This window comes from Dankookia sp. P2 (genome assembly GCF_050632255.1).
Classification (GTDB): Bacteria; Pseudomonadota; Alphaproteobacteria; order Acetobacterales; family Acetobacteraceae; genus Paracraurococcus.
The window spans coordinates 5,182,260-5,289,505 of sequence record NZ_CP192581.1 but is presented as its reverse complement, the minus strand read 5'-3'; the positions used below and the strand labels follow the sequence as shown (position 1 = coordinate 5,289,505).

Genomic DNA, 107,246 nt, shown 5'->3' with positions numbered 1-107,246 from the left:
CTTGCCGTTGTGCCAGGTGACGCCGGCCGGCTGCGGCCCGACCTCGGCGGTCCAGAGCGGCTTGTAGGTCGCCAGGTCGATCGCCATGAGCTTCCGGACGCCCTGCAGCGTGACGAAGGCGATCCGGCTGTCGGGCGTATAGGCCAGGTGGCTCGGCTTGTCCGGCACCTTCAGCCGCGCCAGCAGGGTGCGGGTCGCGGCCTCGTAGATGTCGACCTGGTCGCGACGCAGGCTGGTGACCACCAGCAGCCGGCCGTCCGGGCTGAGCTCCATGTGGTAGGGGTTGCTGAACTTCTCTCGCCGGGTGACCTCGGCGGTGGCGGGGTCGATGAAGATCAGCTCGTTGCCACCGGCATCGCCGACCATCAGCTCGCCCCGCTCGGGCGTGAGGATGAGGTGGTGCGCCTCCCGCAGCACGGGAATGCGGCGCACTTCCTCCTTCGTCGTGCTCTCGAGCACGCTGATGGAGGCATCGGCGCTGTTCAGCACGTAGACGAGGTCCGCGCGAGCCGGGGCCGAAGCGAGTCCGGCCAGCCCGAGGAAAAGCGCGAGATGGGCGCGCCGCATGGTGGTGGAATCCCGAAACAGGGGCGGGAAAATTCCCCGCCCGGTGCGGAAAGGCAAGCGATGTTCCGCTTAACGCTTTGTGGTTGATCAGCCCTGCTCGGGTTCGAACCGCATCGCCACCCCGTTCATGCAGAAGCGCTGGCCGGTCGGCGGCGGCCCGTCCGGGAAGACATGGCCCAGGTGCCCGCCACACTGGGCGCAGTGCACCTCGGTCCGGGTCATGAAGAAGCTGCGGTCGGTGGTGGTGCCGACCCCGTCCTCCTTCGGCGCCCAGAAGCTCGGCCAGCCGGTGCCGCTCTCGAATTTCGTGCCAGCATCGAACAGCGGGTGCCCGCAGCCGGCGCATATGAAGGTGCCCGGCCGCTTCTCGGCATTCAGTGGGCTGGTGCCCGGCCGTTCGGTGCCGTGCTGGCGGAGCACGCGATAGGCCTCGGGCGGCAGCTCGCGCCGCCACTCGGTATCGGGCTTGTCGACCGCGTAGTGTTCGGCCGGGGCTTCCTTGCGGAACAGGGACATGCGGCGATCCTCGATCAGGCGGCGGGGCGCTTCAGCCGGTCGGCATAGAGCTTGCGGAATTTGGCGACTTTGGGGGCGATCACCACCTGGCAGTAGCCGCTCCAGGGCGTGCGGCTGAAATAGTCCTGGTGCTCCGGCTCGCCCGGCCAGTAGCGGTCGAAGGGCACTAGTTCGGTCAAGAGCGGCGCGCCCCAGATGCCGGCCTCGCGGATCTCGGACATCACCGCCTCGGCGGTGGATTTCTGCTCCGGCGAGTGGAACAGGATGACGGAGCGGTATTGCGGGCCGACATCGTTGCCTTGGCGGTCCTTGGTTGTCGGGTCGTGGATGGTGAAGAAGACCCGGAGCAGATCGGCATAGGAAATCTCCTTCGGGTCGAAGGTCACCTGCACCACCTCGGCATGGCCAGTCCGCTTGCCGCAGACCTGCTCGTAGGTCGGGTTGGCGACATGGCCGCCGGCATAGCCGGAATGCACCCGCGCCACGCCGCGCAGGTCGCGGAACACCGCGTCCAGGCACCAGAAGCAGCCGCCGCCCAAGGTGGCGACCTCCATCCCGGGCGCCGCGGCCTGGCTTTCCGTCCCGCTCATGTGTCTCTCCTTCGCTTTGCCCCAACATAGGGTGCCGCCGGCCCGCATGCAGCCGCCCGGGGGTGCAGCCGACATCGCAAAATGCGACATACCTTGGTACACAGCTTGCGGTAGAAGGTGCCGTGCGGTCGCCTACGACCGCAGGAGCCGCCCGCATGTCCGCCGCCATCAGCGTCGCCGTATTCGCCCGCAACGAAGCCGCCGGCCTGCAGCCTTGCCTGCAGGCACTCGCCCTGGCGCTCGACGGGCTGGAGGCCAGCATCACCGTGGTCCTGAACGACACCACGGATGACAGCGCCGCCGTGGTCGGCCGCTTCGCCGAGATCGAGCCCCTGTCCGGTGCGGCTGTTCGACATCCGCTTCGGCGACAAGTCGAATGCCTGGAACCAGTATGTCCACGCCCTGGCACCGGCGGCATCGATGCATGTCTTCGTCGATGGCTATGCCATGGTTACGCCCGGCGCCATCCGCGCCCTGGCCGGGGCGCTCGCGGACAACCCGCAGGCCCATGCGGCGGCGGCGCTGCCCTCTTCCGGCCGCAGCGCACCGGCCCAGCGTGCCGCCATGCGACGGTCGCCCTCCCTGCACGGTTCGCTGCACGCGCTGCGCGGCGGCTTCCTCGACCGCATCCGCGCCGCCGGCATCCGCCTGCCGGTCGGGCTCTATCGGGGTGACGGACTGGTCGGCAGCCTGGTGGTTCACGACCTGGATGCCCTGGCAGATCCCTGGGATACCAGCCGGATCGCCCTGGCCGAGGCCGCGACCTGGAAGGTCGCGCCGCTCTCTCTCCTACGGCCGCGCGACCTGCGCCGGCTCTGGAACCGGCGCGTCCAGCAGGCCCGCGGCAGCTTCGAGGACGCAGCGTTAAAGAGCTGGATTTATTCCGCGAATTTCACCGGACTGCCTTCCTTCGCCGATTGCATGCTGGCAGAGTGGCTGAAGGCAGATCCGGCGGCCCTGCGGGGCCGCACGCCATTCCCCCGATTGGCCCATGCACGTCTCGCAATCCCGCGCGCTCCTTCCGCGGACTTGCTGGAACCAACCGTGCTGCCGATCGGGCCCGAGCAGGCCCCGTCCGGGGCCTGGCGGCGGCGTGCAGAGGGGGCCTCGCCCCCTCTGCCCACCGGGAACCCCGCCTGATGCGGGTCCGGGTCCTCGACAGCCTGCGCGGCCTCGCTGCCTTCATGGTGGTGCTCTACCACGGCTGGCAGACCCTGCCGGCAGGGCCGCTGGCGGACGGCATCCGCCAGATGCTGCTCTTCACCCCGTTCAAGGCGGCGGTCGGCGCCCGGCCGGCGGTGATCCTGTTCTTCGTCCTTTCGGGCTATGTGCTCGCCCTGGCGCTCGCCCGCCGGCCGGGTCCGGGAATGGGCCCGGGCATGGAGATGGGCTGGGGCGGCTTCGTCCTGCGGCGGATCTGCCGGATCTGGCTGCCCTTCGCCGCCTCAATCCTGCTGTCGGCTGGGCTGTGGTGGGCGATGCGCCCTACCGCGCTGGACGGCGTGCATCCCTGGTTCAATGCCGACCCCTGGTCGGCCACACCGGACGCCGCGGCGCTCTGGCGCCACTCGGCCATGCTGGGCGACACCCATTCGGCGCATCTGAACGTGGTGATGTGGAGCCTCGACCTACGAGCTCCGCATCTCGTTGCTCTTCCCGCTGCTGCTGCTCGCGGTGCAGCGGCTGCCCTTGCGGGTCCTGGTGCCGGGCATGCTGGCCTTGCAGCTGGCGACCGATGCGACGATGCGCTGGCTCGGGCTGCCGCTGGCCCCCTTCTTCGGTGATGGCTGGGCCGGCGCCATCCTGACCACCCTGCATTTCGTCAACTGCTTCCTGGTCGGCGCCCTGCTGGCGCTCCGCGGGGAGGCGGTGCAGGCCCGGCTCGCGCGGCTGCCCGGCTGGGCCCTGGGGGCTCTGGGTCGCCGCGATCCTGCTGCTAGGCCCCTCGATCGACTATACCTGCACCCTGGGCGCGGCCCTGCTGATGGCCCTGGCCATCGGCTCCCCCCGTGCGCAGCGCGTGCTGGAGGTGCCGCCGCTGCTCTGGCTTGGCCGGGTCTCCTACAGCCTCTACCTGATCCATGTGCCGGTGCTGATGGTCGTGGTGCATGGCCTGCATGGCCTGCTGCCGCTGGAGGCGTTGCTGCTCCTCGCGCTACCCCTGTCCCTCTTCGCGGCCGAGGCGATGAACCGTTGGGTGGAGCAGCCCGCCATCGCGCTGGCCCGCCGGCTGCCGGGGACGGCGACTCGCGCGGCTCGGCCCGCACTCGGATGAGGCGCCCGGCCCACCGGCTTGCCGCCGCCCCACGGCCAGCCTACCCCAGCGCCATGGCCATGCCGCTCCGCCGTGCCTCGCTGCTGCTCTCGCTGCTCCCGCTCGCAGCCTGCGCGCCGGACCCGATCCGCTTCATCCCGCCGACCGACCGCACCCTGCTGGAGGCGCAGGCACGGCTGGGCGAGGGTGGCGCGGCGCGGCAGCCCGGCCGGATCACGGTGGCGGAACTGCTCGCCAAGGCCCGCGCCGAATCCCCAACGGCACCGGGGCCCGCCGCTCGAACCGGCCTCGTGCTGCGCTACGCCGCCACCCAGGTGCAACCGGACGACACCCAGCGCCGCGACGTCGAATCCTTCGCCGCGGCGGTGCGGGGCGCGCCGCTGGTCACGGTGGCCAGTCGGCCGGCCGGCTATGAAGGTGGCGAGATCCTCACTTATCGGTGAACGTCGGGCGCTGGCGGTCGCACGTCTGATCCGGCCGGAGGTGCCGAACGTGGAACTGCGCTTCGAGGCCGCGGTCCCGCAGGGGAAGTGCTGGTCCTAGTCGGCGGCCTGCCGCCGGGGACTGACGCCCGCCCGTAAGTTGATATCCCCTTTCACGCGAGATTCTGCGCTAAAGGGGGTCAAGCGCCAGCCGGAGCGCCTTCCCTTACTGGGAGGCGGTAGCCGGCCGGGGCGGAGCCATCGATGTCCGAGATTGCTGCCAACGCCCCCGCGATCGCACCCCCGGCTCCTCCGCCTATCGCGGAGGTGATCCATGCCGTGCTCGCTGCCGCCTGGCGCCGCCGCTACGTCATCCTGCTGCCCATCCTGGTTCTGCCGCCGGTCGGCTTCTTCCTCGGCAGCATGGCCCCGCGCAGCTACGAGACGCGGATGAGCGTGCTCATCCAGGATCCGGCCAAGTTCAATCCCTTCCTGGAAGACCTCTCGGTCAAGACCAACCTGAAGGAACGGATGGAGGGCCTGCGCGCCCTACTGATGAGCCGCCATGTCCTCGGCCAGGTGGCCGAGGACCTGCGGATGGTGCCGCCCGGGGCAACCGAGGCGCAGCAATCGGCGGCGGTGGCCAAGATTGGCGGCCGGCCTTTCCGTGACCCTGCTGGGGCAGGAGATGGTCGAGATGCGCTACCGCGCCCGCAGCCCGGAGGGCATGGACCGAACGCTCGGGCAGATCGGCACCCGCTTCATCGAGCGCGTGCGCGGGCCGGAAGACAGCAGCATGCGCGACAGCTTCCGCTTCCTTGAGGGCCAATGGGCCGAAAGTCAGGCCCAGTTACAGCAAAGCGAGCAGGCCCTGGCCGAGTTCAAGGCGCGGCATGCTGCCCAGCTCCCGGGATTGCGGACCGCAAACCTGCAGCGGATGGCGGCGCTGCGGGAACAGCTGGCCGACCGAGAGGTCAAACTGGCCGGGGCCGAGGGCGAAGTCGGCGCCATGAAGGAGCGGCTGGTGCAGACCAATCCGGTGCTCGGCCGGATGGAGCAGGACATCGTCGCCATCCTCGGCGAGTTGGCCCTGCTGCGCGCCCGCTACACCGATGAGCATTCCGCGGTGCAGGCCGCCGAGGGCCGGCTGAAGCGGCTCGAGAACGAGCGTCAGGCGCTGCTGAAGGCAGCCGAGCAGGCGCCGGCAGTCGACATGGACCGGCTGTGGAACCTGGCCGCCACGCTGCAGCCGAAGACCGAGGGAGCGCAGCCGCTGCTGATCTCGCAAATCGGCGCCATGGCCGCGGCGCGTGACCGGCTCGAGCAGCTTGCGCGGCGAGACGGCGAACATCCGCGCCAGCATCGCCGAGCTCGCCACACGCATTGCCGGCAGTGGCGAGGTGGAGCGCGAGCTGAAGGGCCTCGAGCGCGAGGCGACGGTGAAGGCCGAGCTGACCCAGCAGCTCCGCACACGGTTCGAGCGGGCCCGCGTTACCAGCGAGCTGGCGACGCAGCAGGCGCCTGAGCGCATCAAGATCATCGACCGCCCCTATCGCCCCTCGGCGCCGATGAAGCCGATGACGGTGATCTTTGCCGGCGCGGGCGCAGCTGCCGGGATCGGCCTAGGCATTGCCCTCGCCTTCCTGCTGGAACTGGTGGACGGCACCTTCCGCCGGGTCCGCGACGTGGAGAAGACCACCGGCGTGAAGGTGCTGGCGCGAATTCCCTCGGTCCGGCGCCCAGCGTGAGCACGACCACGGCCCTGCCGCTCGCGGCCGCGCCCGCGGCGACCGGCGCAGTCATCCATGTGGTGCAGCACCTCGCCCCGGGCGGGCTCGAGGTCATGGCGCTGGAACTGGCCCGGGCCCAGTCGGCCCGCCATCCGACCCTGGTGCTGAGCCTCGAGGGCACCGAGGCGGCGGCTATCGCCGGCTGGCCGCGGCTGGAGGAGCATCGTGGCCGGCTGGTCTTCGCGGCGAAGCGGCCTGGGCTCGATCCCGCCCTGCCCTTTCGCCTCGCCGCGCTGTTCCGCCGGCTGCGGCCGGCCGCCGTGCATACCCACCATGTCGGGCCGCTGCTCTATGCCGGGCCGGCCGCTCGGCTCGCAGGAATCAAGGCGCGGCTGCATACCGAGCACGACGCCTGGCACCTGGCCGACCCAAAGCGGGCCCGGCTGGTCCGCGCCCTGCTGGCGCTGGCGGCGCCGGTGCTGATCGCCGATGCGCCGCATGTCGCCGAGGCGGTGGAGGCAGCGATCGGCGCCCGGCCCCGGGTCGTGCTGAATGGCGTCGACACCGACCGCTTCCGGCCGGCCGATGCGCCGGCGAAGGCGTCGGCCCGCGCCGCGCTGGACCTGCCCGGCGACCGCGCGGTGATCGGCATCGCCGCGCGCCTGGAACGGGTGAAGGGCGTCGACCTGGCGATCGCCGCGATGGCGCGGCTGCCTGGCGACGCGGTCCTGGCCATCGCCGGCGCGGGCAGCGAGGCGGCGGCGCTGAAGGGCCAGTCGGTCGGCCTCGGCCTCGGCGACCGCATCCGCTTCCTCGGCCTGCTCGGCGACATGCCAGGCTTCTACGCGGCGCTCGACCTCTATTGCCTGCCCTCCCGCAACGAGGGACTGCCGCTCGCCCTGCTCGAGGCCCAGGCCTGCGGCCTGCCGGTGGTGGCGAGCGCGGTCGGCGGCGTGCCGGCGGCGGTCGACCCGGCCAGCGGCGCGCTGGTCCCGGCCGAGGATCCGGCGGCGCTGGCTGCGGCGCTCGGCACCGGGCTCGCCAGGCGGGATGGCGACCCGCGCCGCTTCGTACTGCAGCACGGCAGCTTGGCGGTCGCCGCGCGTGACTACCTCACACTGGCGGGCCTGAGCTGACCCTGATGCAGACCTTGCTCGCGGCGCTGACGCTCGCCGCCCTGGCGCTGGCCGCCTGGCACCACCTGGCCTGGCCGCTGCTGCTCTCCCGCATCGCGCGCCGCCCCGCCACCGTGCCGGCGCCGCTGCCGCAGGCGGCGCTGCCGCCGATCACCTTGGTCATGCCGGCCTATAACGAGGCCGCCTTCATCGCCCGCAAGCTGCGCAACCTGGCCGCACTCGATTACCCTCGCGACCGACTGCTGGTGATCCTGGCCTGTGACGGCTGCACCGACGGCACCGCGACGATCGCGGAGGCGACCCTGCGCGAGCCGGGTTGCGCCGGGCTGCGGGCGGAGGTGCGGGACCTGCGGCCGAACCGCGGCAAGCTCGGGGTGCTGAACGAGGCGATCGGCGCCCTGCCGCCGGGGATCGTCGCGCTGTCCGACATCTCCGCCATGCTACCGCCCGATGCACTGCGGCGGGCCGCGGCGCATTTCACCGACCCGCGGCTCGGCGCGGTCGGCGGAACCTATGTGCTGGAACGCGCGGGCTCGGCCGGGGAGGCCAAGTACTGGCAATACCAGGTGGCGGTGAAACGGGGCGAAGCAGCGCTCGGCGCGCCGCTCGGCCTGCACGGCGCCTTCTGGGCCTTCCGGCGGGAGGCCTGGTCGCCGCTGCCGCCGGACACCATCAACGACGACTTCCTCTGGCCAGCCCATATGGTCGAGCAGGGCTGGCGCATCGCCTATGACGAGACCATCCGGACGCGGGAGGCGGAGGTCGCCGATCCCGGGCTGGATGCGCGGCGGCGGCGGCGGATCGCGGCCGGCAATGCCCAGCAGCTCTGGCGCGCGCGCGGCCTGCTGCATCCGCGGCATGGCGGCATCGCGCTGGCCTTTGCGTCCGGCAAGGCCCTGCGTGTTGCTATGCCGTTCCTGCTGCTGCTGGCGGTGCTTGGCACCCTCGCGCTGGCACCCATCTCAAAATTCTTCCTTTTTCTCGCAATCTGCGAGGCAATCGGCCTCGGCCTAGCCCTGCTCGGCGCGCTGCTCGGGCCCCGCGCACCAAAGCCTTTGGCAATCCTCTATTATTTGGTCACTGGCCACCTGGCCAGTGCGATCGGCGTGGCACGCTACCTGCTCTTCCGTCCCCGAACGCCCTGGCGCCGGGCGGAGCATGCCGCGACGGCCTAGGGCGGAAACGCCCCTGCCAGCGGCGCTTCCGCCCGCCAGCCGCAGGGCTAGGACCGGAGCCGCCGCGATGACCGAAACCCTTCACCTGCCGCTGCATGTCGCCGCCGCCAAGCGGGTGTTCGACATCCTCGTTGCGCTCCTGGGGCTGCTGCTGACGTTGCCGCTCTGGCCGCTGATCGCCCTGGCGATCCGCCTCGACAGCCCCGGCCCGGTGCTCTACCGGCAGATGCGAATTGGCCGCATGCTGCCGGACCGCACCGAGGTCTTCATGATGATGAAGTTCCGCAGCATGCGGACGGATGCCGAGAAGGCGGGCGCGGTGTGGGCGCAGCGGCGCGATCCGCGGATCACCAGGGTCGGCCTTTTCCTCCGCAAGACCCGGCTGGACGAGCTGCCCCAGCTGGTCAACGTGCTGCGCGGCGACATGGCGATCATCGGCCCGCGGCCGGAGCGGCCGGGCTTCTACCAGAAACTCGAACGCTCGATCCCCTTCTTCGCCGACCGCACCGCCGGCATCCGCCCGGGCATCACTGGCTTGGCGCAGGTGAACCAGGGCTACGACACCTGCCTGGAGGATGTCCGCAACAAGGCCGCCTTCGACCATGCCTATGCCCTGGCGCTGCGCGACCTGCGCGCTTGGTTCCTGATGGATACATCGCTGGCGCTGCGGACCTTCACGGTCATGGTGACCGGCCGCGGGCAATAGCCTGGCGGTCGGGCCGCCGCCCGCCCACCGCGCATCCCGCAATCTCAATTACCGTCACCGTGCCGGGGCTGGGCCGGCGCGCCTTCCTAGCGGGCACGCCACCTCTCGGCTCACCGGTGCCGCCATCCCAGTTGCCGCCCCCAGGACGATCAGGCCGCCTCAGCCCGGACGGCCGGGCGACCAGGACAGACCTCGTTGAGCGACGAACCGTGGAACATCGCTGATAGACTTATTTTCCTTGCAATCTCGGTCTAAATGTAGGTAAATTATCCTCTTCAGGGCCGGGCGCGGCTGGCCCGTTGTTGAGGAGCGAGGCCATGCTGCCGCTGATTCCCTGATTTCCGTCGCCGGCAGCCTGGTACCAGAGCTGGTCGGCCTGCTTTGGCGGCCGCCGCGCCGGTGAGGTGGCCGCGAAGGTCGCCGGGGTGGTGCAGTCCGTCGCCGGCACCGGCAGCATCGAGGAGGCCGCCGAGGCGATCCGCGCGGACCCGGCCAAGGCCAGCGCGCTGACGCTCCGCCTGGAGACGATCCGCCAGGAATTCCTCGCCCTGCAGCAGCAGGACCGGCAGGCCGAGCGGCAGGCGCTGGTCGAAACGCTGCGGGCCGAGTTGGACGACCGCCGGCGGGCCAGCGAGGCGATGCTGGGCGCCCTCGGCCCCGCCGGTTGGGCTGCACGGACCGTGGCGCTGGGACCGGCCGCGGTTTCGGTGCTCGTCCTGTTCGGCTTCTTCGCCTTCACCGCCTGGCTGGTGCGCGACCCGCCGCAGGCGACCGACGGCACCGCGCTGACGGTGCTGAATGTCGTGGTCGGCTCCCTGGTCGCCGGCTTCACCGCGGTGGTGGATTTCTGGCTCGGCTCCAGCCAGGGGTCGCGCGACAAGGACCGCACCCTGATGGCGCTTCAGCAGGGCCAGGCGGCGGAGGGGGCGCGGCGGGGGCAGGCCGCGGCGCCCCTGCCCGATCCCACGCCACCGGTCGCTCTCCCCATGCCGAACCCGGTTCCGGGACAGCCCAGCCGCTTCGACCTCTGCGTGCAGGTGGTGCTGGCGAAGGAGGGTGGCTTCACCGACGACCCGGCCGATCCGGGCGGCGCCACGCAGATGGGCATCACCGCCCGGACGCTCGCGGCCTGGCGCGGCCGGCCGGTCACCGCCGAGGATGTCCGAAATCTGTCGCCCGAGGAAGCGAAGGAGATCTACCGGGCGCAGTACTGGAACCTGATGCGCTGCGAGGACCTGCCGCGCGGCGTCGACCTGGCGGTCTTCGACTTCGGCGTGAATGCCGGGCCGGGCACCGCGGTGAAGGCGTTGCAGCGCGCGATCGGCACTGTGCCGGACGGCGCAGTCGGGCCTTCACCCTGCGGGCGGCACAGACGGCGGATGCCCGGGCCCTGATCAGGACAATCTGCCAGGCGCGGCTGGAGATTCTACCGCGACCTCCCCGGCTTCGCCCGCTTCGGACAGGGCTGGGCCAGCCGCGTGGAGGATGTGCGGCGGCAGGCGCTGCTCATGGTGGCGGCGTGAGCCGCGGCTCAGCCGGCCGCCGGGTCCAGCCGGCGGCCGCCCTCGGCCGCGAAGACATGCAGCGCCTCGGCCGGCAGGGCAACGGGCAGCGCTCCGTCGCGCGGGCCGGCGCCGGCGTGCTTGACCACCAGCGCTTCCCCGTTCGGCAATCGGCCATGCAGCACGGTCTCCGACCCCAGCGGCTCGGCCAATTCCAGCGCCAGGGGAAGGCCCTGGGGGTCGAGGCCGACGTGTTCCGGCCGGATGCCGATTGTCAGCTTCAGCCCGTCCGGGCCGGGACGCGGGCCATCGGCGAAGCGGATCGCCGGCCCGGCATCCAGCGTCACGGTCCGGCCGCCCTCGGCCAATTGCCCGGACAGGAAGTTCATCGAGGGGCTGCCGATGAAGCCGGCCACATAGGTGTCGGCGGGGCGCTCGAAGATCTCCATCGGCGTCGCCACCTGCGCCGCATGGCCCTGGTGCATCACCACCAGCCGGTCGCCGAGGGTCATCGCCTCCACCTGGTCATGGGTGACGAAGAGCGAGGTGACGCCGAGCCGCTTCTGCAGCCGGCGGATCTCGGCCCGCATCTGGACGCGGAGCTTGGCGTCCAGATTGGAGAGCGGCTCGTCGAAGAGAAAGAGCTTCGGCTCGCGGATAATGGCGCGGCCCATGGCGACGCGCTGGCGCTGGCCGCCCGAGAGCTGGCGCGGCCGGCGGTCGAGCAAGGGGCCGATGCCGATGAGCTCGGCCGTCGCGGCGACGCGGCGGGCGATCTCGTCCCGCGGCAGGCCGCGGATCTTGAGGCCGTAGCCCATGTTCTGCGCGACCGTCATGTGCGGGTAGAGCGCGTAGTTCTGGAAGACCATGGCGATGTCGCGGTCGGCGGGCTCGAGGCCAGTGACCTCCCGCCCCTCGATCCGCACATGGCCGCTGGTCGCGGTCTCGAGCCCCGCGACGATCCGCAGCAGGGTCGACTTGCCGCAGCCGGAGGCGCCGACGATGACGATCATCTCGCCATCCGCCACATGCAGGTCGACGCCGTGCAGCACCTGCGTCGCGCCGAAGGATTTGCGGACGTCCATGAGGTCGAGCGTGGCCATTATTTCTCGGTATCCGTGAGGCCTTTGACGAACCAGCGCTGCATCAGCATCACCACCAGGACCGGCGGCAGCATCGCCAGCACGCAGGTCGCCATGACGATGTTCCACTCGGTATTGGACTCGGAGCCGATCATCTTGACCATGCCGATCACCACCGTCTCGACATCGGCCGAGGTGGCGACCAGCAGCGGCCAGAGGTACTGGTTCCAGCCGTAGACGAAGAGGATGACGAAGAGCGCCGCCATGTTGGTGCGCGACAGCGGCAGCACCACGTCCCAGAAGAACCGGAGGGGGCCGGCGCCGTCCATCTTGGCGGCTTCGACGAACTCGTCCGGGATGGTCAGGAAGAACTGGCGGAACAGCAGCGTCGCGGTGGCCGAGGCGATGACCGGGATGATCAGCCCGGCATAGGTGTTCACCAGGCCGAGGTCGGAGACCACCTTGAAGGTCGGGAAGATGCGAACCTCGACCGGGAGCATGAGGGTGATGAAGATCGCCCAGAAAAACAGCCGGCGGCCGGGAAAGCGGAAGAAGACCACCGCATAGGCCGAGAGGATCGAGATGGCGATCTTGCCGACCGCGATCGACAGCGCCATGACCATGCTGTTCCACAGCATCCAGCCGACGCCGACCCCGGTGCCGCCCTGGATCCAGGCGGCGCGGTAGTTCTCCAGCGCATGGCTGCCCGGCAGCAGCGGCACCTCGCCGCGCCCGATCGTGGCGGCGTCATGGGTCGAGCCCATCAGGACGATCCAGAGCGGCAGGGCAAACAGTATGACGCCGATCCCGAGGATCGCATGCGTCACCCAGGCACCGCCACGGCGCTCCATGGCCGGCGCCTCAGTAGTGGACACGGCGTTCGACATAGCGGAACTGGATGGCGGTCAGCAGGATGACGACGAGCATCAGCACGACGGACTGGGCTGAGGAGGAGCCGAGGTCGAGATTCACGCGGCCGTCGACATAGGCGCGGTAGATCAGCGTCTCCGTCGCCTTGGCCGGGCCGCCCTTGGTCAGCGCGTCGATGACACCGAAGGTGTCGAAGAAGGCGTAGACCAGGTTGACCACCAGCAGGAAGAAGGTGGTGGGCGAGAGCAGCGGGAAGATGATGGTCCAGAACCGCCGCGCCGCGCGTGCCCCGTCGATGGCGGCGGCTTCCAGCACCGCCTTCGGGATGGATTGCAGCCCGGCCAGGAAGAAGATGAAGTTGTAGGAGACCTGCTTCCAGGCGGAGGCGAGGATCACCACGAGCATCGCCTGGTTGCCGTTCAGCTTGTAGTCGAAGGGCAGGCCGGCGTCAGTTCAGCGCCCGGCCGATCAGCCCGATGCTGGGGTGGAACAGGAAGATCCACAGCACCGCGGCGATGGCCGGGGCGATGGCATAGGGCCAGATCAGCAGGGTGCGGTAGGCGCCGGCGCCCCTGATCTGCCGGTCCGCCAGCACCGCCAGCAGCAGCGCCACGGCTAGTGCGAGCACCGTGACACCGGCCGAGAAGACTGCGGTGTTGCGGATGGTGTAGAGGTAGAGCGGGTCGGCGAAGAGGTCGGTGAAGTTCTCGAACCCGACGAAAGTCGTGCGGATGCCGAAGGCATCCTGCCGCAGGAAGGCGAACCAGACCGCCTGCCCCGCCGGCCAGAAGAAGAAGACGAGCGTGATCGCCATCTGCGGCAGCAGCAGCAGATAGGGCAGCAGCTTCTGGTTAAAGACGACCTTCCGTTCCAAATCGCGCGCCTAAGCTGGAGGTGTCCAGAGGCCTTTCGGCCTTTGGCGGATGGGGTCCGGGGAAGGCAGAGCCTTCCCCGGGATCTCAGGCCTTGTTCGCCCGCTCGAAGTTCCGCAGCACGACATTGCCGCGCCGGTTCGCATTCTCCAGCGCCTGGGTGGCGTTCTGCTGGCCCTGCAGCGCCTTCTCCAGCTCCTCTTGGATGATGTTCCTGATCTCGACCATCCCGCCCAGCCGGAAGCCGGCGCTGTTCGGCGTCGGCTCGGCGCGGGAGAGCTGCAGGATGGCGGCGTCCGCCCCGGGGTTCTGCGCGTAGTAGCCCTCAGCTTTGGCCTTCTCGTAGGCCGCCAGGGTGATCGGCACGTAGCCGGTCGTCTTGTGCCACCAGAGGTCCTGGTCGACCTCGGAGATCGAGCGGAAGAACTCCGCCACTGCCTTGTACTCCGCCGGCGTCCGGGTCTTCGAGGTGAGCGTCCAGAGGCTGGCGCCGCCCAGCACGCCGTTCTTCGGCTGGGCGATCACGTCGTCATGGTAGGGCAGCGGGACGGAGGCCCATTTGAACTTGGCCTCCTTGCCGACGCGGGCTCGCAGCGAGGAGGACATGAAGCTGATGGCGGCCTCGCCCGAGACGAACAGCCCGTCCGCGGCATTGTCGCGGCCGCCGTAGCGGAACATGCCGTCCTTCTGCAGCGCCAGCAGGTACTCGACCTGCTTGACGAAGAGCGGGCTGGTCAGCCGCAGCTCGGCGCCGAGCCCCTCAAAACCGTTCGACAGGGTGGCGAAACGCACGTCGTGCATCGCCGCCATCTGCTCGAACATCACCCAGGTGGGCCAGGAGGTGGTGACGGCGACCGGCGCGGCGTTGGCCGCCTTGATCTTCTCCGCCGCGGCGCGGATCTGCTTCCAGGTCTTCGGCAGGTCGGTGGTCGAGAGCCCGGCCTTCTCGAAGGCGTCGAGGTTGATCCACATGATGGCGGAGGAGGAGTTGTGCGGCATCGAGATCAGCCGCCCCTGGGTGTCACTGTAGTAGCCGCGGACACCGGCCAGGTAACGCTTCGGGTCGAGCACGACGCCCGACTGGGCCAACAGCTCGTGCACCGGGCGGATCGCCGGGCCGGCCGACATCATGGTAGCGGTGCCGACCTCGAAGACCTGGACGATATGCGGCGGGTTGCCGGCCCGCCAGGCGGCGATCGCCCCGGTCATTGCATCGGTGTAGCTGCCCTTGAAGCTCGGCACGACCGTGACGCCGCCCTGGCTGTCGTTGAAGCGCTTGACCTGTTCGGCGACGGTCTCGCCGAGGACACCGGGCATAGCGTGCCAGAATTGGATCTCGGTCCGGGCCTGGGCGCGGCCGACCGAAGGCGTGGAGAGGCCGAGGGCAGCGGCCCCGGCCAGCAGGGAACGGCGATGCATGGCGTGATCTCCCCGATCATCGATTGATGCGGCGGCTGGTACCCGCCGGGCGTTGCGCTTCTGTGACAACCTGGCGTCAGATTGGTGAAGCGGCAGCCCCGCGGCAAGCGGCCGCGCCGAAATATCACCCCACCAGCTTCGCGTAGAGCTCCGGGTCGGTGGCCCCCTCGGTGCCGAAGAGCAGGATGCGGCTGCCCTCCTCCAGCCCCAGGGCATTGCGGCCGAAGGGGTCGCGGGCGGCCAGCAGCAGGGCGGCAAGGCCCGCGACGGCGCTTTCGCCGGCCACCACCTTCGGGGTGCGCTTGGCCAGCAGCTTCATGCAGTCTACCGCGCTGTCGTCCGGCACCGCCATCCAGGCGAAGCTGGCACGTTCCAATTCCTGCCAAGCCAGCAGGCTCGGCTCGCCGCAGGCCAGGCCGGCCATGATGGTGTCGAGCTCGCCCTCGATCGCGGTCGGCTGGCCGGCCTCGGCACTGGCCAGCAGGCAGGCGGCCTTCTCCGGTTCCACCACCAGCAGCTTCGGCGCGCTGGCGCCGTAGCGGGCGCGCATCTGAACCGAGACGGCGGCGGCAACGCCGCCCACCCCGCCCTGGATGAAGACATGGGTCGGCGGCTCCGGCAGCGACTCGGCCGCCTCGTCGGCCATCAGCCGGTAGCCCTGCATCACGTCGCGCGGCACCTCGGTATAGCCGGGATAGGAGGTATCGGAGACGACGAACCAGTTCTCGGCGCTGGCGGTCCGCTGCGCGACGCGCACGGCATCGTCATAGGTGCCGGGGACCACGCGGATCTCGGCGCCGTATCTTGCGATGGCATCGCGGCGACCCTGGCTGACGGTCTCGTGCACGAAGATGACGCAGCGGGCGCCGAAGCGCTGGGCGCCCCAGGCGACGCTGCGGCCATGGTTGCCGTCGGTGGCGCAGGTCACGGTGATGGCCTGGGTCGCCTCCCTTGTACTTGCCCTCGGCCAGTTCCTCGGCGCTCGCCGCATTGGCCGCGCCGCGGCGCGACAGCTCGGCCTGCAGCAGCTTCATCACCGCATAGGCCCCGCCCAGCGCCTTGAAGCTGCCGAGGCCGAAGCGCCCGCCCTCGTCCTTCCAATGGACCGTCGCCACCCGGGCGGCGGTCGCCACATCCGGCAGCGCCAGCAGCGGCGTCGGCGCATAGCCGGGCCAGGAGGCGATCTCCGCCTTGGCGCGGCGGAAGCCGCCATCCGGCAGGACGACCACGCCGGGGGTCCCGGCATGGCGGTTGAGCAGCAGGCGGTAGGAACGTCGGGGTATGGTCATGGCGGCGGACCATGGCCCGCTTGCGCCGATGCTGCCAAGGCGCGACATCAGGGCCGGGGCGCCGCGGCGCGAAAAAGGAGGACGCCATGCAGATCACGATCCTGGGCGGCGGGGGCTTCCTCGGCCGCAAGCTGGCGCATCGGCTGGCGACCGACGGCGCGCTCGGCGGCCAAGCCGTCACCGGCCTCACTCTCTTCGACCTGGTGGCGCCCGCCCCGGTCTCGGCCGCCTTTCCGGTCCGCTGCCTCGGCGGCAACATCGCCGATGCCGAGGCGGTGAAGGCCGCGATCCCCGCCGGCACCGACGTGGTGGTGCATCTGGCGGCCGTGGTCTCGGCCCAGGCGGAGGCGGATTTCGATCTCGGCCTGACGGTGAACCTGCACGGGACGCTGGCGGTGCTGCAGGCCTGCCGCGCCCTGGCGAAGCCGCCCCGGGTGGTCTTCACTTCCTCCGTCGCCAGCTTCAGCGGCGGGCAGGAGGCGCGGCTGGAGGACGATGCCCGCCAGCTGCCCGGCAACAGCTATGGCGCGGAGAAGGCGGCGGCCGAGCTTCTGCTGCAGGATGCCAGCCGCCGCGGCATGCTGGACGCGGTCAGCCTCCGCCTGCCGACCGTCATCATCCGGCCGGGACGGCCGAACAAGGCGGCGTCGAGCTTCGTCTCGGCCATCCTGCGGGAGCCGCTGCTGGGGCTCGAGACCGAGTTGCCGGTGCCGGAGGAATTCGCCCTCTGGATCTGTTCGCCCCGCCGCGCGGTCGACTGGTTCCTACACGCCATGGGGATGGACACTGGCCCGCTCGGCCTCGACCGCGGGATCAACCCGCCGGGCCGCAGCGCCACGGTGGGCAAGATGCTGAGCGCGCTGGAGGCGGTGGCGGGGCCCGAGGCGCGGGCCCGGGTCAAGCACGTGCCGGATGCGGCGATCGAGGCGATCGTCGGCACCTGGCCCGCCAGCTTCACCGCGGAGCGCGCCCGCCGGCTGCACGGCTTCTCCGAGCAGGAGAGCCTGGAGGAGATCGTCCAGGCCTTCATCGAGGACGACCTGGCCGCGACGCGGGCCGAGCGCGGCCTGTAATGCTGGAGATCGCCCGCTTCCTGCTGCCGGAGGCGCCGCAGCGCGTCGCGCCCTTCAGCCATGCGGTGCGGGCGGGCAATTTCCTCTTCGTCACCGGCCAGATGCCGACCCTGCCCGGCGGGGGATGCGGCTTATGGAGGGCGGGATCGAGCCGCAGACCCGGCAGGTGATCGAGAACCTGCGGACGGTGCTCGCCGGCAGCGGCGGGCAATGGGAGCGCACGGTCTTCGCCCGGGTCTACCTGACGGAGTTCGTCCGCGACTACCCCGCGATGAACGCGGTCTGGGAGGAAAGTTTCCCACCCGGCGGGCTGCCGGCGCGCACCTGCGTCGGCGTCACCGCGCTGGCGGTGGGCGCGTTGGTCGAGATCGACCTGGTGGTGGCGTTGTAGCGCCGGCCGTAGGCTCACCCCGCTACGCCGCGCGTGCCAGACCCACAAGAAGAGAAGAAGGGTGGGGCTTGGTGAGGGAATGCCTTTCCCTCCCCAACCTAAGCCGCCGCCCGCGGCCAGAACCACCAGGCCAGTCCCGCGGCCACCAGCAGCCAGACCAGAACGACGAAAGCCGCTCCCGCCCGGCTGCCCGGCCGCGCCTCGGCCGCCGCGGCGGTGGCGCGGAACTCCGCCAGCAGCGGCGCAGGGATGAGCCGGATCGCCAGCAGGATGGCCAGCGGCAGCAGGATCGCCTCGTCCAGCAGGCCGAGCACCGGGATGAAGTCCGGGATCAGGTCGATGGGTGAGAGGGCATAGGCGGCGATCAGCAGGGCCAGCAGCCGCGCCGCCCAGGGCGTGCGCGGGTCGCGCGCCGCCAGCCAGAGGGCATGGACATCGCGCCGGATGGCGCGCGCCCAGTCCTTCAGCCGGCGCAGCATGGCCTATCCCCGGCGCGCTTCCTGGTCACGCAGGAAGTCGATGAAGACCGCGGCCAGGCGCGGCGTCGCCGCCTCCCACCCGGCGAAGTCGACGTCGGCGTCCACCGGCGTGGTCAGCACCTCGCGGAACACGCTGTTCGGCATGCAGCGATGCGCCGATTGCGCTCCCTCCGCCGGGTGGACCCGGTCGTTGCCGGCGACCAGCACGGCGGGCACCGCGATACGACGCAGCGCCTCCGGTGCCAGGCCGGCGACGGGATGGCCGGAGCCCTGGTGGAAGCCGACCAGCCAGCGCCGCATCCGCGCCGCGAAGGCCTCAGCGCCCACGGCCTCCAGCCGCGCCCGGTTGGCCGGGTTCGCCTTGATCAGCGCGGCGAAATGCTCGGTCTCGCAGACCGCCTCGATACCGCCGCGCTCCACCGCGGCCAAGTATTGCTCATAGTAGTTGAAGGCGAGCCGCTTCGCCGCATAGGCACCGCCGGTGATGCGCCACAGCAGCAGGCCGCGCACCGCCGCCGGATGGTGCAGGGCGAGCAGCAGCGACAGCCGGGCGCCGGAAGAACAGCCGGCAACATAGGCCGGGCCGGTGCCGAGCGCCTGCAGCAAGGCCAGCAGGTCCTCCGCCTGCTCATGGCTTTCGGAGTCGCCGTCGAGGGCGATGTCGGAGCCGCCGGTATTGCGCCGGTCATAGACCAGGGCGCGGTAGCCGGCCTCAGCCAGCAGCAGGCCGAGCGCCCGGTCGGAGCCGAGGCCACGCCGGCCGCCGGGGAGATCGTGACCACCGGGCCGCTATCGCCCAGCATCTCGTAGACGAGGTTGACCCCGCGGACCTGCATGACGGGCATGGGTGGCTTCCTGTTCCGGACGTTTCGCCGGAAGACTAGGGCGGCGTCGCGCCGGGCGTCACCCCGCCTCGTCCTTTGCGCCGGCCGCCAGCATCGCCGCGCGGATCGGCGGCGGCACCGGCACCCGCGCGCCGGTCGCCTGGTCCACCGCCACCAGCACGGTGCGGCAGGAAAAGCAGAGGCCCTGCCGCCACACCGCGTATTCGTGCACGAAGCTGGTCCGCTTCACCGCGGCGAAGCGGAGCGTCACCATCGCCTCCTCCTCGAAGACCAGCGACTTCAGGTAGCGCGCCTCCAGCTGGGCCACGACCGGGCTGACCGAGCCAGGGGCAAAGGTGCCGCCCAGCGCCGACCAGCCGGGGCCGACACGCAAATCCTCGCAGAGGGTGAGGTAGGCGACGTTGTTCGCATGCCCGAGCGCGTCGCATTCCGACCAGCGGATGCGGTGCCGCCGCCCGACCGGCCAATCGCCCTCGATCCCGAATTCCGCCCGGTCTTCCGGTGTCATCGCCGCCTCATGCCCTTGCGCTTGAAGCAGGGGGTACCGCACCCTTCGGGAAAATCCCACAGCAGGGATAGCCGAGGGAGCTTCCAGCCAATGCCGACCCGACGCGGTGCGCTCGCCGCGCTGCCCGCCCTGCTCGCCGCACCTGCGGTGGCCCAGGCGCAATCCGCCGCCCCCTGGCCCACCGCCCGGCCGATCGAGGTCTTCGTCCCCTTCCCGGCCGGCGGCGGCGTGGACACGATGGTACGCGGCATCCTGGCGCAGGTGGCGCCGCGCCTGCCGGGCGCCCGCTTCGTCGTCACCAACCGCCCCGGCGCCGGCGGCCAGCTTGGGTTCGAGGCGAATTTCAACGCCGCCCCGGACGGCTATACCCTTGGCGCCGCCACCAACACGGCGATGATCGCCATCAGCGTCGAGCGCTCGCCCCGCTATCGGCCAGCCGAGTTCACCTACATCGCCAATGTGGTGGACGACCCGGCGGCCTTCTGGGTGCATCCCGACAGCCCATGGAAAGATCTGGCCGACCTCGCCGCCGCGGCCAGGGCGCAGCCGGAGAGCTTCGGCGTCGGCACCGCCGGGGTGGGGTCGGACGACCATATCCTGCAGCTCACCTTCGAGGAGGCGAGCGGCACCCGGCTGATCCACATCCCCTACAACGGCACCGCGCCGACGCTGCGCGACCTGCTCGGTGGCAGGTTGCCAATCGGCAGCTTCAACATGGGAGAGGGCCTCACCCTGCTGCGGGAGGGCAGGATCCGCTGCCTTGGCCAGGCCGGGCCGAAGCGGTGGGAGGCGGCGCCCGGGATTCCAACCTTCCGCGAACAGGGCTTCGACATCCTGGGCGGCAGCGCCCGTGGCATCGCCGGGCCACCCGGCATCCCGGCGCCGATCCGCGACGCGCTGCGCGAGGCCTTCCGGGACGCCCTCACGGATCCCGGCTTCGCCGCCGAGGCGGCCAGGCTGAACCTGCCGCTGCGGCCACTGATCGGCGAGGAGTACGCGGCCATGATGGCGGCCGACCTCGCCTTGTTGCAGCGGCTCTGGGTGCGTCGCCCCTGGAAGGACTGACGCACCCCCACAGCCGGGCAGCGGGTCGTGCCTGCCCGGAAAAGAAGCCCAGGAAGCGGCGCGAGCCTGGCCGCTGCGGACTGGCACGGCCTGCATCGGGGCCGGGTGGCTAGGCCAGGCCACAGCCAACGGGTGGGTCGATGCGGTTGCTGCCGGGGCGATCTGGGCACCGATTCTTGCCCGGACGGGCTCTTCCCGACGGATTGGGCGCGTGGGGACGCTGGCGGAAGCGGCTGCTTTGCAGCTTTCCGACGGAACCGTGTCTTGGGCGTCACACAAGATTTGGCCTCATGAGACGCGGTTCGCTACAGCCCTGCGTTGTACCGAGTACGTCACATATTGTATCCCATTTTCCTCGCGAGCACGTGAACGGCTGCTTGCCGACAGGACCAGGATCCGGTATACAACTTTTGGTTGAAATAACGGAAGGCCCTCAAGCGCGACAGTTAGGAGAAGGCAGTCACCCCGCCAAGTGTCGCGCAGCCACGGCATTGCTTCCCAAACCAGTAAGTTGAATTTACACTTCTCAGGTTCGCGAGCGGGACGGGAGCTATGTCTGTGGCAGTTCGGGACCACCGCGGCGCGCCGGCGCGCCGGTGGGAATCATCTCCTCCGGTACGGATCAGCGTCGCCTCGTGCCGGTTCAGCCGCGCACAATGGTGGAGCAAGCGGCCGAGGCAATTGTCGCCGGCGCAGCCCGCGGAATATTCCTGCCCGACGACCGGCTGGTCGAGGCCGAAATTGCCCGCGACCTCGGCATCAGCCGGGTCCCGGTGCGGGAGGCGCTTCGCCTGCTGGAAAGCCAGGGAATCGTGGTCAGCACGCCCTATAAGGGCATGCGGCTCATGCAGGTCAGCAACAAGGGCGTTGCCGCCCTGATGCGGGTCCGGCTGGCGCTCGAGACCCTGGCGGTGCGCGAGGCACTGGCCCAGCCCGGCGGGCCGGAGCGGTTCGACCGTCTGCGCCGCGCGGCCGACGCCTTCGCCGATGCGACGCGGGCAAGCGACCCAGCGCTGCACGTGCTGGCCGAGCAGGAATTCCACGGCGAGCTTTGCCGCTCTGCGGGCAATCCGCCGCTGCTGGCGCTGTGGCAGAGCCTGGCGCGGCAGCTCGCCGTTGTCTGGGGCCTCGCGCTGCAGTTGCGCGACAGTGCGCCGCAAAGCGATGAGCACTACAACCTGGTCGAGGCGCTCGAGAGCGGCGACGAGACCGGCGCGCTGGCCATGCTGGTCGCCCATATCGAGCAGCATGGCGAGCTCGACTTCGAGACCCTGGTCGCCGAGCGACGCAGCCAACCGGCCGGCTGACAGCGCGGCTCCAGTCGCCCGGCCGACCGAAGCGCGCATCGGCGGCCATACGGGACTTCCCCGGCACGGCGTCATCCAAGCCGGGGGCTTGCCGCCGCCCCGGCGCGGCGGGACCATACCGGCGAGACCCCTCGCCGGAGCCCGAGACATGCCGGATTTCCCCGCCCCGCACGTGACCCAGAATTGGCAGCTGCGGAAGCCCGCGGCGCGCGGCGGGGGCGGCATGGTCGTCTCCCAGGTCAAGGCGGCGGCCGAGGCCGGCGCCCTGATGCTGGAGGCCGGCGGCACCGCGGCGGATGCCGCGGTCGCCACCGCCTTCGCCCTCGCCGCGCTGGAGCCCTGGAATCCCGGCCTGGGCGGCATCGGCTTCGCGCAGGCGATGAAGCCTGGCATGACGCAGGCCGAGACCTTCGACTTCGGCCCCATCTCCCCGGCTGGGCTCGACCCCAGCGCCTATCCGCTGACCGGCGGCATGAAGCGCGACCTGTTTCCCTGGCCGGAGGTCGAGGGCGACCGCAACGTGCACGGCCCGCTCTCCTTCGTCGTACCCTCGGCGGTCGCTGGCTACGCCCTGCTGCACGAGACGCATGGCCGATTGCCGATCCGCGACGTGCTGGCCCCGGCGGTGGCGCTGGCCAGGCGCGGCCTGCCGCAGGACTGGTACACCACGCTGAAGGTCGCTTCCTCGGCGGCGGTGCTGCGCCTGTATCCGGAAAGCGCCCGGGTCTACCTGCCGAACGGCCTGCCGCCGGTGCCGCCCTACCAGGGCAGCCCCGGCTACTTCACCCTCGGCAACCTGCCCGCGACGCTCGAGCGGCTGCAGCAGGCCGGGCTCCGCGACCTCTATGAGGGCGAGATCGCGGCGCAGATCGCATCCGACGTGAAGGCGATCGGTGGCTTCCTCTCGGCCGCCGACCTCGCCGCCTGCCGCGCCCGCATCCTGCCCTCGGTCGCCGTGCCCTGGCGCGGGCGGAGCTGATGCTGGTCAACGGCCTGACCGCGGCGCCGACCCTGCGTCGCGTGCTGGACGGCATGGCCGATGCCGACTGGGCCGGGGCCGAGCCCTCGGCTGCCTGGTACGGCCGCCTCGCCCGCGCCATGCAGGATGCCTATGCCGAGCGGCTGGCCGGCCTTGGCGATGCCGAGCCCAAGGGCGCTGACAGCTGCACCACCCACATCACCGTCGCGGACAAGGACGGGATGATGGTGGCGATGACCACGACGCTGCTCTCCTCGATGGGCTCGCGCGTCATGCTGCCGGGCACCGGCATCATGATGAACAACGGCGTCATGTGGTTCGACCCCGTCCCCGGCACACCCAACGCCATCGGCCCGGGCAAGCGGGCGCTGAACAACATGTGCCCAGTGATCGCCGCCACTGGCGGCCAGCCGGAGATCGCGGTCGGCGCCTCGGGCGGCCGACGGATCATGGCCTCTGTCTTCCAGCTGCTCTCCTTCGTCGCCGATTTCGGCATGGAGGTGGAGTCCGCCGCGCACCACCCGCGGATCGACGTCTCCGGCCCGAGCGGCATCGGCGCCGACCGGCGGCTGCCGGAGGCCGTGCTTGCCGCGCTCCGCGCCGAGGGCGAGGTGGAACTCCTGGAGCACGGCGTCATGCCGATCAACTTCGCCTGCCCCAACCTGATCCGGCGCGGGCCGGAGGGCGTGGTCGGCATCAGCGACGCCGCCAGCCCCTGGAGCGCGGCGGTGGCTGCGGGCTGAGCCCGCCCGCCATGCCGTCCTGAATTGCGGCACACCCATTGCAACTCCGCCCGTAGCCAGGGCGGAACGCCGGCCTTTTGATTACCGCTGCGTAATCCGAAGGCAAGCCGCCCTGCCCCTTGCCGCAAAGGAGCGCAGAGCATGCAACGTCGCCACCTGCTGGGCCTCGCCGCCCTCGCTGTGCCCGCCGTAGTCCGGGCGCAGCCCGGGGCTTGGCCAAGCCGCGGCTCGATCCGCTTGGTCGCGCAATTTCCGCCAGGCGGGCTGGTCGACACAATCTCCCGCCTCATTGCCCCGCCGATGGCGGCCGCGCTGGGCCAGACCGTGCTGGTGGAGAACCGGGCCGGCGCCGGCGGCGTCATCGGCACCGACTTCGTTGCCAAGTCGCCGGCGGATGGCTACACCTTCCTGGTCAGCCATGCCTCGGTGCAGGTCTTCTCGACCGCGACGCTGCCGACCTTGCCCTTCGACCCCGTCGCCGACTTCACCCATCTGGGCATGCTGGTCGAGGCGCCGAACGTCCTCATCGTCAAGGCGAGCTCGCCCTACAGGACCTTGGCCGACTACCTGGCCGCGGCGAAGGCGACGCCGGTGCGCTACGGCTCCTCCGGCATCGGCTCGGCGCCGCACCTGCTCGGCGTGATGCTGGGCGCGGAGGCGCAGGCCCGCAACCTCGACCACGTGCCCTATCGCGGTAGCGCGCCGGCCATGCAGGACCTGATGGCCGGCACGATCGAGAGCATGATCGACCCGGTCACCACCAACGTGGCGATGCTGAAGGATGGCACGCTGCGCTGCCTCGGCATCTCCTCCCCGCAGCGTCTGCCGCAACTGCCGGAGGTGCCGACCTTCGCCGAGCAGGGCTTCGGCCGGCTGACCTCCAGCCAGTGGCTCGGCCTCTCGGCACCGAAGGGCCTGCCGGAGCCGATCGCCGAGAAGATGACGGCGCTGATCCCGACGCTGCTGGAGACGCCGGTGCTGAAGCAGCGCTGCGAGGAGCTGGCGACGCTGCCGCGCAAGCCGACGCCGCTCGGCGCCGACTTCGTCGCGGTGATGCGGGAGGACATCGGCATCTGGACCGGGATCGCCCGGCAGTTCAACATCGTGCAGAGCTGATCCCCCTGCGGCGGGGCTCACGCCTCCGCCGCGGCCTTCACGTGGCGCGCTACCTCCTCATGCGTGGCGAACCAGACATCGCCCTTGGCCTTCATGTGCTGGATCAGCCGGTCCAGCAGGGCGATGCGGCTGCGATGGCCGATGACATGCGGGTGCATGGTCAGCAGGAACATCCCGCCTTCGGCGTAGGCGCCATCGAACTCGGCGCGGAACACCTCCTCGACGCCCGAGGGCGGCGTGTAGGGCGCAGCGCGCTGAAGCGGACGAAGTTGAAATAGGGTGCGTCGTCGCGGATCCATTCGGGCGGCAGCTCGACAATCCCGGTCGGTTCGCCATGGTCGAGCAGCTCGTAAGGGTCGTCGTCCGCCATCAGGCTGCTGTCATAGAGCAGGCCGAGCTCGCGGATGATCGACATGGTGTCGATGGAGAAATCCCAGCTGGCTGTGCGGATGCCGACGGGGCGGCGGCCGGAAAGCTTCTCCAGCACGTCCGTGGCGCGGAAGGTCAGATCGCGCTCGACACCCGGCGGCAGGGCGGTATTCGCCTCGTGGATCCAGGAATGGATGCCGATCTCATGGCCTTCGTCGGCCACGGCGCGGATCTCCTCGGGGTGCAGCAGCGCCGAGACCGCGGGGTAGTGAAGCTGGCGCGCAGCCCGTGCTTCGCCAGCAGCGCGCGGATGCGCGGCACGCCGCGGCGGTTGCCGTACTGGCCCTGGCTGATCCGCATCGGGCTCATATCGGCGTCGCGCAGCGGAATCGTTTCATGGTCCGCGTCGAAGGAAAGCGTGACGCAGCAGCGCGCGCCCTGCCCGGCCAGGATTTCGGCGCCAGGCTGCGGCCGGCGCGGGCATTGCCGACAATGCGGCGCCATTCCGCTTCCGGCCACTCCCAGGGTTTGGGCGCTTCGCTGCTCATGCCTGATCTCCCGCTCCGCCGCATCCTGGCATGCCGATTGCTGCCCTGCACGGGGTTGTCCCGCACCGGGTCATCGCAGCAGGGGTCGTGCCATGGACATCGGCGTCTTCATCCCGATCAACAACAACGGCTGGATCATTTCCGCCACCTCCCCGCAGTACATGCCGAGCTTCGAGCTGAACAAGCAGGTGGTGCAGAAGGCCGAGGGCTACGGCTTCGACTTCGCGCTGTCGATGATCAAGCTGCACGGCTTCGGCGGGAAGACCGAGTTCTGGGACCATGGGCTGGAAAGCTTCACCCTGATGGCCGGCCTCGCCTCGATCACCAGCCGGATCAGGCTCTATGCCTCGACCGCCGTGCTGACCATCCCGCCGGCGATCGTCGCCCGCATGGCGGTGACGATCGACAGCATCTCCGGCGGCCGCTTCGGAGTGAACATCGTCTCCGGCTGGCACAAGGTGGAATACAGCCAGATGGGGCTGTGGCCGGGCGACGCGCATTTCGGCAAGCGCTACGAGTATAGCACCGAATATGTGCGGATCATGAAGGAGCTCTGGGAGACCGGCACCTCCGACCTGAAGGGCGAGTTCTTCCAGATGGACCAGTGCAGGCTCTCGCCGCGCCCGCAGGTGCCGATGAAGCTCGTCGCGGCCGGGCAATCGGACCGCGGGATGGAATTCGCCGCGACCTATTGCGACTTCAACTTCGCGCTCGGGGAAGGCGTGAACGAGCCGACCAAATGCGCCGGGGTGCCGCGGCGGATGATGGAGCATGCGGCGAAGACCGGCCGCGATGTCGGCTCCTACATCCTCTACACCATCATCGCCGAGGAGACCGACGAGGCGGCGCTGGCCAAGTGGGACCTGTACAACCGCGGCGCCGACCGGGAAGCGCTGCAGCACCTGCTGGGCCATGCCGCGGCCGACACCACGGCGCACGACACCTCGATGGCCGCGGCGATCAAGCGCGCGCCCTCGCCCATCAATTTCAACATGGGCACGCTGGTCGGCTCCTACGCGAATGTCGCGCGCATGCTGGACGAGGCGGCGGCGATGCCCGGGACCAAGGGGCTCATGCTGGTCTTCGACGACTTTCTCCAGGGCATGGACAAGTTCGGCCAGCACGTCCAGCCGCTGATGGCCTGCCGCAGCCACCTGAAGCTGGCGGCCTGAGGCGGCTATCGCGCGAAGGCGAACGCCGCCAGCGCGTGCGGGTCGAGGATCGCGATGCGGTTGTAGCCGAGCCGAACCCAGCCCGCCGCCTCGAACTGCGCCAGCGACCGGTTGACCCCATTGCGGGAGGCATTCGCCATGCGGGCGATCTCCGTCTGGGTCAGCCGGATGTCGCCGGTGACCTCCAACGTCTCCCCGTCCATCGCCCCGGTGACCCGCAGCAGGGTCGCGCCGATCCGCCGGTCCACCCGGCGGATCGTCAGATGCAGGACGTTCAGGATGGCGACGCGCATGCCGTTTAGCCCGATCAGGCCGATGCTGCGGGCGGCCTCGGGATCCGCGGCCATCATCTCCCGCGCCGCCTCGATCGGCAGGTGAAGCGCGGCCGAGGTCTCCATCGCCCGCACGGTCAGCAGCCGGGTGGCGCGACCGAGGGTCGGGCCGTCGCCGCACCAGAGTCCGGGATGCAGGATATGCGACAGCACCGGCCCGATCTCCGGCGTCATCGGATAGGTGCCGAAGGACCCGGCGACGACGCCGTAGATGCCGCCCGGGCCGTCGCCGGTGCGGAAGACATCCTCGCCCTTCCGGAAGGTGACCAGCTCCGCGCGGGCCAGCAGCGCGGCCTGGAACCTGGGCGACTGCATCGCCAGCCAGCCCTTCGACAGGGCGACCGCGTCGGCCTCTGCCCGGTCGATTGTACACTTTCGTACCATGCGGAGGACTTGTTCACCGGACAGGGGCGGTGACGCAAGGGCCGCGGTGGCGAACCCGCGGGCCGGCTTCGATAAGCCGCCGCCTCACGCCCCGGGTGTCTCCATCCAGAGCGGTCGAGACGGGCTAGGGCGGCCATCCCCTCGGGCGGGGCCGCCGCGGCGCGCAGCAGCGGCAGCACCTCCTTCCCGAAACGGGTAAGGGAACGCTCGACGGCCGCGCCGGGCAGGCCGGTGAAGCCCATGTAGAGACTGTAATGGGTCGGCCGCAGCAGCCGCATGTCGCCTGCCATTTGCTCGGCGATCTTGGCCGGGGCGCCGATCAGCCCGTGTTCCAGCAGCCACGGAACCGTCGGCTCGCCCGCGAAGGGGACGGGGCGGAGATGGACGCCGTCCCGCGCCGGCAGCGCGGCGCGCAGCGCCAGCGTGTTGCGGGCCAGGGCCAGCAGCCCCTCGGCCGCCTGGCGCGCCTCGGCGGCATCCTCGGTGACGAAGAGGTAGCGCTGGATGCCGAGCGGCAGCGGCTCCGCCCCGCCGACACCCTCCCAGGCCTCAAGGAGCGCCTGCCGCATCGGCAGCGCCTGGGCGCCGGTGCGGTAGCCCTGGCTGATCATCGGCGTGGCGCCGGCCTGCACGCCGCGCGCCAGCACGGCCGGGGTCGCGGTGGCGACGAACATCGGCGGCATCCGCCCAGAGAGGGTGCAGGCGGCAACTGGGGTGTCCTCGATCCGGTAGTGCTCGCCCAGGTGATTGACGCGGCCGGTGGTCAGCGCCTGCTCGACGATGTCCCAGCCCTCCAGCAGCCGTGCGTAGCGGCTTTCGAGCGGCACCTGCAGGCTGCGGAACTCATGCGGCTGGTGGCCCGGGCCGAAGCCCAGCAGCACCCGGCCACCGCTGATCTGGTCCAGCATCGCCACTTCCTGCGCCACCCGCAGCGGGTGGTGCAGCGGCAGCACCACGACGGCAGGGCCGAGCAGGATGCGGCTGGTCACCGCCGCGCAGTGCATGGCCATCATCAAGGGCGAGGCGCAGACCGAGGCATTGGAGAAGTGGTGCTCGGCGAACCAGGTCGCGTCGAAGCCCAAGCTCCTCCGCCAGCCGCACCTGACGGACGGTGTCCGCCAGCACCTGGGCGGGAGTCTCGCCCGGGTGGTTCATCGACATCAGGTTGAAATAGGCGAACTGCATCGAAAACCTGGCCTGTTGCACTGCGGCAAAGGCTGGCATCGCCCGCGGCAGGGCGCAAGCGCCCTGCCGCTTGACCTCACCGGTCGAGCACCGCGCGGTCATTCTTGGCGACCAGCGTGCGGAAATGCGGCTCCAGCGCCGCCTGAGAGACGCCCCATGCCTCGGCGAGATTGCACGACCAACCGCTGCTCGCCCTGCTCGGCCTCGCCGTCGCTCATCGCGCTGTCGATCATGTTGAGGATGATGCACAGCTTCTGGGCCGGTCGCAGCCGGGCGTTGCTGTCCGTCAGGAACTGGTACGGCTCGGTGGCGCGGACATAGCGCAGCGCGGCGTTCATCTGCTCGCGCGTCGCGCCGCGGCCTAGGACGGAGACGAGGTGGCCGATCTCCTCTTCGTCCATCTCCCCGTCCGCGCCCATGCAATAGATCAGCGAGACGACGAGGCAGGTCCGCGGATTGAGGTCGAGCGAGGCGGACTGCGACTTGAACATCCCGAACATGGTTGGCCCCTAGCGCGCGGCACCGGCCCATCCGGTGCCGCTCACGCTGGGGCCAAGTACGGATTACATGTATGTAATGCGAGGCCCGGCGGCGGTCACAGCCCCGCCCGGTCGAGCCGCAGGATCGCCCGCGCCATAGCCTGGGCGCGCGGCACCAGGCTGGCGACCTCGAGGTATTCCTCGGGGCTATGCGCCTTGCCGCCGACCGGGCCGACGGCGCAGATGGTGGGCGCGCCGACCGCCGCGGTGAAGCCGCTGTCGGCGCAGCCGCCGGAGAACTCGCCGGTGACCGTCAGGCCGCTTTCCTTCGCCGCGTCGACATACATGCCGAAGAGCTTGGCCGCCGCCGGCGTCTGGGTCAGTGGCAGGAATTCACCGCGGATGGTCAGCGTCGCCCTGGTGCCGGGTACATAGCTGCGGGCTATGATCTCGTGGATCCTGCCCATGACCTCGTCGCGGTCTGCGGGCTCGACATAGCGCAGGTCGATCTGGCCTTGCGCCCAGGGGGCGACGGTGTTGACGCTCTGCCCGCCGGAGACCAGCCCGACATTCAGGGTGATGCCGCGCTTGAGGTCGGTCAGCGCATGCAGCGCGGTTACCTTCGCCGCCAACTCGCCGATGGCGCTGATCCCGGCCTCGAAATTGCCGCCGGAATGGGCCGCCTTGCCCTCGATGTCGAAGACCGAGAAGACGCCGCCCTTGCGTCCCGTGACGACGCCGCCACTGGGCCGGCCGGGTTCCGGATTGAACACCACGCGGGCCTCGCGCGCCGTCGCCTCGATCACCTCACGTCCCTCCGGACTGCCGATCTCCTCGTCACCGGTGAACAGGCCGAGCAGCGGGCCGGGCGCGCCGCCAAACTTCTTGAAGGCGGCCAGGACGAACATGTTCATCACGAGGCCGGCCTTCATGTCGGCGACGCCGGGACCGGTGGCGATGCCGTTATCGACCCGGAAGGGGCGCCGGGTCGGCTCGCCCTTGGGGAAGACCGTGTCGCGGTGGCCCATCATGACGATGGACCGCTGCATGTTGCCGCTGTTGAGCGCCTCGCCGCCCTCGACCCGGGCCTTCAGGCAGTCGCCATGCTTCTCGCGCGGCACCACCTCGACCGGGATGCCCTGCTCGGCCATGAAGCGCTGGACGATGGCACCCACGGCATCGACGCCCGGCTTGTCGTAGCTGCCGCCATCGGTGTTCACCATGGCCTCGAGCACGCCAAGCATCGCCTCCTGCTGGGTGGCGAGCCAGGCGGTAATGGCGGATTCGGGGCTCTCGGCGGTCATGCTGCGCTCCGGTGGGATCGGGCGAAAAGCCTGGAACCGCGGGCCGGGGCTGGCAACCCCTACTCGATCCGGCCGATCCGCTGCACCGCCTTGACCAGCCGCGCGGTATCCTCGCGAAAGAAGGCCTCGAAGGCGGCGCCGTCGCGGTAGTCCAGCGCATTGCCGCCGGCCGCCAGCGCCCGCTGCACCTCCGGGTCGCGCGCTGCGGCCGCCATGGCTTGGCGCAGTGCTTCGCGCAGCGGGGCGGGCGTGGTCGCCGGGGCGAAGACCCCGGCCCAGATGTAGTATTCGATCCCCTCGAAGCCACGTTCCTGCAGCGTCGGCACCGTCTCGAAGCCCGGGATGCGCTTCGCCCCCCAGCTCGCCAGCACCCGCAGCGCCCCGGATTTCAGGTGCGGGGTGATCGGCCCCGGCCCGCTGGTCATCGCCTGCACTTGGTTCGAGAGCAGCGCGGTCAGCGCCGGCCCGCCGCCCTGGAACGGCACGTGCAGCAGGTCGAGCTTCGCCGCCGTGGTCAGCATGGCCATCGGCAGGTGCAGCGCGCCGTAATTGCCGGAGGAGGAATAGGAGATCGCCCCCGGCCGCGCCCGCGCATCGGCGACGAATTCCTCCAGCGTCCGCCAGGGCGCCGCCGCCGGCACCGCGAGAAAGGTCGGGTCGGCGGTGAAGAGCGCGATCGGCGCCAGCTGGTCGATCTCATAGGCCGGGGTGCGGCCGAAGAGCCGCGCCGCCTCCGGGATCACCGCGAGCGAGGAGAGACCCATCAGCAGCGCATAGCCATCCCCCGGCGCCCGGGCGATGGAGGCATAGCCGATCTCGCCCGAAGCGCCGGCGCGGTTCACCACCGGCACCGGCTGCTTCCACAGCCGCTCCAGCCCCGCCGCCACTGGCCGTGCCACCACATCGCCCTGCCCGCCGGGCGGGAAGGCAACGACCATGGTCACGGCATGGCCGGGGAATTCCTGTGCCCGCGCGGCAGGGGCGAGGCCGGTGGCCGCGAGGCCGGCGACGAGGGTGCGGCGGTGCATGACGATCCTCCCGTTTGGTCCCGCCTTCATCGCCGCAAGTCGCCGTCCTGGGAAGCGCCTGCCGCGTCAGGCCGGGCGGATCTCCACCTTGCGGAAGCGCACCACGCCGCGGTCGTTCGCCACGCCATTGGAGTCCTTCACGCCGTCGCCATGCTGAAGCGCGATCCGCCCCGAGGCATGCTTGCCGTTGCGGGCGCCGTTCACCGTCACCTGGCCGTTCAGCGCGACCGTGAAGCTGTCGCCCTTGGCTGTGATCTCGTAGAGGTTCCAGCGGCCGCCGGCCCGCGGCATCGGGTCCACCGCGGCAACGTCGACGATGGCGCCGGTACCGTATTTCGGGTCCGGCCGCTCGTCCCAGATATTGACCTCGTAGGCATTGGCCGCGGTGACGTTGGCCGGATCGGTGGCACGGATGTAGATGCCGCTGTTGGTGGCAGCGTCGACCCAGAACTCCACCCGCAGGGTGAAGTCGCCGAAGGCCTGCCGCGTCACCAGCATACCGTTGCCGCGGTCGGCGACGATCTCGCCCATCTCGACCCGCCAGTTGGCATTACCAATGCGGTCGAAACCGGCGAGGTCCTCGCCGCTGAAGAGTGCAGTCCAACTGCCGGATTGGGCGCGGGCCTGCGTGCCGGCGCCGAGGGCGGCGGCGCCGGCCAGGGCAAGGGCCAGGGTTCGTCTTTGCATGGGGTTTTCCTCCCGCTGCCGCCGGATCGTTGCCGGCGGCAGCGGGAGGGTAGTCGGAAAGGCGACCGGGTCCCAAGCCAGCAAGGAAGGCCCCCGGAAGCGTTACCCCACCGGGTTCTCCAGTACCCCGATCCCCGGCACCTCAACCCGCACTACGTCGCCCTTCTGCAAGAATTTCGGCGGGTTGAAGCCGATGCCCACCCCCACCGGCGTGCCTGTGGCGATCACGTCGCCCGGCTCCAGCGTGATGCCGGCGGAGATCGCCTCGATCAGCGTCGGGATGTCGAAGATCAGGTCGGCGACCGAGGCGTCCTGGCGCTTCTCGCCGTTCACATGGGTGATGACGCGCAGCGCCTTCGGGTCCGGCACCTCGTCCGCCGTCAGGATCGCCGGGCCCATCGGGCAGAAGCCGTCGATGCCCTTGCCGATCACCCATTGCCGGTGCTTGTGCTGCAGGGTGCGAGCGGTGACGTCGTTGACGATGGTGTAGCCGAAGACGTGCCGCAGTGCGTCGGCCGCCTTGATGCCGCGCCCGCCATGGCCGATGACCACGGCCAGTTCGCCCTCGTAGTCCGTGGAGTTGCTGCTATCCAGGTGGGCCGGGATGGTCTCCCCGGTCGGGATGATGGCGGTGGCGGGCTTGCTGAAAACCACCGGCGCTTCCGGCACCACCTCCTTGCTGCTGGCATCGAAGCCGGAGCCGGCGAACTCCTTCGCATGCTCATGGTAGTTCTTGCCGACGCAGAAGACGTTCTTCGGCGGCCGGGGGATCGGCGCGCAGAGCACGGCGCCCTCGGCGACCGGCGCCCGCGCCACCGCGTCCTTCGCATGCTGCAGCGCCGCCGCGCCGCCGGCGATGAAGGAGGGCATGTGGCCGCCGGCCAGGGCCGGGTCGGCCGCGGCCAGGTCGAGCACCGCGCCGTCCTCGCGCAGCGCGCCGATATGGGTCCCCAGCCTCTGGGGCTTCTTGAACGTCACCAGCCGCATGGGCCTCAGCCTCCCTGAATCGTCGCGGTGAAAAGCAGGTTCAGCCCGGCTGCGCCAGCGGCAGTTCCGCCGCCCGCTCGAGCGCCCGCGCCGCCCGGAAAATCAGGTCATCGCGGTAGAGCGCCGCGGCCAACGCACCGCCCGGGGCATGCCGTGCTCGTCGAGGCCGATCGGCATGCTGATCGCCGGCTGTCGCGTCAGGTTGAAGGCGAAGGTCCAGGGCGCCCAGTCGCGCCACAGCGCCTCGGTCGGGCGGATGGTCGGCTGGTCGGCGGCGAAGGCGGCGGTAGGCGTGCAGGCGGTCAGCACCAGGTCGTAGCGCTGGTGGAAGCGGGCCATGGCATGCGCCGCCTCGATCCTGAGCGCCTCGGCGCCGAGGAAGTCGGTCGCCAGCATGCCGCCCTCCCGCTCGGCAACCTCGGTCAGCCCGGCATCCAGCAGCGGGCGCTTCTCGGCCGGCGTCATCGCCACCTGCCGGGCCAGCGCCACGCCCCAGACCCGGCCGAAGATGGCGCGGGTGTCGGGCAGGTCCGGGCTGGCTTCCTCGACGATGGCGCCCTGTTCCTCCAGCAGCTTCGCCGCCCCCGCCAGCGCCGCCTCCCCGTCCGCGTCCAGCGGCGGCTCGAAGCCGAGGCGGCGGACCAGCGCCACCCGCATCCCGGCCACGCCGTCCTCGATCCCCCGCCGCCAGTCCTGCGCCTCGTCCGGCAGGCTGAAGGGGTCGCGCAAATCGTGCTGTGCCATCGCCGAGAACATCAGGGCGTTGTCCCGCACGGTGCGGGTCATCGGGCCGGCGCAGGCGACGCTGGCGAAGGCGCCGAGCGGCCATTGCGGCACCCGGCCGAAGCTGGGCTTCAATCCGACCAGCCCGCAGAAGGCCGCGGGGATGCGGACCGAGCCGCCGGCATCGGTGCCGATATGCAGCGGCCCGAAGCAGGCCGCCCCGGCCGCGCCGGCGCCGCTGCTGCTGCCGCCGACGGTGCGTTCGCGGTTCCAGGGATTGCGGGTGATGCCGTGCAGCGGGCAGTCGCCCGGCGACTTCCAGCCGAATTCCGTGGTGGTGGTCTTGCCGAGGATCACCGCCCCGGCCTGCTTGAGCCCCATGACCGCGGGCGCGTCCTCGGTCGCCGGCGTCGCATCCGTGGTCTTGCTGCCGCGCCGGGTCGGGAACCCCGCCAGGTTCAGCAGGTCCTTCACCGTCGCCGGCACGCCGTCCAGTGGGCCGATCGGCCGCCCAGCCATCCAGCGCGCCTCGCTCTCCCCCGCCTGGCGCAGCGCCTGTGGGTTCATGGCGGCGAAAGCATTGACCCAAGGGTTGTAGAGCGCGACCCGCTGCAGCACCGCCTGCAGCACCTCGACCGGCGAGAGCGCCCGGCGGGCATAGAGGCCGAGCAGGGTCTCGGCGGACATCAGGGCGGGGTCGGTCGGGGTCATCGCTTGTCCTGGGCCAGTCGGCGGCAATCTGCGCCCGGGCGGGGGCCGGCGGAAGCCCTCCGCCCGTCCTCCCCCTTTGCGCCGACCTGGGTTTCCGCCTAGGTACGCCCCAGCTTTCCCGGCTCAGCCGGGGCATCCAGCAGCGGAGACGGTCAGTGGCGGATACGGTCGAGATTGCGGGCCTGACGGTCGCGCGCAGCCTGAGCGCGTTCCTCGAGACGGAGGCCCTGCCGGGCACCGGGGTCACGCCGGAGCGCTTCTGGACCTCCTACGCCGCTATCCTGAAGGACCTCGCCCCGCGCAACGCGGCGCTGCTGGCCAAGCGCGACGCAATGCAGGCGAAGATCGATGCCTGGCACAAGGCGCATCCGGCCAAGCCGGTGGACCTCGGCGCCTACAAGGCCTTTTGCAGGAAATCGGGTACCTCGTCCCTCCCGGCCCCGATTTCGCCGTCGGCACCACCGGCATCGACCCGAGATCCGGCCAGATCGCCGGCCCGCAGCTGGTCGTCCCGGTGTCCAACGCCCGCTATGCGCTGAACGCGGCGAATGCCCGCTGGGGCAGCCTCTACGATGCGCTCTACGGCACCGACGCGATCCCCGACACCGACGGCGCCGCCCGAGGCAAGGGCTTCAACCCGGCCCGCGGCAAGAAGGTGATCGATTTCGCCCGCGGCGTGCTGGACAAGATGGCGCCGCTGGCCGGCGGCGCCTCGCACCGCGACGCCAAGGCCTATGCCATCACCGCCGGCGCGCTGGCGGTGACGCTGCAGGATGGCCGCAGCATCGGCCTGGCGCAGCCCGGCCAATGCGTCGGCTACCAGGGCGAGGCGGCGGCGCCGGACGCCATCCTCTTCGTCCATAACGGCCTGCATGCCGAGCTGCGGATCGACCGCGACCACCCGATCGGCCGCGACGACCCGGCCGGCATCGCCGACCTGGTGCTGGAGAGCGCCGTCACCACCATCGTCGACTTCGAGGACAGCGTCGCCGCGGTGGACGCCGCCGACAAGGTCGAGGTCTACCGCAACTGGCTCGGCCTGATGAACGGCACGCTGGAGGCGAGCTTCGAGAAGGGCGGCAAGACCCTGGTCCGCGCCCTGAACAAGGACCGTACATGGCTGAAGCCCTCGGGCGGCGCGGTGACCCTGCCGGGCCGGTCGCTGATGCTGGTCCGCAATGTCGGCCACCACATGATGACCGACGTGGTGACCGCGGGCGGGGCGGAGACGCCGGAGACCATCCTCGACGCCATGTGCAGCGTGGCGATCGCCCTGCACGACCTGCGCGGCAAGAAGCTGAACAGCCGCGCCGGCAGCGTCTACATCGTCAAGCCGAAGATGCATGGGCCGGAGGAAGTGGCCTGGGCGAACGAGCTCTTCGCCCGGGTCGAGGACGCCTTCGGCCTGCCGCGCGACACGCTGAAGATGGGCATCATGGACGAGGAGCGCCGCACCACGGTGAACCTCCGCGAATGCATCCGCGCCGCGCGTGACCGCGTGGTCTTCATCAATACCGGCTTCCTCGACCGCACCGGCGACGAGATTCATACCTCGATGGAAGCCGGGCCGGTGATCCGCAAGAACGACATGCGCGGCGCCGCCTGGATCAAGGCGTATGAGGACTGGAACGTCGATACCGGCCTGGCCTGCGGCCTGCGCGGCCGGGCGCAGATCGGCAAGGGCATGTGGGCGGCCCCGGACGAGATGGCGAAGATGCTGGAGCAGAAGGTCGGCCACCCGAAGGCCGGCGCCAACACCGCCTGGGTCCCCTCCCCCACCGCCGCCACGCTGCATGCGCTGCATTATCATGAGGTCGACGTGTCGGCGCGACAGGATGAGCTGGTCGCTGGCGGCCCGCGGGCGAAGCTCGACGACATCCTGACCATCCCGCTGGCCGCCGACACCAACTGGCCGGCCGACGCGGTGAAGGCGGAGCTCGACAACAACGCCCAGGGCATCCTCGGCTACGTGGTCCGCTGGGTCGACCAGGGCGTCGGCTGCTCCAAGGTGCCGGACCTGCACGATGTGGGACTGATGGAAGACCGCGCGACGTTGCGCATCTCGGCCCAGCACATCGCCAACTGGCTGCGCCACGGCATCGCCACCAAGCCGCAGGTCGAGGAGACGATGCGCCGCATGGCGGTCGTGGTCGACAAGCAGAATGCCGGCGATGCCGCCTACACGCCGATGGCGCCAGGGTTCGACGGCCCGGCCTTCAAGGCCGCCTGCGACCTGGTCTTCGAGGGTGCGACCCAGCCGAACGGCTATACCGAGTTCGTCCTGCACAAGCGCCGCCGCGAGGCCAAGGCGCGCGGCTGAGTCCCACGGCGGGGTGGCGCCGGGCCGCGCCACCCCTCACGTACAAGCGAAGCTTGCCGTAACCATTTCTATATTTTCCGGCTGATCTTAATCGTTCTAGGGTCGTATACGCGAGACGTGCCCGCAGCCCTGCCGGCCTGACGGTGTTTCGCGCCGGCTCGGGAACGCCTGGAATGGACTCTTTGGTTGCCGCCGGTGGCGGGGCACGCACTGGCGCGCTGTTCCGAACCCTGGCGGCTGTCCCGGCGGGCGGGCTCGTCGCCCTGGTCACCCTCACCTACACCATGTCCTACGCGGCGCTGGTCTTTTCGGGTGGCCTGGCGCCCGCCTATGGGATCGGGTTGGCAAGCATGCTGGTGGGCTGCGTTCTCGCCGGCGTGCTGACGGCGGCCTTCAGCTCGATCCCGTTCGCGGTCTCCGCGCCCGACAGCAATGTCGTCGCCATCCTCGCCGCCTCGCTCGCCCCGCTGGCATGGCAGGTTCGGAGCACCGCCGACCCCGGCGCCCTGGCCGCGACATCCCTGCTTTCGCTGGTCCTGGCGACGCTCACCGTCGGCTTGGTCATGGGCGGCCTCGGCCTTGCCCGGGCGGGGCGCCTGGTGCGCTTCCTGCCTTTCCCGGTCATCGCCGGCTTCCTCGGCGCCTCCGGCTGGTTTCTCCTTGCGGGTGGGACCGGCGTCGCGGCGGGCATGCCGGGCCTCGCCGCCCTGCTCGACCCGGACCGGCACAAGCCACTCGCGGCGGCGCTGGCCGGCGGCGCCGTGCTGCTCCTCGTCACCAGCCGGAAGCGCGGCGCCTTCTGCCTGCCATGGCTGATTCTCGGCGGCGTGCTGCTGCACCATGCCATCGCGGCCATGCTCGGGGCCGACTTGCCGGCGCAGGCCGCGGCGGGCTGGCTGCCCGCGGTGCCGGACCGCTTGGCACCACCCATGCCCTGGGATCCGGCGGTGCTCGCACTGGTCGACTGGGGCGCCATCAAGCGGCACCTGGCCGACCTGCCGATGGTCGTGCTGGTGGCGACCATCGGCCTGTTGATGAACATCAGCGGCGTCGAGGCGGCGACCGGGCGGGATGCCGAGATCGACCGGGAGCTGCGGGTGGCCGGCGGCGCGGCACTAGCAGCCGGCGCCGCCGGCGGGCTGTTCGGCCTGATCTCGCCCGGCCGCAGCCTGCTGCTCTGGCGTACCGGCAGCGGCGGACGGCTCGGGGCCGTGGCCGGCGCCCTGCTCGTCGGCCTGCTGCCACTGCTGATGCCGCAGGCCCTTGGGCTGGTGCCGCGCTGGGTACTCGGCGCCCTGCTCGTCTTCCTCGGCGTCGACCTCCTGCTGCGCTGGGTGATGCTGTCGCGCCACGATCTCTCCCTCGGCGAGTGGCTGCAGGTGCTGGCGGTCGCCGGCGTCACCGTCGGCTTTGGCTTCCTGGTCGGCCTCATCGCCGGGCTGCTGCTCGCCTGCGGGCATTTCATCGCGCTCTACGGCCACGCCTCCCCGATCCGGAACCGCTACGACGGCACGGTGGAGACCGGCCACCGCGCCCGGCCGGAGCAGGACCGCGCGGCGCTCGACGCGACGGGCGCGGCGCGACTGATCCTGCACCTGCAAGGCTTCCTGTTCTTCGGCACGGCCAACCGGCTCGTCGAGCTGGTGCGGGCCGAGCTGGCGGGGCCGGAGCGGCGCACCCATCTGCTGCTCGACTTCCGCGAAGTCATCGGCCTCGACAGCTCCGCCGCAATGGCCTTTACCCGGCTGCGGCAGATGGCTGCGGCGCGCGGCGTGGCGCTGGTGCTGACCGGCCTCTCGCCACGTGTCGCGGCCAGGCTCGGACCGCTGGCCACAGACCCGGCGATCCGCCGGCTGCCGACTCTGCAGGAAGGCATCGACTGGATGGAGGATGACGCGCTGGCTGGCCTGGCGCCCCGCCAGCCGCCGCCGGCTCTCCCGCAGCGCCTCGCCAAGCTGATGGGCGAGGCCACCGCGGCGCGCTTCCTCGCTGCCCTGCCGGAGCAGGCAGTTCCGGCGGGCACCACGCTGATGGTGCAGGACGAATGCTCCGACGACATGGTGCTGCTGGAGGATGGCGAGGTCACCATCCGCATCCGCTACCCCGACCGCGTCCTGCTGCTGCGGGTGCAGGGCCCCGGCGCCCTGATCGGCGAGATGGGCTTCCTGCTCGGCCTGCCCCGGACGGCGACGGTGACGACGGAGGTTCCCTGCCGCCTGCGCCGCCTGACCCGCGCCGACCTCGCGCGGCTGGAGCGGGAGCAGCCGGACCTTGCGATCCAGTTCCACCGGCTGATGGCGCATCTGCTGGCCGGCCGGATCCAGGACAAGGACCGCCTGATCGCCGGCCTGATGCGCGGCCTGAGCCAGCCGGCCTAGGCGCGGAAGGCCGCACGGCCGCCGTCAGGGCATCAAGGCGAAGACCCGCACCAGCACCGCCGGGCGCGGCGCCAGCGGGTGCAGCGTGCCGACGAAGGCCAGCCGGTTCAGCCAGGCATGCGGCCCCTCCGGCGCGGTGATCTCGAGCGTCGAGGGCGCGGTAGTCCGGCGCGCTCTTCCGCGGCGCGATGACGACGCGGTTGAGCACGGTGATGACGGCGCCGTCCGCAGCCTCGACCTCGTACAACGCTTCCAGTCGCTTCACCCCATCGCGCCGGATCAGTTGGCGGTCGGCGCCGCCCGGCAGCACCCGGCCGCGGATCCGCGGCCCGGCGAAATGCCCGCCAGTGATGGGGACGAGGCGGCGCTCACCGAGCGGACCCTCGCCCAGCAGCTGCGTCGGCGCGATCTCGACCAGCGCCTCCCAGACGAATTCCGCGGCCGGCGGGACGATGGGGATCTCGGTCATGCGGTGGCCTCCTGCGCAGGCGCGCCTCGCGCCGAGCGATCCAGCTGGTGCTGGCGAAGATGATGGCGCCGCCGAGCAGCGTCGCCGGACCGGGCACATCGCCCCAGATGGCGAAGCCGACGACCGAGGCCCAGAGCAGTTCCAGGAACTTCACCGGCTGCGTCGCCGAGAGGTCGGCCAGCGACATCGCCCGGGTCAGGCAGAAATGCCCGGCCGAGCCGATCACCCCGCTCAGCAGGAACAGCGCCCATTGCACCGGCGTCGGCCAGGTCCAGGCATAGAGCGCGAGCGGCATGCTGAACAGCATCACCGTGATCGCCTGCCAGACCACGATCACCTGCGGGCTGTCCCGCCGGGTGAGCGACTTGGTGATGAGGAAGGACGCGGCGAAGAGCGGCGAGGCCGCCAGCATGACGAAGCCATAGGGCCCGCCGCTGCCGGTCAGCCCCGGCGAGACCACCACCAGCACCCCGGCGAAGCCGACGAGGTGCTGCGATCCAGCGCGCCGCCACCATCCGCTCGCCGAGCAAGAGGATCGCGCCTAGCATGATGAAGAGCGGCGTGGTGAAGCCGAGCGCGGTCATCTCCGCCAGCGGCACCCGCGGCACGGCGACGAACCACAGCAGCAGCCCGGAGGTATGCACCGCGCCGCGCCAGAGCTGCCCCGAAATCCCCTTCGGCCGGTAGGCGGCGAGGCCGGCGCGCCAGATGAAGGGCAGCATCACCAGCGCGCCCGCGGCGCAGCGCAGGAACTGGGTGACGAAGGGGTCGAGTTGCTGCGCCAGGGTCCGCAGCAGCGCGTTCAGCCCGGTGAACAACAGGCCGGAGGCGAGCATCCACAGCATTGCCCGCGGGACATCGGCAGCGGGCGTCACGCCGAGAGGAAGTCCAGCGCCGCCAGCGCATGCACGCGTGCCACCTGGCGCAGCTCCTCGACCAGCACGTATTCGTCCGCTCCACCCATGTTATGCGGGGTCGGGCCATAGACCACGGTCGGCAGCCCGGCCATGCGGAACCAGCGGGCATCCGAGCCGCCGACCCGCATGTTGACGACGCAGGGCCGCCCAGCACCTCAGCAGCGGCGGCGGCGGTGCGACGGACGATCTCGTGCGAGGGGTCGGTGTGGTTTGGCTCGAAGCGGCGCAGCACCTGCCAGGTGACGCCCTCCCGCCCGCCGAGCGCCGAGGCCAGCGCCGCCTCGGCCATGGCGCAGGAGACGCCGACCGGCAGGCGGATATCGATCCCCGCGCGCGCCGTGGCGGGCACCAGGTTGGTCGAGGTGCCGCCCTCGATCCGGCCGATATTCACCGTGACGCTGCCGAGCACATCGGCCTCGCCGGCGCCGGCCAGCGCCTCGCTGACCGGCTTCGCCGCGGCGATCGCCGCCGTCACCGCGGGCGGCGCCTGCGGCACCAGCGCGCGCAGCCGCGCACCGCATCCAGCGCGGCGCAGAGCCTATCGAGCGCATTGACGCCAAGATGCACATGCGCGCCGTGGCTGGCGCGGCCCGTCGCCTCGACCTCGATCCAGAGGAAGCCCTTCTCGCCGAAGCGCAGCACGCGCGGGCTGCCGGCATCGCCGATGATGACTGCGTCGCCCACCGCATGCGGGATATTGTCCATCAGCCATTTGGTGCCGAGCACGCCCATCGACTCCTCGTCGCCGGCCAGCGTCAGCACCGCCTCGCCGCGCCAGAGCGCCGGGTGTTCCGCCAGCAGGGCCAGTGCGAGGATGGACGCCGCGATGCCGCCCTTCATGTCCGCCGTACCTCGGCCATAGAGCTTCGCCTCCCGCAGCAGCCCACCGAGCGGCGGCACGGTCCAGGGCAGCGACTCGTTCACCGGATAGGTGTCGAGATGGCCGTTGAAGACCACCCGGCGGCCGGGCGCATGGCCGCGCACCCGCGCCACCACATTGGTCACGGTGTCGGAGGTCGCATGCAGCCTGACCTCCGCGCCCGGCACCGCCGCGCGGATCAGAGCCGCCGCGGCCTCGGCGCAGGCGCATGTGTCGCCCGGCGGGTTGGGGGACGGGACGGCGACGAGCCTCTGGGTCAGGGCAACGACGCGGTCGGCCTCGGCGGCGGCGCGGGCGGCGAAATCGGTACGGGTCATGCCGGGCAGAATGCCCCAACACGACGTCGCCGTATGCCCTGCCGCGATGCCGCCGTCAGCCGAGCGTGGCGTCGATCTCGCGCGCGGCGCGCGCGCCGCTCTCCAGGCGCCGCCGACGGTGCCGGCGATGCGGGTATGGCAGGCCTCCCCGGCGAAGCGCAGCCTTCCTCGGCCAGTGTCGCGTCGCGCAGCGCGGCGCGGGCGCCGTAGCAGCCGACCCGGGCATGGCTGTAGGCGCCGAGGAAGTGCGGATCGGTCGCCCAGCCGGTCGCCACCGCGCCGGGAGCGAAGGTGCGCGAAATCTCGGCCGCGCCGAAGTAGCGGGCCAGTTCGGCCCGCGCGAAGGCCTCGACGGCGGCCGGGCCCTCCCGTGCCAGATCCCAGGCCGCCGCGCCGCCGATGAAACCCACAGCATGGTCGCGGCCCCAAGGCCAGAGCATCCAGGACATCGGGTGGTCGCTTTGGCCTTCCACCTGGCGCCCGAGCCGGGCGAAGGCACCCAGGCCCAGCCGCCCCTCCCCGCGGCCCGCAGCGCGACCGTGCTCAGCAGTCCCTGCGGAAGGCCGGCGATCGCCTCCTGGACTGGGTTCGGCAAGGCCGGTTCGAAGCGGATGCCCTGCGCCGCCAGCACGCCGGTCGAGACGGTGACGATCGCCGCCCGCGCGCGCAGCACGCCCCAGCGACCTTCCGCCGCCACCCCGGCACCGGTCCAGCGCAGCCGGGTTACCGGGGCACCGAGGGTTACCGGCAAGCCCTCGCCCAGGCGCGCGACCAGCGTGCCGAACCCCTCGGCGACCTGCAGGTTGGCGCCGTCAAGGCCGGTCGCAATGTAGTCGCGCAGGCTGAAATCCTCGGCCTCGACGCCGGAGATGATGCTGCTGAACCAGTGGGAGATGGTGGCGTCCCAGGGCCCGTCCCGGGGTACCGCCGCGGCCAGCGGGATGTCGGGACCGCCGGCCGCATCGCGCGCCTCGGCCGCGTCCTCCCAGGCTTCGCAGGCCGCATCATGCGCGGCGCGTTCGGCGGCGGTGGCCGGGCGGCCCTCGAACAGCAGGATGTCCCGCACCCGGCGCCGCTCGTCACGCAGGGTGAAGCCGAGATCGCGGGCGATCGGGGTCAGCGGGTTGCGCTCGGCGACATGGATCCAGGAGGCGCCGTGGTCGAAGGGCGCGCCGAGCGCGGCGCTCTCGGTGAAGGCGCGGCCGCCGATGCGAAGGCCGGCTTCCAGCAGCCGCACCGTCCGGCCGCGCGCCAGGAGATGCCGCGCCGCGGCGATTCCGGCGGCACCGGCGCCGACCACCAAGACATCGACCTCGGGACTCATGCCCGGGTGCGGAACCTCACGGCCTCGCCGGGGCCGGGCTCCGCCGCCAGGCGCCCCTGGCGTTCCAGCCGGCGCAGGTGCGCCAGGGTCTCGCCGACGGTGAAGCCCATCTGCGGCAGCTCCCCGGTCGCGCGCGGAAACAGGATCTGCGCCGCCTCGAAGGCGGTCAGCGGCTCGCGGCAGGCCTCGGCCAGCGTGTCCAGCCGCTCGGCATGGTGGCCGGCGAGCTGGTCCAGCCGGCGGTGCAGGGTCGAGAACGGCTCGCCATGCGAGGGCAGCACGAAGGTGTCCTCCGGCAGCGGCCGGAAGCGCTCGTTGCTGGCCAGGAAGTCGCCCAACGGGTCGGCCTCCGGCTCCCCCGGATGCAGGCCGATATAGGGCGAGATGCGCGGCAGGATCTGGTCGGCCGAGATCAGCACGCTGCGCTCGGCGCAATAGAGCGTCGCCATGTCTGGCGCATGCCCGGCGCCGGTGACGACGCGCCACTCGCTGCCGCCGATGGTCACGCCGCGGCCGTCCTTCAGCGCGTGGAAGCTGCGCGGCAGCTCGCCCACGGCCCGCTGGTACAGCGCGCCGCGGCCCTCTACGAAGGAGAGGTATTCGGGCGGGCATCCGGCCCTGGTGTAGTGCGCGACCTGCTGCGCCATCATGTGCGGCCCGCTGTCGTACCAGAGCGCCCGCGCCATCAGCCACTCGATCCGGGTCATCATCGGCAGGATGCCGAAGCGCTCGCAGAGCCAGCCGGTCAGGCCGATATGGTCCGGGTGGAAATGCGTCACCAGCAGCGCGGTCAGCGGCCGGCCGCCGAGCTGCGGCTGCGCCAGCACCTGCTCCCACAGCTCGCGGCTCGCGCGCCCGGCGACCGAGGTATCGACCGCCAGCCAGCCGCCATCGTGTTCGAGGAACCAGATGTTGACGTGGCTCGGGGGAAAGGGCAGCGGCATGCGGGCCCGCAGCAGGCCCGGCTGCAGCACCCGGACCTCCCCCGGCGCCGGCACGTCGGGGGCGAGATCACGGGGTGCGTCGGGCATTCCGGGGGGTCTCCGCCGCTGGCGATCGGGCCAGGCTCAAGCTTTTTGGGGGACCGTGGGGCACGGCCGACCGGAGGATAAGAGAGGCCTGGCGGAATTGTCGATCCGCCCTCACCGCTATCTATCCGGACACAAATTCGCCTCTCACGCGATTTCGAAGAGCGATCGTTCACCGTTGGGTCCAAGGTGCCGCGCGACAGCACCGGGCGCAGGGCCGGGTGCGACGGGAACAGGCGCCCCAGGTTGGGCTATTCCGAGACGATCCACCCCGTGCCGATACCGCTGGGGGCCAAGCCGGCGTCGCGTGCGGCTGCGCGGCACCGCCCGCTGCGGGCCTCCGGCCTGCTGTTCCTGGCGGCCATCCTGCTGCCGCTGGCGCTGCTGCCGCTCGGCCGGCTGGTGCCGACCCTCGGGGCGGAAGCGGGCGACCTCGCCCGGCAGGCCGCCATTGCCGCGGCCCAGGTGGCCAGCAGCCTCGGCCGGCAGGGCGATGCCTCCCACGAGGCCGCGGCCGACCCTGCGCTGCTCGTCACCGCCCTGACCGGCGCGCCGCCGCCAGGCGGGATCCGGTTGGCGATCCTGGGGCCGGATGGCCAGTTGCTGGCCAGCGCCTTCGGCGAGGCAAGCTCCGGCGCCACCCCTTCCTGACCGCAGAGCATGCGGTGGCCGGCTGGCCACTGCGGGTGCTGGCGATCCGCACCGCGCCGCCACCGCAGGACGGGCTGGTGCCGCTCGGCATCGCCATGCTGGCCATGTTGGCGCTCGCTTTCGTGGCGCATCGGCGGGAACGGCGCGCCCTGGCAGCCGCGGCAACGGAGGAACGGCGGGAGACCCTGCGAGCCGCCGCCCTGGCCGAGAGTGAGGCGCAGCTTCGCCTCGCCCTCGCCGCCGCAGAGCTCGGCTGCTGGAGCTGGGACGAGGCGGCGGACCGCGTCGCCTGGGACGCCCAGGCTGCGACGATCCTTGGCTGGTGCCCGTCCGGTCCCGTCGGCATGACGGCACTGCGCGACTGCTGTCGACCCGGCGGACCGGGCGCTGTTCGATGCGACGATCGCCCGGGCGCGGCGCAGCGGCGACCCGGCGCAATGCGCGGTCCGGCTGCGCCCCACGCCCGGCATGGCGCCGCGCTGGATCGAACTCCGCGCCCAGGCGACCGCCGGGCTCGGCTGCCCCACCTGGCACGGCGCTGCTCGCCGACGTCACCGAACGCCGTCTGGTGGAGGAGCAGCAGCAGCTGCTGCTGCGGGAAGTCGATCACCGCGCCAAGAACACCCTGGCCGTGGTTCAGGCACTGCTGCGGCTGACCCGCACGGAGGATGCCGGCAGCTTCCTGCCCCGGGTGGAGGCGCGCATCGCCGCCCTGGCGCGGGCCCATACACTGCTGGCCCAGGCACGCTGGCAGGGCGCCGGGCTGCGCCGCCTGGTAGAGTCCGAGCTTGGCCGCCATGTGGCGCCGAATACCGTGTTGCAGCTCACCGGCCCGCCGGTGATGCTGGCCGCGGTCGCCACCCAGCCGCTGGCCATGGTGCTGCATGAGCTGGCGAGCAACGCGGCGCGCTACGGCGCGCTGGCGCAACCCGGCGGAACATTGACGATCAGCTGGAGCGTGGCCCCGGCGGGCTGGCTGGAACTGGTCTGGGCGGAAAGCCTGGCCGCCGCACCGGCCGAAGCGCCGCCGCTACGCGGCATCGGATCCCGCATCCTGGAAGCGACTGTGCAGGACCAGCTGGGCGGGCCGCGTAGCGCGGGAATGGACGCCGGCCGGGGTGCGCTGCGCCATCCGCCTGCCGCCGAAGCTGCCTGCGCCCCGCTCCCGCCGAGGCGGCGGCCTGACCGGCGCCTCGGCGGGTCAGCCGTGCGCGTGCTGGAGCAGGGACTCGAGATACCGCCCATAGCCGCTGTTGCGCAGCGGTTTTGCCACGTCCAGCAGTTGGGCATCGGTGATGAAGCCCTTGCGCCAAGCCACCTCCTCGGGCGAGGCGACCTTCTGGCCGGTGCGCTTCTCGATCGCCCGGACGAATCTGCCGGCCTCCAGCATGCTGTCATGCGTACCGGTATCGAGCCAGGCATAGCCGCGGCCGAGGCGCGCGACACGTAGCGTGCCTTCCTCGAGATAAACCTTGTTAAGGTCGGTGATCTCGTACTCGCCGCGGGCCGAGGGCGCGAGGGCGCGGGCGATCTGCGGCGCGCGGCCGTCATAGAAGTAAAGGCCGGTCACCGCCCAGTCGGATTTCGGCTTGGCCGGCTTCTCCTCGAGCGAGAGGGCGCGGCCATCGGCGTCCGAATCCGCGACGCCGTAGCGTTCCGGATCGGCGACCGCGATAGGCGAAGACCGCCGCGCCCCTGTCCGCGACCGCATCGGCCATGCGATTGTCGAGCTCATGTCCGTGAAAGATGTTGTCGCCCAGCACCAGGGCGGAGGGACCGCCGGCGAGGAATTCCTCGGCCAGCACCAGCGCCATGGCGATGCCGTTGGGCTTCTCCTGGATCTGGTATTCGAGCTTGATGCCCCACTGACTGCCATCGCCGAGCAGGCGCTGGAACAGCGGCATGTCATGCGGCGTGGAGATCACCATGATCTCCCGGATCCCGGCCAGCATAAGCACCGACAGCGGATAATAGACCATCGGCTTGTCGTAGACCGGCAGCAGCTGCTTGGAGACTGCGAGCGTCGCCGGATAGAGCCGGGTGCCGCTGCCGCCGGCGAGGACGATGCCCTTCATGCTCCGGTATCCTTCATGAGTTGGTCGAGGCAGCGCTCCAGCCCCTCCCGCCAGTCGGCGGGCGGGATGCCGAGCACCGTCGCCGCGCGGCTGCAGTCGAGCCGCGAGATCAGCCGGCCGGCGGGCCGGGGTCGGGTAGTCTGCGGTCGTGATCGCGGTAAGCTTCGGCGCCCGCTGGCCGCGCCGGGCGGCGGCCTCGAAAATCGCCTGGGCAGATCCGTACCAGGTCGTATAGGGCGCGCCGGTCAGGTGGGTAACGCCGAAGGCCGGGTCGCCCGCCGGCGCCGCGGCGAGTCGAGGCAGCAGCGCGACGGCGGCATCGGCCAGGTCGGCGGCGAAGGTGGGCGCACCATGCTGGTCGGCGACCACGCGCATCTCCGGCCGTTCCTTGCCGAAGCGCAGCATGGTCTTGACGAAGTTGCCGCCGAAAGGCGAGCAGACCCAGGCGGTGCGGAGCGTGACAGAACGGGGCTGCGCGAGATGCAGCAGCAGCTCCCCGGCAAGCTTCGAGGCGCCATAGGCGCCGACCGGGTCCGGCGCGTCGGTCTCGGCATAGGGCGCGTCCTTGGCGCCGTCGAAGACATAGTCGGTGGAGTAGTGGACCACCGGGATGCCGGCGCGGGCCGCCGCCTCGCCCAGCAGGCGCGGGCCGGTGGCATTGACCGCGAAGGCCAGGGCGCGCTGCTCCTCGGCCTTGTCGACCGCGGTATAGGCGGCGCAATTCACCACCGCCTGCGGCTGGACGCGGTCGAAGGCAGCGGCGACCTGGGCGGCATCCGTCAGGTCAAATCCGGGCGGCTCCAGCGCCAGCGACTCGTGCCCCGCCGCGGCCAAGCGCGGCAGCAGCTCGGTGGCGATCTGGCCGGTTCGGCCTATGACGAGGACGCGCATCAACCGGCCTTCGCCGGCAGCAGCCCCAGCCGCTCGCCGGTGTACTTGCCCTCGCGCAGCGGCCGCCACCACCAGCCATTCGCCAAGTACCAGTCGATCGTACCGGCGATGCCGCTCTCGAAGCTCTCCTGCTGGCGCCAGCCGAGCTCGCGCTCGATCTTGCTGCAGTCGATGGCGTAGCGCTGGTCATGGCCGGGGCGGTCGGTGACGAAGCGGATCAACTCCCGACGCGGCCGCGCCGCCGGCCGGCGCTGATCCAGCACGTCGCAGATGGTCTCGACCACCGCCAGGTTGCGGCGTTCCGCCCGGCCTCCGATGCAGTAGGTTTCGCCGACCCGGCCGCGCTCGACCACTGTGATCAGAGCGCGGGCGTGGTCCTCCACATGCAGCCAGTCGCGGATGTTGCTGCCATCGCCATAGACCGGCAAGTCGCGGCCTTCGAGCGCGTTGAGGATGACCAGCGGGATCAGCTTTTCAGGGAAGTGATAGGGACCGTAATTGTTCGAGCAATTGGTGACCAGCACCGGCAACCCATAGGTCTCGTGCCAAGCGCGCACCAGATGGTCTGAGGACGCCTTGCTGGCCGAATAGGGCGAGCGCGGGTCGTAGGCCGTGGTCTCCGAAAACGCACCTATCGGACCGAGCGAGCCGAAGACCTCGTCGGTCGAGATGTGGTGGAAGCGGAAGGTCGCCTTGGCCGCGCCGTCGAGCGAGGCGTGGTAGGCCCGCGCCGCTTCCAGCATGCAGAAGGTGCCGTGGATATTGGTCTGGATGAAGTCGGCCGCGCCGGTGATGGAGCGGTCGACATGGCTCTCGGCCGCCAGGTGCATCACCGCGTCGGGGCCGAACTCCGCCATCGCCGCGCGCATCCGCGGCAGGTCGCAGATATCAGCCTCAAGGAACTGGAAGCCGTGCTTCCCTCGCAGTCGCAGATCGAGCGACGATCGCCGGCATAGGTGAGCTTGTCCACCACCAGCACGGTGGCGCCGCGCTGCTGCACGAGAAGCCGGGTGACGGCCGAGCCGATGAAGCCGGCGCCGCCGGTGACCAGGATACGCATGGTGCTGGGCCTCAGTCGAAAGCGGTCGGCAGGTCGCGCAGCCGCGGGGCACGCCGGTCCTTGTCGGACAACTGCACCATGGCGGCGTCGAAGGGCCAGGGCAGCGCAAGGTCGGGGTCGTCCCAGGCGATGCCGCGGTCGCAGTCCGGGGCATAGAGATCGGTCACCTTGTAGGCGACCTCGGTATCCGGGCCGAGGGTGCAGAACCCATGCGCAAAGCCGGCGGGAATATAGAGCTGCTGCGCATTCTCCGCCGTCAGCTCGACCGCGACATGCCTGCCGTAGCTGGGCGAGGAGCGGCGAATATCCACGGCGATGTCGAGGATGGCGCCACGCAGCACGCGGACCAGCTTGGCTTGGGCATGCGGTGGCAGTTGGAAATGCATGCCGCGGATGGTGCCTGGACGGGCGGAGAGCGAATGGTTGTCCTGCACAAAGACATCCGAGATGCCGAGCGCGGCGAAGTCGCGCGCGCTGTATGTCTCCAGGAAGAAGCCGCGATGGTCGCCGAAGCGTCGCGGCGTGATCAGGACCGGACCCGCCACCGCGAGGCGCGTCGCGGTGAATTGCCGGATGCAAGTTGGCCGGGCTGGCGCACACCTTCGCTCATGGCCATCTCAGTCATCTGTCGCGCGTGCACCCGTCAACCCCCGTGGAACTGGTTTCGACCGCAAACAGGCTTGATGTGTGGAGCCGCCAAGGGGTTTGCCCAGCTTTGGCTCGCTCTGTAATTGAACCCTGAGTGAAGTCAAATTCAAGGGGAGTTCAGTGGTAGGAGCACCCTTGCATCCTGGGAATGGCGGCTTCTGCTTAACTGCGTCTTAACCCCGTCGCGCAATCCTGTCGCTTCTGGCCCAGGATCGGGCCGTCGCCACGGGGAAAATCTCCATGCCGCTGAATTCCGTGAACACCAATGTCGGCGCCATGGTCGCGCTGCAGTCCCTCAACCGTACCGCAGACGAGCTCTCGGCAACCCAGAAGCGCATCTCCACCGGCTATCGCGTGGCGGATGCCAGGGATGACGGCGCCGCCTTCGCCGTGGCGGAACGCATCCGTGGCGACATGGCGGCGACCAACTCCGCCAACCAACAACTCGGCGGCGTGAAGGGCTTGCTCGAGGTCACCAACTCGGCGTTGCAGAACGTCTCCACCACCCTGCAGAAGTTGAAGGAGATCACCGTCAAACTCGCCGATGGCACCATCACCGCGGAGCAGCGCACCCAGTATCAGTCCCAGGCCAAGCAGCTGACCAACAACGTGCAGGCATTCATCCAAGACGCCAGCTACAACGGCCTCAATATCCTTGACGACGCGACCGCCACGGCGGTGAAAGTCATCACCAGCGGCAGCGGCACCTATTACAGCTTCAGCAGCTACTCGGCGCAGGCGCAGGTCTTCGATGCTATCTCCGGTGCGAACACCTGGACAGCGGGCGATGCCGCGGCGGCGCTGACCGCGACCGGCGCGATCGGCGCGGCGATCACCAACACCCTCACCCAGCTCAACAACTTCGGCTCCTACGCCAACTACATCGACAACCAAATCACCTACAACAAGTCGATCCTGGACGCGCAGGAAAGCGGCCTCGGCGCGCTGGTCGATACCGACATGGCAAAGGAAAGCGCGCGGCTGCAGGCGCTGCAGATTCGCCAGCAGCTCAGGCACCCAGGCGCTTGGCATTGCCAACCAGGCGCCGCAATCCCTGCTCAGCCTCTTCAAGGGCTGACCACGGCGCGGCGGCGCTCAGTCGCGGCGCAGACCGACCGGGCCAGACAACGGCGGCAGAGGCGTGCTGCTGCTGGGAGAGACCAAGCTCGGCGCCGGTGGCGGCAGGGCCAGAAGGCGGCTCGGCGGTACCGAGAGCGGCACACTGGCCGCCCCGGGCGCCACCGGGGCGGCCGGCGGGAAGGCGGAAACCGGCGGCAAGGCTGCCACAGGTGGCAGCGCCACCGGCGGCAAGGCGACCGGCGGCAAGGCGACCGGAGTGGTCTGGGCAGGCGCCGGCCGGGCCGGCGGATCGGCACGGCGGGCCGAGCCCTCGCCGCTCAGGACCGGCGCGTTCGCCGGCTCCAGCAGGATCATGGCGGACGCGTCGGGCGGCGCCGGCAGGGCCACCGCGCGGCCGGCAATTCCAGCGCCGTTCAGCACCGCGGCCGCTTCGGGCCGCACCAGCAGCGTCCGGGACGTGACCGGGGTCGGCGCGGCGATAGGCGTGGGCGTCCGTCCGGTGCAGCGAAACGCCAAGTGATAGTCATCCCGCCCCATCTGGGTGCCGAGGACCAGGGTCTGCCGGCCCTGCCCAGCGCAATGCGCCGCCGCATCCTGCAACCCGCGCTCGGTCGCGGCTGGCAGGCTCGGGCCGCTCACCGACAGGCTCAGCACGCCGTCCTTCCCCTCCATCACGCCGGTGGAGCGCGATCCGCACGCACCGGAGCGCCAGGGCGCCGACCATCATCCCAGCCGCCCAGCCCCGCATTCCCCGGCTACCCTTCCAACACCGCGCCGGGTGGCTCTATAGCGCAACCCACAGAAGAACGCGGGAGGAAGATCGGATGCATCGTCTCGGCCGCCGGGCGGCGCTGCTAGCCGCCCCTGCCCTGCTGACTGGTCGCGGCATCCAGGCGCAGGAGGTTTGGCCCAGCCGCCCGGTCACCCTGATCGTCCCCTGGGCCCCCGGTGGGTCGAACGACGTCGCCGCGCGGCTGCTGGCCCCGGCGCTGGAGGCACGCTTCGGCCAACCCTTCGTGGTGGAGATCGGCCCGGCGGCGGCGGCAGCCTCGGCATGGGGCAGGCGGTACGGGCCCGGCCGGATGGCCAGACGCTGCTCGTCTCCTCCGCCTCCAACCACGTCTTCCACCCGTTGATCGCCCCGGCCCTCGGCTATGACGTGCAGGACGCGCTGGTGCCGGTGTGCATGCTGGTCGACGTGCCGAACGTCATCGCCGTCTCCAACGCCTTCGGAGTGACGACGATGCAGGAACTGATCGCCAAGGCGCGCGCCGCCAAGGGCGGCATCAGCTTCGGCTCCTCCGGCGTCGGTTCCTCCAACCATCTCGCGGGGGAGCTGCTGCGGATGCGGACCGGGATCGAGCTGACCCATGTGCCCTATCGCGGCGGCGGCCAGGCGATCGCCGACCTGATCTCGGACACGGTGCCGATGGTGGTGCTCAACCTGCCGACCGTCTTCGGCCCCGCCTCGGCCGGCCAGGTCCGGATCATCGCGGTCGGCTCGGCCGAGCGTGTCCGCAGCCGACCGGAGATCCCGACCGTACAGGAACAGGGCGTGCCGGATTACGCCGTGGCGGTCCTGACCGGGCTTTTCGCGCCGAAGGGCACGCCGCCCGTGGTGATGGAGAAGCTGGCGCCGGCGCTGCGCGAGATCATGGAAGTGCCGGCGACGCGGCAGCGGCTGGCCGATATGGGCAGCGAGCCGATCTGGATAGACCCCGCCGAGACCGCTCGCTTCGTGCGCGCCGAATACGACCGCTGGGCCCCGGTGGTGAAGGCCGCCAACATCAAGCCTGAGTAGCCGCAGGACGCCCCACATGGGGCGTCCCCTTCGGGCTTCAGGCCGGGACGGGCGCCGCCAGGCCGCCGGCATTGGCCCTTCTGGTCGGCCACCGCGGTGGCGCCGGCCAGCTTGCCGAAGACCGAGCCGTTGATGAGGCCCGACCCGCCCGGGTAGTTGAAGTAGAAGACACCGCCTACCAGCTCTCCGGCCGCATAGAGCCCGGTGATCGGCTGCTGGTCGGCATCCAGCACGCGGGCCTCGGTGTCGATGCGCAGGCCGCCGAAGGTGAAGGTGATGCCGCACCCGACCTGGTAGGCCTCGAACGGCCCCTCGTCGATCGTGTTGGCCCAGTTGGACTTGTTGACCGCGAGGCTCCTCGGTGCAGCGCCCGTCCTTGATGTTCGGGTTGAACGGCACGTCCTGCTTCACCGCGGCGTTGTAGGCGCGGATCTCCTCCAGGAAGGCCTTGCCGTCGACGCCTTCCAGCTTGCCCGCCAGCTCCTCCAGCGTGTCGGCCCGCACCTTGGTCACCTGCTTGATGCGGTACTCGTCGCGCAGCTGCTTGGCGACCTTCTGGTCGAAGACCTGCCAGGCGAAATTGCCCGGCTGCTCCAGCACCACGCGGCCGTACTTGGCGTAGGTGTAGTTGCGGAAGTCGGCGCCCTCATCCAGGAACCGCTTGCCATGGGCGTTGATCAGCACGGACCAGGGATAGCTGTGCTTCTGGAAGGCGTCGCCCACCGCCAGGTCGCCGTATTCCGGCGCGTTGAAGTCCCACTGCACCGCATGGCAGCCGGAGTAATTGCCGAAGGGGAGGCGCCGATGTCGAGCGCCATCTTGATGCCGTCGCCGGTGTTGAAGCGGGTGCCGCGCACTTTGGCGCTTGCCAGCCCGGGCCGAGGTAGCGGGTGCGCATCTCGGCATCGCCCTGGAAGCCGCCGGCCGCCAGGATCACCGAGGGCGCCTTGATGTCGTAGATGCGGCCGGGCGACTTCACCTGTATGCCCTCGACCTTGAAGCCGTCATAGAGGATCTTCTGTGCCCGGGTGGCGTAGCGGATCTCGATGCCGCGCTTCTTCGCCGCCTCGGTCTCGGCCTGCACCAGGCCGGGGCCGCCGCCCCAGGCGCAGACGGTCAGGCCGCCCCAGAACTTGAAGCGGCCGTCGATCTTGAAGGCCTGCTGGCCCCAGATCGGGGCGACTTCACGCCCTTGCCCTGCAGCCACTTCATCGTCTCGAAGCTGCGGCGCACCAGGATCTCGCAGAGGTCGGGGTCGGTGCGGTTGCGGGTGACGCGGAACATGTCGTCGAAGAACTGGTCCTCGGTGTAGGTGCCGAAATCGGTGATGGCGATCTCGGCCTCCGTCAGGTCCGGCATGATCGCCTTCAGGTCCTCGACGCCACGATAGGCGAAGCGGATGTTGCCGGCGGTGAAGCGGGTGTTGCCGCCGCTCTCCTCCTCCGGCGCGCGCTCCAGCACGACCACCCTGGCACCCTGCTCCTGAGCCGAGAGTGCGGCGCAGAAGGCGGCATTCCCGCCGCCGACAACGATGACGTCGAATTCCTCGGTGGCCATGCGGTTGGGTCCTTCTTGGCGCTTCTCTGTGCGCCCATGTCTACAGCCCTTGTCGGCCAAGTCCAGACCACCTGTTCGACGCCGGGACATGCCAGCGGGCTGCAACCCATTGAGCTCGAAGGCAATCTGCTCCACGGTGCCGCCCCCCGCTTCGCAAGGATGGCGGGGCAGGCTAGCGTCGCCGCATGCGCAAGCTCCCGACCTGGCGATCCCTCCTCTATGTCCCGGCCACCCGCGAAAGCTTCGTGGCGAAGGCGCATACGCGCGGTGCGGATGCGATCATCCTCGATCTGGAGGATGCAGTCGCCCCGTCCGAAAAGCCGGCTGCCCGGGCCGCCCTGGCCCGGGCGGTGCCAATGGTCCGGCAATCCGGCGCTGAGGTCTGCGTCCGCATCAACCGGCCGGTCAGGATGGCGGTGCTCGACATCGACGCCGCGGTGGCCGCAGGTGCCGATATGCTGGTGCTCACCAAGCTGATGGGCCCCGACCATGTCCGGCTGCTGGCCGAGCTTACCGCGGAAGCGGAAGCGACGCATGGCGTGCCGATCGGCCGCACCCGCTTCATCGGCCTGGTCGAAACGGCGGCGGCCCTGACGGCGATGGAGGCGATCGCCCGGGCCGATGAGCGGCTCGTGGCACTGGGTGCGGGCGGGGAGGATCTGGCGACCGATCTCGGCATGGAACCGACGCCAGACGCGCTCTATGTCCCGAAGATGCTGGCGGTGGTGGCGGCCCGTGCCGCCGGTGTGCTGCCGCTCGGCTTCGTCGGCACGGTCGCCGGGATCTCCGACATGGAGGCCTACCGGGCGATGCTGCGGCGGTCGCGGGCGCTCGGCTTCGCCTGCGCCAGCTGCGTGCATCCCTCGCAGGTGCCGATCGTGAACGAGGAATACGGCGCCCGGCCCGAGGAGGTCACCCGCGCCCGCCGCATGGTCACAGCCTTCGAGGCGGCGCTCGCCGAGGGACTCGGCGCGGTAAGCTTCGAGGGCCAGATGATCGACGAGCCGGTCGTGGAACGGGCGCGCGGCGATTGCTCGCACGCGCCCGGTAATCAGGTCCTATCCGGCCAGACGTTAGCGGCGCGGATTGCCGGTCACGCCGCCAGTCGCGGTGCCTGGCGTGGTGCTGCCGGTGGCGCCCTTCGCCTCGTTCTCCGGATGCGCACCGCTGATATTCGTGCCAGCCACCTCATCCACCCCGCGCGACAGCTTGGTACCCGGCGGGTTGCCAGGCGTGCCGTCCGGCGCGCTGGTGCCAAGGCTGCTGGTGGTATGCGTCTCGTTCTGCGGCCGCGCCCCGCTCATGTTGGTGCCGAGCGCGTCATCCGCCGCGCGCGAGAGCTTGGTGCCCGGCGGATTGCCCGGCGTGCCGTCCGGCGCGCTGGTCGACCGCGTGGTGCTGCCAAGGCTGCCACCGGTGGCGCTGCGCGTCTCGTTCTCCGGATGCGCGCCGCTAATGTTGGTGCCGAGCACCTCGTCCGTGCCGCGCGACAGCATGGTGCCCGGCGGGTTGCCCGGCGTGCCGTCGGGCGGGCCGCCGACCAGCGAGGCATCGGTACGCGTGCCCATCCCGGTGCGGGTGCCCATCTGCCCCGCCGCGGTAGTGGTGCCAACGCCAGCCGCAGTGCCAAGGCCGCTGTTCGGGCTGGCCGCATCGTCGTAGCCAGTCCAGCCGCCGGCGCGGTAGTCGGCGCCCCGCGTCTCGGCGCTGGCCGCGTTGTGCCGCTGCATAATCGACTCAACCTCGGCCGCACGGCTTTCATCCGCGCGCACGGTTACCAGATTGCCGCCGCGGCGCGCGCCTTCGGCGTAGACATGACTCTCCTCTTCCGAGAGACCGGAGCCGGTCAGCGCGCCAAGCAGGCCGCCCGCCGCCGCGCCGACGCCGGCGCCGGTGACGGCCGCCACAAGCCAGCCGGCGGCAACGATCGGGCCAAGGCCCGGGATGGCGAGCGCGCCGAGGCCGGCGAGCAGGCCGGCGCCACCGCCCACGAGCGTGCCGAGCGTAGCCCCGGTGCCAGCGCCGCTGCTGGTCTCCTCGGTGGTGTCGCCGGTGGTCGTGGTGGTAGTGCCATCCTCGCCGCGATTTGCAATCAGGCTGATGTCGTCGCGTTGGAAACCTGCGGCCTCAAGGTCGCGCACGGCCGAGGACGCGTCCGCGTAACTGTCGAAGAGACGCGCGATGGTGCGAGTTGCCGATGGGAAAACTCCGTCTCTGTTGGTTCAGCGGCCGACGTTCGGGACGACGTTGCCCTGGAAGTCCAGAGCGACACTCACTTGCTGCCCGCCACGCTGCGCGTGGCCGCGCCAGATGCCTTTGTCATCCTTTTGCAGGTCGGAGACATTGGTGAAGCCGGGCAGCTTCGATGCGGGACTTCGCCTGGCCTTCGGTGAAGCTGTTGGCACCCGCTGCCGGCGTGGTCGCGGTACGTGTGCCGTCATCAACCCGCGCCGCAGCATTGCTGTCGCTGGTCCGGTTCGGCGTGGTGGCACCGCTGTGCGTGTCCGGCACGACCGGCACGGCGACGCCGGGCCGCGTGCTGTCGTTGGTCGCGGCCCCGGGCGCGGTGCGGCCAGGCGCGGTCGAGGACGGCGCGGTGGTTGAAGTCTGGGCGTAGGCCGGGACGGCCGCGACCGCACCCAGCAGCGCCAGGCGGAGGAACGTCTTGCGCATCGTTGTTTCCCGTGTGGTGGTCTTGCGAGCCTGCCGCTCGCTTGCCACACCCTAACGAGACTTCATCGAAAGCGTTCCGTCACAGCCGGTCCGTGCCGAAAGTGTCACAGCGCTGGATGTCGCCGCTTTCGAGGCCGGTGCGGAACCAGCGCACCCGCTGGGCCGAGCTGCCATGGGTGAAGCTCTCCGGCACCACATAGCCCTGAGCGCGGCGCTGCAGCCGGTCGTCGCCCACGGCGGCAGCGGCGCCGATGCCGGATTCGACGTCGCCGGGTTCAAGGATGCGGCGCATCTGCTCGGTGTGGTTGGCCCAAATGCCGGCGAAGCAATCGGCCTGCAACTCGATGCGGACCTGCAGCGCGTTCGACTCCGCCTCACCCATCCCGCGCCGCTCCCGGTCGATCTTGCCAAGGATGCCGAGCTGGTTCTGCACGTGGTGCCCGACCTCATGCGCGATGACATAGGCGCGGGCGAGCCTCGCCGGGCGCGCCCAGCTTGCGTTCCATGTCGCGGAAGAAGGCGGTGTCGAGATAGACCTTGCGGTCGTTCGGGCAGTAGAAGGGGCCGACCGCAGTCTGGGCGAAGCCGCAGGCGCTCTGCGTCCCGCCGCTGAACAGCACCAGATTGGGCGGCTGGTACTGGCGGTTGGCGCGACGGAAGATGTCGGACCAAGCATCCTCCGTGGTCGCCAGCACCTGGGCGACGAAGCGACGGGCGCCATCGTCCTGGGCGGCTGGCGGGGCGCCGTGGTTCTCGGTCACTTGGGTCTGCGGCGGGGCTTCTTCGCCGCCCCCAGGATGACCCGTGGGTCAACCCCGAAGAACAGCGCCAGCAGCACCAGCGCCACGGTGCCGAGGCCGCCGCCGGCGACGCCGATCGGGATGCCGCCGCCACCGAAGCCGCCCCCGCCACTGCGGCGATCCTCGACATTCTCGCTCTCGCGTTCACCGTCCAGGCGCATGGCCCACCCCTTCTGCGTTGCGCAAGGAAAACGTCGACGCGCTGGTGAGGTTCCAACCCCCAGCAACCCTGCTGCGGCGGCTCCGTTAGCCGGCAGTGCTCGCCAAAAGCGGAAAAGCCTATGCCGGGGGCACCGCCACGGCCGATGCACCGCAGGAAGGGGTGTATTCATGCCATCATCCAACAGGCGAAGGCTGCTCGGGACCGCCGCACTCGGGGCCGGTGGGCTGGTCTCCTTCGAGCGGATCGCTGAGGCGGCGCAGGAAGCCGCCGCCACCGACCATGGCAAGCCCGGCGAGGGTGGCTTCGGGCGGCAGTCGATCCAACTGCCATCGGGCGCCAAGGTCGCCTACCACGACCCGAAGGACGTGGCGGCGATGCCGGATTTCCGCTTCTCGCTCGACGGCAACATACCCAAGATCACCTCCGGCGGCTGGGCGAAGGAGGCGACGGTCCACCAGTTCCCCATCAGCAAGGGGATCGCCGGCGTCCACATGTTCCTCAACCCCGGGGCGTCGCGCGAAGTGCACTGGCACGCGATCGCCGCCGAATGGACTTTCGTCATCTCCGGCCGCTGCCAGACCGTGGTGCTGGAACCCTCGGGCGCCAGCGAGATCAACAACTACATGCCGGGCGACCTTTGGTACTTTCAGAAGGGGCACGGCCATTCGATCCAGACGATCGGCGACGAGCCCTGCCACTTCATCCTCTCCTTCGACAACGGCGCCTTCTCGGAACACGGCACCTTCAGCATCACCGACTGGATCGACGTGACGCCGAAGGACATGCTGGCCAAGGAATTCGGCGTGCCGAAGGACATCTTCGACGCCTTCCCGAAGGGCGAGGCCTATATCCAGGCCGGGCCGGTGGTGCCGATCTCCGACGCGATGGACGCGCCCTGGCCGCGGGAGTCCACACACAAGTTCCGCCTGCTGCAGGACCGCCGGGCGGTGCGGGATTTCGAGGGCGGGAAGTTCTACCTGGCGACCAACGAGGAATTCCCGGCGCAGAAGAGCATGTCGGGCGGGCTGATGATCATCAAGCCGGGCGAGATGCGGAAGCTGCACTGGAACGTCAATGCCAATGAGTGGCACTACTACCTGAAGGGCAAGGGCCAGGTGGCGATGTTCGGCTCCGGCGGCCGCGGCAAGGTCGCCGAGCTCAATCCGGGCGACGTCGCCTACATCCCGCAGGGCTTCGGCCATGCCATCCGCAACACCGGGACCGAGGATCTGGAGATGGTCCAGACCTGGGACAACCCGCTGTTCGAGGAGATCGACCTCGACAAGTGGATCGCTTCCAGCCCGCGCTACCTGCTGCAGAACAACTTTGCCGGCGCGTCGCCGGAGAACATCGCCAAGCTGAAGCAGGGCTGACGTGGACGGCGCGACTCAGGCACTGCCCGGGTCGCGCACAACGCCCGCCGCGCACAGGCGGGCGTATTCCGCCTCGCCCAGGACCGGCGCCAGGACCTGCGCATTGTGTTCGCCGATCCGCGGCGCCGGTCGTGCGAGGATGCCGGGCGTCTCCGACAGCCGCGGCACCATGCCGTGCATCGGCAGCCAGCCGCCCGGCATCTCCGCGTCCGGCACCTCGATCACTGCCTCGCGCTCGGCGACATAGCGGTCGTGCTCCAGCATCTGCGCATCCATGATCGGGCCGATGGTCACACCCGCCTTATCGAAATGTGCGAGCGTCTGCTCGAGCGTCAACGCGCGGATATAGTCGGCGATGATCGCGTCGAGTTCCTCGCCGTGGCGGACGCGGTCGGCATTGGTGCGGAAGCGGGGATCGGTGATCAGCTCCTCCCGCCCGATGCTGCGTAGCAGCTTTTCCGTCATCCCCTGGGTGCTGGCGGAGAGGCAGACCCAGCCGCCATCGCTGGTGCGGTAGGCATTGCGCGGCACTGCATTGGTGCTGCGGCTGCCTGTCCGCGGCTTGGACTGCCGCGTGAGCTGCCAACTGGCGTGCTGCGGTTCCATCATGACATGGATCGGGTCGAACAGCGTCAGGTCGATCACCTGCCCCTGCCGCGTCGCCTCGGCAAGGCGCAGCGCGATCATCGCGGTGGCGGCGCCGTACAGACCGGCATAGCCGTCCGCCATGTACATCGGCGGCAGCACCGGCTCGCGGTCGGCGAAGCCGTTCACCGCGGCAAAGCCCGAATAGCCCTCGACCAGCGTACCGAAGCCCGGCTTGTGTCGGTATGGCCCGTCCTGGCCCCAGCCGCTGACCCGGACAATGACGAGGGCCGGATTGATTGCCAGCAGCACCTCCGGCGAGAGGCCCATGATCTCGAGGATGCCGGGGCGGAAGCTCTCGACGAACATCGCCGCGCCCTCGACCAGGCGCTTCACCGCCGTGATCGCCTCTGGGTTCCTCAGGTCGAGGCAGACCGAGAGCTTGTTGCGGGACAGCGTCTTCCAGGTGGTGGAAATTCCCTTAACCCGCCAGGCGCGCAGCGTGTCGCCCTCGGGCGGCTCCACCTTCACCACCTCGGCGCCGTGGTCGGCCAGCACCTTGGTCAGGAGGTTGCCCGCGACCAGGCGAGAGAGGTCGACCACCCGCACGCCCTGCAGGGCACCGGTGGCGGCGGGGTCGAATTGGCGACGATGCGGCATGTTGGTCCCGTTCATTCGATCCGGATGTTCGCCGCTCTCCGCCACCTTGCGCCAGCGCTCCATGTCGGCGCGCAGCACTGCGGCGAATTGCGTCATAGGGGCCGGGCGACGGCACGGCGCCCTCGGCCTCGTAGATGCGGCGGAGCGAGGGCTCGGCCAGGGCCTCGGTGATGGCGGCGTGGATGGCGTGGCGGACCGGCGGCGGCAGGTTCTTCGGCGCCACCAAGCCCCACCAGATATCCGCCTCGTAGTCCACGCCCTGCTCCCGCACGGTGCGCGCGGCGGGAACCTCGGGCGGCAGCATGCCGCCCGGCGCGGCGGCGGCGATGACCCGGACACGGCCCTCGCGGATCGCCGCATTGGCGCTGGCGACGGTGGTGATGACCAGCTGGATGGTGCCGGAGATCAGGTCCGTCACCGCCTGGGCGGTGCCCTTGTAGGGCACGTGGGTCATGCGGATGCCGGCGGCCTGGCAAAAATACTCGCTGACCACATGGTTCAGCCCGCCGGTGCCGGAGGAGCCGTAATCCACCTCGCCCGGCCGCGCCTTCGCCCAGGCTACCAGCGACTGCACGTCGCGCGGCAGGAAGTCGGGGTTGGTGAGCAGGTAGTAGGGCGCGCGGGCCAGGATGGCGACGGCATCGAAGCTGCGCTCGGCGTCCCAGCTGGTCTTCTGCAGCACCGCCGAGGTGGCGAAGGAGGAGGAGGTGACCATCAGCGTATGGCCATCCGCCGGCGCCTGCGCCACCGCTGTCGCGCCAATCGAGCCGCTGGCGCCACCGCGGTTCTCGACCACGAAGGGCTGGCCGAAGCGGGATTGCAGGCGCTCAGCGAGCGGCCGCGCCATCACGTCGTTGGAGCCGCCCGGCGGGAAGGGCACGACGACGCGCACCGGGCGGCTGGGCCAGGTTCCTTGGGCGCGGGCCAGCGCGGGGGTGGCGAGCGTAGCGCCAAGCAGCAGGCGGCGGGCGATCATCGCGGTGCTTTCCTATTCAGCCGGCCGGATGTCCTGCGGTCGGCTGCGCTCGTCGGCGCGGCCGTCATGCCGCAAGCTCCGGCGCATGGCCCAGACATTGACCTGGAAATGGGTGGTGAGGATCGCGGCGTCATCCACCATGGCGACGCGCGTCGCTTCCTGCAGCATCCGCTCCCGCACCCCGGCATCGAGGATGTTCATCGCCGCCAGCACGCGCCTGTCGAATTCCGGGTTGGAGTAGCGGCTGCGGTTGACCGCGCCCATCCCGCTCGCCGGGTCCCAGGTGCCGAGGGTCGCGCGCAGCCCGGCCGAGGGCTCGCCGGAGGATGACCCCCAGGAGACCAGGAAGGCGGAGAATTCCTGCCGGCTGGCGCGCGAAATGAAGGATGCATAGGGCGCAGCCTCCACCGCCGTGCGCACGCCGGCGCGGGTCCACATCTGCGCGACCGCCTGCAAGATGCGTGCATCGTTGAGGTAGCGGTCGTTCGAGCCGTGCAGGGTCAGGCGGAAGCCCTGGGGATAGCCGGCCTCGGCCAGCAGCCGGCGCGCGGCATCCGTGTCGATCTCCGGCACGGGGATCGTTGGATCGTAGCCATAGGCGCCGGGAGGCATGAACTGGCCGGTCGGCACGGCGACGCCTTCCATCACCCGGTCCACGATTGCCCGGCGGTCGAGCGCGAGCGACAGCGCCCGGCGCACGCGCACATCCTTCAGCGGGTTGCGCGGCAAAGGCTTGCCGTCATTGTCGGTGGCGAAGGGCGTCGGCCCATCCCGCAGGTGATCGAAGGCGAGATAGAGGTGCCGGAGGCTCGGCTTCTCCGAGACGGCAAGGCGCTGGTCCTTCCGCATTCGGGCGATATCGCTGGTCGGCACCTGGTCGATGAACGCGACGTCGCCCGAGAGCAAAGCGGCAACCCGGGCGCTGTCGTTCGGAATAAGGCGGTAGGTGACCCGCTGCCAGGGCAGTGCGCCGCCCCACCAGTCATCGTTGCGAGCCAGATCCATCCGGTCGCCGCTGCGCCAGGATTGCAGCCGCCAGGGACCGGTGCCGATGGCGAGCTCGCCGGAATTGAAACCCTCGGTCGTCGCATCGCGATGGATGCCGTGATGCAGGATGGCGACCTGCGAGATGTCGTTCGGCAGCACTGGGGAGGCGCTGCCGGTGCGCAGACGGAAGCGTCGGTCGTCGAGGATCTCGACCGCCCGGACCTGGCGGGTGAAGACGGTGAAGGCGCCGGGACTATTGGCGACGCGCGGCACCCGGGCCAGGGTGAAGGCGATGTCTTCCGCGGTGAGCGGCGCGCCGTTCTGGAAACGCACGCCCTCCCGCAGGGTAAATTCCCCAGCCGTCACCATCCGCCGCCGGCTCCCAGCGTTCCGCCAGGCCCGCCTGCAGCCGCGAGATCCCCATCCTGCTGCAGCAGCGTGTCGAACAGCATGGAAGCGACGGCGTTGTTCGGCCCGATATTGTGGAAATGCGGGTCGATGGAGGTGACCGGCGCGCCGACCGCCATGGTCAGGGTCTGCGCCGCGGCCGGCAGAGCCAACAGCGCGCCGAACAGTCCGAGGCGAAGGCTCACGCCGGCTCCGCCACCACCGGGTTGCGCAGGATGCCGATGCCGCTGATCTCGACCTCGACCACGTCGCCCGGCACCAGCCAAGGCGGTGGCTTGCGGGCATGGGCAACGCCTTCCGGCGTGCCGGTGGCGATGACGTCGCCGGGCGCCAGCGGGGTGAAGGCGGAAATATACTCGATCAGCTGCGGCACCGAGAGGATCATGTCGCTGGTCTTGGCATGCTGCCGGCGTTCGCCGTTCACCCGGGTTTCCAACGTCAGCGCCGCCGGATTGGGAAGCTCGTCGGCGGTGACCAGCCATGGGCCGAGCGGGCCGGTGCCGGGGAAGTTCTTCCCCGCGGTGACCGAGTGCTTCTGGTAGTCCCGCAGGCTGCCGTCGTTGAAGATGGTGTAGGCGGCGACGTGGTCGAGCGCATGCGCCGCCGGGATCCGGCGGCCCGGCTTGCCGATGACCACGGCCAGCTCGCCCTCATAGTCGAAATGCGTGGAGTTGACGGGGCGCCAGAGCGGCGCGCCATGCGCGATGATGGTATCGGCAAGGCGGGCGAAGATGCGCGGGTTCTCCGGCACCTCCCGCCCCGCGCTCTCGGCCACATGGGCACGGTAGTTCAGCCCGACGCAGAGCACCTTTCGCAGCGGCGAGGGCACCGCGGGCAGCAGCGTGACATCGGTCAGGGCGAAGTCGGACGCCGCTGCGGCATGGCACGCAAAAGCCGGCAGCGCGCCGGCGGCAAGTGCGGCGGAGATGTCCGCATGCGGCGTGCGGCGGCCGAGATCGACGATGCCATCCGCCGTAACGGAGACCGAAGGAAGGACCGGCTTGCGTGGTGTAGCTGGCGATGCGCATCGGTCAGGCCGCCTCCAGCCATTGCTGCCGGAAGCCCGGGTCGAAGACCGTCTCCGCCATGACCTGGCAGCGCAGCATCAGCCTCTCCTCGCTCGGACCATAGTCCGGGATGGCGTTGTGCAGGGTGCCGAGATGGTCCCAGATCAGCACGTCGCCGACCGTCCAGCGATGCGCGTACTGGTACTTCGGCTGAAGCTGATGGGCGAAGAGGAAGTCGAGCATCTCCCGGCTCTCGGCCTCGGGCAGTTCCAGGATCCGCTCGGCATAGCCGGGGTTGCAGTAAAGCACCCTGCGGCCGGTGATCGGATGGATCATGAAGACGGGATGCACCGCGGGTGGCCGCTTGGCACGCTGCTCCGGCGTCAACGGCGCGCGGGCGCTGCCGGGCCGGGTGCGCATGTTCTCCCAGAAGACGTTGAAGTCGTGCCGCGCGGTCATCCCGGCCAGCCGCGCCTTGACCTCGGCGGGCAGGTCCTCATAGGCCGCATGCATGTTGGCAAACAGCGTATCGCCCAACGGCTTGCCATCGCGCTGCGGCACCTTCACTGCGTAGAGCACGTTCACGAAGCCCTTGGTCGCCGTGTAGGACATATCGGTGTGCCAGTCCTGCCCGGCGTCTGCGATGCCGATCGGCTCGCCGTTCTCGACCACGTTGGAGAGGATGCCGACCTCCGGTACATCCCGATGGTGGAACTTCCCCGTCACCGAGCCCTGGATGCTGCCGAAGCGCCGCGAGAAGTCGCGCAGGTCGCCCGCCTCGATGCGTTGGCCGGGGATCCGCAGCACGCCGTGCTCGCCGAGCGCCCGCAGGATGGTTGCGAAATCGGCATCCGCCAGCGGCCGGGCCAGATTCAGCCCGTGCAGGGTGGCACCCAGCACCGCGCCGGTGGGTTCGATGGAGAGCATGAATGGTTCCTCCGTTGCCCCGATCCTCGCACCCCTGCCCGACGCGTCAACGGCCCATAATGAGGTCCGGCAGCCAGAGCGAGATCCCGGGCACGAAGGTGATCAGCAGCAGCACCGCGCACATGGCGCCGAGGAAGGGCAGGATCTCGACCGAGTAGACCTCCATCGGCACCCGCAGCACGGCGCAGGAGATGAACATCATCTGCCCGACCGGCGGGGTGATGCCGGCGATGGTCAAGTTGGTGACCAGGACAATGCCGAACTGCACCGGGTCGATGCCGGATTTCAGGATCACCGGCACGAAGATCGGCGTCAGGATGATCAGCGCCGCCGTCCCCTCGACCGCCGTGCCGAGCACGATCAGCAGCACGTTGATTAGCAGCAGCAGCATCTGCGGGTCGCGGGTCAGACCCACCATCCAGGCCGCCATGGCCGGCGGCAGCCGCTCCCAGGCCAGGTAGAAGCCGAAGGCGGAGGCGGCGCAGATCAGCAGCATGACGGAGGAGGTGTCGAGCACCGTCTCCCGCAGCACCCCCGGCACCTTGGCCCAGTTGAGCTCGCGATAGACGAAGGCGCCGATGACGATGGTGACGAGGACGGTGATAGCGCCGGCCTCAGTCGTGGTGAAGATGCCGTAGCGCAAGCCGACGATGATAAAGACCGGGATCAGCAGCGCCCAGATGGCATCCTTCGCCGCAATGCCGACTTCCCGCCAGCCCGCGAAATGCGGCCGTGCCGGCGCATAGCCACGGCGTCGCGCAATGACCCAGGTGGTGAGGAACAATGAGCCGGCCAGCAGCAACCCCGGCACGACCCCGGCCAGGAAGAGCCGGCCGACCGAGACATCCGCGAGGTAGCCATAGATGATCAGCCCGATTCCCGGCGGGATCAGCGCGGTGATTATGGCGGCCGAGGAGGTGATGGCCGCGGCGAAGGCGGCGGAATAGCCGCGCTTCACCATCTCCGGCCCGAACAGCTTCGACAGCATCGCCGCATCGGCCGAGGAGGAGGCGGTCAGCCCGCCGAGCAGCGTCGCCAGCACCGTGCAGGCCTGCGCCAGCGCGCCGGTCAGGGTGCCCGACCAGCGCATCCGCCAGGTGCAGCAGCCGCCGGGTGATGCCGGCGGCGTTCATCAGGCTGCCCGCCAGGACGAAGAAGGGCACCGCCAGCAGCGGGTAGCTCTCGGTCGCCGAGACCATCTTCTGGAAGAAGATGTCGACCGGCAGCCCGTCCGTCAGGAAGAAGAAGGACAGCGCGGAGATGGCGATGGCGAAGGCCACCGGCACGTTCAGCGCAAACAGCAGCGCCAGCAGGATGGACGGCAGGGCGACGGTCATGCCGTCACGCGCTCCGGCGCGTGCCCGTTCATGCCATGGCCCTTTCCGGCAGCACGACCGGGCGGCGCATGTTCGCCAGGTGCCGCGCCAGCATCATCGCGGTCGCCAGGGTGATCGGGCCATAGACCACTGTCATCGGCAGCCGCAGCACCGCGGTCGGGTTCTCCCAGGCGCTGATCGAGAACTCGATCCCCATCCAGCAGAAATAGCCGAGGAAGCCGGCGACCAGCAGATCGACGCCCAGCCGCACCAGCCGTTGCGGCGCGGCCGGCAGGCGCTGCACCAGCATGTCGATCGACGGATGCGCATTGTGGCGGAAGCAGGCGGAGGCGCCGAAGAAGGTCAGCCAGGCGAAGGCGATCGCCGCCACCTCGCTGGCCCAGACCGCGGGCTGGGCGGTGACGTAGCGCGTCACGCACGCCCCAGCCGACCGAGCCCACCGTGACCAGCAAAGCGAGGACCGCGATCGCCTCGTCCGCCCGGTCGAGGATACGCCTCACGCCAGGATCTTCCGCACCGTCTCGTGCAGGCCGGGCGTCCATTTCGGGAAGGCCTTGTAGGTGGCGGCCGAGGCCTCGCGGAAGGCCGAGATATCGAGGTCGGAGACGATCTCGACGCCGGCACCCTTGAAGCGGTCGACGAAGCCGGCCTCCTGCTCCTTGGTCAGCCGGGTCATCTCGTGCTGCGCGCGGGCGCCTTCCTCCAGCAGCACGGCGCGGACATCGGCCGGCAGGCGGTTGAAGTAGCCGGCATTGATCGGCCAGCCCAGCAGCGCCTGGAAATGCCCCGTCGTGGAGATGGTCTTCCGCACCTCCTGCAGCCGCGCGCCCCAGAGGCTGCCATAAGGTGCCTCGGCCGCCTGCACCACGTTCTGCTGCAAGGCGTTGTAGATCTCGGACCACTGCACCGTGGTCGGCCGGGCGCCGAGGCTGCGGAAGGTCTCGATCCACATCTGGTTCGGCGGCACCCGCACCGTCATGCCGGCCATGTCGGCGGGGCGGCGGATCGGCTTCTCCGCGATCATGTGCCGGGCGCCGAAATAGGCGCCCATCATGATCATCCGGAACCCGGCCTTCTGCAGCGCCGCATCGACGCTACGGTACCAGTCGCTGTCGAGCAGCCGGCCGAACTGGTCGTAATTGTCGACCAAGTAGGGCCCGTTGAGGATGCCGACATCCGGCACGAAGTCGCTGAGATAGCCGGGGTCCGTGATGTTCATCACATTGGCGCCCTGGCGGATCATCTCGTTCACGTCGCGCCCGCTGCCGAGTTGCTCGCCGGGGAAGAGCTCGATCAGCACGCGGTTGCTGGTGCGGCTGGCGACGTTCTTGGCGAAGAACTCGGCCGCCTGGTGCGCCGGCTCGACGGTCGAGAGGCTATGGGCGAAGCGGATGCGGATGGTGGACTGCGCCTGCGCCAGGGCAGGCGCGGCGAGCGACGCGGCGAGTACCGCGCGGCGTGTGATGATCATTGGTGCCTCCCCGTGGTCGCGCGCTACATCGCCTTGATCGTCGCCCCGAGCTGTCCGTCCTTCGCCGCGCCGGCGTAGAGGATGGAAAGCTGCCGATCCATGATCACCTTGTGCCGCGCCAGGGCATGCGGGTGCAGGTCCTCCTCCGGCGCGGTCTCGTGCTCGAAATGGCCGAAGCTGTCGTGGCCGCGCACCAGCAGCGCGCTGTCCTGCGGGCCGCCCGCCTGGCGGACATGGGTCGGGATGTAGCGGATGGCGAAGCCGATGCGCGGCCAGTCGGCGTTGTTCGGCTCGCTCCCATGCACGATCAGCACGTGGTGCAGGCTCATCTCGCCAGGCTGCAGGGTGATGTCGACGGCATCCTTCTCGTCCACCTGCACGGCCACCTCCTGCCCGCGCGACAGCAGGTTGTCCTTGGCGAAGGTGTCGGTATGCGGGACTTTGTCCCGGTGCGTGCCCGGCACCACCCGCATGTTGCCGCTCTCGGGCAGGCTCGGGGTAAAGGCGATCCAGGCTGTGACGACATCCGGGGAAGACAGGCCCCAATAGGTTCCGTCCTGGTGCCAGGGAGACATAGGCGGTGTCGTGCGCGCCCTTCATGAAGAACTGGCTGGACCAGCAAAGCAGGTTGGGGCCGAGCACGCTCTCGACCGCATCCAGCACCTTCGGGTGCTTCACCACCTCGCAAACCCAGGGAAAAAGGAGATGCGGCTTCTGATTCATCCGCCCGGCTAGCTTGCCGCCGAGCTTCGCCTCCGTAGCCTGCAGCTTCGAAAGCAGGCCGACCGCCTCCTCGGGCGCGTAGGCGCGGATGGGGAAATGGTAGCCGAGCCGGTTGTAGTCGGCGACCGCGGCCTCGGAGAGGGAAGCGGGCATGGGATTTCCTCCGCGCCCCGTTCCGGGGCTTGCGGGGAAGGCGAGCATGGCGGTGATATGTCTGTCAACGCCGCGGCGCGCCGCGGGACCGGAGGATCATTCATGGACACGCTTCTGCCCCTCGCCGCCCGTGCCGGCGCGCTGCTGAAGGCGCGGGGGAGACCATTGCGATCGGGGAAAGCGCGACCGGCGGCCTGATCTCCGCGGCGCTGCTCGCGGTGCCCGGCGCTTCCGCCTATTTCCTCGGCGGCGGGGTGGTCTACACTCGCGCCGCACGCAGCACGCTGCTGGGCGTCCCGGTCGCGGCGCTGAAGGCGGCGGCGCCGGCCTCCGAGGAGATGGCGGCGCTGCTCGCGCAGGCCGCGCAGGAACGCCTCGGCGCCACCTGGGGCCTAGGCGAGGCCGGCGCGGCGGGGCCGACCGGCAACAGCTACGGCCATGCTGCGGGGCATGGCGTCCTTGCCGTCGCCGGGCCGGCGAGCCGGTCCCTCACGATCGAGACTGGCGACAGCGACCGGGTGGCGAACATGCGCGTCTTCAGCGCCCGGCTACTGACCCTGCTGGTCGAATGCCTCGAGGCGGCGCCTCAGAAATAGCCGAGGCCCATGATGCCGTCGGGGCCCAGGTCCTCGCCGGCCAGCTTGCGCCCGATCAGGTCGCGCAGCGTCTCCGAGGCGCCGCCGCCGAGCGAGCCGTAGCGCGCACCCCGGTAAAGGCGCGAGACCGGGTATTCGTCGGTGAAGCCGAAGCCGCCATGCAGCTGCACCGCCTCGTTGGTCACCCGGATCGCCATCTCGTTGCAGAAGACCTTGGCGGTGGCCGCCAGGAACGGGTCGGGGAACGGGTCCGCGGTCCAGCAGGCGCGGTACAGCAGGCCGCGCGCCGCCTCGATGTCCTTGTACATGTCGGCCAGCTTCCAGCGCACGCCCTGGAAGTCGGCGATCGGCTTGCCGAAGACCGGCCGGTCGCGGACGTAGCGCGTCGTCTCGTCGAAGGCGCCCTCGGCGAGGCCGAGGCTGATCGAGGGTTGAGGCAGCGCTGGGTGTTGAAGGCGGTCAGCAGCCGCTTGAAGCCGTCCTCGCGCAGGACGAGGTTCTCCAGCGGCACTTCCATGTCGTTGAACTGCACCTCGTGCAGATTCTCGCCGCCCATGGTGTGGTAGGTGCCCGTCACCGCCAGCCCCGGCGTGCCGCGCTCCACCAGCACGCAGCCGATACCCTCGCGGCCCGGGCGGCCGTCGATGCGGGTGAAGACGACGAACATCCCCGCCTCCTCCGCCCGGCTGATCAGCGTCTTGGTACCGTTGACGATGACACGGTCGTTCTTCACCACCGCATTGGTGCGGTAATTCGCCACATCGGTGCCGGCATGCGGCTCGGTCATGCAGATCGACAGGATGCAGTCGCCGCTGACCACCGCGGGCAGGATGCGGGCGCGGATGCTCTCCGGCGCATATTTGGCGATGACGCGGGTCTGCACCCCCGCCTCGCCCAGCACCGCCATCGCCGTCGGGTAGCAGACCTTGGCGATCTCCTCGAGGACCAGCGCCGTCTCGAAGACCGGCAGGCCCAGGCCGCCATATTCCTCCGGCACCGTCATCCCGAGCACGCCGAGCCCCGCCAAGTCGCGGACATTCTCCCAGGGGAAGCTGCCATCCATCCAGCGCAGCGCCCGCTGGCGGAAGCTGGTCTGCGCCATCTCCCGCACCGGCGCGATCAGCGCGCGCTGCTCCTCGGTCAGCCGGAACTCCATGGTCTCAGCCCCTGAACTGCGCGCCGCCATCCACATCGAGCGTGGTGCCCGATAGATACCCGCCGCGCGGGCTGGCGCAGAACACCGCGAGATCGGCGATCTCCTCCGGCTTGCCGGCGCGGCCGAGCGGCAGGCCCGCCAGCATCTCCTCCCAGCGGCTCTCGTCGCCGAACTTGGTCTTCGCGCGGCTCTTCGAAAGGGTGATGATCCGGTCCGTCATGGTGGCGCCGGGGGCGATGCCGACCACGCGGACATTGTGGTCCGGCGATTTGCCGCCCACCGCCGCGGTGAAGGCGATGAGCGAGGCATTGCCGGCGGCGCCGCAGACATAGTCGGCGCGTGGGCCACGCCCGGCCATGCCGATGATGTTGACGATGACGCCGTCGCGCTTCGCCTCCATTCCCGGCAGGTAGAGCTGGGTCAGGTGGATGTAGCCGAAGACCTTCAGCGCCCAGGCTTGCTGCCAGCGCGCGAGATCGATGTCGTGCACTGTGCCGCCTGGAATGGCGCCGGCATTGTTCACCAGCACGTCGATCCCGGGATGCGCCGCATGCAGCGCGACGCGTGCGGCGCTATCGCCGAGGTCGCCGGCGAAGACCGCGACCTGGACATTGTGCCGGCCGCGGATGGCCGCCGCTGCCGCTTCCAGCGCCGATTGGTCGCGCGAGGCCAGGATCACGTCGCAGCCCTCCGCCGCGAAGGCCTGGGCGCAGGAGAGGCCGATCCCTTTCGAGCCGCCGGTGACCAGCACGCGCTTGCCGCGGAGTTCCATGTCCATGGTCGTATCCCCCTGCTTGCGGACGCGCTCGGGCCATGCGAACCGCTGCGGCTCACCATGCAGGCTGCGTCTTCCGCATGACTATCGCCGCCGTCACCGGCCGTCGCAAGGCCGTGGCCGGCGCGCTCGGCCTGCTGGCCGGCTGCGCGCTGCCCCGCCCGCGCCCTGCGCCGCGCCGCCGGAAGGCGCGGCGGCCTGGGTGGTCGACCAGGGCTGGCATACCGAGATCGCGCTGCGCGCCGCGACGCTGCCGCCCCCCTCGCCCGGCTGCGCGCGCCCTTTCCTGGCGCCGCGACGCTCGCCTTCGGCTTCGGCAAGCGCAGCTATGTGCTGGCCGAGGCGGGGGCGATGGCGGAGCTGCTGCTGGGTCCGCTGCCCGGCCCCGGTGTCATCCAGGTGAAGGGCCTGCGCGTTGCGCCGGCAGAGGCCTGGCCCGGCCGCGCCATCACGCTGCCGCTGACGGGGACGGGGCTGGCCATGCTGGCCAGCTATCTGTGGGACAGTATCGCGCCGCGAGGCCGAGGGGCTGTCCGTGCAGGGCAGCCTCTTCCTCGCGGCCAGCCGCGACTACGATCTGGGCTTCACCTGCAACACGTGGACGGCGGCGGCACTGCAGCGCGCCGGCCTGCCTGTCGATCCCGCCGGGGTCGTGCTGGCCCGCAGCATCCTGGCACAGCTCCGCCCATTTGGCTGCCTGGCCTAGCCGCTGAAGCGGCTTGCGTTGGGAATCGAACGCCGCTGCCCTCTAACTCACTGTAGTCCAGGGTAGATTCTGGCGTCCAAGCCTGCACACCCTCACGCCGTCTGCTCTAGCGGCAGGGCGGCGCATAGCCACCCGGGCAGACCACGTTGCTGCCCTGCGGCACCACAATCACCTGGCGCGGTTCCGGGCTGCTGAAGGTCGGGCTGCAGCCCGCCAGCAGGCCGAAGAGACTGGCAGCGAACGCGATCCTGGCCATGGGCACCTTCCCTTTGCGCGATTGATTGCCGAGGGTGGGAAGGATCGGCGGTTGCCGCAACGCCGCACGCCGCCGTCTCGCGCGCCGTTGATGCCGCGCACGGATCGGTGCGCGGCGGCGACGGCTTACAGGCGCGGCGCGATGCCGGAAACGCCGGTCGCCTGTTCCAGCTGGGCCAGCGCCAGCAGATAGGCGTAGCGTGCCTGGTTGGCCTGGATCCGCGTCGCGTTCAGCGTGCGCAGCGCATCCAGCACGTCGATCAGCGACCGGCCACCGGCGAGATAGGCCTGCTCCGTGCTGCGATAGGCTTCCTCCGCCCGGTTCAGCGCCCCGCCGGTAAAGAGCGTCACCAGCGCCCGCGCCTGCTCGTAGGTCGCCCAGGCGGCGGCGAAGTCGGCCCTGGCCTGCAGCATCGCGGCGCGCGCCTGTGCCTCGGCCTGACCGGCCTGGGCATTGGCGACGCCGACATTCCCCTCGACGATTCGCCGGGTAAAGATCGGCACCGAGAGCTGGATGCCGAAGCTGTTCACCGCATTGAGCTGATCGGTCGAATTCGGCAGGTCCTGCGACAGCCGCGACCTTGCCCAGCTGCCGTTCACCGTCACGTCGCGCGAGCGTCCCGCCTCGGCCAGCAGTCGGTTGGAATTCGCCGCGGCATATTGCCGCTGCGCCGCGACCACGTCGGCGCGGCTCTCGATTCCCTTCGCCAGCTCGTCCCGGCCGATGCCGAGCGTCGGCACCTGGTCGAATCGCCCGCGGACGTCGAAGGCGACCGGCGACAGGATGGTCCGCACGCTGGTCGGCGCGCTGGCTGGGCCGGACGGCGCCGCGGCGCGCTGGCTGGGCGGCACCGCGCCCAGCGCCCCGGGCACGGCGGGCGTGATGCCGAGCGCACCGATCTGCCCCGCCCCCGCCTGGAAGGTGGCCGGGTCGGCCGAAAGCAGCGCCGCCACCGCGGCGACGCCGGCGGCATAGGCCTGGGCATTGGTGGTCACGTCGGGCTCGAACTGCAGCCGGCTGGCCTGGAATCGCAGCAGGTCGCCTTCCGGGATGGCGCCGTCGCGCAGCTGCCGGCGCAGCAGCGTCTCGGTCCGGTCGAGGCTCATCCGGTTGCCAAGCGCGACCTCGAGATTAGCGCGGGCCAACAGCGCGCCGAGGAAGGACTGCCGCAGGGTGAAGAGCTGGATGCGGACCGCGTCCAGCACCTGCGCCTCGGCCGCGCCGATCTGGTCCTCGGCGACCCGGGTGCGCAGGGTTCGCTTGTTGCCGCGCTCGATCAGCACCTGCAATCCGGCGACGATGTTGTTGCTCGGGCTGAGGAAGCGCGCGCCCTTGATGGCGCCGGCCTGGGTCTCGTTGAACTGGGCGAAGCTGTTGCCGACGGTGACTTGCGGCGGAGGCAGGGAGGAGGCAACGAGCCGGTTGGCCCGCGCAGCATCCACCCCGCGTCGGGCGGCGATGACCGCCAGGTTGCGGTCGATCAGCAGCTGCTCGGCCTCGGCCAGGGTCAGCGGCTCGGCGCCCTTGCCGAGCGGCAGCGGCAAGGTGCCGGGCGCCGCGGGTGCCGTCTGGGCGAATGCCGGCGGCGCGAGCAGCGCCAGGCCCAGCAGGGCGGCCCGCAGCCTCATGCCCGCGAGCCCAGCGCCCGAACAGCGGCGCTTTCCTGCCGCAGGTGGCGCGGCTTGCCGAAGAGATCGATCATGACGGGGAAGACCACGAGGATGAACAGCGGGACGAGGCCGATGCCCCCGACGACGACGAGGGCGAGCGGCTTCTGCACATCGGCGCCGATGCCGGTGGCCAGCGCCATGGGCAGCAGGCCGGTGAAGCTGGCGAAGCAGGTCATGAAAACCGGCCGCATGCGGTCGGTGCCGGCCTGGTCCAGCGCGGTGCGCCAGGGCATGCCTTCGAGCCGCAGGTGGTTGAAGTGGGAGAGCATGATGATGCCCTCCATCACCGTGATGCCGAACAGCGCCAGGAAACCGATGGCGGCGGGGACGGAGAAGTTGAGCCCGGCCACCGCCAGCGCGGCGATGCCGCCGGTCAGCGACAGCGGCACGATGCCGAAGACCAGCAGCGTCTCCCGCAGCGTGTTGAACTGGACGTAGAGCAGAACGAGGATGAGGGCGAGCGCCGCGGGCACCACCACCATCAGCCGGCCCAGCGCCTCCTGCAGGTTGCGGAACTCGCCGAGCCAGTCGAGCCGGTAGCCCGGCGGCAGCTCGACCCGCTGCGCCACCAGCTCCTGCGCCTCGGCCACCGTGCTGGCGGGGTCGCGGCCGCGGACCGAGAAGCGGATCGGCACGTATCGGCTGGCATCCTCCCGGTAGATATAGGAGACGCCGGAGACCAGCCGGATATCCGCCACATCGGCCAGCGTCGCCGCCCGGTCGCCGCCCACCGGCACCCGGCCGATCGCCTCCATGCTGTCGCGGTAGGGCGCGGCGAGCCGGACGATCAGCGGGAAGTTGCGGTCGCCGCCCGGCTCGTAGAGCCGCCCGGCCTCGCTGCCGCCGATCGCCGCCTGCACCACCTCGTTGATGTCGCCGACCGAGAGGCCGAAGCGCGCGGCGCGGGCCCGGTCGATCTGCACCGCGACGGTCGGCTGGCCGAGCGAGCGGAAGACCGCGAGGTCGGCCACGCCCTCGACCTCCGCCATGACCTTGCGGATCTCCTCCGCCTTGCGGGCGATGATGTCGAGCTCCGGTCCGTAGACCTTGATCGCATTGGCACCCTTCACGCCGGAGGCAGCCTCCTGGACGTTGTCGCTGATCGCCTGGGCATAGCTGAACTCGATGCCGACGAACTCGTGGCTCAGCCGCTCCTGCATGGCATGCACCAGCCCGTCGCGGTTCCTCGCCGTGGTCCACTGGTCAGGCGGCTTCAGCGGGAGGAAGAACTCGGCGTTGAAGAAGCCGGCGCTGTCGGTGCCGTCATCCGGCCGGCCCTGCTGACTGGTGGCGGTGATGACTTCGGGAAATCCCATCAGCACGCCGCGGATACGGTTCACCGTGCCATTGCCCTCCTCCAGGCTGATGGTGCCCGGCATGGTAGCGCGGACCCAGAGATTGCCTTCTTCGAGAGTTGGCAGGAATTCGGCGCCGAGCGAAGAGAGCAGCAGCAGCGCCAGGCCGAGACAGCCCCGCCGCGAGGCCGACGCAAAGCAGCCGGGCTCGCATCGCCAGGCCATAGAGCCGCCGGTGCGCCCAGCGCAGGGCGCGGACCACATGGGTGTCCTGCTCCCGGCTGTTCTCGCTCAGCATGGCCGCGGCGAGCGCCGGGGTGATGGTGAAGGTCGCCAGCAGCGCGCCGATGATGGCGTAAGCATAAGTCTTCGACATCGGGCCGAAGATGCGCCCCTCGATCCCGCCGAGGGTGAAGAGCGGGATGAAGGCGGCGATGATGATCAACGCCGAGAAGAAGATCGCCTTGTCCACCTCCCCGGCTGCACGCAACACGGTCAGCGACAGGCCGGAGAGCTCCTTCGACCCGGCCGGGGGCACGTAGCGGTGCGCCGCCTGCCGGGCGAGGCCGAGATGGCGGTAGATGTTCTCCACCATGATGACGGTCGCATCGACCAGCAGGCCGAAGTCGAGCGCGCCGAGTGAGAGCAGGTTGGCGCTCTCGCCCCGGCTGAGCATCAGGAGGATGGCGAAGAGGAAGGCGAAGGGGATGGTCGCCGCCACCACCAGGGCGCCGCGGAAGTCGCCGAGGAAGAGGTACTGGATGACGAGGATGAGGATCACGCCCTCGATGATGTTGTGCACCACCGTCCGGGTGGTGATCTTCACCAGATCCTCCCGGTCGTAGAGCGGGTGGATCTTCACTCCGGGCGGCAGCACGCCGCCGGCATTGATCCGCGCCACCTCGGCCTGCACGCCGCGGATGGTCGGCAGGGTCTGCTCGCCGCGCCGCATCAGCACGGTCGCCAGCACCACGTCGTCGTCCTGCTCGTGGCCGGCGATGCCGAGCCGCGGGGTATTGCCGATCTCGACCGTGGCGAGGTCCGACAGCAGCACCGGATTGCCGCCCTCGGCCGAGATCACCACGCCGCGGATGTCGTCGAGGTTGCGGATCAGGCCGATGCCCTGCACCACCGCGGCCTGCGGCCCGATCCGGATGGTGCCGGCGCCGACCGTCGCATTGCCGGCCCGCACCGCCTGGATCACCTGCGGCAGGGTCAGGCCGTGCGCCGCCAGTCGCGGCAGGTCGATGACGATGTTGTAGCTTTTGGTCAGCCCGCCGAAGGAGGTGACGTCGATCACGCCCGGCACCCGCTTGAAGCGGCGGTCAAGCACCCAGTCCTGCAGCGTCTTGAGGTCGGCCAGCGAATAGCCAGGCGGGCCGACCAGGCGATATCGCATGATCTCGCCAATTGGGCTGAGCGGCGAGATCTGTGGCTGGGCACCCTCCGGAAGCCCGTCCAGCTGGCCGAGCCGGTTCAGCACCTGCTGCAGCGCCTGGTCGTAGGTATAGTTGAAGTTGAACTGCACCCGGACGTCGGACAGGCCGAAGAGACTGGTCGAGCGCACCGAGGTCAGGTTCGGCAGCCCCGCCATCGCTACCTCGACCGGAATGGTGACGTAGCGCTCGATCTCCTCGGCAGACTGGCCGGGATTCTGGGTGATGATGACGACCTGCGGCGGCACCGGGTCCGGATAGGCCTCAATGTTCAGCTTGGTGAAGCCGACCAGGCCGATGACGATGAAGGTGAAGAACAGCAGGATCACCAGCGGCCGGCGCTGCAGCGAGAAGGCGACAATCTGGCGCATGGCGGGTGTCCCGGCAGGGTTCGGAGCGGCTTTCTGCCGCCCGCGTCACGTCATTGGCTGGGCGCGGGGCCGCCCCGGCCCGCGGGCCGGGGCGGGACGCCGGGTCAGTCGATCCGGGCGGCGCGGTCGATGAACAGGGCGCCGCCGGTGACCACGTGCTCACCCGGCTGCAGCCCATCCAACACCTCGACCATGTCGCCGCTGCGGATGCCGGTCTTCACCTTGCGCAGGATGAAGCGGTTGCCGTCGAGCGCGACCCAGACGCTGGCCTCGGCGCCGCGGTAGATCAGCGCGTTCACCGGCACCGCCACCGCCCGCTGCTCCTCGCCGACCGAGATGCGGAAGGTGGCGAACATCTCCGGCTTCAGCAGGCGCTCGGGATCCAGTACCTCGGCCCGCACCGTCATGCGGCGCGTAGTGGGGTCCAGCCCAGCGCTGGTCGCGGTAATGCGCGCGTCGAATTCACGGTCCGGCAGGGCCCCGACCGCGACCTTCACCGGCTGCCCCACCTTGATCAGCGGCGCGTCGAGCTCACGCACCGCGGCGACCAGCCACATGGTGGACAGGTCGGCGATGGTGAATACCGGGTCCGAAGCGCCGGTCGAGAGCCACTGGCCGGGGCCGACCCGGCGCTGGGTGACCGTGCCGCCGATCGGCGCCGGGACCGTCACCACGGCGTCGACCATCCGGCTCTGCTCGATCTTGGCGATCTGCTCCATGCTGCGGCCGAGCACGCGCAGCTTGTCGCGGGCGGCGGAAAGCGTCGCCTCGGCGCTGCGCAGGTCTGCGGCGGCGCCGGTGGTGGCGACGCGGGCCTGCTCGACATCGCGCTGGGAGGCGGCGCGGGCGGAGAAGAGGCTGGCCTGGCGGGCTTCCTCCCGCTTCGACTGGTCCAGCGTGGCGCGCGCCTTGTTGGCGGCATCTGCGGCCGAGAGCAGGTCGTTGGCGGCGCCGGCGAGATCGGTGGTCTCGATCTCCAGCAGCGGGTCGCCGGCCTTAACCGTGTCCCCCATGCGGGCGAGCACGCGGACCACGCGGCCATTATAGGGTGAGAAGACCGGGGTCGCGCGGTCGTCGTTGTAGGCGATGCGGCCTTCCGCCACCCGCTCGGCGCGGAAGTCGCGCAGCGCCATCGGCTCGATCCGCAACGCCCGCATCTCGTTGTCGGACAGGCGGAACTCGCCCTGCGACATCGGCTCGGTCACGCTGGCGGCCGGGGAGGTCGGCACCACGCGCGGCTGGTGGGTGTAGAAATAGCCAGCGGCACCGCCGCCCGCGACCAGCAGCAGCAGGGCGGGGATCCAGAGCCGCCGGCGCCGCGGCGCCGCCTCGGCCTGCGGCGGCTCGGCCGCCGGCTCGGCGCCGGGAGCACTCCCTGGGATCGGCTGGACCGGCGGCACGGTGATGGTCTGGGCGCCTGGCCGCACGGCGGTCTCCTCCGGCACGGAATGCGGCTGGTGGATCATGTTCATCGGTTGTCAGGACCCGCCGCTCGCCGCATTGCCGTGTGCTCCCCGCACATTCCCGTTCAAGCCCCAGGATATCGGGGACGGTCCGGGGCAGTCTCCTACCTCGGGCCATACCACATTGCATCAGGGCGTATTACCCAGAGATTGGGCGAAACCTGAACGCTAGGAAAGTCCGTTCACTGTCACGCGTCTCATGCTGCGGCACAGCATGCGCGGAACGCAACGCCCGAAAGCCGCGTCCCGCGCCTTTTTGCTAGATCATCAGCTCGATAAGGAAGGGCCCCGGCCGCGCGAAGGACTGCGCCATCAGGTCACCGAGCTGGTCCAGCGTGCTGGCCTGCGCCGCCTCGACCCCCATCGAGTTGGCCAGCTGAACCCAGCCGATATCGGGGTTGCCGAGGTCGAGCATGTCCATCGCCGTCCGCCCCGGATTGGCGCCGACATTCTGGTACTCGCCGATCAGGATCTGGTACTTGCGGTTGGACAGCAGCACGGTGGTCACCGGCAGCTTCTCCCGCGCCTGGGTCCAGAGCGCCTGCGGCGTGTACATCGCGCTGCCATCGGCCTGGAGGGCGATGACCCGCCGGCCGCCGGCGCCGATCGCCGCGCCCACCGCAACCGGTGGGCCATAGCCGATGGCACCGCCGCAATTTTGCAGCCAGTCATGCGCCGGGGCGGCATGGGTCTCGGGGAAGAAGCCGCGGCCATAGGTCACAGACTCATCCACGATGACCGAATCCTCGGGCATCAGCGCCGCCACGGTGCGGGCCAGGCCCTCGGGGCTTAGGCCGCCGCGCGGCGCCTGCGGCCGCGGGCCCGGGTTCGGCATCGCCGCCTTGGGCGCGCCGAGCGCATCGGCCAGCGCCCGCAGCGCACCCTCGGCATCCTGGTCGAGGCGGGTCAGCAGGTGCAGTTCGCATTCCGGCGGCCAGAAGCGGCTGGGCTTGCCGGGATAGCCGAAGAAGCCGATTGGCTCCTTCGCATTGACCAGCACCAGGTGCTCGACGCCCTTCAGGGCCGCGACCGCCTGCTCGTTCACGTAAGGCACCCGGTCCAGCATCAGCCGGCCCTGGCCGCGCTGGATGCGGGCATTCGAGCCCCTCGGCCAGCAGCCGGCAGCCAGTGGCGGCGGCGATCCGGTTGGCCTGGATCTGGGCGCCTTCCCGCAGCGCCAAGCCGCCGAGCAGCAGCAGCACGTTCTTCTTGCTGCGCAGCACCCGCGCCGCCTGCTCCACTTGGTGCGGGTCGGCCTGCGGCACCGCGGGGACGGTCAGCGGCGCGCCGACCACCCCGCCCTCGTTCCAAGAGGAATCGGAGGGCAGGATTAGGGTTGCCACCTGGCCGGGCGAGGTGCGGGCGGCCTGCACCGCCATGGCCGCATCGGCGCCGACATCCTCGGCGCGGGAGGAGGTGCGGACGAAGGCCGAGACGCCCCGCGCCCAGCCCTCGGCATCCGCGGTCAGCGGCGCGTCGAAGGGCCGGTGGTAGACCGCCTGGTCGCCGACCACGTTGACGATGCCGCTGCGCGCCCGCCGCGCGTCGTGCAGGCCGGCCAGGCCATTGGCCAGGCCCGGGCCGCAATGCAGCAGGGTGGCGGCCGGCTTGTCGGCCATGCGCCAGTAGCCGTCGGCGGCGCCGGTGACGATGTTCTCCTGCAGGCCGAGGACGCAGCGCATGCCCGGGACGCGGTCCAGCGCGGCGACGAAATGCATCTCGCTGGTGCCGGGATTGGCGAAGCAGACATCGACGCCGCTCCCCAGCAGCGTCTTGACCAGGCTTTCGGCTCCGTTCACGGCAATTTCCTTCCCTCGCGGTGTCGCCGGCCAGGGTGCGCGGGCACGCGGCGGGCCGCAAGGTGCCCCGGCCCCGCCATGGAGTGACAGGCGCTACGATAGGGCCGTAGCGTAACATATGATCTGCACCCTGCTCCTCGGCTTCGCTGCCGGATTCGTCGCGGTCCTGGTCTTCCACCAGGGTACCGCCTTCCTGCTGTATCACCTCGGGAACGACATCCCGGCGGTGGTCGGCATCTTCGGAAAGACCTCGGCGCCTTTCGCCATGGCGCCGACCAAGCCGCTCGGCGTGCCGGTTGTCCTCTCCCAGGCCTTCTGGGGCGGCGTCTGGGGCATGGTGCTGACGCTGATCCTGGTGACGCTGCGGCCACCGGCCATCCTGTTCTCGACCGTCTTCGGCGCGCTGGCGCTGACGGCGGTGGCGGTGACGCTGGTGCCCTACCTCAAGGGCCTGCCGACCTGGAGCGGGGCGATCCCCTGGCGCGGCCTGCTCTACAACGGCGCCTGGGGCTTCGGCGTCGCACTGGTGCTGCTCAGGCCGCTCGGGCTGCGCCGGTAGCTGGCGCTTGCGCTGGCGGCTCAGCATGCCACCTTCCCCGGGGAGCAAGGCTTTCCGGGGGAGTCCAAGCAGATGACCAGGCACCGCTTTACCGTCTCGCGCCGCGCGGCGCTGGGCCTGCTCGGCGCCGGGGCGCCGCTCCTGGCCACCGCTCCCTCCCCCGCCCGGGCCCAGCCGAAACTCGACAAGGTCAGCTTCGTCACTAACTGGCGCGCCCAGGCGGAGCATGGCGGCTTCTACCAGGCCCAGGCCGCCGGGCTCTATCGCGCGGCCGGGCTCGAGGTCGAGCTCCGCACAGGCGGGCCGCAGATCAACCCGGCCCAGCTCCTGCTCGGCGGCCGGGTGGACATGGCGATGGGCAACGGCCTGGCCGCACTGAACTTCGTGCGGGCGAACATCCCGTTCCTCTGCATCGGCGCCATCTTCCAGAAGGACATGCAGGTGCTGATCGCCCATCCGAACACCGGCTTCACCGGGTTCGAGGCGCTGCGCGGCCGCACCATCCTGGTCGGCGCCGAGGCGCGGGTGACTTGGTGGCCCTTCCTGGTGAAGAAGTACGGGCTGAAGGAGGACCAGCTCCGCCCCTATACCTTCAACCTGCAGCCTTTCCTGGCGGACAAGCAGGTGATCCAGCAGGGCTATCTCGGCTCTGAGCCCTTCACCATCCGCCAGGCCGGCGTCGTGCCGGACATGCTGCTGCTGCACGATGCCGGCTTCGAGAATTACGGCACCACGATCAATATCGGTGCGAAGACCCTGGCCGAGCGGCGCGAGGTGATCCAGCGCTTCGTCGATGCCAGCATGGCCGGCTGGGACCAGTACCTGAAGGGCCCGGCGGGAGGCTTCGACACGGCTGCGGCCAATGCACTGATCAAGGCGCACAACCCGGAGATGGGCGACGACCTGATCGCCTTCGGCACCCGCATGATGAACGAGGCGGGGATCGTCCGGTCGGGCGATGCCGCGACGCTGGGAATCGGCGCCATGAACGACGCGCGCTGGCAGCGCTTCCATGCGGCGATGGCCGATGTCGGCGTGCTGCCGTCGGCGCTCGACTTGAAAAGGGCCTTCGACCTTTCGCTGGTCAACAAGGGAATCGGCAAGGCCTGAGCCGCACGACGTCAATCCGCTCAACCGGGCTCAACCCGGTTGAGGCCATTGTGGCCCTTTCGACCCGAGGCCGGTGGCACGAGCCGCGGTGCGGCGACACGCCCTCCTGCAATTCAGCATTTTGAGTCTTCAAGTCGATTTCCGGCTCCACCCGCCGGGCGCTGAATGCGCTCCAGCCCACCGGCTTCCTGATTTTATTCCTATGGCCAGGCCACGCCCGAGATTCAACCGCCTCCGACCCGCGGCCCTTCGGTCGAAGAGCCCGTCGCGCCGGACCGACCACGCCGCGAAGCCTACTTACCTCCTTGAAATCTCAGCCTTATGGCTCGGCCCGCAACGAACGGCCCGGTTCCCCACCCGTTAGCCCGCGACCTGCCGAAGCCTTTCGGCAGCCCTGGACATTAAATGCGGAGATTGCCTATGCCCCGTACCATCACCGCCTATTTCGATGACGTGCAGACCGCTGAGCGCGCCGCCCATGACCTGGCCCGCCATGTCCCGGGCGTGCGCGGGGAAGTCTTCCACGCCCGCAGCGACAACACCCGCCTCTCCAGCCTCTCCCTGCCCACCGAGGATACCGAAGTGCTGACCGAGGGCTTCCGCCGCGGCGGCGGCGTGGTGCATGCCGAGGTGCCGGATGGCCGCTTCGAGGAGGTGGCCCAGGCGCTGGAGGCCAGCGGAGCCGTCGACCTCGACGAGCGCGAGGCGGCCTGGCGCAAGGAGGGCTGGAGCGGCGCGACCACCCCGGTCGCCACCACTGGCGCGACCAAGGGGACCTCCACCGGCGCCATCGCCGGCCAGGGCCGCGTCCAGCAAGCTGGGCGAGGCGACTGACGAGGCCAGCATCCCGGTCATCGAGGAGCGGCTCCGTGTCGGCAAGCGGGAGACCGGCCATGGCCGCGTCCGCATCCGCAGCTACGTGGTCGAGACCCCGGTGCAGGAGCAGGTGACCCTGCGCCAGGAACATGTGCAGGTCGAGCGCCGCCCGGTCGACCGTCCGCTGACCGGCGCCGAGGCTGCCTTCGGCGAGCGCACGATCGAGGCGACCGAGCGCTCCGAGGAGGCCGTGGTCGCCAAGGAGGCGCGGGTGAAGGAGGAAGTGAGCCTGCGGAAGACCGCGGAGGACCGCACCGAGACCGTCCGCGACACCGTCCGCCGCACCGAGGTCGAGGTGGAGGACGACCGCAAGGCGGGCGCCGCCCGGACCGCCACCCCGGCCGGCAAGGAACGTGCCCGCGACATCTGAGGCGGAAGGCCGGGGGACAGTATTCTCCCGTTGGAGGCGACGCGTCCAATTCCTCATTGATTTCCGGAAGTTGGCCCCTCCCTCGCCCGGCGGGTGTCGACTTACATGAGGGAAGTAGGGGCTTGGGGAGGGAGCACCTGCTTCCCTCCCCACGCTTTGCCTTCCGGCCGCGCCGCTGCAACCATGCCGCAGCGCCGGCGCTAGCTTTGGACCCCGCGGCGCAACCGCGCGCCGCCGGAGGTCCGGAGGGCGGCGCATGCGGACGCAGCGGCTGACGATCCTGATCATGATCGGCATGGTGCTCAGGAATCGCGGTAGGCCATTTCTGCCACATTCTCTGGCCAAACCCGGATACGGCGAAGGCGATCGCCGGCTATATCTCTCTCATCACCGACATCTTCCTGCGGCTCATCAAGATGATCATCGCGCCGCTGGTCTTCTCGACGCTGGTCGTCGGCGTCGCCCATATGGGCGACACCAGGGCGGTCGGGCGGATCGGCGCCAAGGCGATGCTCTGGTTCGTCTCCGCCTCCGTCGTCTCGCTGCTGCTGGGCATGGTGCTGGTGAACATCCTGCAGCCAGGGGCGCGGCTCGACATGCCGCTGCCCGACGCGGCGGCGGCCAGCGGGGTCGGGACTTCCTCGCTCTCGCTGAAGGACTTCGTCGCCCACCTGGTGCCGCGCTCGATCTTCGAGGCGATGGCGACCAACGAGATCCTGCAGATCGTCGTCTTCTCCATCTTCTTCGGCGTCGCCTGCGCCGCGCTGGGGGAGAAGGCGAGGACGGTGGTCGCCTGGTGCGAGGAAATCAGCCACGTCATCCTCAAGGTGACCGGCTACATCATGCTGCTGGCGCCGCTCGCGGTCTTCGCCTCGATGGCGGCGATCATCACGACGCAGGGTCTCGGCATCCTGGTCACCTACGGAGTCTTCGTCGCCGGATCCTACCTCGGCCTGGCGATCCTCTGGTGCCTGCTGGCCCTGGTCGGCTTCCTGATTTTCGGCCGCCGGGTCTTCGAGCTGATCAGCCTGATCCGCCAGCCCTTCCTGCTCGCCTTCAGCACCCGCGAGTTCCGAGGCCGCCTACCCCCAGCTGATGGAACAACTTGTCCGCTTTCCGGTGTCGCGGAAGGTAATCAGCTTCGTCCTGCCGCTGGGCTACAGCTTCAACCTCGACGGCTCGATGATGTACTGCACCTTCGCCACGATCTTCATCGCCCAGGCCTACAACATCGAGCTCTCGATGGGGCAGCAGATCACCATGCTTCTGCTGCTGATGCTGACCAGCAAGGGGATGGCCGGGGTGCCGCGGGCCTCGCTGGTCGTGATCGCGGCGACGCTCACGACCTTCAACATCCCGGAAGCCGGGCTGCTGCTGATCATCGGCATCGACCAGTTCCTCGACATGGGGCGCTCGGCAACCAACGTCATCGGCAATTCCCTGGCGACCGCAGTGGTCGGCAAGTGGGAGGGCGAGATGGCGCCGGAGCCGGAGGATCTCGCCGACGCCGCCAGTGACCAGGAGAGTTTCGTGGCGACGGGTCGGGTCGCCTGACCGGGCTGACCTTGCTCGTTACATGACCAGTCGCTCATATTCACTGGCTGTTAGTGGTGCGGCTGTTACATCGGGGTAGCGGTATGAAGGACCCCCTCGATGTTCGGCAGCTTCAAGCGCGACACCAGCATGACACCAAAGCTTGCTGCCCTGGACACGGTGCGAGCCCGGATCATGATCGCTGACGACGATCTCACCATCACCTACATGAACCCGGCCGTCGTCGAGCTCATGCGGGAGGTCGAGGCCGACCTGCGCAAGGAGCTGCCGCGCTTCAGCCCTCGCCACCCTGGTCGGCAGCAACATCGACGTCTTCCACAAGAACCCGACTCACCAGCGGAAGATGCTGGCCGGGCTGGAAAAGCCGCATGCCGCGACCATCCAGGTCGGGCCGCACACCTTCGACCTGGTGGTCAACCCGCTGCGCCAGGACGGCAAGCGGCTCGGCTATGTCGTGGAATGGGCCGATGCGAAGGAGCGGCTGCTCAACCCTCGACTATGCCGCGCAGATGAAGGCGGTCGACCGGGCCCAGGCCTCCATCGCCTTCAGTCCCGACGGTACCGTGCTGCACGCCAACGAGAATTTCCTCAAGGCCATGGGCTATACCTTGGCCGAGATACGTGGCCAGAAGCACGCCATCTTTGTCGAGCCGCACCAGCGCGACAGCCCCGAATACCAGGGATTCTGGGCGGCGCTCCGGCGGGGCGAGGCGCAGGCGGGCCAGTTCCGCCGCATCGGCAAGGATGGCCGCACGGTCTGGATCGAGGGTTCCTACAGCCCCATCCTCGATGTCCATGGCAAGGTCGCCAAGGTGGTGAAGTTCGCCAACGACGTCACCGCCCAGATCGCCCTCCTCGGCGACCTCAAGAAGCTCATCGACATCAATTTCGGCGAGATCGACGGCGCTATCGGCCTCTCGGCGCGGGAAGCCGGCTCGGCCACCCAGGCCGCCGAGGAAACCTCGAGCAACGTGCAGATGGTCGCCGCCAGCGCCGAGGAACTGGCCGCCTCGATCGCCGAGATCGCCCACAACATGGCGAAGTCGCGCACCGCGACCGAGGATGCCTTCGCCCAGGCCAATGCGGGTGGCGAAAGCACCGGGCAACTCACCCACGCGGCCCAGTCGATGAACGGCGTGGTCGGGCTGATCCAGGGAATCGCCGGGCAGATCAACCTGCTGGCGCTCAACGCGACGATCGAGGCGGCGCGGGCCGGCGATGCCGGCAAGGGCTTCGCGGTGGTGGCGTCCGAGGTGAAGAACCTGGCCAACCAGGCGGCCAAGGCGACCGAGCAGATCTCGCGCGAGATCGAGGGCATCCAGGCGACCTCCACCGCGGTGGCGGCGGCGCTCGCCGCGATCCGCGGCGCGGTCGAGGCGGTGCGGGAGCATGTGGCCGTGACCGCCGCGGCGGTCGAGGAGCAGAGCGCGGTGACCCGCAGCATGTCGGCCAACATGCAGACCGCAGCCAATGCGGTGCAGACCGTCTCGGGCAGCATCACCGAGATCGCCTCGGCGGTGAACCAGGTCGCCGGCGCGGTGACCAAGACCAAGGAAGCTGCTGCCGTGCTCGTGCACTGATGCCGGGCGGGCGGGCGGCCCGCCCGACGAAGCAGGGGCGGCCCCACGGCCCCCTTCTCGCCGAGGCGGCCCGCCTGTCCGGGGCGGGCGCCTGCCGCGAGGTCCGGCGAGCGGCCTCAGCCGCGGTCGAGGTAGCTCCGCAGCGCCCGGCCGCGCTGGCCGTTCTGCAGCTTCTTCAGCGCCTTGGCCTCGATCTGCCGGATGCGCTCCCGCGTCACGTTGAAGGTCTTGCCGACCTCCTCCAGCGTGTGGTCGCGCTCCATGCCGATGCCGAAGCGCATCCTGAGGATCCGCTCCTCGCGCGGCGTCAGGTCGGACAGCACCCGCGCCGCGGCTTCCTGAGGCCCGACCGCGCCACCGCCTCGAAGGGGTGGACGGCGTTGCGGTCCTCGATCAGGTCGCCCAGGCGCCCGTCGTCCTCCTCGCCGATCGGCGTGTCGAGGCTCACGGGCTCGCGGACGATGCCCTGCACCGACTTCACCTTCTCGGTCGGCACGCCGAGCCGCTGCGCCAGCTCCTCGGCGGTCGGCTCGCGCCCGGTGCGGTGCGCCAGGATGCGGCCGAGCCGGGCGATCTTCGAGGCCGTCTCCGCCATGTGGACCGGCACGCGGATGGTCCGCGCCTGGTCGGCGATGGCGCGCGTCATCGCCTGCCGCACCCACCAGGTGGCATAGGTGCTGAACTTGAAGCCCTTGCGCCAGTCGAACTTCTCGACCGCCCGCATCAGGCCGATATTGCCTTCCTGGATCAGGTCGCCCAGCAGGAGGCCGCGGTTGCGGTACTTGCGGGCGATATGGACCACGAGGCGCAGGTTGGCCCGCGTCAGCTCCTCCTTCGCGCGGCGCATGTCGCGCTCGCCGCGGCTCATCTCCGCATGCAGGCGGCGCAGATCGGCCGCAGCGACGCCGGCCTCGGCCTCGACCGAGCCGACCTCGGCGCGGATCTCGCGCAGCTCGGCCCCGGCAGCCTTCACCTTGGTCGCCAGCTTGGCGGTACCCGGCTCGCCGGCATCCCAAAGCTTCAGGAAGTCGTCGCGGCTGACCTTGGCCGCCATCGCCAGCCGCAGCGCGCGACCGTCGAGCGTGGTCAGCCGGCGATGCGCCGCGCGCACCGCCTCGATCAGCGTCTCGATCCGGTCGGCGCGCAGCCGCAGCGCCGCGACCAGGGCAGCCGTCTCCGTCGCCGGCGCGGCCGCGTCGCCCGAGAGGGCAGCGTCGAAGGCGACCAGGATCTCGGGCCGCAACCGCTGGTCGAGCGTGCCTTCCGTGGCCTCGCTCTCCTCGCCCTCCGCCGGCGCCTCGGCGGCGGCGGCCATGGCCTCGAGCTCCACCAGGTCGCGCAGCGGCAGCTGCCCGGCGGCGACCGCGTCGCGCCAAGCGCCGAGCTGGGCGCGGGTCGCCGGGCAGGCGCCGAGCGCCCCCAGCATCGCCTCGCGACCGGCCTCGATCCGCTGGGCCAGCGCCACTTCCTGCTCGCGGGTCAGCAGCTCCGTGCGCGAGGCCTCGCGCAGGAACATGCGGACGGGGTCATCGGTGCGGCCGAGCGAGGCCTCGTCGTGATTGCCGGCGGCCGGGGTGGCGGCGTCGGCCTCGGCAGCCGGGGCGGCCTCGCCGTCCTCGGCATCCTCTTCCGCCAGCTCATCGGGCGCGTCCTCGCCATCCTCGGCGGTCTCGCCCTCCTCCCAGGCCGGGAGGTCCTCACCCGGAACGCGGGCCACCAATTCCTCGAAGGCCGGCGCGCCATGGGGGCGCGAGACGCGCATCTCGGTCTCGCTCTCGTCCAGCATCGTCTCGGTGACAAACCCGTCCATCACTCGATCCACTCCTGCGCGGGCGCGGGGCCCGTTGCAATTCGGCCGGCGCCGGGGCGGCTTCTCCGCAAACGGCGAAACACCCGTTGGGCCACAAGGGCGGCACGGGCGGGGCATCGGCCGAGGGGAAAAGCGCGCTGCCAAGCGGCGCACGAGGGATGTGGTGATAAACGCATGCGTTAACCAGCCCTGCTGCGCAATTGGCAGGGCTGGGTTGCGCAGGCGGCATGATGCCGGGCGTTCTGGGTCCATAGGCACCACCGAAAGCGCCGGTCAAGCTGGAATCTGCCTCTTGTTTCGGTGACATTTACAGGTCTTTCAACCCGCCCGGCCGGACCTTGTGTGCGCTTGCAGGCTTCCCGCAACATCAGCCCCGCAGGAGGACGAAGCCGATGCACCGCCGATCCCTGCTCGCCCTGCCATCGGGGCTGGCGGCCCTGCGGCCCGCCGCCGCCCGTGCGGCCGAGGCGCCGGAGGCGGCGCTGCGCCGCTACCGCACCCTGCCGGGGACCGGCAGCTACATGATCCGGCTCGGCGCCGACGGCGCGGCCGGGCGCCTCGCCCATCTGCCGAACCGGCAGCTCTTCATCGCCAGCGCCTACAAGACCTTCGTGCTCGGCCAGTACCTCCGGGACCTCGAGGCCCGGCGGCTGGACCTGGAGGCGCAGCTAGCCGTCGACGACGCAAGCCGGAGCTTCGGCAGCCCGGTGCTGCTGAACCTCACCGGCAGCACCACCGCCCGGTCGGTGCTGGAGGCGATGATCGCCCACAGCGACAATACCGCGACCGACATCGCCACGAGGCAGGTCGGCCCCGACCGGATCCGTGCCCTGGTGGCCAAGGCCGGGCTGACCCAGGTGCGGATCCCGGACTCCACCCGGATCTTCGCCTCATACCTGTTCGGGGCACCGGCCGGGGTCGATCTCGGCTGGGCCGGGCTGCAGAAGCTCGACCGCTGGCCGCCCGAGGGCTTCCGCGCCCCGCTTAACGAAGTCCAGACCATGGCCGGCAGCGCCCGCGACCTCGCCGCCTGGTACGAGCAGGCACTGCGCGGCGCCGTCTTCCAGCGGCCGGAGACGCTGCGGGAGTTCAAGCGGATCCAGGCCATGGCGGTGCAGATCGCCCGCGTCGCCCCGCTCGATACCCCGGTCTATGCCAAGGGCGGGGAGGTGTCCGACTTCCAGGGCTTCTGCGCCAAAAGCTTCGCCGGGCAGATGGTCGTCGGCGGCCGGATGCCCGTGACCTTCGCCTTCCTGCTCAACTGGGATAGCGCGGAGGGCGGCTTCGCCGAGGTGCAGGAAGCCTATTTCGACGCGATCCGCGATGTCCTCGCGGCCCTGGCCGAGACAGCCTAGCCGCTGCCGCTGGCATCGGCCACCAGATGCAGCAGGGCGCGCACGCCCTGCACCAGCCCGATGTCGTCCACCCGGAAGCGGGGCGAGTGGTTGGTCGGCGCGGTGCGCGGGTCGATCCCCGGCGCGGTCGCCCCGACATTGAAGAAGAGGCCCGGCGCCGCCTGCGAGAAATAGGAGAAATCCTCGCCGGCCATGCTGCGCTGGGTCGGCCGCAGCCCGGCCTCGCCCGCCACCCGGGCGAGGCTCGGCGCCATGCGCTCGGCTAAAACGGGGTCGTTGACGGTGACGGGATAGCCGTTCGGCTGCCAGGTCACCTCGGCGCTGCCGTCCATGCCCTTCGCCACGCTCTCGGCCAATTCCGTTACCCGGCGCTGCATGAAGCCGCGGCGCTGCTCGTCATAGGTGCGCAGCGTGCCGGTCAGCACGGCCCGGTCCGGGATGATGTTGTTGCGGGTGCCGCCCTGGAAGGTGCCGACGGTCAGCACCGAGGGATCGCCGACATCGACCTGCCGGCTCTGGATGGTCTGCAGCGCCGAGACGATCTGCGCGCCGATGACGATCGGATCGACGCCCGCCCAGGGCCGCGCGCCATGCGTCTGCCGGCCGTTCACCACGATGCGGAACTCGTCGGCGCTGGCCTGGGACGGCCCGGCGCGGAAGCCGAGCACCCCGGCCGGCAGGCCGCTGGTCATGTGCAGTCCGAAGACCAGGTCGGGTTTCGGGTCGGCGAAGGCGCCCTCGGCCAGCATCCGCTTGGCGCCGCCGATCTCGCCCTTCGGCAGGTTCTCCTCGGCCGGCTGGAAGACGAACAGGACATTGCCCCGCAGGCTGGCGCGATGCGCGGCCAGCGCCTCGGCCGTCGCCATCAGGATGGCGGTGTGGCAGTCATGGCCGCAGGCATGCATCACCGGCACCTCAATGCCGTCCCAGATGGCCTTCGCGCGCGAGGCATAGGGCAGGTCCACTTCCTCGGCCACCGGCAGCGCGTCCATGTCGGCGCGCAGCGCGATGGTCGGGCCGGGGCCGGCGCCGCCGCGCAGCACCGCGACCACGCCGGTCACGGCGACCCTCTCCCGCACCTCGAGCCCCAGCGCCTTCAGATGCGCGGCGACGAGGCTGGCGGTGCGGGTTTCTTGGTTGCCGAGCTCCGGGTGCTGGTGGATGTCGCGCCGCCAGGCGACCAGGCGCGGCTCGATTGCGCGGGCGGCGGCATCGAGGCTGGCATGGATCGGCCGCGCAGCACCGGGGGTGACGGCGACGGCCGGGCCGGCCGGCATCAGCGGCAGGGCGGCGCAGACGCAGAGCCCCGCCAGGACGCGGCGGCGTGTCGGGCTGACCGGCTCGGCGACGAGGCGGCGGGTGGAAACCGGGGAGAACAGGGCCATGGCGACGCTCCGCGTGCTTGCGGCGATCCTGCGCCCCGGACGGGGCAGGGGCAATTCCCGGCCCGGGCGGCGTCCGCGCTAGCGCGGCGGCAGCCGCAGCACCATTCCCGGCTGCAACGCAGAGGCATCCGTCAGTACCGCGGCGTTGCTCTCCAGCACCCAGCCGGCTGCGGCCGTGTCGTGGTAGTGCCGCGCCGCGATCGCCTCCAGCGTCTCGCCCGGCTGTACCAGGTGCAGGATGCTGCCGCCCGGGCCGAAGCCGGTGTCGCCGGCATCGGGGTTGGCGCGATGTACCGTGCCGCCGGCGGCCTCGGTGCTGGCGTTGCCCGCGGGCAGTCGGGCGAAGGCGCCCAGCGTATCCAGCAGCCCGGTCGCGCGGTTGACAGTCAGCCGGTCGTCGACCCTTGCGATGCCCTGCAGGTTGCCGACCACCAGGAGCACGCGCTCCCGGGTCGCCTCGTCCGGCACCTGGCCTTCCAGCGTCGCGGCGTCATCATGCCGGGTGACCATCACGCCCTGCCGCGTCAGGCCAAGCTCGGCGAGCCGGTCGTTGATGGCAGCCGCGGTCGGCGCTCCGCCGTCAAGGGCCAGGCCGGCCTCGGCGGGGAAGCGGTAGGTGGTCATGGCTGGTCTCCCTGTTCCGTGCCGGGAAAACGCCAACGCCGGCGCGCGGGTTGCGCCGCACTCCATGCCGCACCACCCTTTCCGCCATGCAAGAGACGCCCCTGCTGGTCCAACCAGACCCCGCCGATCCGCGGCTGACGCGGCGCGTCACCGGCATCGACCAGACCGGCGCGCCGATCGAGGCGAGCGTGACGGTCGAGCGACCGCTGACGCTCTACCTGAACGGCCAGGAGATCGTCACCATGATGACGATCCTCGACCGGCCGGAGGACCTGGCGCTCGGCTACCTGCTGAACCAGGGCATGCTGCGGCGGGACGATAAGGTGACTGGCGTCGAGTACGACGACGACCTCCAGGTCGTGGTGGTGCGGACCGAGCGCCGCACCGACTACGAGGCCAAGCTGAAGAAGAAGACGCTGACCAGCGGCTGCGCCCAGGGCACCGCCTTCGGCGACCTGCTGGAGGACTTCTCGAAGGCACGGCTGCCGGCGGCCGGCGAGATCCGCACCTCGGACCTCTACCGGATGCTGCACCGGATCAACACGCTGCCGACGCTATACCTTGAAGCCGGCGCCATCCATGGCTGCGCGCTGTGCGAGGCGGACCGGCCGCTGGTCTACATGGAGGATGTCGGCCGGCACAATGCGGTCGACAAGATCGCCGGCTGGATGTTCCGCAATGCCTGCAACCCGGCGGATAAGGTCTTCTACACAACCGGCCGGCTGACCTCGGAGATGGTGATCAAGACGGTGCGGATGGGCATCCCCATCCTGGTCTCACGCAGCGGCTTCACCGCATGGGGTGTGGAACTGGCGCAGGAGGTCGGGCTGACCCTGATCGGCCGCTGCAAGGGCAAGCGCTTCACCGCGCTGGCCGGGACCGAGCGGATCGTCTTCGACGCCGACCTCAATTACATCGAGGAGGAGAGCGCCCGGCACTGGCGGAAGAACAGCCGTGAGGCGCTCGGTGCCCCGATCGGATCGCAGAGCGCCGAAGGGCGCGGCGCGTGAATCCGATCGGCATTCGCGACTCGGTGCTGGCCGTCCTCCTGGCGGGCGGTCTCGCCCGGCGGATGGGCGGCGGCGACAAGCCATTGCGGCTGCTGGCCGGGCGGCCGCTGCTGGACCACGTGCTGGACCGTGTCGCGCCGCAGGTCGCCGGCATCATCCTCAACGCCAATGGCGATCCGGCGCGCTTCGCCGCCTATGGCTTGCCGGTGGTGCCGGACCCGCTGCCCGATTTCCCCGGGCCGCTGGCCGGGGTGCTGGCCGGGCTCGACTGGGCGGCGGAGCATCGGCCCGACATTCCCACCTTGCTCTCCGTCCCTGGCGACGGGCCCTTCCTGCCGGCCGACTTGGTGGCGCGGCTGGAGGCGGCGCGGGCGGCAGCCGGCGTGCCGTTGGCCTGCGCGGCGTCCGGCGGCTGGACGCATCCGCCGATCGCGCTCTGGCCCGTGACGCTGCGGGGCGAACTCCGCGTCGCGCTGCTGGCCGGCGAGAAGAAGATCGACCGCTGGACCGCCCGCTTCGGCTGCGCCAGCGCCGAATGGCCGACCGACCCGGTCGATCCCTTCTTCAACGCCAATGCGCCGGAGGATCTGGCCGCGGCCGAACGCCTCTTGCAAGCGGGTTGAGGGCGACCCATACGCAAGCGGCTGATGAAAGGGAAACCGCCGCCGTGAAGGCCATCCTCGCCGGCATCCTCGCCGCCCTCGCCATCGCGGTCTGTGCCGCGGTGGTGCTGGATGCCGAGTTCCAGAAGAGCGCCGCCGACCGCTTCCAGACCGAGGGCGTGCGGCTCTAGGCAAGGCTGGCGAGGGAAGAAGGGGGTCTCCTCCCCAAGGCCCCTCCCCTCCCGTTTGTAGGTCGGCGCGCGCCACGCGTCGGCTGCCGACCCACGGGGACCCACAGAGATCGATGAGCGACTGTCTGGCTGGTCAAGCGGTGCCGGCGCTGGCCGGTCGGGCGTCGCCTGCCTTGGCATTGAGCCGGACGAGCCGCTTGCGGGCGAGTGCGACGCGCATGAGCTTTCTTGGCTTTCCGGCGCTCGACAAGCTTTGGCAGGCGGCGAAGTCGGGATCGTAGCGGCGCACTACCTCGGAGCGCCTCTGATGCCGCGGAAGGCGGCATCGAGCCTGGCCCAGAGCGGGTCGACGCCGATCGCCTGGGCGATCAGCGCCTCGAGCTGGCGCTGCTGGCTGGCGACGAGGGCCAGGAGCGGCGCAAGGCTGGCGGTCGCGTCGGGCGCGGTGACCAGGCGGCGCTGGCTGGCCTGCCGGGTCCGCCAGGCGGTGAGCCAGCGGAGACGGAGCGCCAGGACGGTGCGCCGGGCCTGGTGGCGGAGGCGGGTGGGGTTGGCCTGATCCGCTTGATCTCGGCATACCCGGCGATGATGCCGCAATCGACGTGGCCGGTGTCCTCCGTTACGACCAGGCCGACCTGGTGGGCCTGGCAGAAGCCAACGCGATCATCGAAGCCTTCGGTGGACAGCGCGAAGCGGCGATGCTGGCCATCGCGGCCGATGCGGGCGTCGAGGGCGGGGGCGCTGACGTCCACTCCGCAGAGGACGGCTGTCGGAGTAACCTGCCTCGCCGATGCGACGGGCGATCGGGCGGCTGTCCGGTCGTACGTAACGCAGCGAGGGCGGGTCCCAAGGCTCATCCGCGATTGCAGCCCGAGGAAGATTGGGCGCCTGTCATCGCGCGCCGGGTTGGGTGACCACCGGATCCGGCGCACCCCAGTTGCACCATGCCGCCGGGACAGACGACCTGATACAGGGGGTTGGACGGACGCGTCCAACGGGAGAATACCTTCTCCCCCGGCGTTCCTACGGGATTGCCCGCCTGCGCATCCGCGCGCAGCGTGGCGACCGATGCTCCGACTCCTCCGCCGCCATTCCAGCCTCCTCATCATCCTCTCGATCGGCCTCGTCTCCGGCAGCCTGGTCTGGGTGCTGCACGGGCCGGAGGCCTTCCGCCGTGCCCTTGGCGTCGCCTGGGGCGTCTTCCTGACCGTGCTGCCGGCGCTGCTGGCCGGGCTGCTGCTCGCCGGCAGCCTGAAGCAGCTGATCCCGCCGGGCGCGCTGGCGAAGTGGATGGGCGCCGAATCCGGCACCCGCGGTCTGCTGGTGGCGACGCTGTGCGGCATGGCCATGCCGGGAGGGCCGATGGCGGCCTTCCCGCTGGTGCTGGTCCTTGCTCAGGCCGGTGCCGACCGCGGCGCGCTGATCGCCTTCATCGTCGCCTGGGCGCTGAACGGCTTCCAGCGCGTGCTGGTCTGGGAGGTGCCGCTGCTCGGCGCCGATTTCGCCCTCCTCCGCTTCCTCTGCGGTCTGCCGCTCTCGGTCATCGCCGGCGCCGTCGCGCGGCGCCTGCCGATCGCCTGGGTGCCGCCCGGCAGCGCCGCCGGGGGCCGCGCATGAGCCTTGGCCAGGCGATCCTGATGGTCCTCGCGCTCGGCGCCTTCGGTCTGGCGCTGCGGCGCGGGGTGCCGACGGCGCAAAGGGCGCTGCGCGAGACCGGACAGACCATCCTCCGCGTGCTGCCACTGCTGGTCGCGGCGCTGCCGATGGCGGCCTTCCTGGCGAAGCTGATCCCGGCCGACCTCGCCGCCGGCTGGCTCGGCCCCGAAAGCGGCCTCGCGGGAATCGCCATCGCGTCCCTCGCGGGCGGGTTCATCCCGGGCGGGCCCTTCGTCTCCTTCCCGCTGGTGCTCACCTTTATTAAGGCCGGCGCGGGCGGACCGCAGATGGTGGCGCTGATCACGGGATGGGCGATCCTCGGCTTCCACCGGGTGATCGCGTGGGAATGGCCGGTTCTCGGCGGGCGCTTCATCCTGATCCGACTACTGGCATCCGGCCTGCTGCCGATCCTGGCCGGGGTGCTGGCCCAATGGCTGCTGCCCCTCTTCCCGCATGCCCTCGTCAGGCCTTGATCGGCTGGCATCCTCCGGCCGCTTCCGGCATGGTCCGCGCCACATGGATGGAACAACCCTGACCGCCGATTGGGACGCGCTGCTCGCTGCGCGCGACGCGCCCGGGCGCCTACCGGCCGGGCCGCTCGGCGCACTGTTCGGCCCGCTGCTGGCGACGCCGCGCGCGGCGGATGGCTGCCTGGTAGTAGGCCGGCTAGCGCAGACCCTGGACGGGCGTATCGCCACCCTCTCGGGCTCCTCACAATGGATCGGCGGCAAGGGCGACCTGCTGCACACCCACCGGCTGCGCGCGCTGTGCCATGCGGTCATCGTTGGCGCCGGTACCGTGCGCAGCGACGACCCGCGGCTGACCACGCGCGACTGCCCCGGGCCGCATCCGGTCCGCGTGGTGCTCGATACCGACCGCAGGCTTGGCCCCGGTTACGGCGTCTTCCGCGTTGGCCCGCCGACGCTGCTCCTGTGTGCCGAGGACGCGCCCGGGCCCGACCGGCTCGGCATCGCCGAGGTGCTGCGGCTACCGCGCGACCCGCTGGTCGGCGGGCTGGCGGTCCCGGCGATCCTCGCGGCGCTGGCGACACGCGGGCTGACGCGGATCTTCGTCGAGGGCGGCGGCGTCACCGTCAGCCGCTTCCTCGCCGCAGGCTGCCTCGACCGGCTGCATGTCACGGTGGCGCCGGTGCTGCTCGGCTCCGGCATCCCCGCCTTCACCCTGCCGGAGGCGGCGCGGATCGCCGACGGGCTGCGCTTCGCCTGGACGGTACATAGCCTCGACCCCGACGTGCTGTTCGACATCGCGCTCGGCCGCACGCGGCCAGGGGTGTGCGGGTGAAGGCCCGCGCGCTCTGGACCGTCGCGCCGGGCGTCGCCGAGTTGCGCGATGAGGTGCTGCCGCAGCGCGGCCCAGACCAGGCGCTGGTCCGCACCCGCGCCTCCGCCCTCTCGCGCGGCACCGAGCGCCTGGTGCTCGAAGGCCGCGTGCCGCCGAGCCAGTACGACGCCATGCGCGCGCCGCTGATGGCGGGCGCCTTCCCCTTCCCGGTGAAATACGGCTATTGCGCGACGGGCGTGGTGGAGGCTGGGCCCGCGGCATTGCAGGGCCGCCGCGTCTTCGTCCTGCATCCGCACCAGGACCTATTCCTGGCGCCGGCCGCGATGTGCGTGCCCGTCCCCGACGCCGTGCCCGACCACCGCGCGGTGCTGGCGGCGAATATGGAGACCGCGCTCAACATACTCTGGGATGCGCGGCCCCTGGCCGGCGAGCGTTGCCTGGTCATCGGCGCCGGCGTCGTCGGCCTGCTGGCGGCGGCGCTGCTGGCGCGCATCCCCGGCATCCTGCCCACGGTCGTCGACCTCGACCCATCCCGCGCCGCGCTGGCCGAGGCTCTCGGCGCCCGCTTCGCCCTGCCCGCCGGGGCACCAGCCGAGCAGGAGCTGATCATCCATGCCAGCGCCAGCGCCGCCGGCCTGCAACTGGCGCTCGACTGCGCGGCCTTCGAGGCGCGCATCGTCGAGGCCAGCTGGCATGGCGACCGCATGGTGCCGCTGCCGCTGGGCGAGGCCTTCCATGCCCGGCGGCTTTCCATCCTCTCGACCCAGGTCGGCGCGGTGGCGCCGGCGATGCGCGGAAGGCGCACCCATGCCGAGCGCATGGCGCTGGCGCTCGCGCTGCTGGCCGATCCGCGCTTCGACGCGCTCTCTGCCCCGGTCGCCGGCTTCGCCGAGCGCTGCCGGCCGCGCTGCCCGCGCTGCTGGCATCGGGCGCCGCCGCGCCCCTTGCCCCGTCGTCACCTATCCATAAGAGAGTAGCGCGATGTACTCGCTGACCGTCTGCGACCACATCATGGTGGCCCACAGCTTCCGCGGCGCCGAATTCGGCCCGGCCCAGCGCCTGCACGGCGCCACCTTCGCGGTGGAGGCGGAGTTCCGCGCGCCGAAGCTCGACCACCTGCACCTGCTGGTCGATATCGGCCTGGCCAAGGTCGAGCTGCGCAAGGCGCTCGACGGGCTGGACTACCGCAACCTGGATGGGGAGCCGGCCTTCGCCGGGCTGAACACCACCACGGGATTCCTCTGCGCGCATATCCATGGCTTGCTGGTGGCGGCGCTGAAGGCGGGGAAGCTCGGTGCACAGAGCGGCAACGTGACCTCCCTCAAGGTGCTGCTGCGCGAGAGCCCGAATGCCTGGGCCGCCTACGAGGGAGATATCGCTTGAAGCTGGCGCTGCTCGTCCCCGGTCCCTTCGGCACCATCTCCGGCGGCTATATCTACGACCGGCGGATCGTGGAGGGCCTCCGCGGCCTCGGCCACGACGTCCGGGTGGTGGAACTCGCCGGCCGCCACCCGCTGCCCGACGCGACGGCGGAGGAGGCGGCCCGCGCCGCGCTGGCCGCGCTGCCCGATGACGTATTGCCGGTCATCGACGGCCTCGGCCTGCCCGCCTTCGCCCCGCTGGCGGAGGACCTGGTCCGCCGCCGCGCCGTCGGCCTGATCCACCACCCGACCGCGCTCGAGCACGGCGCGCCGGCAGAGGACCGTGCGGCGCTGCGCAGCATCGAGCGCGACCTCTTCCCCCGGCTCGCCCGGCTGGTCGCCACCTCGCCGCATACCGCCGGGCGGCTCACCGCCGACTTCGCCGTGCCTGCCGAGCGGATCGGCATCGTCGAGCCGGGCACCGACCCGGCGCCGCGCGCCGAGGGCTCCGGCGGCCCTGGGGTCGTCATACTCGCGGTCGGCACTCTGGTGCCGCGCAAGGGCCATGACGTGCTGCTGCGGACGCTGGCTGGCTTGCCCGACCTCGACTGGAAGCTGATCATCGCCGGCGGCGCGCGGGATACCGTGCATGCGCATGGGCTGCGCGCCCTGGCCGAGGAGCTGACGATCGGCCAGCGCGTCCGCTTCGCCGGGGAGCTTTCCGCCGAGGCGCTGGAGGCCGAGTACCGCCGCGCCGACATCTTCGCCCTCGCCACCTGGTGGGAGGGCTACGGGATGGCCGCGGCCGAGGCCATGGCGCGCGGCCTGCCGCTGGCCATCACCGCCGGCGGCGCCATCGCCGACCTCGTGCCGATGGAGGCCGGCGCCGTCTCGCCGCCCGGCGACACCGTCTCGCTCACCAAGGCGCTGCGGCGGATGATCGTCGATACTGAAATGCTGCGCGAGATGGCCGAGGCCTCCTGGGCCGCCGGCCAGGCGCTGCCGCGCTGGTCGGATCGCGCCAGCGCCTTCGCCGCCGAGCTGGAGCGCGCATGAGCGAGGCGTTCGACCTCGCATGGCTCGACCTGCGCGAGCCCTTCGACGCCTTTGCGCGGTCCGAGTCCCTGGCCGCCGCGCTGCTCGCCCGGCTGCCGGCGCGGCCGCGGCTGATCGACCTCGGCGCCGGCACCGGCAGCCTGCTGCGCTGGCTGGCACCGCGCATCGGCCGCGCCCAGGCCTGGACGCTGGTGGACAGCAGCGCCGAGATGGCCGAGGCCGCCTTCGACACCATCGCCGACCGCGCCGAGCTGATGGGCTTCCCGGTCACCGCGCCGAACAAGCGCACCCTGCTGGTGCACGCCCCGGGCGGCGCCTGGCGGATCGAGGGGCTGGTCGCCGACCTGGCCGAGAGCCCCGCCAACCTGCCGCTGCACCAGGCCGATGCGGTGGTCAGCTCGGCGCTCTGCGACCTCGTCTCGCGCGGCTGGCTCGAGCGCATGGCGGCAGCGCTTCGCATCCCCTTCTATGCCGCGCTCTGCGTCGACGGGCGGGAAGGCTTCGCCCCGCCGCATCCGGCCGATGCTCGCGTCGCCGCCGGCTTCCGCCGCGATCAGGCGCGCGACAAGGGCTTCGGCGGCCGGGCGCTAGGGCCGCGCGCGCCGGCGGTGATCGCCGAGGTCTTCGCCGCCCAAGGCTTCACCGTGGAAGCCGCGCCGAGCGACTGGGCGGTCCGCGCCCGTGGGCCCGTGGCGCACCCAACGCTGCGTGACAGCGCCGGGCGCTTCCTGACCGAGCTCGTACTGGGCCATGCCGAGGCCGCCGGGCGACAGGATCGCCGCGGCGACGCGCGGATCGAGGCCTGGATGGACGCGCGACTCGACCAGGTCGCGGCCAGGCGGCTGGCGGCCTGGATCGGCCACCGCGACGTTCTGGCCCTGCCGCCGCGACGCTGAGTGGGGCGGAACACCCGCCCGCCTCCGCACGTTTCCCCCGCTCATAACCCAGGGGAGGATCGCATGGCCGACAAGCCGCAATCGACGAAGCTCAACCCGGGCGACGTCGCCCCGCCCGGCACCCCAGCCACCGGCGAGGGCCCCTGCCCCGACTGCCAGGGCAAGGGCCAGATCAATGGCCAGCGCTGCCGCACCTGCGACGGCAGCGGCATCGTCATCCAGGGGTGGCAGGCGGCTGAATCGCATTATGCTGGTCGGATGGATCTGCCACCCGGAGTGACGCTCAGCGTCGGGGACAAGCCGGCCGAGGCCGATATTGAGGCCCTGGCCGACGGGCTCGAGACCTTCAACGAGGCCGCTTGGCCCGGGCACCAGCCCTGGGAGGAATTCGCCCTTTTCCTGCGCGACGCGGAAGGGCGGATCCTCGGCGGGTTGGTCGGGCAGGTCTATGCCGGCTGGCTCTTCATCCGCTTCCTGTCGCTGCCTCAGGCGCTGCGCCGGCACCGCCTGGGGGCCGGTCTGATGACCGCAGCGGAGGACCGGGCCCGCACGCGCGGCTGCCACTCGGCCTATGTCGACACCTTCGACTTCCAGGCACCCGACTTCTACCGGAAGCAGGGCTATGCCGAGTTCGCCCGCCTGCCCTACCCGCCGAAGGGCGAGCGGATCTCGGCTGCGCAAGCGGCTCACGGGGACGGCGCCGTGACCAAGGGCCCGATCGCGTTGCGGGCTGCCGATGTACCGCCGCGGGCGCGCGCCACCAGCTACCCGGCCGACCTGGCCGCCAAGATCGCCGGGCGGGAGAAGCGGGTGCTGGGCGACCTGTTCGGCCTGGCGAATTTCGGCGTGAATCTGACACGTCTCGCACCCGGCGCCGCGTCCTCCCTGCACCATGCGCATGCGAAGCAGGACGAATTCGTCTACATCCTTGAGGGCACGCCGACGCTGGTCGTCGGCACCGAGGCGCGGCTGCTCTCGCCCGGCGATTGCGCCGGCTTCGCCGCCGGCGGCGCGCCGCACCACCTGGTCAACCGCGGCGACGGCGACGTCGTCTATCTCGAGGTCGGCGATCGCGCGCCAGGCGACAGCGCCACCTATCCGGAGGACGACTTGGTCGCCACGGCCGATCCCGCCGGGGGCTGGCGCTACACCCGGAAGGACGGCACGCCGCTGTAGAGCAGATGGCGTGAGAGCGTGAACGCTTGAATCTGCCCTGAACGCAAGCCAGTGGGGCCGCCGTTTGCGCTGGCGCTGTCGCCGTGCCGATACTTCCTTTCACGCTTGCGGGAGGGAATGCGATGGGAGGCGGCGCGACGCCGAGCCTGGTGCAGGTCTGGGGCTTCTTCTTCCTGCTGCTGGGCCCGATCAAGATCCTTGGCCCCTTTCACCGCATGACCGCGGACGCCGAGCCGGCGCTGCGCCGCAAGCTGGCGGTCCGCGGCGCACTCTTCGCCACCTGCATCGTCCTGCTGGCCGGCACCCTCGGGGTGCAGGCGTTGCGCAACTACGCCGTGCCGCCGCCGGTGCTGGCCTTGACTGGCGGGCTGGTGCTGTTCCTTGTCGCGCTGCAGGGCCTGCTGGAATCCTTCAACCCCCGCCCGCGCGTCGCCGCCGAGCCGCCCAGCCTGCAAGCCGCGGCCATGCCGCTGGCCTACCCGATCATCGTCACGCCATCCGGCATTGCCGCCGTCATCATCTACATGACCCTGGCTCCGGGCTGGCCCGACAAGGGCGCGATCGTCGGCCTGCTGCTGGCGATCATGCTAATGAATCTCATAGCAATGCTCTTCGCCTCCGCCGTGCTGCGCTGGCTCGGCATGCCGCTGCTGGTGCTGGGGACGGTGCTCGGCGTGGTGCAGGCGGCGCTCGGGCTGAACATCATGCTGAATGCGCTGCGCATCCTCGGGGTGATCGCCGCGGCGCCGGGCGCGGGGTAGAAGGGGCCACCGCCCTTTGGGAGAGACGACCATGCCCCTGCTCGGCTGCATCGCCGACGACTTCACCGGCGCCACCGACCTGGCCAATACCCTGGTCAAGGGCGGCATGACCGCGGTGCAGGTGATCGGCGTCCCAACCGGTCCCTTGCCGGAGGCGGATGCCGTCATCGTCGCGCTGAAATCCCGCACCGCTCCGGTGGCCGAGGCCGTGGCCGAGAGCCTGGCCGCCTGCGAGGCGCTGCTGGCGGCAGGCGCGCGGCAGATCTTCTTCAAGTACTGCTCGACCTTCGACAGCACGGACGAGGGCAATATCGGCCCGGTGGCCGATGCGCTGGTCAAGCGCCTGGATTGCGGCTTCGCCCTGGCCAACCCCGCCTTCCCCACCAATGGCCGCACCGTCTACCAGGGACACCTCTTCGTCGGCGACAAGCTGCTGAACGAGAGCGGGATGGAGAACCACCCGTTGACCCCGATGCGGGACGCCAACTTGGTGCGCGTGCTCGGCCGGCAGACCACCGGGACGGTGAAGCTGGTGCCCTATTCGGTGATCGAGCAGGGCGCGACGGTGATCCGCCACACCATGACCGGGCTGAAGGAAAGCGGCTGGCGCTACGCCATCGTCGATGCGGTCACCGACGCGCATCTGGTGGCGATCGGCGAGGCCGCTGCCGACCACGCGCTGATCACCGGCGGGTCGGGCATCGCCATGGGCCTGCCGGCCAATTTCCGTGCCAAGGGCCTGCTGCCGGACCGGGGCGAGGCTGCCGCCGCGCTGCCGCCGATGCAGGGCCATGCGGCCGTTGTGGCGGGCTCCTGCTCGCGCGCCACGCTCGGGCAGATCGGCTATGCACGGGACCATGCGCATACGCTCCAGCTCGACGTGCTGGCGACGCCGGATGCCGCGGCGCTGAGCGCCCAGGCGCTCGACTGGGTGCAGGGCAAGCTCGGCGACCACCCCGTGGTGATCGCAGCGTCCGCCCCGCCTGAGAAGGTGGCGGCGCTGCAGGCGAAGCTCGGCCGCGACGCCGCCGGCGCGCTGGTCGAGCACGCGGTGGCCAGCATCGCCGAGGGGCTGGTCGGCGCGCGGCGTGCGGCGGCTGGTCGTGGCGGGCGGCGAGACCTCGGGCGCGGTGGTCTCGCGGCTCGGCGTCTCAGCGCTGCGCATCGGGCCGGAGATCGACCCGGGCGTGCCCTGGACCCATGCGGAACCGGTTGGCCTCCACTTGGCGCTGAAGTCGGGAGAATTTCGGCGCGCGGGATTTCTTCCTCAAGGCATTCGGGGTGTGAGAGATGGCGGAGAGAGGATGCCGTTGATCGCCTTCGCTTCCCGCCAAGCACCCCCACACACCGCTTTCAGTGAGAATGGCGCCGTGGCGCGGCGCTGGAGGAGACCATCCGCATGAGCATCCCGGACCGCACCGCCCCCTCAGCCCACCCGATCGACCCGCTGCTCGCCCGCCGCTGGAGCCCGCGCAGCTACCGCCGCCGCCCCTGCCCCCGGGCGCGCTCGAGAGCCTGCTGGAAGCCGCGCGCTGGGCCGCCAGCAGCAACAACCTGCAGCCCTGGCATTTGATTGTCGCCCGGCGCGACGCCGAGCCGGAGGCCTTCGAGCGGCTGGTGGGCGCTGCTGTCCCCGAACAACCAGAGCTGGGCGCGCAATGCCGCGGTGCTGATGCTGTCCGTCGCCCGCAGCCACAACCCGGCGAACGGCAACCCGATCCGCCATGCTTGGCACGACACCGGCGCGGCGATGGCGCAGCTGGCGCTGCAGGCGCGGCGTCCATGGGGCTGCAGGCGCACCAGATGGCGGGCTACGACGCGCGCCGCTGCGCGCGCCGCTCTTCGCCATCCCCGAAGGCTTCGACCCCGTCGCCGCCATCGCGGTCGGTGAGCCCGGCCCGCCCGAGGCGCTGCCGGAGGTGTTGGCGCAGCGCGAGACCGCGCCACGGCAGCGCCGGCCGATCGAGGAGTTCGCCTTCCTCGGCGGCTGGAAAGGATGAGCACCATGGACCCGGGATGCAGGACCGTCTCGCCATCCGCGCGCTGGTGGAGAACTGGGCGGTCTGGCGCGACGCCGGCGACTGGGACCGCTTCGCCACCTGCTGGCACGAGGACGGCTATATGTGCGCCACCTGGTGCCAGGCGCCGTGGCGCGACTTCATCGCCGCCAGCATCGCCGGCTGGGAGAAGGGCGTCTCCATCCTGCACTTCCTCGGCGGCCACAGCGCCGACCTGGCCGGGACGCGCGCCATCGCCCAGACCAAGATGACCATCAGCCAGCGCGCCGCGGTGCACGGGGTTATGGTGGACGTGGTCTGCACCGGTCGCTTCCACGACTTCATCGAGAAGCGGGACGACAGATGGGGTGTCGTGCTGCGCCAGCCGATCTACGAGAAGGACCGCATGGACCCGGTCGACCCGGCGGCGCGGCTGGCGCTCGACCCAGCGCTGCTGGCGCGCTTCCCGGAAGGCTACCGGCATCTCGCCTACCTGCAGACCCAGATCGGCTATGCGGTGAAAACCGACATGCCGGGGCTGAAGGGGAAGGAGGTGGAGGCGCTCTACGCGCGCGGCGCGCGCTGGCTGGCGGGCGGGCGGCGCGCATAGCTGAACCTGGTCGCGAAAAGGGCGCCGTCCCTCGCGGGACGGCGCCCTCACGCCGGGATCAGCGGCGCGTTCAGGTCGACGAGGTCTCGTCGCCCATGGCTTCCGGCATCGGCGCGGCGACCGAAGCGGCAGCCGCTGCCTTCTTCGCGGCGCGGGTCGCGGCAGCCTTCTTCGCGGCTTCCGAGCGCGAGGAGGTCGCGGCCTTGGCGGCGGCGGCGCGCTTCGGCGCGGCCTTCGGGGCAGCGGCCTTGCGCGGCGCTGCGGCCTTGGCGGCCGGCTTGCGCGTGGTCGCGGCCTTGCGGGCGACCGGCTTCTTGGCGACGGCCTTCTTCGCGGTCGTCGCCTTCCTGGCGGCGACCTTCTTCGGCGCGGCCTTCTTCACGGCAGCCTTCCTGGCGGCCGGCTTGCGGGCGACGGCCTTCTTCGGCGCGGCCTTCTTCGCAGCCGGCTTACGGGCGACGGCCTTCTTCGGCGCGGCCTTCTTCGCAGCCGGCTTACGGGCGACGGCCTTCTTCGGCGCGGCCTTCTTCGCGGCCGGCTTGCGGGCGACGGCCTTCTTCGGCGCGGCCTTCTTCGCCGCGGCGGGCTTGCGCGCCGCCGGCTTCTTCGCCGCGACGCGGCCGCGCGCGGTGGCGGGCTTCTTCGCGGTGCGGCGGGTGGTCGACATCGCCATCGCCTGGGCGGTGCCGGTGGCAGGGGTCTCGGGGGTATCGGTCACGGTCAGGATCTCCTTGCGCGTTCCGTGGAGGGCCGGACCGCCGATCGATGGTCGGTCCGGGGGAAGCAGGATCGGTCGTGCGATGGCGGCGGCGCGCGGATCCCGTAGCGCGTGGCGCCGGTTTGGTCGCTGTCCTGGTGGCGCGGACAGGAAGCGGCAACGGGCGATCGGCGGCAGCATGCCGCATCGCTTCCCTGCTCGCCGCGTCTCCCTCGCCGGGCGTCAAGCTGCTGCCCTGCGATGGCGGGGCTGTCCGACGCAGCGCGCCGCCATCCCATCCTGCCTGCGGTCCATGGACCGTCCTTCCCTGCTGCGGCATTCTGTCGCTGCGCTCGGGCGATTCCGATTCGCGCGAGATCGCGTACGACGTCATGCGCAATCGCACGCTATCTGCACACGCAACCTGCATGTCAAACGAAAACGCAATTCGCGTCGCGCTTTTTCGTGCGCGCACGCCGCCGTGCGATGCGCATCGTGCAGCGAAGAAAGCCGATGCGAGTCATGCGACGCCGGCGGAGGACTCTCGCAGCGCCTTGCCGAGGCGCATCGCCGGCGGCCGCGGCGCGCTGCGCCGAAGACGGCAACGGCCGCCGGATCGCTCCGGCGGCCGTCCTGTCCGTGGCCATCGCGCCGCGGCGCGATGGCGTTTGAACGACGCTTAACGCGCCGACAGCGGCGGCACGGGGCGCTGCTCCGGCCCCTCGTACCAGGACAGCGGCCGGATCAGCCGGTTGTCGGCGCCCTGCTCCAGCACATGCGCAGACCAGCCGGTGATGCGGCTGGCGACGAAGAGCGGGGTGAAGAGCGGGATCTCGAAGCCCATCAGGTGGTAGGCGGGCCCGGCCGGGAAATCGAGGTTGGGGTGGATGTTCTTCTTGGTCAGCATCTCGTCCGCCAGCTCGCGGGAGATCGCCATCCAGGTGCGGTCGCCCACCACCTCCGCCATCTTCTCGGCATACTTCTTCATCGTCGGCACGCGGCTGTCGCCCGACTTGTAGACCCGGTGGCCGAAGCCCATGACCAGCGCCTTGTGGTCGAAGCGGCTCTGCAGCCACTCCCGCGCGATCGCCGGGTCGCCGATCTCCTTCAGCATGTGCATGACCGCCTCGTTCGCGCCGCCGTGAAGCGGCCCCTTGAGGCTGGCGATGCCGGCGGTTATCGCCCCGTGCATGTCGGCGCCCGAGGAGGTCACCAGCCGCGCCGTGTAGGTGGAGGCGTTGAAGGTGTGCTCGGCGTAGAGAATCATCGAGACGTCGAAGGACTTCAGCACCTCGGGCTGCGGCACCCGGCCCTGGATGAGGTTGAAGACGTTCTCGGCGAAGCTGTGCCTTGCATCCGGCATCACCGGGTCGAGGCCCCGGCTGGCGCGGTAGGCGGCGCCGATGCAGGTCGGGATCTTGGCGAACAGACGCTTGGCCTTGCGGTACTGCGCGGCATGGGAGACGTCGGCAGTCTCCGGGTCCTCGAGCCCGAGGAAGGACACCGCGGTGCGGATGGCGTCCATCGGGTGGGCGTCCTTCGGGAATTCCCGGATGACGCGGTGCAGCGCAGGGCCGATCTCCCGCTCGGAGGCGATCTCCTCCTTGAAGGCTGCGAGCTGGGCGGCGTTGGGCAGCTCACCCTCCCAGAGCAGGTAGGCGACCTCCTCGAAGGAGCAGTTCTCGGCCAGGTCCTGCACGGCATAGCCGCGGTAGGTCAGGCTGTTGGTCTCCGGCATCACCTTGGAGATGGTGGAGACGTCGGCATAGACGCCGACCAGGCCCTTGTAGATGGTGGGCTTCGCTTCGGTGTCGCTCATGGTTCGCGTTCCTCAGACAGATGCGACTTGGCGTGGGGCGAGGACGTAGCGGATGTCCGGCTCCCCTCCTCATTGGCCGAGGCCGGGCGGCGCTCGGCGCCACGGAAGCCGTGCCGTTCGTAGAAGCGGCGGGCGGCATGGTTCCGCTCGAAGGCATAAAGGGCGAGGCCGCCCGGCGCGGCGGCGATCGCCCCGGCCAGCAGCCTGCCCCCGATGCCGCGCCTCTGGAAGCCGGGCGCGACATAGAGGTGCAGCAACTCGGTCCCGGCGAGACCGAGATAGGCAATGGCGCTGCCGGCCGCCACCGCGACCCAGACGCGGTGGCGCGCCAGCAGCGTGTCGCGGAGCCAGGCGGCGACCGCCGCCTCGCCCCAGGGCTCGCGGAGGCCCGGCAAGGCCGCCTCCCGCGCCGCCCGATGAATCTGCGCCAGCGCCGGGGCGTCGGCGGGCTGGCCGGGGCGCAGCGTCACCGCCGCGCCCGCACCGCCCGCATCGGCCGCCCGCGCCACGCGCATCGCCTCAGAAGATGCCCGGCTTGCCTTCGAGCAGCGTGCCCGCCGGCAGCGCCACGTTCAGCAGGTGCAGCTCGCCCGCCGGCAGCTTCGCCAGGTCCTGCACCACCTCCAGGAAGCGGTTCGACTCCCGGGCCGAGATGATGCCCTCGGTCAGGGTGCGGAACTTCTGGATGTACTGCTCCCGCCCGAAGGGCCGGGCGCCGTTCGGATGGGCATTGGCGACGCCGAGCTCATCGACCAGCTTCGAGCCGTCCTTCATGAAGATCTCGACCCGGCCGCCGAAGGACAGCTCCTCGGGGTCCCGGCTGTGGTACTTGCGGGTCCATTCCGGGTCCTCGGTGGTCTCGATCTTGTGCCAGAGCCGCACGGTGTCGGCCCGGCCGGCCCGCTTCGGCGCGTAGCTGTCCACGTGGTGCCAGCGTCCGTCCTGCAGGGCGACGGCGAAGATGTACATGATGGAGTGGTCCAGCGTCTCGCGGCTGGCCTTCGGGTCCATCTTCTGCGGGTCGTTGGCGCCGGTCCCGATTACATAGTGCGTGTGGTGGGAGGTGTGGATGACGATCCGCTCGATGTCGTTGAAGTCCTTCACCTGCTCCCGCATCCGGAACGCCAGGTCGATCAGCGCCTGGGACTGGTACTCGGCCGA

110 protein-coding genes and 19 pseudogenes (2 of these 129 cut by a window edge) are annotated in these 107,246 nt (G+C 70.6%); 58 read left to right on the top strand and 71 right to left on the bottom strand.

Translation table 11 applies throughout. The features are described 5' to 3' along the window. From ACQ86J_RS31430 to msrA, 3 genes are all read right to left on the bottom strand, one after another. A protein-coding gene (locus ACQ86J_RS31430; RefSeq protein ID WP_431268587.1) for a YncE family protein crosses the window boundary here: on the bottom strand, positions 1-567 show its 5' portion. It extends 495 nt beyond the left edge of the window; the window shows 567 of its 1,062 coding nt (coding positions 1-567); its start codon is at positions 565-567; its stop codon lies beyond the left edge, outside the window. Between the two features lie 87 nt (positions 568-654). Continuing rightward, a complete protein-coding gene (msrB, locus tag ACQ86J_RS31425) occupies positions 655-1,083 on the bottom strand; it encodes a peptide-methionine (R)-S-oxide reductase MsrB (RefSeq protein ID WP_431268586.1) in 429 nt (142 codons plus the stop codon). A gap of 14 nt (positions 1,084-1,097) precedes the next feature. Then, positions 1,098-1,673, bottom strand: a complete 576-nt coding sequence (gene msrA, locus ACQ86J_RS31420; protein ID WP_431268585.1) for a peptide-methionine (S)-S-oxide reductase MsrA — start codon at positions 1,671-1,673, stop codon at positions 1,098-1,100. A gap of 288 nt (positions 1,674-1,961) precedes the next feature. On the opposite strand from msrA, the gene ACQ86J_RS31415 reads away from it, so the two are divergent. From ACQ86J_RS31415 to ACQ86J_RS31395, 5 genes are all read left to right on the top strand, one after another. After that, positions 1,962-2,813, top strand: a complete 852-nt coding sequence (locus ACQ86J_RS31415) for a hypothetical protein (RefSeq protein WP_431268584.1) — start codon at positions 1,962-1,964, stop codon at positions 2,811-2,813. Next, the gene (locus tag ACQ86J_RS31410; protein ID WP_431268583.1) at positions 2,813-3,457 is read left to right on the top strand and encodes an acyltransferase family protein; all 645 of its coding nucleotides are present in this window, start codon (positions 2,813-2,815) and stop codon (positions 3,455-3,457) included. Before ACQ86J_RS31415 ends, ACQ86J_RS31410 begins: the two co-directional genes overlap by 1 nt. A 200-nt stretch (positions 3,458-3,657) precedes the next feature. Then, complete coding sequence (locus ACQ86J_RS31405) at positions 3,658-3,948, top strand: hypothetical protein (RefSeq protein ID WP_431268582.1); 291 nt, start codon at positions 3,658-3,660, stop codon at positions 3,946-3,948. Positions 3,949-4,001: 53 nt separating this feature from the next. Then, complete coding sequence (locus ACQ86J_RS31400; RefSeq protein ID WP_431268581.1) at positions 4,002-4,391, top strand: hypothetical protein; 390 nt, start codon at positions 4,002-4,004, stop codon at positions 4,389-4,391. Positions 4,392-4,697: 306 nt separating this feature from the next. Next, positions 4,698-5,192 (top strand): hypothetical protein, encoded by a 495-nt coding sequence (locus tag ACQ86J_RS31395; protein ID WP_431268580.1) that lies wholly within the window; start codon positions 4,698-4,700, stop codon positions 5,190-5,192. A 28-nt stretch (positions 5,193-5,220) separates the two neighbouring features. Here the strand turns inward: ACQ86J_RS31395 and ACQ86J_RS31390 are convergent, their stop codons facing one another. Further along, entirely contained in the window at positions 5,221-5,733 is a 513-nt protein-coding gene (locus tag ACQ86J_RS31390) for a hypothetical protein (RefSeq protein WP_431268579.1), read from the bottom strand. Between ACQ86J_RS31390 and ACQ86J_RS31385 the strand changes: the two genes are divergently transcribed. The 5 genes from ACQ86J_RS31385 to ACQ86J_RS31365 all read left to right on the top strand — a co-directional run bounded on the left by ACQ86J_RS31385 (position 5,699) and on the right by ACQ86J_RS31365 (position 10,511). Next, positions 5,699-6,118, top strand: a complete 420-nt coding sequence (locus ACQ86J_RS31385) for a hypothetical protein (protein WP_431268578.1) — start codon at positions 5,699-5,701, stop codon at positions 6,116-6,118. The two genes, ACQ86J_RS31390 and ACQ86J_RS31385, sit on opposite strands and share 35 nt — an antisense overlap. After that, positions 6,115-7,236, top strand: coding sequence for a glycosyltransferase (locus ACQ86J_RS31380; RefSeq protein WP_431268577.1), 1,122 nt, complete (start codon positions 6,115-6,117; stop codon positions 7,234-7,236). Before ACQ86J_RS31385 ends, ACQ86J_RS31380 begins: the two co-directional genes overlap by 4 nt. Before the next feature lie 5 nt (positions 7,237-7,241). Next, positions 7,242-8,411 carry a glycosyltransferase family 2 protein gene (locus ACQ86J_RS31375; RefSeq protein WP_431268576.1) on the top strand — a complete coding sequence of 390 codons (1,170 nt, stop codon included), beginning with the start codon at positions 7,242-7,244 and terminating at the stop codon, positions 8,409-8,411. Positions 8,412-8,478: 67 nt separating this feature from the next. After that, entirely contained in the window at positions 8,479-9,117 is a 639-nt protein-coding gene (locus ACQ86J_RS31370) for a sugar transferase (protein ID WP_431268575.1), read from the top strand. A gap of 404 nt (positions 9,118-9,521) precedes the next feature. After that, complete coding sequence (locus ACQ86J_RS31365) at positions 9,522-10,511, top strand: glycoside hydrolase family 108 protein (RefSeq protein WP_431268574.1); 990 nt, start codon at positions 9,522-9,524, stop codon at positions 10,509-10,511. 137 nt (positions 10,512-10,648) lie between these two features. On the opposite strand, the gene ugpC is transcribed toward ACQ86J_RS31365, so the two are convergent. The 6 genes from ugpC to ACQ86J_RS31335 form a co-directional block, all read right to left on the bottom strand. Further along, positions 10,649-11,722, bottom strand: coding sequence for a sn-glycerol-3-phosphate ABC transporter ATP-binding protein UgpC (gene ugpC / locus ACQ86J_RS31360; protein ID WP_431268573.1), 1,074 nt, complete (start codon positions 11,720-11,722; stop codon positions 10,649-10,651). Further along, positions 11,722-12,552, bottom strand: a complete 831-nt coding sequence (gene ugpE, locus ACQ86J_RS31355; protein WP_431268572.1) for a sn-glycerol-3-phosphate ABC transporter permease UgpE — start codon at positions 12,550-12,552, stop codon at positions 11,722-11,724. The genes ugpC and ugpE overlap by 1 nt, the downstream gene beginning before the upstream one ends. Positions 12,553-12,562: 10 nt before the next feature. After that, on the bottom strand, positions 12,563-12,976 hold the full coding sequence (locus tag ACQ86J_RS31350) for an ABC transporter permease subunit (protein ID WP_431268571.1): 414 nt from the start codon (positions 12,974-12,976) through the stop codon (positions 12,563-12,565). Between the two features lie 43 nt (positions 12,977-13,019). Next, the gene (locus ACQ86J_RS31345) at positions 13,020-13,445 is read right to left on the bottom strand and encodes a hypothetical protein (protein WP_431268570.1); all 426 of its coding nucleotides are present in this window, start codon (positions 13,443-13,445) and stop codon (positions 13,020-13,022) included. A gap of 85 nt (positions 13,446-13,530) precedes the next feature. After that, on the bottom strand, positions 13,531-14,862 hold the full coding sequence (gene ugpB / locus ACQ86J_RS31340) for a sn-glycerol-3-phosphate ABC transporter substrate-binding protein UgpB (protein WP_431268569.1): 1,332 nt from the start codon (positions 14,860-14,862) through the stop codon (positions 13,531-13,533). 124 nt (positions 14,863-14,986) lie between these two features. Further along, a complete protein-coding gene (locus ACQ86J_RS31335) occupies positions 14,987-15,790 on the bottom strand; it encodes a diaminopropionate ammonia-lyase (protein WP_431268568.1) in 804 nt (267 codons plus the stop codon). Positions 15,791-16,237: 447 nt separating this feature from the next. Here ACQ86J_RS31335 and denD point away from each other — a divergent pair, with 447 nt between their 5' ends. From denD to ACQ86J_RS31320, 3 genes are read left to right on the top strand one after another with little or no spacing between them, the layout of a single operon-like run. Beyond that, positions 16,238-17,224 carry a D-erythronate dehydrogenase gene (gene denD, locus ACQ86J_RS31330; protein ID WP_431268567.1) on the top strand — a complete coding sequence of 329 codons (987 nt, stop codon included), beginning with the start codon at positions 16,238-16,240 and terminating at the stop codon, positions 17,222-17,224. Next, complete coding sequence (locus ACQ86J_RS31325; RefSeq protein ID WP_431268566.1) at positions 17,224-17,394, top strand: RidA family protein; 171 nt, start codon at positions 17,224-17,226, stop codon at positions 17,392-17,394. The genes denD and ACQ86J_RS31325 overlap by 1 nt, the downstream gene beginning before the upstream one ends. After that, on the top strand, positions 17,358-17,615 hold the full coding sequence (locus tag ACQ86J_RS31320) for a RidA family protein (RefSeq protein ID WP_431268565.1): 258 nt from the start codon (positions 17,358-17,360) through the stop codon (positions 17,613-17,615). The genes ACQ86J_RS31325 and ACQ86J_RS31320 overlap by 37 nt, the downstream gene beginning before the upstream one ends. A 98-nt stretch (positions 17,616-17,713) precedes the next feature. On the opposite strand, the gene ACQ86J_RS31315 is transcribed toward ACQ86J_RS31320, so the two are convergent. The 3 genes from ACQ86J_RS31315 to ACQ86J_RS31305 all read right to left on the bottom strand — a co-directional run bounded on the left by ACQ86J_RS31315 (position 17,714) and on the right by ACQ86J_RS31305 (position 19,447). Continuing rightward, positions 17,714-18,094 carry a YkvA family protein gene (locus tag ACQ86J_RS31315; protein ID WP_431268564.1) on the bottom strand — a complete coding sequence of 127 codons (381 nt, stop codon included), beginning with the start codon at positions 18,092-18,094 and terminating at the stop codon, positions 17,714-17,716. A 3-nt stretch (positions 18,095-18,097) separates the two neighbouring features. Beyond that, positions 18,098-18,790: an alpha/beta fold hydrolase gene (locus ACQ86J_RS31310; RefSeq protein WP_431272599.1), complete on the bottom strand. Its 693-nt coding sequence runs from the start codon at positions 18,788-18,790 to the stop codon at positions 18,098-18,100. Positions 18,791-18,997: 207 nt separating this feature from the next. Further along, positions 18,998-19,447 carry an acyl-CoA thioesterase gene (locus tag ACQ86J_RS31305; protein WP_431268563.1) on the bottom strand — a complete coding sequence of 150 codons (450 nt, stop codon included), beginning with the start codon at positions 19,445-19,447 and terminating at the stop codon, positions 18,998-19,000. 90 nt (positions 19,448-19,537) lie between these two features. Between ACQ86J_RS31305 and ACQ86J_RS31300 the strand changes: the two genes are divergently transcribed. From ACQ86J_RS31300 to ACQ86J_RS31280, 5 genes are all read left to right on the top strand, one after another. Beyond that, positions 19,538-20,512 (top strand): tripartite tricarboxylate transporter substrate binding protein, encoded by a 975-nt coding sequence (locus ACQ86J_RS31300; RefSeq protein ID WP_431268562.1) that lies wholly within the window; start codon positions 19,538-19,540, stop codon positions 20,510-20,512. A 656-nt stretch (positions 20,513-21,168) separates the two neighbouring features. Next, entirely contained in the window at positions 21,169-21,819 is a 651-nt protein-coding gene (locus ACQ86J_RS31295) for a GntR family transcriptional regulator (RefSeq protein WP_431268561.1), read from the top strand. A gap of 148 nt (positions 21,820-21,967) precedes the next feature. Beyond that, a complete protein-coding gene (locus tag ACQ86J_RS31290) occupies positions 21,968-22,798 on the top strand; it encodes a gamma-glutamyltransferase (protein WP_431268560.1) in 831 nt (276 codons plus the stop codon). Next, entirely contained in the window at positions 22,798-23,541 is a 744-nt protein-coding gene (locus tag ACQ86J_RS31285) for a gamma-glutamyltransferase (RefSeq protein ID WP_431268559.1), read from the top strand. Before ACQ86J_RS31290 ends, ACQ86J_RS31285 begins: the two co-directional genes overlap by 1 nt. Before the next feature lie 141 nt (positions 23,542-23,682). Continuing rightward, complete coding sequence (locus ACQ86J_RS31280; RefSeq protein WP_431268558.1) at positions 23,683-24,657, top strand: Bug family tripartite tricarboxylate transporter substrate binding protein; 975 nt, start codon at positions 23,683-23,685, stop codon at positions 24,655-24,657. 17 nt (positions 24,658-24,674) lie between these two features. On the opposite strand, the gene ACQ86J_RS31275 is transcribed toward ACQ86J_RS31280, so the two are convergent. Beyond that, positions 24,675-24,830, bottom strand: coding sequence for a hypothetical protein (locus ACQ86J_RS31275; RefSeq protein ID WP_431268557.1), 156 nt, complete (start codon positions 24,828-24,830; stop codon positions 24,675-24,677). Beyond that, the gene (locus tag ACQ86J_RS31270) at positions 24,818-25,249 is read right to left on the bottom strand and encodes a polysaccharide deacetylase family protein (RefSeq protein WP_431268556.1); all 432 of its coding nucleotides are present in this window, start codon (positions 25,247-25,249) and stop codon (positions 24,818-24,820) included. Before ACQ86J_RS31270 ends, ACQ86J_RS31275 begins: the two co-directional genes overlap by 13 nt. Positions 25,250-25,666: 417 nt before the next feature. Here ACQ86J_RS31270 and rutA point away from each other — a divergent pair, with 417 nt between their 5' ends. Continuing rightward, positions 25,667-26,746, top strand: a complete 1,080-nt coding sequence (gene rutA / locus ACQ86J_RS31265; RefSeq protein WP_431268555.1) for a pyrimidine utilization protein A — start codon at positions 25,667-25,669, stop codon at positions 26,744-26,746. A gap of 5 nt (positions 26,747-26,751) precedes the next feature. Here the strand turns inward: rutA and ACQ86J_RS31260 are convergent, their stop codons facing one another. From ACQ86J_RS31260 to ACQ86J_RS31225, 8 genes are all read right to left on the bottom strand, one after another. Then, positions 26,752-27,291 (bottom strand): Crp/Fnr family transcriptional regulator, encoded by a 540-nt coding sequence (locus ACQ86J_RS31260; protein ID WP_431272598.1) that lies wholly within the window; start codon positions 27,289-27,291, stop codon positions 26,752-26,754. Beyond that, complete coding sequence (locus ACQ86J_RS31255; protein ID WP_431268554.1) at positions 27,249-28,544, bottom strand: LLM class flavin-dependent oxidoreductase; 1,296 nt, start codon at positions 28,542-28,544, stop codon at positions 27,249-27,251. Before ACQ86J_RS31255 ends, ACQ86J_RS31260 begins: the two co-directional genes overlap by 43 nt. Before the next feature lie 201 nt (positions 28,545-28,745). Next, positions 28,746-29,147 carry a TerB family tellurite resistance protein gene (locus tag ACQ86J_RS31250; RefSeq protein WP_431268553.1) on the bottom strand — a complete coding sequence of 134 codons (402 nt, stop codon included), beginning with the start codon at positions 29,145-29,147 and terminating at the stop codon, positions 28,746-28,748. Positions 29,148-29,242: 95 nt separating this feature from the next. Beyond that, entirely contained in the window at positions 29,243-30,430 is a 1,188-nt protein-coding gene (locus ACQ86J_RS31245) for a M20 family metallopeptidase (RefSeq protein WP_431268552.1), read from the bottom strand. Positions 30,431-30,489: 59 nt separating this feature from the next. Next, positions 30,490-31,458, bottom strand: coding sequence for a Bug family tripartite tricarboxylate transporter substrate binding protein (locus ACQ86J_RS31240; protein ID WP_431268551.1), 969 nt, complete (start codon positions 31,456-31,458; stop codon positions 30,490-30,492). 66 nt (positions 31,459-31,524) lie between these two features. Further along, positions 31,525-32,145 (bottom strand): 3-keto-disaccharide hydrolase, encoded by a 621-nt coding sequence (locus ACQ86J_RS31235; protein ID WP_431268550.1) that lies wholly within the window; start codon positions 32,143-32,145, stop codon positions 31,525-31,527. A 102-nt stretch (positions 32,146-32,247) separates the two neighbouring features. After that, positions 32,248-33,132 carry a fumarylacetoacetate hydrolase family protein gene (locus tag ACQ86J_RS31230; RefSeq protein ID WP_431268549.1) on the bottom strand — a complete coding sequence of 295 codons (885 nt, stop codon included), beginning with the start codon at positions 33,130-33,132 and terminating at the stop codon, positions 32,248-32,250. Between the two features lie 102 nt (positions 33,133-33,234). Continuing rightward, the gene (locus ACQ86J_RS31225; protein WP_431268548.1) at positions 33,235-34,566 is read right to left on the bottom strand and encodes an amidase family protein; all 1,332 of its coding nucleotides are present in this window, start codon (positions 34,564-34,566) and stop codon (positions 33,235-33,237) included. A gap of 155 nt (positions 34,567-34,721) precedes the next feature. Between ACQ86J_RS31225 and ACQ86J_RS31220 the strand changes: the two are divergent. The 3 genes and pseudogenes from ACQ86J_RS31220 to ACQ86J_RS31210 form a co-directional block, all read left to right on the top strand. Beyond that, a pseudogene (locus ACQ86J_RS31220) lies at positions 34,722-34,874 on the top strand (hypothetical protein); the annotation flags it as partial. A 98-nt stretch (positions 34,875-34,972) separates the two neighbouring features. Beyond that, complete coding sequence (locus ACQ86J_RS31215; RefSeq protein ID WP_431268547.1) at positions 34,973-36,886, top strand: malate synthase G; 1,914 nt, start codon at positions 34,973-34,975, stop codon at positions 36,884-36,886. Between the two features lie 173 nt (positions 36,887-37,059). Then, the gene (locus ACQ86J_RS31210) at positions 37,060-39,264 is read left to right on the top strand and encodes an SLC26A/SulP transporter family protein (RefSeq protein ID WP_431268546.1); all 2,205 of its coding nucleotides are present in this window, start codon (positions 37,060-37,062) and stop codon (positions 39,262-39,264) included. Positions 39,265-39,505: 241 nt separating this feature from the next. On the opposite strand, the pseudogene ACQ86J_RS31205 reads toward ACQ86J_RS31210, so the two are convergent. The 8 genes and pseudogenes from ACQ86J_RS31205 to ACQ86J_RS31170 form a co-directional block, all read right to left on the bottom strand. Next, positions 39,506-39,733: pseudogene (locus tag ACQ86J_RS31205) on the bottom strand (DUF3237 family protein); the annotation flags it as partial. Beyond that, on the bottom strand, positions 39,633-40,202 hold the full coding sequence (locus tag ACQ86J_RS31200; RefSeq protein ID WP_431268545.1) for a DMT family transporter: 570 nt from the start codon (positions 40,200-40,202) through the stop codon (positions 39,633-39,635). The gene ACQ86J_RS31200 and the pseudogene ACQ86J_RS31205, both read right to left, overlap by 101 nt. An 82-nt stretch (positions 40,203-40,284) precedes the next feature. After that, positions 40,285-40,569: pseudogene (locus tag ACQ86J_RS31195) on the bottom strand (DMT family transporter); the annotation flags it as partial. Positions 40,570-40,604: 35 nt separating this feature from the next. Next, positions 40,605-40,778 (bottom strand): hypothetical protein, encoded by a 174-nt coding sequence (locus tag ACQ86J_RS31190; RefSeq protein WP_431272761.1) that lies wholly within the window; start codon positions 40,776-40,778, stop codon positions 40,605-40,607. Positions 40,779-40,969: 191 nt separating this feature from the next. Further along, positions 40,970-41,041: pseudogene (locus tag ACQ86J_RS31185) on the bottom strand (hypothetical protein); the annotation flags it as partial. Positions 41,042-41,121: 80 nt separating this feature from the next. Then, the gene (locus ACQ86J_RS31180) at positions 41,122-41,847 is read right to left on the bottom strand and encodes a M20/M25/M40 family metallo-hydrolase (protein ID WP_431268544.1); all 726 of its coding nucleotides are present in this window, start codon (positions 41,845-41,847) and stop codon (positions 41,122-41,124) included. A gap of 55 nt (positions 41,848-41,902) precedes the next feature. Further along, positions 41,903-43,171: an FAD-dependent oxidoreductase gene (locus ACQ86J_RS31175; RefSeq protein WP_431268543.1), complete on the bottom strand. Its 1,269-nt coding sequence runs from the start codon at positions 43,169-43,171 to the stop codon at positions 41,903-41,905. After that, positions 43,168-44,202 (bottom strand): MBL fold metallo-hydrolase, encoded by a 1,035-nt coding sequence (locus ACQ86J_RS31170; protein ID WP_431268542.1) that lies wholly within the window; start codon positions 44,200-44,202, stop codon positions 43,168-43,170. The genes ACQ86J_RS31175 and ACQ86J_RS31170 overlap by 4 nt, the downstream gene beginning before the upstream one ends. A 270-nt stretch (positions 44,203-44,472) precedes the next feature. On the opposite strand from ACQ86J_RS31170, the gene ACQ86J_RS31165 reads away from it, so the two are divergent. The 3 genes and pseudogenes from ACQ86J_RS31165 to ACQ86J_RS31155 all read left to right on the top strand — a co-directional run. Next, positions 44,473-44,850 (top strand): hypothetical protein, encoded by a 378-nt coding sequence (locus ACQ86J_RS31165; RefSeq protein ID WP_431268541.1) that lies wholly within the window; start codon positions 44,473-44,475, stop codon positions 44,848-44,850. 14 nt (positions 44,851-44,864) lie between these two features. Then, positions 44,865-45,506, top strand: coding sequence for a hypothetical protein (locus ACQ86J_RS31160; protein WP_431268540.1), 642 nt, complete (start codon positions 44,865-44,867; stop codon positions 45,504-45,506). Beyond that, positions 45,419-45,625, top strand: a pseudogene (locus tag ACQ86J_RS31155) (HWE histidine kinase domain-containing protein); the annotation flags it as partial. The gene ACQ86J_RS31160 and the pseudogene ACQ86J_RS31155, both read left to right, overlap by 88 nt. 426 nt (positions 45,626-46,051) lie before the next feature. On the opposite strand, the pseudogene rfbA reads toward ACQ86J_RS31155, so the two are convergent. From rfbA to rfbC, 4 genes and pseudogenes are all read right to left on the bottom strand, one after another. Continuing rightward, positions 46,052-46,925 (bottom strand): annotated as a pseudogene (gene rfbA, locus ACQ86J_RS31150) (glucose-1-phosphate thymidylyltransferase RfbA). A 168-nt stretch (positions 46,926-47,093) separates the two neighbouring features. After that, positions 47,094-47,816 (bottom strand): annotated as a pseudogene (rfbD, locus tag ACQ86J_RS31145) (dTDP-4-dehydrorhamnose reductase); the annotation flags it as partial. After that, positions 47,816-48,876 (bottom strand): annotated as a pseudogene (gene rfbB, locus ACQ86J_RS31140) (dTDP-glucose 4,6-dehydratase). The pseudogenes rfbB and rfbD, both read right to left, overlap by 1 nt. An 11-nt stretch (positions 48,877-48,887) precedes the next feature. Next, a complete protein-coding gene (gene rfbC, locus ACQ86J_RS31135; protein ID WP_431268539.1) occupies positions 48,888-49,421 on the bottom strand; it encodes a dTDP-4-dehydrorhamnose 3,5-epimerase in 534 nt (177 codons plus the stop codon). Between the two features lie 343 nt (positions 49,422-49,764). Between rfbC and ACQ86J_RS31130 the strand changes: the two genes are divergently transcribed. Genes ACQ86J_RS31130 through ACQ86J_RS31120 form a run of 3 tightly spaced genes read left to right on the top strand, consistent with a single transcriptional unit; the run spans position 49,765 to position 52,405 of the window. After that, a complete protein-coding gene (locus tag ACQ86J_RS31130) occupies positions 49,765-51,462 on the top strand; it encodes a flagellin (RefSeq protein WP_431268538.1) in 1,698 nt (565 codons plus the stop codon). Further along, complete coding sequence (locus tag ACQ86J_RS31125; RefSeq protein WP_431268537.1) at positions 51,429-51,740, top strand: hypothetical protein; 312 nt, start codon at positions 51,429-51,431, stop codon at positions 51,738-51,740. The genes ACQ86J_RS31130 and ACQ86J_RS31125 overlap by 34 nt, the downstream gene beginning before the upstream one ends. Then, positions 51,659-52,405, top strand: coding sequence for a Bug family tripartite tricarboxylate transporter substrate binding protein (locus tag ACQ86J_RS31120; protein WP_431268536.1), 747 nt, complete (start codon positions 51,659-51,661; stop codon positions 52,403-52,405). The genes ACQ86J_RS31125 and ACQ86J_RS31120 overlap by 82 nt, the downstream gene beginning before the upstream one ends. Positions 52,406-52,605: 200 nt before the next feature. On the opposite strand, the pseudogene ACQ86J_RS31115 reads toward ACQ86J_RS31120, so the two are convergent. The 3 genes and pseudogenes from ACQ86J_RS31115 to ACQ86J_RS31105 form a co-directional block, all read right to left on the bottom strand. Beyond that, positions 52,606-52,683: pseudogene (locus ACQ86J_RS31115) on the bottom strand (hypothetical protein); the annotation flags it as partial. Positions 52,684-53,051: 368 nt separating this feature from the next. Further along, positions 53,052-53,612, bottom strand: coding sequence for an FAD-binding protein (locus ACQ86J_RS31110; RefSeq protein ID WP_431268535.1), 561 nt, complete (start codon positions 53,610-53,612; stop codon positions 53,052-53,054). Then, positions 53,522-53,962 carry an FAD-dependent oxidoreductase gene (locus ACQ86J_RS31105; RefSeq protein WP_431268534.1) on the bottom strand — a complete coding sequence of 147 codons (441 nt, stop codon included), beginning with the start codon at positions 53,960-53,962 and terminating at the stop codon, positions 53,522-53,524. The genes ACQ86J_RS31110 and ACQ86J_RS31105 overlap by 91 nt, the downstream gene beginning before the upstream one ends. A gap of 185 nt (positions 53,963-54,147) precedes the next feature. On the opposite strand from ACQ86J_RS31105, the pseudogene ACQ86J_RS31100 reads away from it, so the two are divergent. Then, positions 54,148-54,852, top strand: a pseudogene (locus ACQ86J_RS31100) (HpcH/HpaI aldolase/citrate lyase family protein); the annotation flags it as partial. Between the two features lie 183 nt (positions 54,853-55,035). Here ACQ86J_RS31100 and ACQ86J_RS31095 read toward each other — a convergent pair. Beyond that, positions 55,036-56,103 carry a hypothetical protein gene (locus ACQ86J_RS31095; RefSeq protein WP_431272597.1) on the bottom strand — a complete coding sequence of 356 codons (1,068 nt, stop codon included), beginning with the start codon at positions 56,101-56,103 and terminating at the stop codon, positions 55,036-55,038. A gap of 224 nt (positions 56,104-56,327) precedes the next feature. Between ACQ86J_RS31095 and ACQ86J_RS31090 the strand changes: the two genes are divergently transcribed. Continuing rightward, positions 56,328-56,579, top strand: coding sequence for a hypothetical protein (locus tag ACQ86J_RS31090; RefSeq protein WP_431268533.1), 252 nt, complete (start codon positions 56,328-56,330; stop codon positions 56,577-56,579). Positions 56,580-56,714: 135 nt separating this feature from the next. On the opposite strand, the gene ACQ86J_RS31085 is transcribed toward ACQ86J_RS31090, so the two are convergent. Both ACQ86J_RS31085 and ACQ86J_RS31080 read right to left on the bottom strand, forming a co-directional pair. Beyond that, on the bottom strand, positions 56,715-57,068 hold the full coding sequence (locus tag ACQ86J_RS31085) for a neutral zinc metallopeptidase (RefSeq protein ID WP_431268532.1): 354 nt from the start codon (positions 57,066-57,068) through the stop codon (positions 56,715-56,717). 13 nt (positions 57,069-57,081) lie between these two features. Continuing rightward, a pseudogene (locus ACQ86J_RS31080) lies at positions 57,082-57,596 on the bottom strand (neutral zinc metallopeptidase). Positions 57,597-57,765: 169 nt separating this feature from the next. On the opposite strand from ACQ86J_RS31080, the gene ACQ86J_RS31075 reads away from it, so the two are divergent. Continuing rightward, complete coding sequence (locus ACQ86J_RS31075) at positions 57,766-58,971, top strand: cupin domain-containing protein (protein ID WP_431268531.1); 1,206 nt, start codon at positions 57,766-57,768, stop codon at positions 58,969-58,971. Positions 58,972-58,986: 15 nt separating this feature from the next. Here ACQ86J_RS31075 and ACQ86J_RS31070 read toward each other — a convergent pair whose 3' ends face one another. The 11 genes and pseudogenes from ACQ86J_RS31070 to ACQ86J_RS31020 form a co-directional block, all read right to left on the bottom strand. After that, on the bottom strand, positions 58,987-60,141 hold the full coding sequence (locus tag ACQ86J_RS31070; RefSeq protein WP_431272596.1) for a CaiB/BaiF CoA transferase family protein: 1,155 nt from the start codon (positions 60,139-60,141) through the stop codon (positions 58,987-58,989). Beyond that, positions 60,038-61,192: a tripartite tricarboxylate transporter substrate binding protein gene (locus ACQ86J_RS31065; RefSeq protein WP_431268530.1), complete on the bottom strand. Its 1,155-nt coding sequence runs from the start codon at positions 61,190-61,192 to the stop codon at positions 60,038-60,040. Before ACQ86J_RS31065 ends, ACQ86J_RS31070 begins: the two co-directional genes overlap by 104 nt. Positions 61,193-61,204: 12 nt before the next feature. After that, entirely contained in the window at positions 61,205-62,548 is a 1,344-nt protein-coding gene (locus tag ACQ86J_RS31060) for an ABC transporter substrate-binding protein (RefSeq protein WP_431268529.1), read from the bottom strand. Beyond that, positions 62,542-62,772, bottom strand: coding sequence for a hypothetical protein (locus ACQ86J_RS31055; RefSeq protein ID WP_431268528.1), 231 nt, complete (start codon positions 62,770-62,772; stop codon positions 62,542-62,544). The genes ACQ86J_RS31060 and ACQ86J_RS31055 overlap by 7 nt, the downstream gene beginning before the upstream one ends. Next, positions 62,769-63,416, bottom strand: coding sequence for a fumarylacetoacetate hydrolase family protein (locus tag ACQ86J_RS31050; RefSeq protein WP_431268527.1), 648 nt, complete (start codon positions 63,414-63,416; stop codon positions 62,769-62,771). The genes ACQ86J_RS31055 and ACQ86J_RS31050 overlap by 4 nt, the downstream gene beginning before the upstream one ends. A 202-nt stretch (positions 63,417-63,618) precedes the next feature. Further along, on the bottom strand, positions 63,619-64,521 hold the full coding sequence (locus ACQ86J_RS31045; protein WP_431268526.1) for a TauD/TfdA dioxygenase family protein: 903 nt from the start codon (positions 64,519-64,521) through the stop codon (positions 63,619-63,621). 46 nt (positions 64,522-64,567) lie between these two features. After that, the gene (locus ACQ86J_RS31040; RefSeq protein WP_431268525.1) at positions 64,568-65,611 is read right to left on the bottom strand and encodes a TRAP transporter large permease; all 1,044 of its coding nucleotides are present in this window, start codon (positions 65,609-65,611) and stop codon (positions 64,568-64,570) included. Between the two features lie 52 nt (positions 65,612-65,663). Further along, positions 65,664-65,858: pseudogene (locus ACQ86J_RS31035) on the bottom strand (TRAP transporter large permease subunit); the annotation flags it as partial. Between the two features lie 28 nt (positions 65,859-65,886). Continuing rightward, positions 65,887-66,273 carry a TRAP transporter small permease gene (locus ACQ86J_RS31030; protein ID WP_431268524.1) on the bottom strand — a complete coding sequence of 129 codons (387 nt, stop codon included), beginning with the start codon at positions 66,271-66,273 and terminating at the stop codon, positions 65,887-65,889. Positions 66,274-66,354: 81 nt separating this feature from the next. Continuing rightward, positions 66,355-67,329 carry a C4-dicarboxylate TRAP transporter substrate-binding protein gene (locus ACQ86J_RS31025; protein WP_431268523.1) on the bottom strand — a complete coding sequence of 325 codons (975 nt, stop codon included), beginning with the start codon at positions 67,327-67,329 and terminating at the stop codon, positions 66,355-66,357. Positions 67,330-67,352: 23 nt separating this feature from the next. Then, a complete protein-coding gene (locus ACQ86J_RS31020; protein WP_431268522.1) occupies positions 67,353-67,904 on the bottom strand; it encodes a phytanoyl-CoA dioxygenase family protein in 552 nt (183 codons plus the stop codon). A gap of 399 nt (positions 67,905-68,303) precedes the next feature. Between ACQ86J_RS31020 and ACQ86J_RS31015 the strand changes: the two genes are divergently transcribed. After that, positions 68,304-68,801, top strand: coding sequence for a CinA family protein (locus tag ACQ86J_RS31015; RefSeq protein ID WP_431272595.1), 498 nt, complete (start codon positions 68,304-68,306; stop codon positions 68,799-68,801). Here the strand turns inward: ACQ86J_RS31015 and ACQ86J_RS31010 are convergent. The 3 genes and pseudogenes from ACQ86J_RS31010 to ACQ86J_RS31000 form a co-directional block, all read right to left on the bottom strand. Continuing rightward, positions 68,792-69,226 carry an acyl-CoA dehydrogenase family protein gene (locus ACQ86J_RS31010; protein ID WP_431272594.1) on the bottom strand — a complete coding sequence of 145 codons (435 nt, stop codon included), beginning with the start codon at positions 69,224-69,226 and terminating at the stop codon, positions 68,792-68,794. The genes ACQ86J_RS31015 and ACQ86J_RS31010 overlap by 10 nt on opposite strands. A 149-nt stretch (positions 69,227-69,375) precedes the next feature. Beyond that, a pseudogene (locus ACQ86J_RS31005) lies at positions 69,376-69,903 on the bottom strand (acyl-CoA dehydrogenase family protein); the annotation flags it as partial. A gap of 58 nt (positions 69,904-69,961) precedes the next feature. Continuing rightward, positions 69,962-70,735 carry an SDR family oxidoreductase gene (locus ACQ86J_RS31000; RefSeq protein ID WP_431268521.1) on the bottom strand — a complete coding sequence of 258 codons (774 nt, stop codon included), beginning with the start codon at positions 70,733-70,735 and terminating at the stop codon, positions 69,962-69,964. Between the two features lie 532 nt (positions 70,736-71,267). On the opposite strand from ACQ86J_RS31000, the gene ACQ86J_RS30995 reads away from it, so the two are divergent. Next, the gene (locus tag ACQ86J_RS30995) at positions 71,268-71,438 is read left to right on the top strand and encodes a DUF2459 domain-containing protein (protein WP_431268520.1); all 171 of its coding nucleotides are present in this window, start codon (positions 71,268-71,270) and stop codon (positions 71,436-71,438) included. Between the two features lie 106 nt (positions 71,439-71,544). On the opposite strand, the gene ACQ86J_RS30990 is transcribed toward ACQ86J_RS30995, so the two are convergent. The 7 genes and pseudogenes from ACQ86J_RS30990 to ACQ86J_RS30960 form a co-directional block, all read right to left on the bottom strand. Beyond that, entirely contained in the window at positions 71,545-71,694 is a 150-nt protein-coding gene (locus ACQ86J_RS30990) for a hypothetical protein (RefSeq protein WP_431268519.1), read from the bottom strand. A 125-nt stretch (positions 71,695-71,819) separates the two neighbouring features. Continuing rightward, complete coding sequence (locus ACQ86J_RS30985) at positions 71,820-73,322, bottom strand: TolC family protein (protein WP_431268518.1); 1,503 nt, start codon at positions 73,320-73,322, stop codon at positions 71,820-71,822. Beyond that, positions 73,319-74,884 carry an efflux RND transporter permease subunit gene (locus ACQ86J_RS30980; RefSeq protein ID WP_431268517.1) on the bottom strand — a complete coding sequence of 522 codons (1,566 nt, stop codon included), beginning with the start codon at positions 74,882-74,884 and terminating at the stop codon, positions 73,319-73,321. Before ACQ86J_RS30980 ends, ACQ86J_RS30985 begins: the two co-directional genes overlap by 4 nt. Positions 74,885-74,951: 67 nt before the next feature. Further along, a pseudogene (locus tag ACQ86J_RS30975) lies at positions 74,952-76,466 on the bottom strand (efflux RND transporter permease subunit); the annotation flags it as partial. Between the two features lie 104 nt (positions 76,467-76,570). After that, positions 76,571-77,938, bottom strand: a complete 1,368-nt coding sequence (locus tag ACQ86J_RS30970) for an efflux RND transporter periplasmic adaptor subunit (protein WP_431268516.1) — start codon at positions 77,936-77,938, stop codon at positions 76,571-76,573. Between the two features lie 250 nt (positions 77,939-78,188). Continuing rightward, complete coding sequence (locus ACQ86J_RS30965) at positions 78,189-78,995, bottom strand: thiamine pyrophosphate-dependent enzyme (RefSeq protein WP_431268515.1); 807 nt, start codon at positions 78,993-78,995, stop codon at positions 78,189-78,191. A 475-nt stretch (positions 78,996-79,470) separates the two neighbouring features. Next, positions 79,471-79,728: pseudogene (locus ACQ86J_RS30960) on the bottom strand (thiamine pyrophosphate-binding protein); the annotation flags it as partial. 118 nt (positions 79,729-79,846) lie between these two features. On the opposite strand from ACQ86J_RS30960, the gene ACQ86J_RS30955 reads away from it, so the two are divergent. The 8 genes and pseudogenes from ACQ86J_RS30955 (at position 79,847) to ACQ86J_RS30920 (ending at position 85,777) form a co-directional block, all read left to right on the top strand. Further along, the gene (locus ACQ86J_RS30955) at positions 79,847-80,287 is read left to right on the top strand and encodes a hypothetical protein (protein WP_431268514.1); all 441 of its coding nucleotides are present in this window, start codon (positions 79,847-79,849) and stop codon (positions 80,285-80,287) included. A 72-nt stretch (positions 80,288-80,359) separates the two neighbouring features. Next, complete coding sequence (locus ACQ86J_RS30950) at positions 80,360-81,397, top strand: ABC transporter substrate-binding protein (protein ID WP_431268513.1); 1,038 nt, start codon at positions 80,360-80,362, stop codon at positions 81,395-81,397. Positions 81,398-81,817: 420 nt separating this feature from the next. Further along, positions 81,818-82,231 carry a hypothetical protein gene (locus tag ACQ86J_RS30945; RefSeq protein ID WP_431268512.1) on the top strand — a complete coding sequence of 138 codons (414 nt, stop codon included), beginning with the start codon at positions 81,818-81,820 and terminating at the stop codon, positions 82,229-82,231. Continuing rightward, positions 82,155-82,643 (top strand): YsnF/AvaK domain-containing protein, encoded by a 489-nt coding sequence (locus tag ACQ86J_RS30940; protein WP_431272593.1) that lies wholly within the window; start codon positions 82,155-82,157, stop codon positions 82,641-82,643. Before ACQ86J_RS30945 ends, ACQ86J_RS30940 begins: the two co-directional genes overlap by 77 nt. Positions 82,644-82,951: 308 nt before the next feature. Beyond that, positions 82,952-83,650 (top strand): annotated as a pseudogene (locus tag ACQ86J_RS30935) (dicarboxylate/amino acid:cation symporter); the annotation flags it as partial. 88 nt (positions 83,651-83,738) lie between these two features. After that, positions 83,739-84,197 carry a dicarboxylate/amino acid:cation symporter gene (locus tag ACQ86J_RS30930; RefSeq protein ID WP_431268511.1) on the top strand — a complete coding sequence of 153 codons (459 nt, stop codon included), beginning with the start codon at positions 83,739-83,741 and terminating at the stop codon, positions 84,195-84,197. Positions 84,198-84,296: 99 nt separating this feature from the next. Continuing rightward, positions 84,297-84,710 carry a PAS domain-containing protein gene (locus ACQ86J_RS30925; protein WP_431268510.1) on the top strand — a complete coding sequence of 138 codons (414 nt, stop codon included), beginning with the start codon at positions 84,297-84,299 and terminating at the stop codon, positions 84,708-84,710. Then, positions 84,665-85,777, top strand: a complete 1,113-nt coding sequence (locus ACQ86J_RS30920) for a methyl-accepting chemotaxis protein (protein WP_431268509.1) — start codon at positions 84,665-84,667, stop codon at positions 85,775-85,777. Before ACQ86J_RS30925 ends, ACQ86J_RS30920 begins: the two co-directional genes overlap by 46 nt. 116 nt (positions 85,778-85,893) lie before the next feature. On the opposite strand, the gene ACQ86J_RS30915 is transcribed toward ACQ86J_RS30920, so the two are convergent. Beyond that, positions 85,894-86,100, bottom strand: a complete 207-nt coding sequence (locus ACQ86J_RS30915) for a sigma-70 family RNA polymerase sigma factor (protein ID WP_431268508.1) — start codon at positions 86,098-86,100, stop codon at positions 85,894-85,896. Continuing rightward, positions 86,085-87,587, bottom strand: coding sequence for a sigma-70 family RNA polymerase sigma factor (locus tag ACQ86J_RS30910; protein ID WP_431268507.1), 1,503 nt, complete (start codon positions 87,585-87,587; stop codon positions 86,085-86,087). The genes ACQ86J_RS30915 and ACQ86J_RS30910 overlap by 16 nt, the downstream gene beginning before the upstream one ends. 392 nt (positions 87,588-87,979) lie before the next feature. Here ACQ86J_RS30910 and ACQ86J_RS30905 point away from each other — a divergent pair, with 392 nt between their 5' ends. Further along, positions 87,980-88,942, top strand: a complete 963-nt coding sequence (locus tag ACQ86J_RS30905) for a serine hydrolase (RefSeq protein ID WP_431268506.1) — start codon at positions 87,980-87,982, stop codon at positions 88,940-88,942. On the opposite strand, the gene ACQ86J_RS30900 is transcribed toward ACQ86J_RS30905, so the two are convergent. Together ACQ86J_RS30900 and ACQ86J_RS30895 are read right to left on the bottom strand one after the other, a co-directional pair. Then, a complete protein-coding gene (locus tag ACQ86J_RS30900) occupies positions 88,939-90,327 on the bottom strand; it encodes an amidohydrolase (protein WP_431268505.1) in 1,389 nt (462 codons plus the stop codon). The genes ACQ86J_RS30905 and ACQ86J_RS30900 overlap by 4 nt on opposite strands. A gap of 78 nt (positions 90,328-90,405) precedes the next feature. Next, entirely contained in the window at positions 90,406-90,951 is a 546-nt protein-coding gene (locus tag ACQ86J_RS30895) for a BON domain-containing protein (RefSeq protein ID WP_431268504.1), read from the bottom strand. 86 nt (positions 90,952-91,037) lie between these two features. Here ACQ86J_RS30895 and fdhD point away from each other — a divergent pair, with 86 nt between their 5' ends. The 3 genes from fdhD to ACQ86J_RS30880 are packed head-to-tail and all read left to right on the top strand — an operon-like array spanning position 91,038 to position 92,754. Then, positions 91,038-91,961: a formate dehydrogenase accessory sulfurtransferase FdhD gene (fdhD, locus tag ACQ86J_RS30890; protein WP_431268503.1), complete on the top strand. Its 924-nt coding sequence runs from the start codon at positions 91,038-91,040 to the stop codon at positions 91,959-91,961. 23 nt (positions 91,962-91,984) lie between these two features. After that, positions 91,985-92,584, top strand: coding sequence for a molybdenum cofactor guanylyltransferase MobA (gene mobA, locus ACQ86J_RS30885; RefSeq protein ID WP_431268502.1), 600 nt, complete (start codon positions 91,985-91,987; stop codon positions 92,582-92,584). A gap of 44 nt (positions 92,585-92,628) precedes the next feature. Further along, complete coding sequence (locus tag ACQ86J_RS30880) at positions 92,629-92,754, top strand: hypothetical protein (protein WP_431268501.1); 126 nt, start codon at positions 92,629-92,631, stop codon at positions 92,752-92,754. 133 nt (positions 92,755-92,887) lie between these two features. On the opposite strand, the pseudogene ACQ86J_RS30875 reads toward ACQ86J_RS30880, so the two are convergent. Further along, positions 92,888-93,506: pseudogene (locus ACQ86J_RS30875) on the bottom strand (hypothetical protein). 316 nt (positions 93,507-93,822) lie between these two features. On the opposite strand from ACQ86J_RS30875, the gene ACQ86J_RS30870 reads away from it, so the two are divergent. The 13 genes and pseudogenes from ACQ86J_RS30870 to ACQ86J_RS30810 all read left to right on the top strand — a co-directional run bounded on the left by ACQ86J_RS30870 (position 93,823) and on the right by ACQ86J_RS30810 (position 103,569). Then, entirely contained in the window at positions 93,823-94,371 is a 549-nt protein-coding gene (locus tag ACQ86J_RS30870) for a permease (RefSeq protein ID WP_431268500.1), read from the top strand. After that, a complete protein-coding gene (locus tag ACQ86J_RS30865) occupies positions 94,368-94,883 on the top strand; it encodes a hypothetical protein (protein ID WP_431268499.1) in 516 nt (171 codons plus the stop codon). Before ACQ86J_RS30870 ends, ACQ86J_RS30865 begins: the two co-directional genes overlap by 4 nt. Positions 94,884-94,926: 43 nt before the next feature. Further along, a complete protein-coding gene (locus ACQ86J_RS30860) occupies positions 94,927-95,712 on the top strand; it encodes a RibD family protein (RefSeq protein ID WP_431268498.1) in 786 nt (261 codons plus the stop codon). Continuing rightward, complete coding sequence (locus tag ACQ86J_RS30855; protein WP_431268497.1) at positions 95,709-96,689, top strand: zinc-dependent alcohol dehydrogenase; 981 nt, start codon at positions 95,709-95,711, stop codon at positions 96,687-96,689. Before ACQ86J_RS30860 ends, ACQ86J_RS30855 begins: the two co-directional genes overlap by 4 nt. A 4-nt stretch (positions 96,690-96,693) precedes the next feature. Further along, positions 96,694-97,095: a 6-pyruvoyl trahydropterin synthase family protein gene (locus tag ACQ86J_RS30850; RefSeq protein ID WP_431268496.1), complete on the top strand. Its 402-nt coding sequence runs from the start codon at positions 96,694-96,696 to the stop codon at positions 97,093-97,095. Further along, positions 97,092-98,129, top strand: a complete 1,038-nt coding sequence (locus tag ACQ86J_RS30845) for a glycosyltransferase family 4 protein (protein ID WP_431268495.1) — start codon at positions 97,092-97,094, stop codon at positions 98,127-98,129. Before ACQ86J_RS30850 ends, ACQ86J_RS30845 begins: the two co-directional genes overlap by 4 nt. Beyond that, positions 98,126-99,025 carry a class I SAM-dependent methyltransferase gene (locus tag ACQ86J_RS30840; protein ID WP_431268494.1) on the top strand — a complete coding sequence of 300 codons (900 nt, stop codon included), beginning with the start codon at positions 98,126-98,128 and terminating at the stop codon, positions 99,023-99,025. Before ACQ86J_RS30845 ends, ACQ86J_RS30840 begins: the two co-directional genes overlap by 4 nt. Positions 99,026-99,088: 63 nt before the next feature. Then, complete coding sequence (locus ACQ86J_RS30835; RefSeq protein ID WP_431268493.1) at positions 99,089-100,201, top strand: GNAT family N-acetyltransferase; 1,113 nt, start codon at positions 99,089-99,091, stop codon at positions 100,199-100,201. Positions 100,202-100,323: 122 nt separating this feature from the next. After that, positions 100,324-100,962: a MarC family protein gene (locus ACQ86J_RS30830; protein WP_431268492.1), complete on the top strand. Its 639-nt coding sequence runs from the start codon at positions 100,324-100,326 to the stop codon at positions 100,960-100,962. 31 nt (positions 100,963-100,993) lie between these two features. Next, positions 100,994-102,365 (top strand): annotated as a pseudogene (gene otnK / locus ACQ86J_RS30825) (3-oxo-tetronate kinase). Beyond that, positions 102,325-102,570 (top strand): annotated as a pseudogene (locus tag ACQ86J_RS30820) (nitroreductase family protein); the annotation flags it as partial. The pseudogenes otnK and ACQ86J_RS30820, both read left to right, overlap by 41 nt. A 116-nt stretch (positions 102,571-102,686) precedes the next feature. Then, entirely contained in the window at positions 102,687-102,962 is a 276-nt protein-coding gene (locus ACQ86J_RS30815; protein WP_431272760.1) for a hypothetical protein, read from the top strand. Positions 102,963-102,978: 16 nt separating this feature from the next. Further along, positions 102,979-103,569, top strand: a complete 591-nt coding sequence (locus ACQ86J_RS30810; RefSeq protein WP_431272592.1) for a nuclear transport factor 2 family protein — start codon at positions 102,979-102,981, stop codon at positions 103,567-103,569. 70 nt (positions 103,570-103,639) lie between these two features. On the opposite strand, the gene ACQ86J_RS30805 is transcribed toward ACQ86J_RS30810, so the two are convergent. From ACQ86J_RS30805 to ACQ86J_RS30790, 4 genes are all read right to left on the bottom strand, one after another. Beyond that, positions 103,640-104,287 (bottom strand): histone H1-like repetitive region-containing protein, encoded by a 648-nt coding sequence (locus tag ACQ86J_RS30805; RefSeq protein ID WP_431268491.1) that lies wholly within the window; start codon positions 104,285-104,287, stop codon positions 103,640-103,642. A 658-nt stretch (positions 104,288-104,945) separates the two neighbouring features. After that, positions 104,946-106,085: a bifunctional 2-methylcitrate synthase/citrate synthase gene (locus ACQ86J_RS30800; RefSeq protein WP_431268490.1), complete on the bottom strand. Its 1,140-nt coding sequence runs from the start codon at positions 106,083-106,085 to the stop codon at positions 104,946-104,948. Further along, on the bottom strand, positions 106,082-106,594 hold the full coding sequence (locus tag ACQ86J_RS30795; RefSeq protein ID WP_431268489.1) for a GNAT family N-acetyltransferase: 513 nt from the start codon (positions 106,592-106,594) through the stop codon (positions 106,082-106,084). The genes ACQ86J_RS30800 and ACQ86J_RS30795 overlap by 4 nt, the downstream gene beginning before the upstream one ends. Positions 106,595-106,604: 10 nt before the next feature. Next, a protein-coding gene (locus ACQ86J_RS30790; RefSeq protein WP_431268488.1) for an MmgE/PrpD family protein crosses the window boundary here: on the bottom strand, positions 106,605-107,246 show its 3' portion. It continues 897 nt past the right edge of the window; the window shows 642 of its 1,539 coding nt (coding positions 898-1,539); the start codon falls outside the window, past its right edge; it ends in the stop codon at positions 106,605-106,607.

Excerpts from the sequence above, each read along its gene's own strand:
- ACQ86J_RS31045 (WP_431268526.1), bottom strand. The coding sequence starts at position 64,521 with ATGCTCTCCATCGAACCCACCGGCGCGGTGCTGGGTGCCACCCTGCAC.
- ACQ86J_RS31235 (WP_431268550.1), bottom strand. The coding sequence starts at position 32,145 with ATGCAAAGACGAACCCTGGCCCTTGCCCTGGCCGGCGCCGCCGCCCTC.
- ACQ86J_RS31120 (WP_431268536.1), top strand. The coding sequence starts at position 51,659 with ATGGGGCAGGCGGTACGGGCCCGGCCGGATGGCCAGACGCTGCTCGTC.
- ACQ86J_RS30800 (WP_431268490.1), bottom strand. The coding sequence starts at position 106,085 with ATGAGCGACACCGAAGCGAAGCCCACCATCTACAAGGGCCTGGTCGGC.
- ugpB (WP_431268569.1), bottom strand. The coding sequence starts at position 14,862 with ATGCATCGCCGTTCCCTGCTGGCCGGGGCCGCTGCCCTCGGCCTCTCC.
- ACQ86J_RS31040 (WP_431268525.1), bottom strand. The coding sequence starts at position 65,611 with ATGCGCTGGTCGGGCACCCTGACCGGCGCGCTGGCGCAGGCCTGCACG.
- ACQ86J_RS31025 (WP_431268523.1), bottom strand. The coding sequence starts at position 67,329 with ATGATCATCACACGCCGCGCGGTACTCGCCGCGTCGCTCGCCGCGCCT.
- ACQ86J_RS30950 (WP_431268513.1), top strand. The coding sequence starts at position 80,360 with ATGACCAGGCACCGCTTTACCGTCTCGCGCCGCGCGGCGCTGGGCCTG.
- ACQ86J_RS31405 (WP_431268582.1), top strand. The coding sequence starts at position 3,658 with ATGGCCCTGGCCATCGGCTCCCCCCGTGCGCAGCGCGTGCTGGAGGTG.
- ACQ86J_RS30830 (WP_431268492.1), top strand. The coding sequence starts at position 100,324 with ATGGGAGGCGGCGCGACGCCGAGCCTGGTGCAGGTCTGGGGCTTCTTC.
- ACQ86J_RS31290 (WP_431268560.1), top strand. The coding sequence starts at position 21,968 with ATGCCGGATTTCCCCGCCCCGCACGTGACCCAGAATTGGCAGCTGCGG.
- ACQ86J_RS30990 (WP_431268519.1), bottom strand. The coding sequence starts at position 71,694 with ATGGCCAGGATCGCGTTCGCTGCCAGTCTCTTCGGCCTGCTGGCGGGC.
- ACQ86J_RS30970 (WP_431268516.1), bottom strand. The coding sequence starts at position 77,938 with ATGAACATGATCCACCAGCCGCATTCCGTGCCGGAGGAGACCGCCGTG.
- fdhD (WP_431268503.1), top strand. The coding sequence starts at position 91,038 with ATGCAAGAGACGCCCCTGCTGGTCCAACCAGACCCCGCCGATCCGCGG.
- ACQ86J_RS31375 (WP_431268576.1), top strand. The coding sequence starts at position 7,242 with ATGCAGACCTTGCTCGCGGCGCTGACGCTCGCCGCCCTGGCGCTGGCC.
- ACQ86J_RS31400 (WP_431268581.1), top strand. The coding sequence starts at position 4,002 with ATGGCCATGCCGCTCCGCCGTGCCTCGCTGCTGCTCTCGCTGCTCCCG.
- ACQ86J_RS31020 (WP_431268522.1), bottom strand. The coding sequence starts at position 67,904 with ATGTCTCCCTGGCACCAGGACGGAACCTATTGGGGCCTGTCTTCCCCG.
- ACQ86J_RS31170 (WP_431268542.1), bottom strand. The coding sequence starts at position 44,202 with ATGCCCGACGCACCCCGTGATCTCGCCCCCGACGTGCCGGCGCCGGGG.
- ACQ86J_RS31175 (WP_431268543.1), bottom strand. The coding sequence starts at position 43,171 with ATGAGTCCCGAGGTCGATGTCTTGGTGGTCGGCGCCGGTGCCGCCGGA.
- ACQ86J_RS30870 (WP_431268500.1), top strand. The coding sequence starts at position 93,823 with ATGCTCCGACTCCTCCGCCGCCATTCCAGCCTCCTCATCATCCTCTCG.
- ACQ86J_RS30955 (WP_431268514.1), top strand. The coding sequence starts at position 79,847 with ATGATCTGCACCCTGCTCCTCGGCTTCGCTGCCGGATTCGTCGCGGTC.
- ACQ86J_RS31245 (WP_431268552.1), bottom strand. The coding sequence starts at position 30,430 with ATGACCGCCGAGAGCCCCGAATCCGCCATTACCGCCTGGCTCGCCACC.
- ACQ86J_RS30965 (WP_431268515.1), bottom strand. The coding sequence starts at position 78,995 with ATGCTGGACCGGGTGCCTTACGTGAACGAGCAGGCGGTCGCGGCCCTG.
- ACQ86J_RS30860 (WP_431268498.1), top strand. The coding sequence starts at position 94,927 with ATGGATGGAACAACCCTGACCGCCGATTGGGACGCGCTGCTCGCTGCG.
- ACQ86J_RS31105 (WP_431268534.1), bottom strand. The coding sequence starts at position 53,962 with ATGGCCACCGAGGAATTCGACGTCATCGTTGTCGGCGGCGGGAATGCC.
- ACQ86J_RS30985 (WP_431268518.1), bottom strand. The coding sequence starts at position 73,322 with ATGAGGCTGCGGGCCGCCCTGCTGGGCCTGGCGCTGCTCGCGCCGCCG.
- ACQ86J_RS31410 (WP_431268583.1), top strand. The coding sequence starts at position 2,813 with ATGCGGGTCCGGGTCCTCGACAGCCTGCGCGGCCTCGCTGCCTTCATG.
- ACQ86J_RS30895 (WP_431268504.1), bottom strand. The coding sequence starts at position 90,951 with ATGACCACCTACCGCTTCCCCGCCGAGGCCGGCCTGGCCCTTGACGGC.
- ACQ86J_RS30840 (WP_431268494.1), top strand. The coding sequence starts at position 98,126 with ATGAGCGAGGCGTTCGACCTCGCATGGCTCGACCTGCGCGAGCCCTTC.
- ACQ86J_RS31250 (WP_431268553.1), bottom strand. The coding sequence starts at position 29,147 with ATGTTCGGGATGTTCAAGTCGCAGTCCGCCTCGCTCGACCTCAATCCG.
- msrB (WP_431268586.1), bottom strand. The coding sequence starts at position 1,083 with ATGTCCCTGTTCCGCAAGGAAGCCCCGGCCGAACACTACGCGGTCGAC.
- ACQ86J_RS30925 (WP_431268510.1), top strand. The coding sequence starts at position 84,297 with ATGTTCGGCAGCTTCAAGCGCGACACCAGCATGACACCAAAGCTTGCT.
- ACQ86J_RS30865 (WP_431268499.1), top strand. The coding sequence starts at position 94,368 with ATGAGCCTTGGCCAGGCGATCCTGATGGTCCTCGCGCTCGGCGCCTTC.
- msrA (WP_431268585.1), bottom strand. The coding sequence starts at position 1,673 with ATGAGCGGGACGGAAAGCCAGGCCGCGGCGCCCGGGATGGAGGTCGCC.
- ACQ86J_RS31240 (WP_431268551.1), bottom strand. The coding sequence starts at position 31,458 with ATGCACCGCCGCACCCTCGTCGCCGGCCTCGCGGCCACCGGCCTCGCC.
- ACQ86J_RS31130 (WP_431268538.1), top strand. The coding sequence starts at position 49,765 with ATGCCGCTGAATTCCGTGAACACCAATGTCGGCGCCATGGTCGCGCTG.
- ACQ86J_RS30980 (WP_431268517.1), bottom strand. The coding sequence starts at position 74,884 with ATGGCCTGGCGATGCGAGCCCGGCTGCTTTGCGTCGGCCTCGCGGCGG.
- ACQ86J_RS30835 (WP_431268493.1), top strand. The coding sequence starts at position 99,089 with ATGGCCGACAAGCCGCAATCGACGAAGCTCAACCCGGGCGACGTCGCC.
- ACQ86J_RS31295 (WP_431268561.1), top strand. The coding sequence starts at position 21,169 with ATGGTGGAGCAAGCGGCCGAGGCAATTGTCGCCGGCGCAGCCCGCGGA.
- ACQ86J_RS31210 (WP_431268546.1), top strand. The coding sequence starts at position 37,060 with ATGGACTCTTTGGTTGCCGCCGGTGGCGGGGCACGCACTGGCGCGCTG.
- ACQ86J_RS31075 (WP_431268531.1), top strand. The coding sequence starts at position 57,766 with ATGCCATCATCCAACAGGCGAAGGCTGCTCGGGACCGCCGCACTCGGG.
- ACQ86J_RS31125 (WP_431268537.1), top strand. The coding sequence starts at position 51,429 with ATGCATCGTCTCGGCCGCCGGGCGGCGCTGCTAGCCGCCCCTGCCCTG.
- ACQ86J_RS31225 (WP_431268548.1), bottom strand. The coding sequence starts at position 34,566 with ATGACCCCGACCGACCCCGCCCTGATGTCCGCCGAGACCCTGCTCGGC.
- ACQ86J_RS31280 (WP_431268558.1), top strand. The coding sequence starts at position 23,683 with ATGCAACGTCGCCACCTGCTGGGCCTCGCCGCCCTCGCTGTGCCCGCC.
- ACQ86J_RS30815 (WP_431272760.1), top strand. The coding sequence starts at position 102,687 with ATGCTTGGCACGACACCGGCGCGGCGATGGCGCAGCTGGCGCTGCAGG.
- ACQ86J_RS31315 (WP_431268564.1), bottom strand. The coding sequence starts at position 18,094 with ATGCTGCGCCGGCTGAAGGACTGGGCGCGCGCCATCCGGCGCGATGTC.
- ACQ86J_RS31390 (WP_431268579.1), bottom strand. The coding sequence starts at position 5,733 with ATGCTGGCGCGGATGTTCGCCGTCTCGCCGCGCAAGCTGCTCGAGCCG.
- ACQ86J_RS30945 (WP_431268512.1), top strand. The coding sequence starts at position 81,818 with ATGCCCCGTACCATCACCGCCTATTTCGATGACGTGCAGACCGCTGAG.
- ACQ86J_RS31180 (WP_431268544.1), bottom strand. The coding sequence starts at position 41,847 with ATGACCCGTACCGATTTCGCCGCCCGCGCCGCCGCCGAGGCCGACCGC.
- ugpC (WP_431268573.1), bottom strand. The coding sequence starts at position 11,722 with ATGGCCACGCTCGACCTCATGGACGTCCGCAAATCCTTCGGCGCGACG.
- ugpE (WP_431268572.1), bottom strand. The coding sequence starts at position 12,552 with ATGGAGCGCCGTGGCGGTGCCTGGGTGACGCATGCGATCCTCGGGATC.
- ACQ86J_RS31300 (WP_431268562.1), top strand. The coding sequence starts at position 19,538 with ATGCCGACCCGACGCGGTGCGCTCGCCGCGCTGCCCGCCCTGCTCGCC.
- ACQ86J_RS31415 (WP_431268584.1), top strand. The coding sequence starts at position 1,962 with ATGACAGCGCCGCCGTGGTCGGCCGCTTCGCCGAGATCGAGCCCCTGT.
- ACQ86J_RS31190 (WP_431272761.1), bottom strand. The coding sequence starts at position 40,778 with ATGCGGGTCGGCGGCTCGGATGCCCGCTGGTTCCGCATGGCCGGGCTG.
- ACQ86J_RS30910 (WP_431268507.1), bottom strand. The coding sequence starts at position 87,587 with ATGGACGGGTTTGTCACCGAGACGATGCTGGACGAGAGCGAGACCGAG.
- ACQ86J_RS31060 (WP_431268529.1), bottom strand. The coding sequence starts at position 62,548 with ATGGTGACGGCTGGGGAATTTACCCTGCGGGAGGGCGTGCGTTTCCAG.
- ACQ86J_RS31320 (WP_431268565.1), top strand. The coding sequence starts at position 17,358 with ATGGAGGGCGGGATCGAGCCGCAGACCCGGCAGGTGATCGAGAACCTG.
- denD (WP_431268567.1), top strand. The coding sequence starts at position 16,238 with ATGCAGATCACGATCCTGGGCGGCGGGGGCTTCCTCGGCCGCAAGCTG.
- ACQ86J_RS30810 (WP_431272592.1), top strand. The coding sequence starts at position 102,979 with ATGCAGGACCGTCTCGCCATCCGCGCGCTGGTGGAGAACTGGGCGGTC.
- ACQ86J_RS30900 (WP_431268505.1), bottom strand. The coding sequence starts at position 90,327 with ATGGCCCTGTTCTCCCCGGTTTCCACCCGCCGCCTCGTCGCCGAGCCG.
- ACQ86J_RS31275 (WP_431268557.1), bottom strand. The coding sequence starts at position 24,830 with ATGTTCCTGCTGACCATGCACCCGCATGTCATCGGCCATCGCAGCCGC.
- ACQ86J_RS31370 (WP_431268575.1), top strand. The coding sequence starts at position 8,479 with ATGACCGAAACCCTTCACCTGCCGCTGCATGTCGCCGCCGCCAAGCGG.
- ACQ86J_RS31325 (WP_431268566.1), top strand. The coding sequence starts at position 17,224 with ATGCTGGAGATCGCCCGCTTCCTGCTGCCGGAGGCGCCGCAGCGCGTC.
- ACQ86J_RS31350 (WP_431268571.1), bottom strand. The coding sequence starts at position 12,976 with ATGCTCGTGGTGATCCTCGCCTCCGCCTGGAAGCAGGTCTCCTACAAC.
- ACQ86J_RS31000 (WP_431268521.1), bottom strand. The coding sequence starts at position 70,735 with ATGGACATGGAACTCCGCGGCAAGCGCGTGCTGGTCACCGGCGGCTCG.
- ACQ86J_RS31285 (WP_431268559.1), top strand. The coding sequence starts at position 22,798 with ATGCTGGTCAACGGCCTGACCGCGGCGCCGACCCTGCGTCGCGTGCTG.
- ACQ86J_RS30850 (WP_431268496.1), top strand. The coding sequence starts at position 96,694 with ATGTACTCGCTGACCGTCTGCGACCACATCATGGTGGCCCACAGCTTC.
- rutA (WP_431268555.1), top strand. The coding sequence starts at position 25,667 with ATGGACATCGGCGTCTTCATCCCGATCAACAACAACGGCTGGATCATT.
- ACQ86J_RS31305 (WP_431268563.1), bottom strand. The coding sequence starts at position 19,447 with ATGACACCGGAAGACCGGGCGGAATTCGGGATCGAGGGCGATTGGCCG.
- ACQ86J_RS31230 (WP_431268549.1), bottom strand. The coding sequence starts at position 33,132 with ATGCGGCTGGTGACGTTCAAGAAGCCCCAGAGGCTGGGGACCCATATC.
- ACQ86J_RS30930 (WP_431268511.1), top strand. The coding sequence starts at position 83,739 with ATGGAACAACTTGTCCGCTTTCCGGTGTCGCGGAAGGTAATCAGCTTC.
- ACQ86J_RS30920 (WP_431268509.1), top strand. The coding sequence starts at position 84,665 with ATGCGAAGGAGCGGCTGCTCAACCCTCGACTATGCCGCGCAGATGAAG.
- ACQ86J_RS30905 (WP_431268506.1), top strand. The coding sequence starts at position 87,980 with ATGCACCGCCGATCCCTGCTCGCCCTGCCATCGGGGCTGGCGGCCCTG.
- ACQ86J_RS31090 (WP_431268533.1), top strand. The coding sequence starts at position 56,328 with ATGCGGGACTTCGCCTGGCCTTCGGTGAAGCTGTTGGCACCCGCTGCC.
- ACQ86J_RS31065 (WP_431268530.1), bottom strand. The coding sequence starts at position 61,192 with ATGATCGCCCGCCGCCTGCTGCTTGGCGCTACGCTCGCCACCCCCGCG.